109 protein-coding genes and 2 pseudogenes (1 of these 111 running past the window's edge) are annotated in these 115343 nt (G+C 64.2%); 56 read left to right on the forward strand and 55 right to left on the reverse strand.

Annotated features, from left to right (window positions below; translation table 11 throughout):
• Positions 1–133: hypothetical protein (locus FGL95_RS32335; protein WP_240962990.1), on the forward strand; the 133-nt coding region annotated here is incomplete at its 5' end.
• A gap of 51 nt (positions 134–184) precedes the next feature.
• Here the strand turns inward: FGL95_RS32335 and FGL95_RS12270 are convergent.
• Entirely contained in the window at positions 185–1327 is a 1143-nt protein-coding gene (locus tag FGL95_RS12270) for a glycosyltransferase (protein ID WP_169587109.1), read from the reverse strand.
• A 221-nt stretch (positions 1328–1548) separates the two neighbouring features.
• Here FGL95_RS12270 and FGL95_RS12275 point away from each other — a divergent pair, with 221 nt between their 5' ends.
• Positions 1549–2025 (forward strand): hypothetical protein, encoded by a 477-nt coding sequence (locus FGL95_RS12275; protein ID WP_169587112.1) that lies wholly within the window; start codon positions 1549–1551, stop codon positions 2023–2025.
• A gap of 16 nt (positions 2026–2041) precedes the next feature.
• Here the strand turns inward: FGL95_RS12275 and FGL95_RS12280 are convergent, their stop codons facing one another.
• Positions 2042–3229, reverse strand: coding sequence for a sensor histidine kinase (locus tag FGL95_RS12280; protein WP_169587114.1), 1188 nt, complete (start codon positions 3227–3229; stop codon positions 2042–2044).
• A gap of 1 nt (position 3230) precedes the next feature.
• A complete protein-coding gene (locus tag FGL95_RS12285; RefSeq protein ID WP_169587116.1) occupies positions 3231–3869 on the reverse strand; it encodes a response regulator in 639 nt (212 codons plus the stop codon).
• 100 nt (positions 3870–3969) lie between these two features.
• On the opposite strand from FGL95_RS12285, the gene FGL95_RS12290 reads away from it, so the two are divergent.
• Complete coding sequence (locus FGL95_RS12290) at positions 3970–4476, forward strand: CHAP domain-containing protein (RefSeq protein WP_169587118.1); 507 nt, start codon at positions 3970–3972, stop codon at positions 4474–4476.
• Here the strand turns inward: FGL95_RS12290 and FGL95_RS12295 are convergent.
• Complete coding sequence (locus FGL95_RS12295; protein ID WP_169587120.1) at positions 4458–5729, reverse strand: uracil-xanthine permease family protein; 1272 nt, start codon at positions 5727–5729, stop codon at positions 4458–4460. The two genes, FGL95_RS12290 and FGL95_RS12295, sit on opposite strands and share 19 nt — an antisense overlap.
• 62 nt (positions 5730–5791) lie before the next feature.
• The gene (locus FGL95_RS12300) at positions 5792–6307 is read right to left on the reverse strand and encodes a TetR family transcriptional regulator (RefSeq protein WP_169587122.1); all 516 of its coding nucleotides are present in this window, start codon (positions 6305–6307) and stop codon (positions 5792–5794) included.
• A gap of 95 nt (positions 6308–6402) precedes the next feature.
• Between FGL95_RS12300 and FGL95_RS12305 the strand changes: the two genes are divergently transcribed.
• From FGL95_RS12305 to FGL95_RS12345, 9 genes are all read left to right on the forward strand, one after another.
• A complete protein-coding gene (locus tag FGL95_RS12305) occupies positions 6403–7911 on the forward strand; it encodes an MFS transporter (protein ID WP_169587124.1) in 1509 nt (502 codons plus the stop codon).
• Positions 7912–8028: 117 nt separating this feature from the next.
• Complete coding sequence (locus tag FGL95_RS12310; RefSeq protein ID WP_169587126.1) at positions 8029–9282, forward strand: GTP cyclohydrolase II; 1254 nt, start codon at positions 8029–8031, stop codon at positions 9280–9282.
• Complete coding sequence (locus tag FGL95_RS12315) at positions 9279–10481, forward strand: URC4/urg3 family protein (protein ID WP_169587128.1); 1203 nt, start codon at positions 9279–9281, stop codon at positions 10479–10481. The genes FGL95_RS12310 and FGL95_RS12315 overlap by 4 nt, the downstream gene beginning before the upstream one ends.
• A 25-nt stretch (positions 10482–10506) precedes the next feature.
• Complete coding sequence (gene upp / locus FGL95_RS12320) at positions 10507–11136, forward strand: uracil phosphoribosyltransferase (RefSeq protein WP_169587130.1); 630 nt, start codon at positions 10507–10509, stop codon at positions 11134–11136.
• Between the two features lie 86 nt (positions 11137–11222).
• The gene (locus FGL95_RS12325; protein ID WP_169587132.1) at positions 11223–11588 is read left to right on the forward strand and encodes a helix-turn-helix transcriptional regulator; all 366 of its coding nucleotides are present in this window, start codon (positions 11223–11225) and stop codon (positions 11586–11588) included.
• The gene (locus FGL95_RS12330; protein ID WP_169587134.1) at positions 11588–12937 is read left to right on the forward strand and encodes a permease prefix domain 1-containing protein; all 1350 of its coding nucleotides are present in this window, start codon (positions 11588–11590) and stop codon (positions 12935–12937) included. Before FGL95_RS12325 ends, FGL95_RS12330 begins: the two co-directional genes overlap by 1 nt.
• Before the next feature lie 98 nt (positions 12938–13035).
• Entirely contained in the window at positions 13036–15261 is a 2226-nt protein-coding gene (locus FGL95_RS12335; RefSeq protein ID WP_240962971.1) for a heavy metal translocating P-type ATPase, read from the forward strand.
• Entirely contained in the window at positions 15258–17546 is a 2289-nt protein-coding gene (locus tag FGL95_RS12340) for a heavy metal translocating P-type ATPase (protein WP_169587138.1), read from the forward strand. The genes FGL95_RS12335 and FGL95_RS12340 overlap by 4 nt, the downstream gene beginning before the upstream one ends.
• Positions 17547–17573: 27 nt before the next feature.
• Positions 17574–17888, forward strand: a complete 315-nt coding sequence (locus FGL95_RS12345; protein WP_169587140.1) for a metal-sensitive transcriptional regulator — start codon at positions 17574–17576, stop codon at positions 17886–17888.
• Positions 17889–17899: 11 nt separating this feature from the next.
• Here the strand turns inward: FGL95_RS12345 and FGL95_RS12350 are convergent, their stop codons facing one another.
• The gene (locus FGL95_RS12350; RefSeq protein WP_169587142.1) at positions 17900–19120 is read right to left on the reverse strand and encodes a serine hydrolase domain-containing protein; all 1221 of its coding nucleotides are present in this window, start codon (positions 19118–19120) and stop codon (positions 17900–17902) included.
• A gap of 6 nt (positions 19121–19126) precedes the next feature.
• Positions 19127–20710, reverse strand: a complete 1584-nt coding sequence (locus tag FGL95_RS12355) for a serine hydrolase (RefSeq protein WP_420838039.1) — start codon at positions 20708–20710, stop codon at positions 19127–19129.
• 199 nt (positions 20711–20909) lie between these two features.
• Between FGL95_RS12355 and FGL95_RS12360 the strand changes: the two genes are divergently transcribed.
• On the forward strand, positions 20910–21155 hold the full coding sequence (locus tag FGL95_RS12360; RefSeq protein WP_169587143.1) for a hypothetical protein: 246 nt from the start codon (positions 20910–20912) through the stop codon (positions 21153–21155).
• Here FGL95_RS12360 and FGL95_RS12365 read toward each other — a convergent pair whose 3' ends face one another.
• The 4 genes from FGL95_RS12365 to FGL95_RS12380 form a co-directional block, all read right to left on the reverse strand.
• Positions 21156–21482: a hypothetical protein gene (locus tag FGL95_RS12365; RefSeq protein WP_169587145.1), complete on the reverse strand. Its 327-nt coding sequence runs from the start codon at positions 21480–21482 to the stop codon at positions 21156–21158.
• Positions 21483–21558: 76 nt separating this feature from the next.
• Positions 21559–22899 carry a wax ester/triacylglycerol synthase family O-acyltransferase gene (locus FGL95_RS12370; RefSeq protein WP_169587147.1) on the reverse strand — a complete coding sequence of 447 codons (1341 nt, stop codon included), beginning with the start codon at positions 22897–22899 and terminating at the stop codon, positions 21559–21561.
• Between the two features lie 49 nt (positions 22900–22948).
• Positions 22949–23599, reverse strand: a complete 651-nt coding sequence (locus tag FGL95_RS12375; RefSeq protein ID WP_169587149.1) for an MspA family porin — start codon at positions 23597–23599, stop codon at positions 22949–22951.
• 12 nt (positions 23600–23611) lie between these two features.
• Positions 23612–24220, reverse strand: coding sequence for an MspA family porin (locus FGL95_RS12380; RefSeq protein ID WP_169587151.1), 609 nt, complete (start codon positions 24218–24220; stop codon positions 23612–23614).
• A gap of 310 nt (positions 24221–24530) precedes the next feature.
• Here FGL95_RS12380 and FGL95_RS12385 point away from each other — a divergent pair, with 310 nt between their 5' ends.
• Complete coding sequence (locus FGL95_RS12385) at positions 24531–25187, forward strand: M50 family metallopeptidase (RefSeq protein WP_169587153.1); 657 nt, start codon at positions 24531–24533, stop codon at positions 25185–25187.
• An 88-nt stretch (positions 25188–25275) separates the two neighbouring features.
• Here FGL95_RS12385 and FGL95_RS12390 read toward each other — a convergent pair whose 3' ends face one another.
• From FGL95_RS12390 to FGL95_RS12400, 3 genes are all read right to left on the reverse strand, one after another.
• Positions 25276–25557: a thiocyanate hydrolase gene (locus FGL95_RS12390; RefSeq protein ID WP_240962992.1), complete on the reverse strand. Its 282-nt coding sequence runs from the start codon at positions 25555–25557 to the stop codon at positions 25276–25278.
• Between the two features lie 70 nt (positions 25558–25627).
• On the reverse strand, positions 25628–26341 hold the full coding sequence (gene scnC / locus FGL95_RS12395; protein WP_169587158.1) for a thiocyanate hydrolase subunit gamma: 714 nt from the start codon (positions 26339–26341) through the stop codon (positions 25628–25630).
• Positions 26338–27180 (reverse strand): SH3-like domain-containing protein, encoded by an 843-nt coding sequence (locus tag FGL95_RS12400; RefSeq protein ID WP_169587160.1) that lies wholly within the window; start codon positions 27178–27180, stop codon positions 26338–26340. The genes scnC and FGL95_RS12400 overlap by 4 nt, the downstream gene beginning before the upstream one ends.
• A gap of 170 nt (positions 27181–27350) precedes the next feature.
• On the opposite strand from FGL95_RS12400, the gene FGL95_RS12405 reads away from it, so the two are divergent.
• The 3 genes from FGL95_RS12405 to FGL95_RS12415 all read left to right on the forward strand — a co-directional run bounded on the left by FGL95_RS12405 (position 27351) and on the right by FGL95_RS12415 (position 29513).
• On the forward strand, positions 27351–27974 hold the full coding sequence (locus FGL95_RS12405) for a CYTH domain-containing protein (protein ID WP_169587162.1): 624 nt from the start codon (positions 27351–27353) through the stop codon (positions 27972–27974).
• A gap of 76 nt (positions 27975–28050) precedes the next feature.
• Positions 28051–28644: a carboxymuconolactone decarboxylase family protein gene (locus FGL95_RS12410; RefSeq protein ID WP_169587164.1), complete on the forward strand. Its 594-nt coding sequence runs from the start codon at positions 28051–28053 to the stop codon at positions 28642–28644.
• A complete protein-coding gene (locus FGL95_RS12415) occupies positions 28641–29513 on the forward strand; it encodes an RNA polymerase sigma-70 factor (protein ID WP_169587166.1) in 873 nt (290 codons plus the stop codon). Before FGL95_RS12410 ends, FGL95_RS12415 begins: the two co-directional genes overlap by 4 nt.
• On the opposite strand, the gene FGL95_RS12420 is transcribed toward FGL95_RS12415, so the two are convergent.
• On the reverse strand, positions 29503–30087 hold the full coding sequence (locus FGL95_RS12420; protein WP_169587168.1) for a TetR/AcrR family transcriptional regulator: 585 nt from the start codon (positions 30085–30087) through the stop codon (positions 29503–29505). The genes FGL95_RS12415 and FGL95_RS12420 overlap by 11 nt on opposite strands.
• A 75-nt stretch (positions 30088–30162) precedes the next feature.
• Between FGL95_RS12420 and FGL95_RS12425 the strand changes: the two genes are divergently transcribed.
• The 3 genes from FGL95_RS12425 (at position 30163) to FGL95_RS12435 (ending at position 33838) form a co-directional block, all read left to right on the forward strand.
• Positions 30163–31197: a beta-ketoacyl-ACP synthase III gene (locus FGL95_RS12425; protein WP_169587170.1), complete on the forward strand. Its 1035-nt coding sequence runs from the start codon at positions 30163–30165 to the stop codon at positions 31195–31197.
• Positions 31198–31236: 39 nt separating this feature from the next.
• A complete protein-coding gene (locus FGL95_RS12430; protein ID WP_169587172.1) occupies positions 31237–32808 on the forward strand; it encodes an alkaline phosphatase D family protein in 1572 nt (523 codons plus the stop codon).
• 154 nt (positions 32809–32962) lie between these two features.
• Complete coding sequence (locus FGL95_RS12435; RefSeq protein ID WP_169587174.1) at positions 32963–33838, forward strand: MerR family transcriptional regulator; 876 nt, start codon at positions 32963–32965, stop codon at positions 33836–33838.
• A gap of 10 nt (positions 33839–33848) precedes the next feature.
• On the opposite strand, the gene FGL95_RS12440 is transcribed toward FGL95_RS12435, so the two are convergent.
• Positions 33849–33995, reverse strand: a complete 147-nt coding sequence (locus tag FGL95_RS12440) for a hypothetical protein (RefSeq protein ID WP_169587176.1) — start codon at positions 33993–33995, stop codon at positions 33849–33851.
• 115 nt (positions 33996–34110) lie between these two features.
• Positions 34111–35169 carry a helix-turn-helix domain-containing protein gene (locus FGL95_RS12445; protein WP_169587178.1) on the reverse strand — a complete coding sequence of 353 codons (1059 nt, stop codon included), beginning with the start codon at positions 35167–35169 and terminating at the stop codon, positions 34111–34113.
• Positions 35170–35241: 72 nt separating this feature from the next.
• On the opposite strand from FGL95_RS12445, the gene FGL95_RS12450 reads away from it, so the two are divergent.
• Positions 35242–37458 carry a fatty acid desaturase gene (locus FGL95_RS12450; RefSeq protein ID WP_169587181.1) on the forward strand — a complete coding sequence of 739 codons (2217 nt, stop codon included), beginning with the start codon at positions 35242–35244 and terminating at the stop codon, positions 37456–37458.
• A gap of 79 nt (positions 37459–37537) precedes the next feature.
• Here the strand turns inward: FGL95_RS12450 and FGL95_RS12455 are convergent, their stop codons facing one another.
• Both FGL95_RS12455 and FGL95_RS12460 read right to left on the reverse strand, forming a co-directional pair.
• Positions 37538–37831, reverse strand: a complete 294-nt coding sequence (locus tag FGL95_RS12455; protein ID WP_169587183.1) for a hypothetical protein — start codon at positions 37829–37831, stop codon at positions 37538–37540.
• A gap of 103 nt (positions 37832–37934) precedes the next feature.
• Positions 37935–38279 (reverse strand): DUF1801 domain-containing protein, encoded by a 345-nt coding sequence (locus FGL95_RS12460; RefSeq protein WP_169587185.1) that lies wholly within the window; start codon positions 38277–38279, stop codon positions 37935–37937.
• Between the two features lie 1288 nt (positions 38280–39567).
• Between FGL95_RS12460 and FGL95_RS12465 the strand changes: the two genes are divergently transcribed.
• The 5 genes from FGL95_RS12465 to FGL95_RS12485 are packed head-to-tail and all read left to right on the forward strand — an operon-like array spanning position 39568 to position 47576.
• Positions 39568–41541: a hypothetical protein gene (locus tag FGL95_RS12465; protein ID WP_169587187.1), complete on the forward strand. Its 1974-nt coding sequence runs from the start codon at positions 39568–39570 to the stop codon at positions 41539–41541.
• A gap of 9 nt (positions 41542–41550) precedes the next feature.
• Positions 41551–43071 (forward strand): hypothetical protein, encoded by a 1521-nt coding sequence (locus tag FGL95_RS12470; RefSeq protein WP_169587189.1) that lies wholly within the window; start codon positions 41551–41553, stop codon positions 43069–43071.
• Positions 43068–44552 (forward strand): glycosyltransferase, encoded by a 1485-nt coding sequence (locus tag FGL95_RS12475; RefSeq protein WP_169587191.1) that lies wholly within the window; start codon positions 43068–43070, stop codon positions 44550–44552. Before FGL95_RS12470 ends, FGL95_RS12475 begins: the two co-directional genes overlap by 4 nt.
• Positions 44549–46201, forward strand: coding sequence for a glycosyltransferase family 39 protein (locus FGL95_RS12480; protein WP_169587193.1), 1653 nt, complete (start codon positions 44549–44551; stop codon positions 46199–46201). The genes FGL95_RS12475 and FGL95_RS12480 overlap by 4 nt, the downstream gene beginning before the upstream one ends.
• Positions 46202–46226: 25 nt before the next feature.
• The gene (locus FGL95_RS12485; protein WP_169587196.1) at positions 46227–47576 is read left to right on the forward strand and encodes an ABC transporter substrate-binding protein; all 1350 of its coding nucleotides are present in this window, start codon (positions 46227–46229) and stop codon (positions 47574–47576) included.
• A gap of 8 nt (positions 47577–47584) precedes the next feature.
• On the opposite strand, the gene FGL95_RS12490 is transcribed toward FGL95_RS12485, so the two are convergent.
• The 5 genes from FGL95_RS12490 to FGL95_RS12510 form a co-directional block, all read right to left on the reverse strand.
• A complete protein-coding gene (locus FGL95_RS12490) occupies positions 47585–48679 on the reverse strand; it encodes a glycoside hydrolase 5 family protein (protein WP_240962972.1) in 1095 nt (364 codons plus the stop codon).
• A gap of 543 nt (positions 48680–49222) precedes the next feature.
• The gene (locus FGL95_RS12495) at positions 49223–49408 is read right to left on the reverse strand and encodes a hypothetical protein (protein ID WP_169587198.1); all 186 of its coding nucleotides are present in this window, start codon (positions 49406–49408) and stop codon (positions 49223–49225) included.
• Between the two features lie 30 nt (positions 49409–49438).
• A complete protein-coding gene (locus FGL95_RS32940; protein ID WP_169587199.1) occupies positions 49439–49756 on the reverse strand; it encodes an ANTAR domain-containing protein in 318 nt (105 codons plus the stop codon).
• A 296-nt stretch (positions 49757–50052) separates the two neighbouring features.
• Entirely contained in the window at positions 50053–50409 is a 357-nt protein-coding gene (locus FGL95_RS12505) for a hypothetical protein (protein WP_169587201.1), read from the reverse strand.
• A 35-nt stretch (positions 50410–50444) separates the two neighbouring features.
• Positions 50445–50867, reverse strand: a complete 423-nt coding sequence (locus FGL95_RS12510) for an Hsp20/alpha crystallin family protein (RefSeq protein WP_169587203.1) — start codon at positions 50865–50867, stop codon at positions 50445–50447.
• A 156-nt stretch (positions 50868–51023) separates the two neighbouring features.
• Between FGL95_RS12510 and FGL95_RS12515 the strand changes: the two genes are divergently transcribed.
• The 6 genes from FGL95_RS12515 to FGL95_RS12540 all read left to right on the forward strand — a co-directional run bounded on the left by FGL95_RS12515 (position 51024) and on the right by FGL95_RS12540 (position 56272).
• Positions 51024–51374: a MerR family transcriptional regulator gene (locus tag FGL95_RS12515; RefSeq protein ID WP_169588138.1), complete on the forward strand. Its 351-nt coding sequence runs from the start codon at positions 51024–51026 to the stop codon at positions 51372–51374.
• Between the two features lie 35 nt (positions 51375–51409).
• Entirely contained in the window at positions 51410–51658 is a 249-nt protein-coding gene (locus FGL95_RS12520) for a hypothetical protein (RefSeq protein ID WP_169587205.1), read from the forward strand.
• A 4-nt stretch (positions 51659–51662) separates the two neighbouring features.
• Positions 51663–51965: a hypothetical protein gene (locus FGL95_RS12525; protein WP_169587207.1), complete on the forward strand. Its 303-nt coding sequence runs from the start codon at positions 51663–51665 to the stop codon at positions 51963–51965.
• 172 nt (positions 51966–52137) lie between these two features.
• Positions 52138–52323 (forward strand): hypothetical protein, encoded by a 186-nt coding sequence (locus FGL95_RS12530; protein WP_169587209.1) that lies wholly within the window; start codon positions 52138–52140, stop codon positions 52321–52323.
• Between the two features lie 278 nt (positions 52324–52601).
• Positions 52602–53846, forward strand: coding sequence for a tyrosine-type recombinase/integrase (locus FGL95_RS12535; protein WP_169587211.1), 1245 nt, complete (start codon positions 52602–52604; stop codon positions 53844–53846).
• Positions 53843–56272, forward strand: a complete 2430-nt coding sequence (locus tag FGL95_RS12540) for a tyrosine-type recombinase/integrase (protein WP_169587214.1) — start codon at positions 53843–53845, stop codon at positions 56270–56272. The genes FGL95_RS12535 and FGL95_RS12540 overlap by 4 nt, the downstream gene beginning before the upstream one ends.
• A gap of 99 nt (positions 56273–56371) precedes the next feature.
• On the opposite strand, the gene FGL95_RS12545 is transcribed toward FGL95_RS12540, so the two are convergent.
• Positions 56372–57007 (reverse strand): TetR family transcriptional regulator, encoded by a 636-nt coding sequence (locus FGL95_RS12545; RefSeq protein WP_169587216.1) that lies wholly within the window; start codon positions 57005–57007, stop codon positions 56372–56374.
• A gap of 73 nt (positions 57008–57080) precedes the next feature.
• Here FGL95_RS12545 and FGL95_RS12550 point away from each other — a divergent pair, with 73 nt between their 5' ends.
• The 5 genes from FGL95_RS12550 (at position 57081) to FGL95_RS12570 (ending at position 62562) form a co-directional block, all read left to right on the forward strand.
• Positions 57081–57950 carry an oxygenase MpaB family protein gene (locus FGL95_RS12550; RefSeq protein ID WP_169587217.1) on the forward strand — a complete coding sequence of 290 codons (870 nt, stop codon included), beginning with the start codon at positions 57081–57083 and terminating at the stop codon, positions 57948–57950.
• A gap of 104 nt (positions 57951–58054) precedes the next feature.
• Positions 58055–59860: a DUF3556 domain-containing protein gene (locus FGL95_RS12555; protein ID WP_169587219.1), complete on the forward strand. Its 1806-nt coding sequence runs from the start codon at positions 58055–58057 to the stop codon at positions 59858–59860.
• A complete protein-coding gene (locus tag FGL95_RS12560; RefSeq protein WP_169587222.1) occupies positions 59857–61272 on the forward strand; it encodes a phytoene desaturase family protein in 1416 nt (471 codons plus the stop codon). Before FGL95_RS12555 ends, FGL95_RS12560 begins: the two co-directional genes overlap by 4 nt.
• A 44-nt stretch (positions 61273–61316) precedes the next feature.
• Positions 61317–62120, forward strand: coding sequence for an SDR family oxidoreductase (locus tag FGL95_RS12565; RefSeq protein ID WP_169587224.1), 804 nt, complete (start codon positions 61317–61319; stop codon positions 62118–62120).
• An 82-nt stretch (positions 62121–62202) separates the two neighbouring features.
• Entirely contained in the window at positions 62203–62562 is a 360-nt protein-coding gene (locus FGL95_RS12570) for a hypothetical protein (protein WP_338079865.1), read from the forward strand.
• 86 nt (positions 62563–62648) lie between these two features.
• Here the strand turns inward: FGL95_RS12570 and FGL95_RS12575 are convergent, their stop codons facing one another.
• Both FGL95_RS12575 and FGL95_RS12580 read right to left on the reverse strand, forming a co-directional pair.
• Positions 62649–63284 carry a DUF2637 domain-containing protein gene (locus tag FGL95_RS12575; RefSeq protein WP_338079835.1) on the reverse strand — a complete coding sequence of 212 codons (636 nt, stop codon included), beginning with the start codon at positions 63282–63284 and terminating at the stop codon, positions 62649–62651.
• A 150-nt stretch (positions 63285–63434) separates the two neighbouring features.
• Positions 63435–63947, reverse strand: coding sequence for a hypothetical protein (locus FGL95_RS12580; RefSeq protein ID WP_169587227.1), 513 nt, complete (start codon positions 63945–63947; stop codon positions 63435–63437).
• Between the two features lie 102 nt (positions 63948–64049).
• On the opposite strand from FGL95_RS12580, the gene mobF reads away from it, so the two are divergent.
• From mobF to FGL95_RS12595, 3 genes are all read left to right on the forward strand, one after another.
• Positions 64050–69272 (forward strand): MobF family relaxase, encoded by a 5223-nt coding sequence (mobF, locus tag FGL95_RS12585; protein WP_169587229.1) that lies wholly within the window; start codon positions 64050–64052, stop codon positions 69270–69272.
• A 229-nt stretch (positions 69273–69501) separates the two neighbouring features.
• Positions 69502–69729 carry a hypothetical protein gene (locus FGL95_RS12590; protein ID WP_169587232.1) on the forward strand — a complete coding sequence of 76 codons (228 nt, stop codon included), beginning with the start codon at positions 69502–69504 and terminating at the stop codon, positions 69727–69729.
• Positions 69730–69761: 32 nt separating this feature from the next.
• Entirely contained in the window at positions 69762–70184 is a 423-nt protein-coding gene (locus tag FGL95_RS12595; RefSeq protein ID WP_169587234.1) for a hypothetical protein, read from the forward strand.
• Positions 70185–70271: 87 nt separating this feature from the next.
• On the opposite strand, the pseudogene FGL95_RS12600 reads toward FGL95_RS12595, so the two are convergent.
• The 9 genes and pseudogenes from FGL95_RS12600 to FGL95_RS12645 all read right to left on the reverse strand — a co-directional run.
• Positions 70272–70660, reverse strand: a pseudogene (locus tag FGL95_RS12600) (AMP-binding enzyme); the annotation flags it as partial.
• A gap of 13 nt (positions 70661–70673) precedes the next feature.
• Positions 70674–71348, reverse strand: a complete 675-nt coding sequence (locus FGL95_RS12605; RefSeq protein WP_169587236.1) for a TetR/AcrR family transcriptional regulator — start codon at positions 71346–71348, stop codon at positions 70674–70676.
• A gap of 94 nt (positions 71349–71442) precedes the next feature.
• Positions 71443–71568, reverse strand: a pseudogene (locus FGL95_RS12610) (acetyl-CoA C-acyltransferase); the annotation flags it as partial.
• Positions 71534–71686 carry a hypothetical protein gene (locus tag FGL95_RS12615; protein ID WP_169587238.1) on the reverse strand — a complete coding sequence of 51 codons (153 nt, stop codon included), beginning with the start codon at positions 71684–71686 and terminating at the stop codon, positions 71534–71536. The gene FGL95_RS12615 and the pseudogene FGL95_RS12610, both read right to left, overlap by 35 nt.
• 22 nt (positions 71687–71708) lie before the next feature.
• The gene (locus FGL95_RS12620; protein WP_169587240.1) at positions 71709–72857 is read right to left on the reverse strand and encodes an acyl-CoA dehydrogenase family protein; all 1149 of its coding nucleotides are present in this window, start codon (positions 72855–72857) and stop codon (positions 71709–71711) included.
• A gap of 11 nt (positions 72858–72868) precedes the next feature.
• On the reverse strand, positions 72869–75673 hold the full coding sequence (locus FGL95_RS31995; RefSeq protein WP_206071825.1) for a cytochrome P450: 2805 nt from the start codon (positions 75671–75673) through the stop codon (positions 72869–72871).
• Positions 75673–76065 carry a Zn-ribbon domain-containing OB-fold protein gene (locus FGL95_RS12635; RefSeq protein WP_169587242.1) on the reverse strand — a complete coding sequence of 131 codons (393 nt, stop codon included), beginning with the start codon at positions 76063–76065 and terminating at the stop codon, positions 75673–75675. The genes FGL95_RS31995 and FGL95_RS12635 overlap by 1 nt, the downstream gene beginning before the upstream one ends.
• The gene (locus FGL95_RS12640) at positions 76062–77222 is read right to left on the reverse strand and encodes a thiolase family protein (RefSeq protein ID WP_206071826.1); all 1161 of its coding nucleotides are present in this window, start codon (positions 77220–77222) and stop codon (positions 76062–76064) included. Before FGL95_RS12640 ends, FGL95_RS12635 begins: the two co-directional genes overlap by 4 nt.
• Complete coding sequence (locus FGL95_RS12645; protein WP_169587244.1) at positions 77222–78016, reverse strand: crotonase/enoyl-CoA hydratase family protein; 795 nt, start codon at positions 78014–78016, stop codon at positions 77222–77224. Before FGL95_RS12645 ends, FGL95_RS12640 begins: the two co-directional genes overlap by 1 nt.
• Before the next feature lie 148 nt (positions 78017–78164).
• Between FGL95_RS12645 and FGL95_RS12650 the strand changes: the two genes are divergently transcribed.
• Positions 78165–78410, forward strand: coding sequence for a type II toxin-antitoxin system ParD family antitoxin (locus tag FGL95_RS12650; protein WP_169587246.1), 246 nt, complete (start codon positions 78165–78167; stop codon positions 78408–78410).
• Complete coding sequence (locus tag FGL95_RS12655; RefSeq protein WP_169587248.1) at positions 78407–78700, forward strand: type II toxin-antitoxin system RelE/ParE family toxin; 294 nt, start codon at positions 78407–78409, stop codon at positions 78698–78700. The genes FGL95_RS12650 and FGL95_RS12655 overlap by 4 nt, the downstream gene beginning before the upstream one ends.
• A gap of 14 nt (positions 78701–78714) precedes the next feature.
• Here the strand turns inward: FGL95_RS12655 and FGL95_RS12660 are convergent, their stop codons facing one another.
• The 16 genes from FGL95_RS12660 to FGL95_RS12735 form a co-directional block, all read right to left on the reverse strand.
• Positions 78715–78903: a ferredoxin gene (locus tag FGL95_RS12660; protein WP_169587250.1), complete on the reverse strand. Its 189-nt coding sequence runs from the start codon at positions 78901–78903 to the stop codon at positions 78715–78717.
• Positions 78904–79013: 110 nt separating this feature from the next.
• A complete protein-coding gene (locus FGL95_RS12665; protein ID WP_169587252.1) occupies positions 79014–80669 on the reverse strand; it encodes an AMP-dependent synthetase/ligase in 1656 nt (551 codons plus the stop codon).
• 133 nt (positions 80670–80802) lie between these two features.
• Positions 80803–81693, reverse strand: coding sequence for an alpha/beta fold hydrolase (locus FGL95_RS12670; RefSeq protein WP_169587254.1), 891 nt, complete (start codon positions 81691–81693; stop codon positions 80803–80805).
• 85 nt (positions 81694–81778) lie between these two features.
• Complete coding sequence (locus FGL95_RS12675) at positions 81779–83227, reverse strand: aldehyde dehydrogenase (RefSeq protein WP_169587256.1); 1449 nt, start codon at positions 83225–83227, stop codon at positions 81779–81781.
• Positions 83224–84339, reverse strand: coding sequence for an NAD(P)-dependent alcohol dehydrogenase (locus tag FGL95_RS12680; RefSeq protein WP_169587258.1), 1116 nt, complete (start codon positions 84337–84339; stop codon positions 83224–83226). The genes FGL95_RS12675 and FGL95_RS12680 overlap by 4 nt, the downstream gene beginning before the upstream one ends.
• Positions 84340–84581: 242 nt before the next feature.
• A complete protein-coding gene (locus tag FGL95_RS12685; protein ID WP_169587260.1) occupies positions 84582–85232 on the reverse strand; it encodes a hypothetical protein in 651 nt (216 codons plus the stop codon).
• Positions 85233–85571: 339 nt separating this feature from the next.
• Positions 85572–86954, reverse strand: coding sequence for a flavin monoamine oxidase family protein (locus FGL95_RS12690; protein WP_169587262.1), 1383 nt, complete (start codon positions 86952–86954; stop codon positions 85572–85574).
• Entirely contained in the window at positions 86951–87661 is a 711-nt protein-coding gene (locus FGL95_RS12695; protein ID WP_169587264.1) for a transporter, read from the reverse strand. The genes FGL95_RS12690 and FGL95_RS12695 overlap by 4 nt, the downstream gene beginning before the upstream one ends.
• Positions 87662–87679: 18 nt before the next feature.
• Positions 87680–88978, reverse strand: coding sequence for an NAD(P)/FAD-dependent oxidoreductase (locus FGL95_RS12700; protein ID WP_169587266.1), 1299 nt, complete (start codon positions 88976–88978; stop codon positions 87680–87682).
• Between the two features lie 5 nt (positions 88979–88983).
• Positions 88984–89358, reverse strand: coding sequence for a hotdog domain-containing protein (locus FGL95_RS12705; RefSeq protein ID WP_169587268.1), 375 nt, complete (start codon positions 89356–89358; stop codon positions 88984–88986).
• On the reverse strand, positions 89355–91019 hold the full coding sequence (locus tag FGL95_RS12710) for a flavin-containing monooxygenase (protein WP_169587270.1): 1665 nt from the start codon (positions 91017–91019) through the stop codon (positions 89355–89357). The genes FGL95_RS12705 and FGL95_RS12710 overlap by 4 nt, the downstream gene beginning before the upstream one ends.
• A 91-nt stretch (positions 91020–91110) precedes the next feature.
• A complete protein-coding gene (locus tag FGL95_RS12715) occupies positions 91111–92568 on the reverse strand; it encodes an aldehyde dehydrogenase family protein (protein WP_169587273.1) in 1458 nt (485 codons plus the stop codon).
• Between the two features lie 25 nt (positions 92569–92593).
• Positions 92594–93688, reverse strand: a complete 1095-nt coding sequence (locus tag FGL95_RS12720; protein ID WP_169587275.1) for a Zn-dependent alcohol dehydrogenase — start codon at positions 93686–93688, stop codon at positions 92594–92596.
• Positions 93689–93701: 13 nt separating this feature from the next.
• On the reverse strand, positions 93702–94472 hold the full coding sequence (locus tag FGL95_RS12725) for an enoyl-CoA hydratase/isomerase family protein (protein ID WP_169587277.1): 771 nt from the start codon (positions 94470–94472) through the stop codon (positions 93702–93704).
• Positions 94469–96082, reverse strand: coding sequence for a class I adenylate-forming enzyme family protein (locus FGL95_RS12730; protein WP_169587279.1), 1614 nt, complete (start codon positions 96080–96082; stop codon positions 94469–94471). Before FGL95_RS12730 ends, FGL95_RS12725 begins: the two co-directional genes overlap by 4 nt.
• Before the next feature lie 105 nt (positions 96083–96187).
• The gene (locus FGL95_RS12735; protein WP_169587282.1) at positions 96188–97657 is read right to left on the reverse strand and encodes an MFS transporter; all 1470 of its coding nucleotides are present in this window, start codon (positions 97655–97657) and stop codon (positions 96188–96190) included.
• A 225-nt stretch (positions 97658–97882) separates the two neighbouring features.
• Between FGL95_RS12735 and FGL95_RS12740 the strand changes: the two genes are divergently transcribed.
• Complete coding sequence (locus FGL95_RS12740; protein ID WP_169587284.1) at positions 97883–98563, forward strand: TetR/AcrR family transcriptional regulator; 681 nt, start codon at positions 97883–97885, stop codon at positions 98561–98563.
• 64 nt (positions 98564–98627) lie between these two features.
• Here FGL95_RS12740 and FGL95_RS12745 read toward each other — a convergent pair whose 3' ends face one another.
• The 3 genes from FGL95_RS12745 to FGL95_RS12755 are packed head-to-tail and all read right to left on the reverse strand — an operon-like array spanning position 98628 to position 101393.
• Positions 98628–99383, reverse strand: a complete 756-nt coding sequence (locus FGL95_RS12745; protein ID WP_338079836.1) for a gamma-glutamyl-gamma-aminobutyrate hydrolase family protein — start codon at positions 99381–99383, stop codon at positions 98628–98630.
• Positions 99380–100735, reverse strand: coding sequence for a glutamine synthetase family protein (locus FGL95_RS12750; protein ID WP_169587287.1), 1356 nt, complete (start codon positions 100733–100735; stop codon positions 99380–99382). The genes FGL95_RS12745 and FGL95_RS12750 overlap by 4 nt, the downstream gene beginning before the upstream one ends.
• Complete coding sequence (locus FGL95_RS12755; protein ID WP_169587289.1) at positions 100728–101393, reverse strand: hypothetical protein; 666 nt, start codon at positions 101391–101393, stop codon at positions 100728–100730. The genes FGL95_RS12750 and FGL95_RS12755 overlap by 8 nt, the downstream gene beginning before the upstream one ends.
• A 99-nt stretch (positions 101394–101492) precedes the next feature.
• On the opposite strand from FGL95_RS12755, the gene FGL95_RS12760 reads away from it, so the two are divergent.
• From FGL95_RS12760 to FGL95_RS12820, 13 genes are all read left to right on the forward strand, one after another.
• Positions 101493–102455 (forward strand): alpha/beta hydrolase, encoded by a 963-nt coding sequence (locus tag FGL95_RS12760; protein ID WP_169587291.1) that lies wholly within the window; start codon positions 101493–101495, stop codon positions 102453–102455.
• Between the two features lie 384 nt (positions 102456–102839).
• Positions 102840–104051: an acetyl-CoA C-acetyltransferase gene (locus FGL95_RS12765; protein WP_169587293.1), complete on the forward strand. Its 1212-nt coding sequence runs from the start codon at positions 102840–102842 to the stop codon at positions 104049–104051.
• A 4-nt stretch (positions 104052–104055) separates the two neighbouring features.
• Positions 104056–106242 (forward strand): 3-hydroxyacyl-CoA dehydrogenase NAD-binding domain-containing protein, encoded by a 2187-nt coding sequence (locus FGL95_RS12770; protein ID WP_169587295.1) that lies wholly within the window; start codon positions 104056–104058, stop codon positions 106240–106242.
• A complete protein-coding gene (locus tag FGL95_RS12775; protein ID WP_169587297.1) occupies positions 106242–107102 on the forward strand; it encodes an enoyl-CoA hydratase-related protein in 861 nt (286 codons plus the stop codon). Before FGL95_RS12770 ends, FGL95_RS12775 begins: the two co-directional genes overlap by 1 nt.
• A complete protein-coding gene (locus FGL95_RS12780) occupies positions 107089–108225 on the forward strand; it encodes an acyl-CoA dehydrogenase family protein (RefSeq protein ID WP_169587299.1) in 1137 nt (378 codons plus the stop codon). The genes FGL95_RS12775 and FGL95_RS12780 overlap by 14 nt, the downstream gene beginning before the upstream one ends.
• A gap of 8 nt (positions 108226–108233) precedes the next feature.
• Positions 108234–109292, forward strand: coding sequence for an acyl-CoA dehydrogenase family protein (locus tag FGL95_RS12785; RefSeq protein ID WP_169587301.1), 1059 nt, complete (start codon positions 108234–108236; stop codon positions 109290–109292).
• An 88-nt stretch (positions 109293–109380) separates the two neighbouring features.
• A complete protein-coding gene (locus tag FGL95_RS12790; RefSeq protein WP_420838049.1) occupies positions 109381–110532 on the forward strand; it encodes an acyl-CoA dehydrogenase family protein in 1152 nt (383 codons plus the stop codon).
• A 1-nt stretch (position 110533) separates the two neighbouring features.
• On the forward strand, positions 110534–111655 hold the full coding sequence (locus tag FGL95_RS12795; RefSeq protein ID WP_169587306.1) for a beta-ketoacyl-[acyl-carrier-protein] synthase family protein: 1122 nt from the start codon (positions 110534–110536) through the stop codon (positions 111653–111655).
• The gene (locus tag FGL95_RS12800; RefSeq protein ID WP_169587308.1) at positions 111652–112824 is read left to right on the forward strand and encodes a thiolase family protein; all 1173 of its coding nucleotides are present in this window, start codon (positions 111652–111654) and stop codon (positions 112822–112824) included. The genes FGL95_RS12795 and FGL95_RS12800 overlap by 4 nt, the downstream gene beginning before the upstream one ends.
• An 11-nt stretch (positions 112825–112835) precedes the next feature.
• Positions 112836–113297, forward strand: coding sequence for a Zn-ribbon domain-containing OB-fold protein (locus FGL95_RS12805; protein WP_169587311.1), 462 nt, complete (start codon positions 112836–112838; stop codon positions 113295–113297).
• Positions 113294–114076, forward strand: a complete 783-nt coding sequence (locus tag FGL95_RS12810) for an enoyl-CoA hydratase/isomerase family protein (protein ID WP_338079838.1) — start codon at positions 113294–113296, stop codon at positions 114074–114076. The genes FGL95_RS12805 and FGL95_RS12810 overlap by 4 nt, the downstream gene beginning before the upstream one ends.
• Positions 114077–114085: 9 nt before the next feature.
• Complete coding sequence (locus FGL95_RS12815; RefSeq protein WP_169587313.1) at positions 114086–115228, forward strand: NAD(P)H-dependent flavin oxidoreductase; 1143 nt, start codon at positions 114086–114088, stop codon at positions 115226–115228.
• On the forward strand, positions 115225–115343 hold the beginning of the coding sequence (locus FGL95_RS12820) for an SDR family NAD(P)-dependent oxidoreductase (protein ID WP_169587315.1). Its footprint extends 655 nt past the window's final position; the window shows 119 of its 774 coding nt (coding positions 1–119); its start codon is at positions 115225–115227; its stop codon lies beyond the right edge, outside the window. Before FGL95_RS12815 ends, FGL95_RS12820 begins: the two co-directional genes overlap by 4 nt.

The following is a 115343-nucleotide window of genomic DNA, read 5'->3' on the forward strand; positions in this document are numbered from 1 at the left end:
CACCAAGATCCGGTTGATCACGCGACGCGGCTTCGGGTTTCACACCCCCGAAGCCGTCGTCGCGCTGGCGATGCTCAGCCTCGGCGGTTCCCGACCCCAGCTACCCGGCAGAGACCCACGGATAAGTCAGTAGAGCCTCTTTTTGGAGTCCCTGGACTCCAAAAAGACTCACGAGGGTTGGGGGTCACCTGGTGAGCGCCACCAGGTCGGCGACGACCTCGCCGGGGTGGGGCATCTTCTCGATCTCCATCGCCACGTCGTGTGCGGCGCTGCGGTACTTGTCGCGCCGCAGCAGTGACCGCACGTTGTCGCACACCGACTCGCGCGTGACGTCGGCTGGGTCCATCGCGATGGCGACACCCCGCTGCGCTGCTATGCCCGCATTGATCGGCTGATCGGCATCGAGCGGGACGATGATCGACGGAATGCCGCAGCTCAGGGCGCCGAGCATCGTTCCACTGCCGCCGTGATGAATCGCCAGATCGATGTTGGGCAGCAGGTCGGCCTGATGGACGAACGGCATGATCGTCACGCCGTCGGGAACATTCCCGAGCGGCACATCGTCGGTCGCACCGAGCGCGACGACGACGCGGGCACCCTCGTCGACCAAGCCGTTGATGGCATGCGCGACGATGTCCGGCGAAGCGGCAACGGTCCCCAGCGTCACGTAGGCAAGCGGACCGGGGCCGGTGACCGATTGCGGCAGTGGCGATGTGGGTTCCGACCATGGGACGGGACGAAGCGGGATCCACGCCGGGTGGTCGAGGAAAGTCGGGTTCTCCAGGCTCGGTGGGAAGATGCCGAGATACGCGTCGCCGACGAACACGTCGAGCGGTGCTTCGTCGAAGCCGTACTTCGCCCACAGCGCCGACAGCAGACCATCGGCCAACGCCTCGATCTCGGCGGGCAACTTGCGCGACACCGAATGCACCACTGCCGGAATGCCTTCCGACGCAGCGGCGACCGCGGCTCCGAAATCCACCTGGTCGTACACGACGAGGTCCGCGCGCGTGAAGTGCAGGATCGGGAGTAGGTCGGCAGCCGTCGCAGCTCCAGCGACCTCGACGAAGGCGGTGAAGCCGACCTCCCAATCGGGTCCGTGCGCAGTATTGCCGAGCCGACGGTGCGCCTCGGTCATCGCGGCGGCGATCGACAGCCCGACCGAATAGGTCTCGAATCCCAACGCCCGCAACCGCGGAACGAAACCCGCGCCGGTGGCGAAGATGACGCGATGTCCGGCCGCTCGCAGCGCGTACGCCAACGGCATCATCGGGTACACGTGGCCGTACGACGGACGGGCCGAGAGCACAACAGTCAGGCGCTTCATGTCGGTCCTCCTTCGCGATCCGTGAATAGCTACTCGACCAGGGAAAACGACCGAACCAGACGAGTGGTTCAGCCGTGTCCCCCAATCGGTGGATGTCGGATTCATCCCGTCTGCGGCCTGGTCGGCGGACAGACGGTCCTGCCGAAATAGCCCATAGTTGTCTTATCGCCGGAAACGGCAGCCAGAGAATCCAAAGGCCAAGCCAGACAGGAACTTTCGCCATGAACCGCAGTACTCGCCTCGCAGCACTCCCGCTCATCGCATTCGCAACGGTCGGTACCGCGGTCGGCGCGGCCGGCATCGCGAACGCAGGCACCCTGCCCACCGACGGACCGACGATCGCCATGACGATCCGCAACAACACCAACGACACCTTGTACCTGCGGGGTTCGTCGAACCCGTACGGCGAATGGATCGCGGCACCCCGCGGGGTCCTCGCACCGCACAGCACCGAGATCGTCACCGCGCACAGCCGGAACACCAACGGTTTCGGGATCGACGCAACGTATTCGGTCCGCGGTGACGCGACCGCAGTGTTCTCGGCGTACGACTACAGCTACAACGGCGGCACCAACACCGAGGGCACCAGGACGACCGGCAACGATGGCCGCGGCTTCGACATCAGCAGTTGGATCGACTCGAGCTACCCGACGATGAACGTCAGCTACACGCTGAACCCGCTGATGGGCTCCAATTGACCGCCCCGCGCACACCTCACGGCGAGGGTATCCGCACCTCGATGCGGGTGCCCGCGCCGGGCGCGGTGGTGAGATCGAAAGTGCCGCCCAAGCTTTCGACGCGCAAGTATTGCGACGCGAGCCCGATGTGGCCTTCGGCTACGCGGAGTGGGATGAGGGCGCGGTCGAAACCCACGCCGTCGTCGGCGATGACCAGGGTGATTGCATCACCCGACCTGGACAGCACGATGTCGACCGTCGTTGCGCGGGCGTGCTTGTTGATGTTCGTCAACGACTCTCGTGCCACCCGATACAGCAATGACTGAGCATCGGGGCGGCCGACGTCGGCCAGGTCAGCGCGTACGTCGTATCCGCCTCGTTTCGCGAACTGGTCCGCCAGCTCACGCAGCGCGGGCGCCAATCCGAGCTGGGCCAATACCTGCGGATGGAGCGTCGTGACAGTGGACCGCAACCCGGCCGCGACCTCCCGCAATGCGGACTCAGCGGCCGAAACCAATGGGTCCGAACCCGATTCCAGCGCCTCCTCCAGGTCCATGCGTGCGGCGAGAACGTTCTGCAGCGGACCGTCGTGGAGATCCTCGGCCAAGCGTTGCCGCTCGCGCTCCTCGGTAGCCATGGATTCAGTGACCAATCGCTCGCGAATTGCGAGCAGTTCGACGACAGCGGCCGAGCGCCGCACCAACACAAACGAAAGGCCGGTGGTAGCTGCAGCAAGCCACAGCAGGAAACCGAAGTAGAGGTACACCTCGACAGGCAAGTCAACCTCGTCGTCGCGGACAGCATAGAACAGCCAGACCGCTAGGAACCCGACCGCAACGCTGACGCCAAGGACGGCGGTCACGACGGGCCGATACAGGAACGCGACGGCGACAGGAAGGAGGAAAAACGCGGGCAGCAGCAATGATGTCGCGCCGCCCGAGGCCGAACACAACGCAAGCAACGCAACCAGATCGAATGTCGCGGAAACCCAACCGGCCCACGGCCCGACGGGTTTCTGCCACACCAACCACAACCACCCGACCGCTGCCGCCGCATACACAGCTAGGAGGATCTGAAAGAGATACGGCAACCACTCGTGATGGACAGGAATGACCGGTCCGAGCATCGCCATCAGCGCGACAAGCGGCACGCGCAGAACGGCGGTGACTCGGACCGCTTCTTTTATGTACCGCGCAATTGCCTGGTCTTCGTAGCGACTCGCCATGTCACTTCAGCACTCCGCGGCGCATCGCCTCGGCGACTGCCGCCGCGCGATCGCTCACACCGAGCTTCTCGTACAGGCGCTGAACATGCGTTTTGACCGTCGAGGGAGCGAGAAACATTTGCTTACCCATCGCCGGGATGCTCAGTCCCTGTGCGATCAGGCCGAGCACTTCGGTTTCTCGCGCGCTCAGCGACACCGTAGGTTGCTCGGTCCGGCGTCGGACCTCGCCGACAAGTCCGGCAGCAAGCGCCGCGGGCAGCACGTCGACCCCACGAGCACAATCGAGGACGCCGTTCACGATTTCGGACCGGCTCGACTCCTTCGGCAGAAATCCCGACGCGCCTTCCTGCAGTGCGTGATAGACGATCGCGGGCTCGTTGTGCGCTGATAGCAGCAGTACTCGGGTGGCAAGTCCGGCCTTGCGGACTGCCGCCGCGACTTGTGTGCCGTCGAGCAGCGGCATCCGGAAGTCCAGCAACGCGACCTGCGGCACGTGTTCCTGAATCAGCTTCAGCGCAGCTTCGCCATCGTCGGCTTCACCGACGACCTCGATCGAACCGCTTGCGCTCAGAGCGCGCACTACGCCTTCGCGGAAGAGCGGGTGGTCGTCGCCGACAACGACCCGTACCAACTCTGTCATGTGGTCAGCTTCGCACTGCGCGGCGAGTTGTGCGAGAAATTGATTCTGACTCATCGCTCCCAGGTGTAACACACGTCACGTAAGCAACGAATAGCGCGATATGACGTCAGATAGATCTCGCGCGCACACGGCTGTCGCCGTCGGGGCCACGGCCGTTGTCTTGTTCTCACCGATGGCGATGGCGGGGTCCGCGGTTGCCGACGAGACCTCGACCACCGTGTTGTCGGATACCGCGCAGCAAGTCCGCGCGGTCGGCAAGAAGTCTGCCGTCAATTACGAGACCCCCGGACAGTGCACGTGGGGCGCGATGAACTTCTGGCACGACGCCACCGGCTATTACCCCAACATCCCCGGCGACGCGAAAGAGTGGGCAACGACTGCGGCGCAGCAAGGTTGGACAGTCGTCACCGAGCCGCAGCCGCGCAGCGTCGTCGTCTTACAGCCTGGCGTCAACGGCGCTGACCAGCGCTACGGTCACGTGGGTTGGGTCGATTCGGTCGAGCAGCGCGCCGACGGCGTCTACGTCATCGGCAGACACGTGAACGGGTCGGCGCCGACCTTCGCGTTCAAACAACAACCCGGAATGGTCTACGTCCTCGCGCCGTAGCTCGCGAGCTTCCTGGCGATTGGATAGGCGACGAGGATGCCGATCGAACCCCAGGCAATCCCACCGAGTTCGACGCTGCCGACCGTGAGCGTCAGGTTGCCGATACCCGCGACCAACGCAGCTGCGACGACCGTCAGATTGACCGGATCGCTGAAGTCGACGTGCGCGTCCTGCCAGATGCGGACGCCGAGCAAGCCGATCAGTCCGTAGAGGACGAGCGTCGCTCCGCCGATCACGCCGTCGGGGATGGTGAACACCAGGGCGCCGAATTTCGGCGAGAACGACAAGATGATCGCGGTCGCCGCGGCGACCCAGTAAGCAGCGGTCGAGTACACCTTCGTCGCGGCCATGACGCCGATGTTCTCCGCATACGTAGTTGTTCCCGAGCCACCGCCGATGCCTGCCAACGTGGTCGCAATACCGTCGGCCACCAACGCATTACCGGCCACATCGTCGAGCGACTTACCTGTCATCGCCGCGACCGCCTTGACGTGTCCGACGTTCTCGGCGACGAGAACGACGACCACCGGCAAGGTCAGCAGGATGACCGACAGGTCGAACGACGGACCGCGAAACTCCGGTAAACCAATCCACGACGCGTCGTGCAACGCATCTAGGCGGGCGTCGGCCAAGCCGCCGATGAGTGCGGCGAACACCCAGCCGGTGACCGACCCGACCAGGATGCTCAGCCTGCCCAGCAAGCCCGGACCGATCACCGTCACCAACAAGATGACAGCGAGGGTGACGCCGGCGATAAGCGGTTGTTTCTGGAACGAGCCGGTCGCGGCTGGCGCGAGGTTCAGCCCGATCAACGCCACGATCGCGCCGGTGACGACCGGCGGCATCACGACATCGAGGACCTTGGCGCCCACCGCACGGACGACGAAACCCACCGCGATCAACACGACGCCGACCGCCAACACGCCACCGAGTTGGGCTGCCGGACCGTCCGACGCCGACGCGGTCAAGGGTGCGATGAAGGCAAACGATGAGCCGAGGTAGCTGGGAACGCGCCCGTGGGTCAGGAGCAGGAACAATGCCGTCCCGACGCCGGAGAACAACAACGTCGTGGTCACGGGAAAACCGGTGATGGTCGGGACCAGCAGCGTCGCCCCGAACATGGCGATCACGTGCTGCATGCCGATCCCCACCGTGCGCGGCCAACTGAGCCGCTCGTCCGGGGCGACGACAGCACCTGCTGGAATGGATCGACCGTTGCCTGCCAGGGTCCAGCGTGGAATTCGGCTAGTCATCCGAACAGTATGTGCGCGAACCCCTCGTGAGTCTTTTTGGAGTCCAGGGACTCCAAAAAGACTCACGAGGGGTGTAGGAGCCGCTCTATCACCTTCGCGTGCAGTTCGGGTTCCGGTGGCGGCAAGCCAAGGAGCGCAGCCAAGTAGATGCCGTCACCGACCAGCCGCACGATCTCGGCCTGGACCGGATCCTCGATCTCGGACCGCAAGCCCTCGTTCCACGCACTCATGGTCTCGACGACGGCTTTCTTGATTTCGCCCGACTGACCGTCGACGCTGCGCAGCACCGCGATCATCGACTGGAACAGAGCGATTTCCTTGTCGTCGTCGTCTGCACATTGCAGATACCACTCCGCGACCGATGTTCCCGCGTCGGCTAGCTGTTGGTTGGATCGCTCCCCCAGCCGACGGACCATCCCCGCGATCAGCGCTTCTTTGGTGCCGAAGTGATAGAGCAGCCCGCCCTTGGACACGCCCGCCTTCGCCGCGACGGCCTCGAGGGTGATCTGCGACAGCCCACCGTCGAGCAGCAATTGCTCGAGCGCGTCGAGTATTCGGTCCTTCGTGCTGACGGTCACGAAACTCACTGTACCGGCTGGACGGTCAGCTGGTATTCTGGAATTACTGTACCGGCTGGACGGTTAAGTCAGTCGGATCGAAAGTAGAGGAAGAAATGTCCATCGCAACGGCCTCGAGGCCGACGGAACTGGTCGAGCCCAAGGCAGGCCCCAAAGCGTGGCTCGGGCTCGCCGTGCTGTCGTTCGCGGTCCTGCTGATCGCGATCGACGCCACGGTCCTCGACCTCGCCTTGCCCGCCATCAGCGTCGACCTGGCACCCAGCAGCGTTCAGTTGCTGTGGGTGATCGACGTCTACTCGTTCGTGCTCGCAGGCCTGCTCGTCACGATGGGCACACTCGGCGACCGCATCGGTCGCCGGCGCCTCTTGCTCATCGGCGCAGTCGGTTTCGGCCTGGCGTCGTTGCTCGCCGCATTGTCGGTGAGCCCGGAAATGTTGATCGCTGCTCGCGTGCTGCAGGGCATCTCGGGCGCGACCCTCATGCCCGCAACCCTCGGCCTGATTCGCACCATGTTCACCGATGCTCGGCAGCGCACCATGGCGATCGGCGTCTGGGGAGCGATGGCTGCGGGCGGTGCCGCTGTCGGACCACTCATCGGCGGGTGGCTGCTCGAGCACTTCTGGTGGGGCTCAGTGTTTCTCATCAACGCGCCTGTGATGATCGTGCTGGTTGTCGTTGGACCGCTGGTGATTCCGGAGTCGAAGGACCCCAACCCAGGCCGATTCGACCTCGTCAGCGCCGGACTGTCGATGCTCGCCATCGTTCCGCTCGTGTACGCGATCAAGGAGTTCGCCGTACACGGTCCGAGCCTGACACTGGCGCCCATCGCGGCCTTCGGACTTGCCGCAGGCACGATGTTCGTCCGCCGTCAGCGCAACCTCGAGGATCCGATGATCGATCTTCGCCTGTTCGCGAACCCGGCCTTCTCCGGTGGCGTGGTGACGAACTTGCTAGCCGTATTCGCCCTCGCAGGCTTCCTGTTCTTCGGATCGCAGTACCTGCAGCTCGTCCTCGGACTGTCGCCGTTACAAGCCGGATTGCTCTGGCTGCCGGAGACTTTGACGACCATTGTCTTCTCGCTGCTGGCTGCGTGGTTCGTTCGACGTTGGCAACCCGGCACGGTGCTGGGCGTCGGATTGGCGCTCGGTTCGCTCGGCGCAGCAGCCTTGCTGTGGCTCGGAACCGACGGCGGCGCACCGCTGTTCATCGGCGCGTCGATCTTCATCGGTGCGGGCGTCGGCATCGCACTGACGTTGACCTCGGACCTCGTCGTCAGCTCGGTGGAACCGGAACGCGCCGGAGCGGCGTCGGCAGTGTCGGAGACGGCCTACGAACTCGGCATCGCCTTGGGCGTCGCAGTCCTCGGCAGCATCGTGATGGCGATCTACCGCGACGGACTCGACATCTCCGGATTGAGCCCGGAGGCGGGCGCCGCGGCACGCGAGACGCTCGGTAGCGCTCTCGCGGAAGGGAACTCCGCACTTGCCGAATCCGCGCAGGCGGCTTTCGTCAGCGGCATCCACGTCTCGGCACTCATCACCGCCGTGGTGTTGGCCGTCAACGCCGTGCTGATCTGGAAGATGCTGCGCCGCAACAGCTCGTGAGTCTTTTAGGAGTCCAGGGACTCCTAAAAGACTCACGAGGGTGGGGTGGCCATTCGGTTCCACCCCACACCGGTGCAACCGAATGGCTATGCTTGCGTTTTCCGATGGAGGTCGAGCATGTCAGACGACGTTGCCGCTTCTGGCCATATCCGATTGACCTCACACACCGGCGGCGTCGGTTCGCTGCCGATCCGCTGGGGCGCGCCGACTGCGACTGAACGCGGTCCGGTGGTCGGGACCACCACCAAGCGGGCGCACCGCAACGTGATCGGCACCCACAGCGGCTCGTACAGCGTGTACCGCGCCCTCGCCGTCGCTGCTGGAGCCTTGTCGCGCCAGCACAAGGCCGACCTCACCAACACCTCCCCCACCGACACCATCGGGCCGCACCCGCAGTGGAGCGAACCAGGCAAGATCGTCAGCCTGGACCCCTGGGGCGCCATAGTGGCCGAGGTCTTCGCCGACGAGCTCGCCGCAGGCCACGACATCCGCCCCTCGATCGCCGTCACGAAGGCGCACGTGATCGTGCCGGAGATCATGGAGGCCATTCAGAAAGGCCGACTGAAACCGGACGGCCGAATTCTGCTGCCGAGCGGCGCCGCAGTGGTCACGAAGGCCGCCATCGAGCCGGTCTGGCACCTGCCTGGCGTGGCGGAGCGATTCCATTGCAGCGAAACGGATCTGCGCCGCGTCCTGTTCGAGGAAACCGGCGGCATGTACCCCGAACTCGTCACCCGCTCCGACCTCGAGGTCTTTCTGCCGCCCATCGGCGGGCAGACCATCTACATCTTCGGCAACCCCTTGCATCTGGCCGATCCCACCGTCGAGCTGACCGCCCGCGTCCACGACGAATGCAACGGCTCTGACGTGTTCGGCAGCGATATCTGTACGTGTCGCCCGTACCTCACCCACGCCATCGAGGAATCCATCCAGGGCGCCCAGCGCGGCGGGGTGGGACTGGTTGCCTACTCGCGCAAGGAAGGTCGCGCACTGGGTGAGGTGACCAAGTTCCTGGTGTATAACGCTCGCAAGCGCCAGGTCCGCGGCGACACCGCAGACCAGTATTTCGCCCGCACCGAATGCGTAGCGGGCGTGCAGGACATGCGCTTTCAGGAAATGATGCCCGACGCCTTGCACTGGCTGGGTATCCGAAAGATCCATCGCCTCGTCTCGATGAGCAATATGAAGTACGACGCCATCACTGGCTCGGGCATCGAAGTCGGCGAACGGGTCGACCTTCCCGACGACCTTATTCCCGCCGACGCACGAGTGGAGATCGACGCCAAAATGGCGGCCGGCTACTTCACACCGGGCGTGGTCCCGGACGCCGAAGAATTGACCAAGCCCAAGGGCCGCGGGTTGGACGGATGACGGTGGCGGATTCCGCGTCGGCCGCCGTCGTTGCCCTGCGCACAACCGCCGCTGTTCGCGAGCGCGCCAATTTCCTTCTGCGACGAGCGCGGGCGGGCGACTCACGTTGGTTCGTCGTGGACGACACCGCGTTGGGGGCGTGCGCGGACGAGGTCGTTGCGGTGACGCGGTCCCGCTACCCCGACCTCGCAATTCCCTTCCACAGCCGGTGGCGGCATTTCGAGGCTGGCGGCGTGGACCGCAAAGCCGAATTGGACGTCCGGCTCGCCGACCTGGATGCTCCTGCTCGCGCACGCGCCCAGATCGACCTCGTCGTCGTCAGCGTGCTGCTCGACGCCGGTGCCGGTCCGGACTGGCATTACGACGAGGCCGTGAGCGGGCAGCGTTTCGCGCGGTCCGAGGGTCTGGGTGTGGCGAGTTGGCACGCATTTCTGAACGGCGTGTTCTCGAGCGACCCTGAGCACCCCTTGCAAGTCGATGCGGCCGGACTGTGCGCCCTCTCGCACGATCGCCTGGGCGAGGCATTTCAGGCTGGCCCAGCCAATCCGCTTGTGGGCCTTGACGGTCGGGTGCAGTTGTTGCGACGACTGGGCGAGGCGCTCGGTCCGGGCGGTCGGCCCGGCGACCTGTTCGACGTACTGTCTGCGCCGACGGTCGAAGCCCACGACATCCTGACCCAGCTGCTCGCGTCGCTGTCGGGAATTTGGCTGGCCGACAACGACATCGACGGCAAACCACTCGGTGATTGCTGGCGCCACGACGCCATACCCGGCCGCGGACTGACGCAGGGTTGGATGCCGTTTCACAAGCTGTCCCAATGGCTGACGTACTCGTTGCTGGAGCCGTTCCAATGGGCGGGCGTGCATGTCGTCGGACTCGATGCGCTGACCGGCTTGCCCGAATATCGCAACGGTGGACTACTGCTCGACACCGGCGTGCTGCGGCTGCGCGATGCCGAGTGGAGTGCGCAAACTTGGTCCGTGGCAGATGAATTAGTGGTCGAGTGGCGCGCGCTGACCGTTGCGCTGCTGGACGAACTTGCCCCACTCGTGCGCGACCGACTCGGCGTCGATGCCGAGGCGCTGCCGTTGGCCTGCGTCCTCGAAGGCGGCACCTGGGCCGCGGGGCGCGTCCTGGCGCAACGCCTGCGCGGTGGGCTGCCGCCACTGTCTATCGTCAGCGACGGCACCGTCTTCTAAGGCGCGACTTCTAACAGGAGGATTCATGGGCGAAGTCCATCTGATCGACCACCCGCTTGTGCAGCACAAGCTCACATTGATGCGTCGTAAGGAGGCTTCCACCAACAGCTTTCGACGCCTGACGAACGAGATATCGGCTTTGATGACCTACGAGGTCCTGCGCGATATCGCGATGCAGGAGATCGACATCGAGACGCCGCTGGAGGTCACGACCGGCAAGGTGATCGACGGGAAGAAGCTGGTCTTCGTTTCGATCCTGCGGGCAGGCAACGGCATCCTGGACGGCATGCTTGGGCTGGTCCCCGGCGCGCGTGTCGGCCACATCGGTCTGTATCGCGACCCCAAAACGCTTGGCGCAGTGGAGTACTACTTCAAGATGCCCGGCGATCTCCACGAGCGCGACGTTGTGGTCGTCGACCCAATGCTCGCCACCGGCAACTCCGCCGTCGCGGCAGTCGAACGACTGAAGGAATGCAGCCCCAAGTCGATCAAGTTCGTCTGCCTACTGACCTGCCCCGAGGGCATCGCCGCGTTCCACAAAGCGCACCCCGACGTGCCGCTGTACACAGCCGCGATCGACCGTGGACTCAACGACCACGGCTACATCCTCCCTGGCCTCGGCGACGCAGGCGACCGCATCTTCGGCACCAAATAGCCCCACCCCTCGTGAGTCTTTTAGGAGTCTATGGACTCCTAAAAGACTCACAGCAGTTCTATGCATAGATCTGCTAGGTTAGTGACGTGCATATCGACAAAGACCTGGTAGCTGCCTCGGCGACGCCGCTGGTGCTCGGAATTCTCGCCGACGGCGAGTCGTCCTACGGCTACGCGATTCTCAAGCGAGTCAACGAGCTGTCCGGCGGACGGATGCAATGGACCGACGGGATGCTCTACCCCCTGCTGCATCGCCTGGAACGACTCGGCCATGTGTCCTCTTCCTGGCAGTCGGCCGAAACCGGTCGCCGGCGCAAGCACTACGTGATCACCGAGTCCGGGCTCGCCGCGCTCGCCGAACGTCGTAACCAGTGGACCGTTGTCGCCGGTGCGCTCGACCAAGTCTGGCGCAGCATCCAATTGCCGCCCGCGACCGCGAATGGATGGGCTTGATGGATACCGAAGCAGAATTGGAATCGCAGATCGGGCAATGGCGCGGCTACGTCGCGCGACGTGTGGCTATTACGGGCGCAGACGTCGATGAGATGGAAGATCATCTGCGCAACCAGGTCTCGGACCTGACGACCGCCGGACTTGCTGCCGACGAGGCGTTTCTCGTCGCCGTCAAACGAATGGGCAACGTCGATTCGATCTCTCGCGAGTTCGCGCGGGAGCACTCCGACCGGCTGTGGAAGCAGCTCGTCCTGATGCCAGCCGAGCTGGACGGCGACCACGCCCGGCCGAAGTACGAACTGATCGTCGTTCTCGTACTGGCCTTCGCCGCGGGACTCGCGGTGAAGATCGGCACCACGCTCATCGACGACGAAGCCACTGCCGCGCGCAATATCAGCCTCTTCGTCCTCCCGTTCCTTGCCGCGTATTTCGCCTGGAAACGTCAGATGAACTGGCGGGCAGCAGCGACCCTGCTCATCCCCGTTGCGTTGGTCGCCATCGTGCTGAACGCCTTCCCTTTCGCACACGAGGGCGCGACCGAGATCCTCGCCGCCATTCACGCGCCGATCGCGTTGTGGTTCGTCGTCGGCGTCGCTTACGTCGGCGGCGAATGGCGCTCCGATCGACGCCGGATGGACTTCGTCCGATTCACCGGTGAATGGTTCGTCTATCTCGTTCTCCTCGGACTCGGCGGCGGCGTACTGACCGGCCTGACGGTCGCTGGGTTCGACGCGGTCGGCATGAACATCGAAGGGGTCATCGGCGATTGGATTGCGCCGTTCGGCGCTGCGGGCGCGGTCATTGTCGCCGCGTGGCTGGTCGAGGCCAAACAGAACGTGGTGGAGAACATCGCACCGGTCCTCACGCGCGTGTTCACCCCGCTGACTGTCGTCATGCTGCTTGCTTTGCTCGTCGCCCTGGCCACCACTGGCAGCGTCGTCGACGTCGACCGCAATCTGCTGATCCAGATGGACCTCATTCTGGTCTTGGTCCTTGGACTGCTGCTCTACGCAATTTCCGCGCGCGACCCATCTACCCCGCCTGGCATCTTCGACTGGCTGCAAGTGGTCCTTGTGATCAGCGCGCTGGCCGTCGATGCGGTCATGCTCGTTGCGATGCTCACGCGGATCGCGGAGTTCGGGTTCACCCCGAACAAGACGGTGGCGCTCGGGATGAACCTGGTGCTGCTCGTCAACTTGGCTTGGTCCGCCCGACTCGGTCTCGGTTTCGTCCGTGGGCGGCGTGGCTTCGGCGAGGTCGAACGCTGGCAGACCCGATACCTCCCGATCTACGGCCTCTGGGCTGCGGTGGTGGTCGTCGCGATGCCCCCGATCTTCGACTTCGCCTAGCCCCTCGTGAGTCTTTTGGGAGTCCCTGGACTCCTAAAAGACTCACGACCATTGGCGGTGGTTGAATACCCCTGGGGGGTAGGTGTATGGTTGCCGTCATGACCGACGTCGAATTGCTCATCGGCGGCATGACCTGCGCTTCCTGTGCCAACCGAATCGAAAAGAAGCTGAACAAGCTCGAGGGTGTCACGGCCACCGTCAACTACGCGACGGAAAAAGCGCACGTCACCTTCGATGCAGCGACCGCACCCGACGACCTGATCGCCACCGTCGAACAGGCCGGCTACACCGCAACACTCCCCCGCCGCGAACCCGCGGAATCCGGAGCAGAGGTCGATCCGGTCGCGTCGTTGCGGCACCGCCTACTGGTCTCGTTGGCGCTGAGCATCCCCGTTGTTGCCATGGCGATGATCCCGGCGCTGCAGTTCACCAACTGGCAGTGGCTGTCGCTCACCCTCGCGGCGCCAGTTGTCGTGTGGGGTGCATGGCCGTTCCATACGGCGGCCTGGGCAAACCTGCGCCACGGCACGGCGACCATGGACACGTTGGTGTCGATCGGCACGTTGGCCGCGCTCGGCTGGTCGGTCTACGCCTTGTTCTGGGGCATGGCTGGAATGCCGGGGATGAAGCACGCTTTCGAACTGTCGATCGCCCGCAGCGACGGCACCGGAAATATCTACCTGGAAGCGGCTGCCGGCGTCACGACGTTCGTGCTTGCAGGGCGCTATTTCGAGGTCCGAGCCAAGCGGCGCGCAGGCGCAGCGCTCCGCGCGCTGCTGGAGCTCGGTGCAAAAGACGTGTCCCGGCTGCGCGACGGCGTCGAGGAACGAATCAGCATCGACCGACTCGCCGTCGGCGACCACTTCGTCGTGCGACCAGGCGAGAAGATCGCCACCGACGGCGTCGTCGTCACCGGCTCGTCGGCAGTCGATGCATCGATGATCACGGGTGAATCCGTCCCCGTCGAGGTCGCACCCGGCGACGCAGTCGTCGGCGCAACAGGCAACGTCGGCGGACGAATCATCGTGCGCGCCACCCGGATCGGATCCGACACACAGCTCGCTCAGATGGCGAAGCTGGTCGAGGACGCGCAGACCGGCAAAGCGCAGGCGCAACGATTGGCCGACACGATCTCCGGGATCTTCGTGCCGATCGTCGTCGCCATATCGGTTGCCACACTTGGTTTCTGGATCGGCACCGGCGGCTCGATCGCTGCGGCATTCACCGCGGCCGTCGCGGTCCTGATCATCGCCTGCCCCTGCGCGCTCGGGCTGGCGACGCCGACCGCGCTGCTCGTGGGCACCGGGCGGGGCGCCCAACTGGGTATCCTCATCAAGGGACCCGAGGTCCTCGAATCCACCCGCCGCGTCGACACCATCGTGCTCGACAAGACCGGCACGGTCACTACCGGCAAAATGGCGTTGCTCGACGTCGTCACAGCCGACGGGGAGCACGCCGACGACGTACTACGGATTGCCGGGGCACTCGAAGACTCGTCGGAACACCCGATCGCAGTCGCCATCGCGAAGGGTGCACGCGAACGGGTCGGGACGCTGCCCGAGGTCGAAACCTTCACCAACATCGAGGGTCTCGGCGTCCAAGGCGTCGTCGACGGTCATGCGGTGGTCGTCGGCCGCCCCCGCCTGTTGGCCGACTGGTCGCTGCGGCTGCCTGCTGAGCTCGACGCAGCCCTGAGCGCAGCCGAAGCCAAAGGCCGAACAGCGGTCGCGGTGGGGTGGGACGGCGTCGCGCGCGGAGTGCTCGTTGTTGCCGATGCCGTCAAACCGACATCGGCAGCCGCCATCACGCAACTGCGCGCGCTGGGTTTGACGCCGATCATGCTCACCGGCGACAACGCTGCTGCCGCAAGGGCAATCGCCGACCAGGTCGGCATCGAGACCGTCATCGCGGAAGTGCTGCCGCAGGACAAGGTCGACACGATCAAGCGCTTGCAGTCCGAGGGCAAGGTAGTGGCGATGGTCGGCGACGGCATCAACGACGCCGCCGCCCTGGCGCAGGCCGACCTCGGCCTGGCGATGGGCACTGGCACCGACGTCGCGATCGAAGCCAGCGACCTCACCCTCGTCCGCGGGGACCTGCGGGCGGCTGCCGATGCGATCCGCTTGTCCCGCAGAACCTTACGGACGATCAAGGGAAATCTGTTCTGGGCCTTCGGCTACAACGTCGCTGCCATACCTTTGGCCGCGGCCGGACTGCTCAATCCAATGCTGGCGGGCGCTGCAATGGCCTTCTCGTCGGTGTTCGTCGTCAGTAACAGCCTGCGCTTGCGCCGGTTCCGCTCGGCTACGGGAGAACAATCATGAGTGGAGAACGCACCGCGGTTCTCGAGGTCGGCGGCCTCAACTGGGCCACGTCGAAATCCATTGTCGAAAACACACTTTCGGCTCGACCGGGTGTGCTCGACGTCGACGCCAACCCGGTCGCGCAAACTGCGACCGTCACCTACGACCCCGAAGCAACGTCGATCGCCGCACTTACCGAGTGGGTCCAGGATTGCGGCTATCACTGTGCAGGACAATCGGTTCCGGCCCATGTTTGCGTTCCGGCGCACGAGCACGGCGACCACGAGCACGACGCAATGGGCCATGGCGGCAGCCACGCGGGAATGTCGATGGACGGCATGGTCCGCGATATGCGGAACCGGTTCTTCGTCGCCGCGATCCTGTCGATCCCGATTCTGTTGTGGTCACCGATCGGACGCGACGTCTTCGGCTTCACGGCCGCGGCACCGTTCGGGCTTCGCGACGACGTGTTCTCGCTGCTGTTGTCGATCCCGGTGATCTTCTACTCGGCGTGGATCTTCTTCGACGGCGCGTTCCGTGCGCTGCGTGCGCGAACCCTCGACATGATGGTGCTCGTCGCGGTCGGAGTCGGCACGGGCTGGCTGTACAGCCTCTTCACCACCCTCACCGGCGGCGGCGAGGTGTTCTACGAAGCGGCCACCGTGCTGACTGCTTTCGTGCTGCTCGGGCACTGGTTCGAGATGCGGGCCCGCGGCGGAGCGAACGACGCGATCCGCGCCTTGCTGGAACTCGCGCCACCGGTCGCGCTCGTCATTCGCGACGGCGAACCGGTCGAGACGCCGACCTCGGAAGTCCAGGTTGGCGATCTGCTGCTCATCCGTCCCGGAGCCAAGATTCCGGTCGACGGCAGCGTCGAAGACGGCCGGTCCGAGGTCGACGAATCGATGGTCACCGGCGAAAGCCTGCCGGTCGACAAGACGGCTGGGTCGCAGGTGATCGGTGCGTCGATCAATACCACCGGCACCCTTCGGGTGCGAGCAACCAAGGTCGGGTCCGACACCGCGCTCGCTCAGATCGTCGCACTCGTTCAGGAAGCCCAGAACTCACGCGCGCCTGGCCAACGATTGGCCGACCGCGCAGCATTCTGGCTGGTACTCGTCGCGCTGCTGGGTGGTCTCGGCACCTTCCTGGTCTGGCTGCTGGTCGGCGACAGCCCCCAGATGGCTCTGCTGTTCGCGATCACCGTCGTAGTGATCACCTGCCCCGACGCGCTCGGTTTGGCTACTCCGACCGCGATCATGGTCGGCACCGGACTGGGCGCGAAGCGTGGCGTCCTGTTCAAGAACGCGACAGCACTGGAAACCTCAGCCCGCATCGACACAGTCGTGATGGACAAGACCGGGACCCTGACCAAGGGTGAACCCGAGGTCACCGACGTGCTTGTCGACGGGCTCGGCGAGGACGAGATGTTGACTCTCGCCGCCGCGGTCGAGCGCGAATCCGAGCATCCGTTGGCGGGTGCCGTGGTCCGGCACAGCGTCGAGCGCGGACTTGCTCCCCGGCTCGCTGCAGACTTCCGGAACGTGCCGGGCCACGGCGCCTCTGCCGAGGTCGACGGTCACCGCGTCATCGTCGGAACCCGCAAATTGATGACCGATGAGCAGGTCGAGTTGGGCGCCCTGACTGCGAAGCGCGACGAACTCGCCGATGCTGGACGCACGGCGGTTCTCGTTGCGGTCGACGGACGTGTGGTCGGCGTGATCGCGATGGCTGACGCAGCTCGCGACACCGCAGCACGCGCAGTGTCGACATTGCACGACGCCGGAATCAACGTCGTCATGTTGTCCGGCGACAATCGCGCCACCGCCGAGCGGATCGCGTCGCAGCTCGGCATCGACTCGGTCATCGCCGAGGTGCTGCCGCAGGACAAGTCGGCAAAGATCACCGAGCTGCAGGCGGCCGGCAAGCGGGTGGCCATGGTCGGCGACGGCGTCAACGACGCGCCAGCGTTGGCGCAAGCCGATCTCGGCATCGCTATCGGCGCCGGCACCGACGTTGCCATCGAAACCGCGGATGTTGTTCTGATGCGGTCGGATCCGCTCGATGTCGCGTTGGCATTGCGGATCGGCAAGGGCACTGTGCGCAAGATGCGCCAGAACCTCGGGTGGGCAATCGGATACAATTTGATCGCGCTGCCGATTGCGGCAGGCGTCTTCGAACCTTCCCTCGGACTGGTGCTTCGACCGGAAATCGCAGCGCTGTCGATGTCGGGATCCAGCCTGATCGTCGCGGTGAACGCGCTGCTGCTCAAGCGATTGAAACTGCCACAGCAGGTTGAGGTTTGATGACCAGGTTCGAATCGAGGAGTACCCATGGCCGACGACACCGCTGACGGACACGATCACGCGCACGGCTACATCACGGCCAAGGAGGACTACCTCAAGCGACTTCGCCGGATCGAAGGTCAGGCACGCGGGCTGCAACGCATGGTCGAAGAAGAGAAGTACTGCATCGACATCCTGACCCAGGTCTCGGCCATGACCTCAGCTCTGCAGTCGGTGGCCATCGCCTTGCTCGACGACCACATCAGCCACTGCGTCGTCGACGCGGCCGTCGCAGGCGGACCCGAGGCCGAAGCGAAGATCAAAGAGGCCACCGACGCGATCGCCCGCCTCGTACGGTCCTAGCCGAGCTGACGCTACGAGGTCGGTCGCACCGGTGGCGCATCGTCGGGCGCCAGATATGCGCCGATCTTTCGGAACAGCGCGTCGCCACCATTCGAGTACTGACCCTCGCTGCCGAATGCGGCCTCCTCGTAGGTGACCGCCACCGCGATCGCGATCTTCTGCGACGGTAAGTACGCGTTCACGGCCGCGTATCCGAAGAACAGCGGGTTCTGGAACAGCCAGTCGCCGGTGATCCAGAGCCCCAGCCCGTAGGTCTGGAATTCGTCCAGCGGACGGCAGTTGACACAGCCAGGGATCGCGGTCGTCTTCCCCCGCAAGTCGGTCGAGGTCATCGCTTTGTACGACTCCGCCGACAAGAGTTTCCCTGTCCCGATGGCGATCGCGCTCTCGAGGAGATCGTCGATATTGCTGGTCTGAATCGCGCCATGACTGATGGTCCACGACGGATTCCAGTACGTCGACTCCTCGTAGAAGGAGGTGCCTGCCGGGATGTTGAAGTAACCCCGGCGCTCCGAGCTGAAGGCGTGCAGCACAGGCTCGGGAATCTCCGCTGTGAGCGATGGCTTGGTGTTCTTCAACCCCAACGGATCGAGCACCTTCTCCTGCAGCGCGTCAGCCAGCGACTTGCCCGTCACCTTCTCGAGCACCAGCCCCAGAATGACGTAGTTGGTGTGGGCGTAATCCCAGTTCGTGCCTGGTGGGTACCAGAGTGGTTTGTTGATCGCGAGCGCCAGCTGCTCGTCCGTACTCCATGCTTTGAACACATCGCCGATGGCGATCTTCGCGAACTCCTCATTGCCGATTACGTAGTCCTGGTACCCGGACGTCATCTGAGCGAGCTGACGAATCGTCACCTCATCGGCATGCGGGATGTTGGGCAGATACTTCGACAGTTTGTCTTCGAGACCGATCTTCTTCTCGTCGACGAGTTGCAGCAGCAGCGTCGAAACGTACGAAATCGCGACAGCGCCGTTCCGGAAATGCATATCGGTCGTGGCGGGCACGCCCGTCATCGACTCGCCTTCCGCGGCGGTGACAATCTCTTTGCCGTCGACTTTCACGCTGAAAATCACCGATTTCAAATGCGCTTCGGTCATGTAATCGCGCACGATCTTCATGATTGCGTCGGCTTTCGCCGGGTCCGACGACGAATCCGACGCATCGTTCGATGTGCAGGCCACCAGCAGGCTCAGCGAGCACGCCAACACAAGAAGGCGTCGCGGGATTGTCATAGTTTCCTATCGGACGAAGGTTCCCAATTTATCGCTGTCGTAGTACTCGAGGTTCAGTCGATTTCCGTCGAATGTCGCCTTCGAGATCGTTCCCGGAGGTGCATTTTCGGTCACCAGGGTGAAGGTGAAGGTATCGCCGTCCCAGTGCGTCAGCGGGAAGGTTTTGCCGGCAGGCCCGAGGCCGAGCACGAGGTTGCCGTCCTTTTCCGAGATCGTCGCAGGACCGAAATAGTCGTTCGCGTAGGTACCCACGTAGTCCGCCACGGGTTTGGCAGGCGCAGGGTCGGTGGGGCGCGGTTTACCGACCAGCGACCCTGTGGGTTCGAGCAAAGGCGAAATGGCCTTCTCGTACAACGCAACCCAGTCTTCTTTCACCTTCCCGTACTGGACGATGTCGGCAAAACTTTGGGTCACTGCTTCGGGCACGCCCGTCGGGGCGGCGTTGGTCAGGGCGACGATGGCAACGTCGGCGGACGGGATGAGCAGGATGTTCGTCGACGCACCCGAGACAAAGCCGCCCGAGTGACTGAGTTCGACACGGCCTGCAGGCGTCGTGCCGACGTTGTACCCGTAGCCGTAGAAGCCTGACCTTGCGTCGGGCGACTTCCCGCGAGACGAGACGACCTGGGGCGTTATCGCCGGTTGAAACGCTTCCTCGGAGAAGATTTGCTTGCCTTCGAAGGTTCCTTTGCCGAGTACCATCGTCAGCCACTTGGCCAAGTCGTTGACGTTGGAGCTGACACCGCCTGCGGGAGACTGCTGGTCGGCGTCACGGACCAGATCGTGAACCCACTTGTTGTCGATCCGCATGTGCAATGTGGCGCGATTGGGCTCCTTCTCGAAGTCGGCGAAGCGTGAACTTGTCGATTTGAGCCCGAGCGGTTTGTAGATCGCCTCTTCCGCCAGATCTGCCCACTCCTTCTTCGCCTTCGTTGCGACTGCCTCGGCCCCCGTAGTCAGACCGAAATTCGCGTAGGCATACGTGACGCGAAATGGGTTGAGCGGAAGGAGACGTAAGTGGTCCAGGATGTACCGGCGATCGAAGCCCAAGTCCTCCAAGATGTCTCCAGCCGCACCCGGCAATCCGGAACGGTGCGAGAAGAAGTCGCCGATCGTGGCATGCGAGCCGACCCACGGGTCGCCGAGCGTGAACGACGGCATGATTTCCGCGACCGGGGTATCCCATTTCACGTTGCCTGCCGTGACCTCATGTGCGACGACCGTCGCCGAGATCGACTTGGAGACCGACGCGATCTGGAAGACGGTATCGGGGTCGACCTTGTCGTCACCTTTGACGTCCTTCACGCCGAAGCCCTTGGCATATACCGTCTTTCCGCCGTGCACCACGGCGACCGCCATGCCCGGAATACCCGACTTGCCCATCACGTCGGCGACCAGGCCGTCGAGGTCGCCGACGGCTTTGTCCACACTTCCGTCCGGAAGAGGTACGCCCGCAACAACGGCAGGGTTCTCGTCGGAAAGTGAGGATTCGTTCGTCGGCTTGTCGTCGGACTTGCTCGACGAGCAACCGGCGATCAGAGCGAGAGTCGTGAGGAGCGCAGTGGCCGCACTCAGCGGTGCCTTGTTCACAGGAATAGGTGTACACCCGCGGGCGTCGGCCGGGCGGGGAATTGCGACTCGAGGAACGCACGTGTCGAGACGGGCAAATCGGACCGGCCAGTCTCGATGTGACGAAGGCGACATCAGATAGGGGAACACGTCCGCCGTCACTGGTCGTTGGACTGTTGGAGAAGTTGTGCAACGAAGCAGAGCTATCCGAGGAGGCCTGGTGACGATCCCGACACTGACCGAACTTGCCCGTCAACGCGCGCACGTCAGGCGCGAGCGTTCCCGACGTCGCGCTGAAGCGATGCTGCGGCACCCCGCCTCCGGCCTGCACACTTCCCATGCGCCTGCGCTCGAAGCTGACGAATCCCGCTTGCAGCAGCAACTACTGGACGGTGAGATCGCGCCGGCCGTCTACCAAGCCGAAATGCGCCGCTTGGCGATGCTCGCCAAGCAGCCTGTTCTGTGATCAAAGGGTGAAAGGGGCGCTGCGACCGCGCCCTTCCAACCGCCCATCTCCCCAGCTAGCACTTCCGTAGGCATCGACCTCGACGGCGTAATCGCCGGCACCGAGCGTGTCGGACACGCTCAGCGACGTTGCGTGCCGGCCGTCGACGATGTCGATATAGGTCCGAACCTGCGAATCGAGCGCCACCACGAAGATCCGGGCGTATTCGTACGGCTTGTGTGAGCCAGGCGGGGTTGCGGACCAACTGACGCTCAGCGTCCGGCCTTCAACCGACTCGACAACCACTTCCAGCGGCGCGAGTCCTACTCCCCTGGCTTCGTGCCTCACGCGATCCACGCTACCCCTGCACTCGTGAGTCTTTCAGGAGTCCAGGGACTCCACTGAGACCCTCCCCAAGCGGGACTCACGAACTGGTGATGGCCTGCTCGAGCTCGGTCAACGCCTCACCCGCGTAAACGGCAAGCTTCTGCAGGTGCGGAATCGTGTCGCGGCATCCGACGAAACCCAAGACGACCTTGTCGGTGTAGCCGACCAGCGTGATGTTGAGCCCGTAGCCGTCGCACAGGAACGACATGGGCGCTACCCAGTCCAGTCGTGCGCCATGGAGATACAGCGGCTGCTTCGACAGCACCACGTTCGAGACGGTGAAGTTGAACAACGGCGGGATCATGGTCAGGGCACCGGTCCGCTGGCCGACCGCGAGCGGCAGCAAGCCGATCAGCGTGTAGTGCTCCAGCGCGTTCGGCGACATCGCCAGCAACTCGCGTTTGCCACGCGACGTCGCGTTGTTGATGATCGCCAGTCGCTTCAGCACGTCGGATTCCGTTGTTGCCAAAGGACATACGAAACCGGTCGCGGCGTTGAGGGTGTCTTCGTCGCGATCCCAACCCACCGGAACAGACGCCATGAGACTCTTGTCCGGCAACTCACCGAACTCCATCAGATAGCGCCGGACCGCGCCGCCGCACGCAGCGAGGGTCACGTCGTTGACGGTCGTTCCCGTCGCCGTAGCCACTGCTTTCAACCTGGGCAATTCCAGTTCCTGGACTGCGAGGCGGCGGTGCTGAGTGAGTTTGGTGTTGAACGGGGTGCGTGGGGTGTTCAGCGCCGCGCGCACCGAACTGTTTGCCCCGCGGCCCATCCCGACCAGCTTTCGGGCGATCTCACCGGAGGCGGTCAGTCCGTTCGCCACCCGACTGACCGATGTCGTCGCCACCTTCGTCGCCATGCCGGGTGAATCTTCGCTGGGCGGCGCGACGGTGGGCATCGGCTCGTAGCGATCCGGATCGGTGCTGAGCCATTTCTTGATCGTGTTCACCGCTCCCATGCCGTCGACCGCGCAGTGATGAGCCTTGAAGTACATGGCAAATCGGTGACCCGACAAGCCCTCGATGATGTGTGCTTCCCACAACGGCCTGGTGAGATCGAGCGGGTTGCCGTGTAGGCGCGCGACGAGTTCTGCGAGCTGAACGTCGGTCCCGGGTTGCGGCAGCGCAGACAGCCGGACGTGATACTCGGGATCGGGCTCGACTGGCTTCCACTCGGGCAGCACCGTGCCGGATACGACGCTGTTGAACGGGTGCGGCAGGAACTGCAGCTGCGAAAAGGACCGATGCAGGTCGCGCGTGAACTCGTCACCGGCGCCGTCGGGCAAGGTGAAAGTCAGCAGCCCGCCGATGTGCATCGGCGTTCGCTGCGATTCCATCCGAATGAACATCGTGTCGACCGGACTCAGCAGTCTCACCGTTCGAACAGTACGTGAGATGGAGCCGGAACCGAGTCGAAATCACCGGTCAGCCGATGCTGAACGGTGCGCCCCACAACGTGATGGTGTCGTCCATGACGTTCGTGTGAGTGGTGACGTTCGTATACGACCGAGCCTGGGCGTATCCGGCACACCCTTCGATCGCCAACGTGGAGTCGACGTACTGCGTCGTCCCCGACAGACCGTTGAAGTCGTAGGTGTTCACCTTCGCCTTCACGACCTTGCCGGGAGCGAGACTGAGCGACACGTTCGGGTCGATCGACGGCGTCGGCGCCGAACTGGGCATGTTGAAGTAGCTGCCTGCCTCGCCGGTGCCGGTCGAGAGTCCGGAGCTGATATCGACTTGGCAGCCGAGCAGGTAGCCCGTCTCGATGGTGCCGCCGGTCACGCGAACTCCCGGCGCAGGTGCAACCGTCGCTGTCGTGACGCCGGATACCCACACGTTCCGCGAAGTCGGACTCGACGCCATCGAGCCCGAGATCGTGGCATGCTCGCCGGTCCGGTCGACATAGACGGTGACGCCGTCGCGAGAGGTCGTCTGGTCGTGACCATCGGGCAGCGGTACCTGCGTGTCGGCGCTTGCGTTGCCGGCTGACAGCAACGCGAGTGCGATGGCGATTCCGGCACCCGCGGCGGCACTAAAACCGGTGCGCGTTCGACTTCTTCGATAGGTGTTCATGGTCCCTTCCTGCTAACCGATGCTGAACGGCTGGCCGTAGAGCGCGACGGTCGTCGAGCCGCCGCCGCCCGTCACGGACAGATTCGTGTAGGAACGCGCCTGGGCGAATCCGCCGCAGCCGTCGACCTGGATTCCCAGGTTGCGATAGGAGTACCCGACCGCTTTCGCTGCAGGGTCGAGATCCTTCGAGCCCAGCTTCACCGCGACGACCTGACCCGGCTTCAGCGCAAAACTGCTGCTCACCCCGGGCGAGAGCGAGTTCGTCGACACACCGACGTCCACGCCGAGCGACACGCCTGCAGACAGGTCCACCTGGCAGCCGACGAGGTAGCCGGTCTCCAGCGAGCCTTTGTCCGCATTTCCGGTATCGGCGTACGCGGTCCCGCTCACCCATGCCGTGCGCGACAGCCCGTTCGCGGCGATCGCGGGAGAAATCGTGACGCTCTCGCCCGTGTGGCTGAGTTCGACCGTGATTCCGGTCGCCGTGGTGAGCGCCTTGTCCTGGTCCGGGAGCGGCACGACAGTATCGGCATTCGCAGTCCCCGAGACAAGAAACGCAATCGCACACGATGCACACGCGATCGCCAACATTCGCGGAATCAATTGCCGGCTATGACCCATTCAATCCAACCTTCTTCCCGGAATCGAAGAATTCCGCCACATTTGTAGATCCTTCGCAATATAGCGCGCTTCAGCGAAAGACCGGCGCCACCATGAGTTCGCAAACTAGCTCTGCCATAGTCGATTTCGGACCTGACAGACGTTTCGACCCAAACGCGCAATTCGCAAATAGGCGACCAATTGGACGCTTTGCTGTGGATTTCCTTAAAGACTTTCCGCACCCCCGCCAATCACCTTGTTCCGTCTTTAGAATCGCATTATCCGAACGGCGTATCCGCGACCCAATTCGAAGCGTGAGACGATTAGTGCGGTGAACTCATATTGGCAGCAGTGGACGCACTACCTACCGATCGTCGTTGCCATCGCTTTGGTAGTGCTGCGCCCGTTGTGGCCTTTGACGCGCCACGCGGTGACTCTCGCCCATGAGGCCGGTCACGCACTAGCGGCCATCGCGACCGGGCGCCGACTCAGCGGCATCCGCTTGCACACCGACAGCTCGGGCCTGACGCTCTCTCGCGGTCGCGCGCGGGGCCCCGGGATGGTACTGACCGCGGCGGCTGGCTACCTGGCGCCGTCGCTGCTCGGTCTGGCGGGCGGAGTACTCATCGCGACCGATCAACTGCGTGTGCTCATCTGGGGCGCGTTCGCTCTGATCGTCGCGATGGTGCCGTTCATCCGCAACGTCTTCGGTCTTCTGGTGGTTGTCGCCGCCGCTGTCTTGTTCGGCGGGGTCGCGTTCTACGGATCGCCCAGCCTGCAGCTGCATTTCGGCTACGTAGCGATCTGGATTCTGCTGTTCGGCAACCTACGCACGATCGTCGAAGCAAGTCGGACCCGCTCGGGCACGTCCGACTTCGACCAGCTTCGCGCGCTTACCCACCTGCCCCGCGTTCTGTGGGTCGCCTTGCTGACCGTTATTTCGGTAGCAGCGGGGGTATTGGCGTGGCGCGTGCAATACCCGACGTGACCACGCACGCCGAAACTCTCCACGCCTCACCCCTCGTGAGTCTTTTTGGAGTCCCTGGACTCCAAAAAGACTCACGAGGGGTTGGGGGTCAGGCTTCGAGTCGGGCTCGAATGGTGGCGAGCCGCTCCTGGAGTTCGTTCTCGTCGATGACGCCCCGAGCCACCAGCGAATGCGCCAAGGCGACGAGCTGATTCTCGGGGTACGGCAGGCTGGGATAGACAGTCGCCGTAAGCGAATCCTCTTCGTCCCGCCGCTCTTTGAAGGTCGGGATATCGGTCGCGCAATTGGCGTGGTCGAGGGCGTCGCACATGCCGTCGAGGCTCGTCTTCCACGGCGGCAGCGGATTGGCGACGTTGTACTTTTCGGCCATGACCGGCCAGACCTGGTTGCGTTCGACGATGGCCTTCAGTGGCGCGATCTCGGTCAAGTTGGGCGCTCCGTCACTTGATGGGGTGGACGGCTGGACGGGTGTCGGTGATGACGTTGGTGGTCACCCCAGCCTTGGGCAGCGCGACGCCGATCAAACAATCGCGCGTGACGATTTCGGCCAACTGGTCCTCGGTCCAATCGTCGGTTCCCTCGGGCCGCATCGGCATCACCATGAAGCGGTGCTTCTGATTGGAATCCTGCACGTTGACAGTGACGCCGTCGGGCAGCGTGAGCCCGAATTCCTGGAGGACGGGACGCGGCCAACGGACCAGACGCCGACGGTAATTCGGTGTGCGATACCACTCGGGTGAATTGCCGAGGATCGGTCGCGGGTAGCACGAGCACAATGCGCACACGATCACGTTGTGCACGGTCGGGGTGTCTTCGAGGATCTCGAATGCCGTGAAATCGCTTGGCGTTCCGAAGCCCGTCGGTTCCAGCCAGTCCACGCCGACCGCTTTGCTCGCTTCCATCGGCTGAGAAAGCGCAAGCGCCTTGAAATCTGGGTCCAGCCAAGCTCGGGCTACGAGATGAGCCGCAGGTGTCGGACCGATCTGTTCGGCGAACTCGGTGAAGTGGCGGTGCTCCTCGGCCGTGAAAATGCCCTTCTCGATACAGAGTTCGCGCAGTGCGATCTCCAGCACTTCGAAGTCGGTGATTTCGTCGACCATGGGCGCAACGGTCCGCTGATGGTCGTGGTCGTGATCATGGTCGTGCTCGCTCATGCGACACCTGCTTTCAGCCAACGCTCGGGAATCTCGGTTTGCAGGCTGTCGCCCGGCGCGCCGGCGTAGCCGTGCCACAACGTGGCCATGTTGAAACGAACGACGTAGAACCACTCCGGCTTCGCGTCAGGCGTATCCCACGTCTCCTCCTCGGGAGCGGGACTTTCGTACGCGAGCGAGGCGATCTCGCCGACTGCTCCGCGCACGTATTCCGGTGTGCGCGTGTAGAACAGAGCTGGCAATTCGCGTACGACCACGGAATCGCCGACCTTGAATTTCGCCGGATCGGCCTTGCCGGCGAACACCTGCGGGTCGCCCTTGCCGACCGCGTGGATGTGGTGGGTGTTGCGCTTGACCTGTGAGCCGTCGCCCTCGAATTTCGGCTTGGCCTCCAACGTCTTTCCGGCCATGCCTCCGTCGTAGCGCTCTCTCACCTCTTCCATTCGCTCGCTCAGCTCGGTCAAGCCGAGTAAATGCTTCTCCACGAGGACTCGCGCGACGGCGAGCAGCCATCTCCCGTAATAGGGCAGGCCGAGGTACATGGTGCGGCCCAGGTCGACGTTGCCGATCCGACGGCGCTCCTCCGAGATCCAGATCCCACGCCACGCAAGCACTTCGCAGATCACGTAAGTGTTTTCTTCCCAGATCTCGTATTGCTTGTTCTCGTACTTTATCGGGGCGTCGGGTTCACCGCCCACATCGTGGTCGGTCTTCAGATACGCCCAAATGCGCTTGTGGTCAAGCAGATCTGGCGTCGGCGCATTCGGCAGTTCGGGATACGAAGACTTGAGCCGGGCGACCAGACCCAGTGCAGCTGCGCGCTCTTCGGCCGTGCTCATGGCGGCTCCCATCGTCGGGTGCGAAGGTTTGCGAATCAAATTTAAGCCTCAACATGGTCGGCGTAAATGATCTTTTAAAAAGATCCCCCAAATACCGCCCATATTTCCTCTCGTCGACCCTCACGCCAGGCCTACTGCAAATCTCGCCTTCCACGCACTACGGTCTGGGTATGTCAGAGAACGGCTTCGGCGACTTCGAGTTCGAGCGGAAGTTCTTCGTCCACGACGTCCCCGACGTGGTGGCCGCCGATCCCGCTCCTACGCTGATCGTCCAGGCCTATTTGTTCGCCGCAGACGGCTACGCCGTTCGCGTCAGAGTCCAAGGCACGGCACCGACCGAGGTGGACGCCACTCCCGCCGAACTGATCGATGCTCTCGGCGAATCGGCTGTAGGAACGATGGCAGCCAAGGGCCCGGCCGTCGGCGGCACGCGGTACGAAGCCGAACGTGCGCTCGATGGGCTGGTTGCCGGGCAGATCGTGCGACGCGCCGAACACGTGGTCGCGAAGATCCGTTACTCCTTCTGGCTCGACGAGGACGGCTGGATCATCGACCGATTCCTCGGCGCCAATGCTCCCCTGGTGGTCGCCGAAGTTGAGCGCAGCGGACCCGTCGTCGACCTGCAGATTCCGTCCTTTTGCGCCACCGAGATCTCCGAAGACGAGCGATTCAAGAACGAGCACCTCGCCTACCAGCCCTACAGCGATTGGGCAGAGGCGTATCGCCGGGAGCTTGCCCTCGTCGGTCCGCAGTTCGTGCACACCCTCGGCCGCAACCGCATCAGCGAAAGCTGAAGTTTTCGACCCTGCCTGTCACAAATCTGCGCCGGCTGTCGTCTTCATGTCGAATCACCCTCGACAGGAGGACGACATGACAACCAGCACCCGGGTCCCGGCGACCAAGCTCAGTGGACTGTACGGCGCACTCATCAAAATGGCGGCTCGCAAGATGCTCGGTCAGGTGCCTGATTCGCTCGGCGTGATGTGGAATCACCCAGCCGTCATGAAGGACTTGATGAAGATCGGCAACAAGGTCGACCACTGGGACCGCCTCGACCCCAACCTTGCGACCTTCGCGACGATGGCGGCTGCGGGATACGTCGGCTGCAGCTTCTGCCTGGACCTCGGCTACTTCATGGCCCACAACAAGGGCCTGGACGAGGTCAAGGCGCGGGAGGTTCCGCGGTGGCGTGAGTCCAGTGTCTTCACTCCGCTCGAGCGCAAGGTCATGGACTACGCAGAGGCCATGTGCCAGACGCCGGTGGCCGTGACCGACGAGCTGTCGGCAGCACTGCTCGAGGAGCTCGGCGCACCCGGCTTGATCGAGCTGACCGGCCGGATCGGCTTCATGAATCTCAGCGCGCGGAGCAACATCGCGCTGGGAATCCACTCCGCCGAGTTCGCTGACGCCTGTGGCTTGGCGCCTCTTGCCACCGCAGCGACGGACGTAGTGTCGTCGGCATGAGCGACGACCCCTTCGTCACCCACCGCAGCCTGCTCTTCACCGTCGCGTACGAGATGCTCGGCTCCGCCGCCGACGCCGAAGACGTGGTGCAGGAGAGCTGGCTGAAGTGGATGGGTGTCGACCAGGACGAGGTGCGCGAACCGCGCGCCTATCTGGTCAGGATCGTCACGCGGGCCGCGCTCGACCGGTTGCGAGCGCTGGCCCGTCGGCGGGAGGAGTACGTCGGCGAATGGCTGCCCGAGCCGCTGCTGACCAGCCCCGACGTCGCCGACGACGTGGAACTGGCCGACAGCCTGTCGATGGCGATGTTGCTCGTGTTGGAAACGCTGACGCCCACCGAGCGCGCTGTGTTCGTGCTTCGTGAGGTGTTCGCGCTCGAGTACGAGGAGCTGGCGGACGCTGTCGACAAGACTCCCGCAGCCGTCCGCCAGATCGCGCACCGGGCACGCGCCCACGTCTCCGCGCGTCGACCTCGATCGGACGTGACGCAGACCGAGGCCCAAGGTGTGATGGCTGCCTTCAAACGTGCCGTGGAGGTCGGCGACCTACAAGGCCTTGCTGACATCTTGGCCCCCGACGTCGTCCTGTTGGGCGACGGCGGCGGCATCAAGCAAGCAGTACCGCGGCCCGTTCTGGGTGCGGACAAGGTGGCGCGTCTGTTGGTTGCCGGGATGGCGAAAGTCGGGACCGGTCTCGTCTTCGAGCCGGCGCAGCTCAACGGTTGGCCCGCCCTCATCGCGCGCTTCGAAGGCGAACTCGACAGCATCATCGCGTTGCGGCTGGAAGATGGGCTGATCTCGGGGATCTACGCGGTCCGGAACCCCGAGAAGCTGACCCGCGTGGAGCATGAGACGTCCGTCAGGCGCTGACCGAAAGATGCGCGCCCAGCAGCACGGTGAGTTGAGCTCGCGCGTCGTCGAAAGGCTGGGTGGATTTCAGCGCACGGCTCTGCACGATTGCCCCTTCGATCACTGATAGCAGCAACCCTGCCAGCTGTCCGGCAGCGTCGCCGCGCACGCCGGCCGCGGCGAGACCGTGCGCCAACCGCGAGGTCCATGCCCTGAACGCCTGGCTGGCAGCTGCCTGCACGGCGGGGTCCAACTCGTCGAGCGCGGCCGCCATCATGAAAGACCCTTCGCGGTAGTCGCTCGTCTCGAGTGGGCGCCGCCAGAAGTCGAACAGCGCGTCCAGCCAGCCGTCGAGTGACGGCGCCGTCGCGAGTGCGTCTGCGGACTTACTGATGTGGGTGTGGACAACGCGAGAAACGATGCGCGCTGCGACCTCGACCAGCTCGCTCTTTCCCGACGGGAAGTGCTGATACATCGAGTTCCGTGACGCGTTGCTCCGCGCGAGAAGCTCCGACAAACCAGCGGCGTGCACGCCGTGCTCCTGCACGATCGAAATGATGCTCGAAATCAGTCGCGCGCGCGGGCCGGTGGTCATCAGTCTCCTTGTTGAACCGATCGGTTCATGCTATACGTTATACCAATGGACCGATTGGTTCACCGAGAGGGAAAAATGACCGCGACCATCGCCACCGCGACCCGAGTAACCCACGCCGCCCTACTCGGACTCGGTGCATACCGACCCCGCCGAGTCGTGCCGAACGCCGAGATCGTCGACCAGATCAACTCGACCGACGAATGGATCAAAACCAGGTCCGGCATCGAGGCTCGACGCTGGGCCGGCGATGACGAGACGATCGTGTCCATGAGCACGGCAGCGTCCCGCGACGCGCTGAAGGCCGCAGGCATCCGAGCCGACCAGGTCGACGCCGTTGTCCTCGCAACCTCGTCGCAGATGGTGCTCGGACCGTCGGCGGGCGCGGTCGTCGCCACGGAACTGGGCATGACCGACACCGCCGCATTCGACGTCTCTGCGGGTTGCGCGGGGTTCTGCTACGCCCTCGCCGACGCAGCGGCCCTTGTTCGCGCGGGCGAGGCTCAGTACGTGTTGGTGATCGGCGTGGAACGGCTGTCGGACCTTCTCGATCCGCACGACAGGACGTGTGCCTTCATCTTCGCCGACGGTGCAGGCGCCGCAATCGTCGGTCCGTCCGAGACCGAAGGAATCGGCCCGGTCGCGTGGGGCTCCGACGGCAGCCAAACTCAAGCAATCAAGCAGGACAAGGACTTTCAGCAGTACTTTGCCGAGGTCGCAGCCGCTGAGGCCGTCGGCGAGACAACGGTCCGGCCGTACATCCGCATGAACGGCAGCGCCGTGTTCCGCTGGGCGGTCACCTACTTGGAGAAGGCCTGCCGCGAGGCGCTCGACCGCGCGGGCGTGTCGGTCGAGGACCTGGATGCATTTGTTCCTCACCAGGCGAACGGCCGAATCACGGACGCGCTGATCCGCACGCTCGGACTCCCCGACACTGCTGCTGTCGCACGCGACATCGTCGAGACCGGCAACACCAGCGCAGCCTCGATTCCCATGGCAATGGAGCAGCTGCTGCGGTCGGGCGAAGCGAAGCCGGGCGACCTCGCCCTCCTGCTCGGATTCGGCGCAGGCCTCGCTTACGCGGGTCAGGTCGTCAAGCTCCCCGCGATCTGAGCGACACCGACACCGCTGACACCGGCGGTACCGTGACATATGGGTCTGTCTCGTCGGCAGCTGTTGCGGTTCGGCACGGCCGGTTCGGCGGCTCTACTGGTCGGGGCGGCGGCGGGCAGTCAACGGTTCCCGGCTCCGCGCTGGGTCGGTAGCTACCCTTTCGCGCTCGGGGTCGCATCAGGTGATCCGACGCACGACGGCGTGGTCTTGTGGACTCGGCTGGCACCGGACCCACTCGCCCCCGACGGTCTCGGTGGCATGCCGTTGGCGCCGGTGACCGTTGACTACGAAGTCGCGGACGACGAACTGTTTCGGCACGTCGTCGCGCGCGGATCGGTCGTCGCCACCCGCGCATTTGCCCATTCGGTGCATCCGGAAGTCCAAGGGCTGCAGCCCGATCGCTGGTATTTCTACCGCTTTCGGGCAGGCTCGGCGATATCCCCGATCGGGCGGACGCGGACCTCCCCCGCCCCAGGTGCACCGGTATCGACGATGCGGTTCGCGTTCGCCTCGTGCCAGTCGTGGAGCTCGGGCTACTTCACCGCATACGAGCACATGAGCGCCGAGGACCTCGACCTGGTCGTCCATCTGGGCGACTACATCTACGAGCGTGCGTGGCGGTTCGCCCGCGTGGGCGCCGAGGTCGATCCCGTCTTCCGCGAGGAGGCATACAACCTGACGGGCTATCGGTTGCTGTACGCGCAAGCGAAAGCCGAGGAGCCGCTGCGAGCCGCACATGCGGCGTTCCCCTGGTTGGTCACGATGGACGACCACGAAGTCGACAACAATTGGGCCGCCGATTCGCCGGGTCTCGGCTACGACTTCTACAAGATTCCTGCATTGTTTCGTCGTCGTCGCGCTGCGGCATTTCAGGCGATGTACGAACACCAGCCGCTTCGACTCGCTCAGCTGCCGTCGAACGGATCGATGCGCGTGCATCGTCGCTACAGTTTCGGCGATCTCGCCGACATCACCATGCTCGACACCCGGCAATACAGGACTGCGCAACCGTGCGGCGACGTCGTCACCGACTGTGCCGATCGGTTCGACCCAGCGGGCACGATTCTCGGCGCACAACAACGGGATTGGCTGCTCGATGGCTTCGGCAAATCCGCCGCGCGCTGGCAGATACTCGGCAACCAGGTCGCCATGAGTCAGACCGACAACGACCCCGGGCCCGGGGTCGCATTGGGTACGGACGCCTGGGATGGATACGTTGCCGATCGCAACGCCGTGCTCGGCACCGCAGCCGACCGTGGCGTGCGGAATCTCGTGGTAATCACGGGCGACCGCCATCAGAACCAGGCGTCGAATCTGCGCCGCGACTTCTCGACTCCCGAATCACCAGTCGTCGCAGCCGAATTCACCGGAACGTCGGTTACGACGGGCAACGACGGCGCGGACATGAACGACACCGGTCGGCGCCTGTTTGCCGCCAACCCAGACCTGAAGTTCTTCAACTCCCAGCGCGGTTACGTTCGCGTCGAACTAGACCGCTCGCTGTGGCGCAACGACTTTCGCGTCGTGCCGTATATAACGCGCCCCGGCGCGCCGATTTCTACGCGCGCTCAGCTCGTCGTCGAGGACGGGATTCCCGGCGTAGCAAACTGACCAACCGGGCATCGCAGAATCAGGATTCACCGGAATGCATCGTTAGCGCATCGTTTGAGAGTAGGATCGCCTGACGTCAGAAAACCGTATCAGGGAGGGGGCCACCGATGGTCCTCTCACCTGTTTCGCCGCTCCCGGAGCGACGTGGTCTGCAATGAACCCGGCCGATGGCCTGGATGACGCAGGCGAGGTGACGCCCGACAGCACGGACCCGAACGCTGGCTACACGGTCCGAACTGTCGCGCTCATGCTGGGAATCCCGGTTGCGACTCTGCGGAGTTGGACGCGCCGATACGGAGTCGGTCCGTCGGGGCATTGGCCAGGTCGCCATCGTCGCTACACACCCATCGACGTCGCGGTGCTGCGGCACATGCAAACTCTCATCCAGCAAGGATCGAGTTCGGTCGAAGCGGCACGTCATGCGATGGCTGCCAATCCGCGTCCGGCGGCCGATCCCGAGCAACTGCTCGCTGCAGCCATGCGCCTCGACTCACCCGCCGCCGCGCGCATCGTCGACGAATACATAGTCCATCACGGCGTCATCGCGACCTGGGACCTGCTGTGCCGTCCAGCTTTCGTTGCGATCGAGGCTCTGCAATCGGACGGCGACGGCTGCATCGACGTCGAACATCTGTTGTCGTGGACGGTGACTCGCTGCTTCCAGGGCGTGCCACTCTGGCCCAGCGAGTCGGCAGCGTCGGTTGTTCTGGCCTGTGCCGACGAAGAAACCCACTCCCTTCCCCTTGAAGCGCTGCGGGCCGCGTTGAGCGAGCACGCCGTCTCCGTGCTCATGCTCGGCGCAGCCGTCCCACCTTCGGCGCTCGTGGATACCGTCGCGCGACGGACTTCCGAAATATCTGTCGTTCTATGGGCACAGACTCCACGTACGGCGCACGTCAGCTCGGTGCACGTGGTCCAGGCCGCAGGCGCGCGGGTGCTCGTCGCCGGTCCAGGCTGGAACGCATCAGAACTCCCCGACTCCGTGGTTCAGCTCACCGGCCTCGGCGATGCGGTCCAGCACCTGCGCTGACCTAGCGAGTTCAGCCGGGATACACCCCTGCGATCGGTGCGCTGGCGACGGGGATCTGGTCGGTGATGGTGCCGGTCGCGGTGTCGTAGATGTCCAGCGTGGAGCCTTGTGTGTTCAGCGGTGCGAAGTATGCGAGCGTGAATTTGAACGGCTGCAAGAAGTCAGGGACGTTCGAGCCTGGCCCGCGACGACCAACTTCGCCGCAGCGCCAATCTTCACAGCCTTGCCTCCAATTCGTCCGCCATTCAAGCTGACCTCGGCGGTCGTTGGATTCACTTTCGATGAGCGGTCGAGGTCGAATCTGCGCCGGCTCGCCCGCCTGCCCGAAAGTAGCTGGGCGCCGTTCCTTCCCAGCGTTTGAAGGCGTGGGTGAAGTTCGCCGTTTCTGCGTAGCCGAGTTGTTTCGCGATCTCCTCGACAGTCAGTTCGGTGGCCAGCAATTCGATCGCACGCTTGCGCCGGACCTCGTCCAGCAGTTCACGAAACGAGGTGCCCTCGGCTGCGAGACGACGCCGCAGGGTCCGCGGATCGATATGCAGTCCGTCGGCGACGGCAGGCATCGACGGCAACTCCCCGGGATTGTGGAGCAGCCTGCTACGGACCTGACCGGCGATGCCGACGCGCGCCAACCGTCGCTCGAGGAGGTCCTGGCACTGCCGCTCGAAGGCGCGCGCGGTGTTCGCGTCCGCTTGCGGCAGCCGAAGGTCGAGCATCGAGCGCGGCAGCACCAGCCGGTTACTCCGCTGATGTGCGTGCACGCAATCAGGGGGCATTCGTAGCTCTTCCCCGAGTAATGCGGCACGCTCGCTGTCCAGCGTGGTTTCCAGCCGACGAGGTACAAAGTCGACCTGCGCTCCGCGCAAGGCTGCGGCGAGCCCAGCGACGTCACGCTCGACGACGAACGGCCTCACATCGGCCGGCAACTCGCTGTCGTCTGCGAACACGTACGCGTCGTCGGCGTCGCTTTCGATCGAGAAACGCAGGTGAGTCGGCGATAGCGCGAGAAACGGGATCGCCCGCTCGACCGCCTCTCGCAAGGTCGGGCCGGCGAGCAGCATGAATCCGATCACGCCTGATCGACCTATCGTCGAGTGCAGGCCGACCTCGATGCCGACGCCTGGGCGATCTCCGAGTCGGGCAACGAGGTTTCGGATCACATCGAATTCCTGATGCGCCCAGATCTCTGCGTTCTCGTCGTTGAGGTCGCCCTCCGTCAGTCCGGTGCCCACGAGGCACTCCGCCGCAGTCATTCCGTGCGCAATGCCTGCTTCGACCATGATTCGCACGCCCTCGGTGCCGCGCGGGACCGCCCATACCGGAGCAACAACCATTGTCCGAAAATACCAAATGAATGTCCTGAGGGAACATTCAGCCGTTGGACAAAAGTGCCTAATCTGTAAACCATGACGACCGCCACTGCTGTCAATGCCGACACCGGCCTCGCCGACGATCTTCAGGACCTGTACCGAAAGGCGAAGGCCGAAGTCGGCGACGACGACCTGGCCCACATCCGCAACGTCACCGCCTACGGGCAGGCGATCAACGCGCGCCGCATCGAGTTGCTCCATGACGGCAGCCCGCGCGCCATCGTCCGCGCCGCCGTACTCGAAATGCTGTATCGAGTGATGCAGTTTTCCGAACTCGGCCACAACATCATTCACGGCAGCTATGACGACTTGCCCAACGGCGGCGAGTACCACTCCGAGCGGTACCAGTGGGACTTCAACGTCGACGTCGACCACTGGAAAGTGATGCACCACGAAGGGCATCACCCCAACACCAACGTCATCGGCAAAGATCACGACCTCGGCTACAGCATCGCCCGCGGCATGGCAGGCCAAGATTGGTACGGCCACCACGTTGCACAGAGCGCGATCATCGCCGGACTCTTGGCAGCTGCACCGCAGGCCGCCCCTTTCTTTCTGGCCAACGTGGCGCGCCTCGTCGCGGAGCGACCTTTCCTGAGCAGTTACACGCTGCGGGCACCCGCCGAAATCGCGGCACGTGACGCGGTTCAGCGGTACCTGCGCGAGCCGTTGTCGACCGGTTCGAAGTTTTTGCCGGCCGTTGTGTCCAACTATTTCGGTGGCGTCGCTGGTTATTCGGCGGTCCTCTTCCTCGTCCTCATCGAACATCACGCGGGTGAACTCGAGATCTTCGCTGATCCGGGTCCGGACGAGACGCGAGATCAGTACTACGAGCGCCAGTTTCGGGCGACCAGGAACTTCCTACGCAGCCCCGAGTTGGACAACTACCTCGAACGCGTCCTGCACGAAGAGGTGCCGTTCGACAATCGCCCCGATTTCCGGATCTTCTACGGCGGCCTCGACACGCATGTCGAGCATCACCTGTTCCCGGATCTGCCGCCCTCGAAGCAACGCGAGATCGCGCCGGCCGTGCGAGAAATCGCGGCTCGGTATGGCCTTCCGTACCACGAGACGCCCCTGCTCGACACCGTGCCGATGATGGTGAAGGTGTTGGCAGGCTTGTCGATTCCGCTAGGCGAACGAGAGTTCGGTCGCCCATTGCGCCTGTTGGCCCAGCCGCTGTCGCTGGTCCGTCGGCTCGCGTTCGGAGCCACTTACAAAACGTTGCCGGAGGCGCCGTACCTCGATAAGCCGCGGTTCTACAACGTGCCGGTAAAGGTCCTGTCGTCGAGGTCGGTCGCGAAGGGCCAGGCCCGATCGGTCCGGCTGCAGAAGCCACGCGGCTGGGACGACGTGACCTGGGAGGCCGGCGCGTTCGTATCGATCCGCGTCGAAGTCGGCGGCGAAGTGCTCGTACGTCAGTACAGCCTCGTTCGCGACAGCGACTCGTCGAACACCATGGAGATCTGCATCAAGCGCGTCGTCGGCGGTCGTGCCTCGAACCTGCTCAACGACGAACTAAGGGCCGGAAAGTACGTCACTCTCGTCGGCGTACCGACCACGTCCGGCGGTCTTGCCATGCAGGCGACACCCCGCAAGTCGCTCTTCATCGCCGGTGGCGTCGGCATCACGCCGATCATCAGCCAGCTCCGTCGGATCGCGCGTGAGGCGTCAGGTTCGGATGCGGTATTGCTCTATTTCAACCGCGACGATCGGTCGATCATCTTCGAGCGCGAGCTGCGAGATCTGGCCCGTCGGTCCGGCATCACGGTGCACTTCTTCACGGACCGACCGTCGCGCCGCAACCACGTCACCTCGGACCGACTTTCCGAGCTACTGATCAAGCGCCACGTCGGAGACCTTGCCGAACGCGAGACATTCGTCTGCGCGCCACCGGCGATGATCGACATCGCCCAGCGCGCCTTGAGCAACCTCGGCCTACCCGACGAGCGTTTCCACACCGAGTCGTTCACCACGCCCGAACTGGAACGCCCCGTCGACGATGGCAGTCGCTATACCGTCCGTTTTCGCCGCAGCGACAGCTCGGTCGAAATCAACGGCGCCACAACGCTGTTGGAAGCGGCCAGCCGAGCAGGTATCCGAGTCCCGACCGGCTGCGAACGAGGTCTGTGCCGTGCCTGCGTGACCCCGAAGCTCAGCGGCACAACGCAACTGGAAGCCGACGGTGCCCAATTGGCTCGCATCACGGTCTGCAACAGTCTGGCGTGCTCCGACATCGAGCTCGACCTCTAAGTCCCACGAGAGTGCAGTTGTTCAGCCAGTTCGATCCGAATCTGCCTGAACAACTGCACTTTCGGTGCGGATGGTGCGGCTACTTCCTCCGGCGGATCAAAACGACCACCACCACGATCACGATGATCAAGATGATCAGCCCCACGCCGATGCCGATGAACTTCCCGATGCCACGCGATCGCTTGCGTTTTTTCGTTTTCGCGACCGTGCTCGTGTCTTGATCGGTTGTCCTCGCTTCGCGAGGTGCATTCGGTATCTGCCCGCGCTGCTGCGCACCGAAATCGACAATCGCGCTCGATGGCGAGAGTGCGGTCGACTGCGCAGACACCGGCCGCGCCAGCAACGCCGACATGCCGCACGTCATGATCACCACCAGTGCACCGGCGAGAGCGAACGCGACAATCGGGCACGGGAGTCGTTTGTCATACGTTCGAGCATCCCCGATCGCCGCACGATTTGTCGCAAATTCGGAGTGCTCAGCGAGTTGCGCGGTTCAGTTCCACCGCTTCGCGAATCAAGGCGACGAACGCATCCTCGTCGAGTTCGTCATCTTCATACAGGTCGATTACGCGTCGCACGCCTGTGCTCGCCGGATCGAATAGGCCGTCTGCATCCGTGAGCGACGACCCTTTGTGGAACGTCACCTTGACTTTGTCCTTGTAGGTTTCGAGCGTGCAGATCAGCCCGGAGAGCGAAAATGTCGGCACGCCATCGGGATTGGATGCCTTGCGCCACTTCGCCTCTTCGACGATCTCCGGGTCGGCCCGTTCGATCAAGGACCGGATCGCGTCACGTCGGGCAACTCGCCAATCGGTGCTCATAGCCCACACCGTACCCACGGACTTATCAGGAACACAGGAAGAGGCTCTCCCCCGAATCCGGGAAGTGCCTCTCGACTGCCATATCCAGTGGAGCTAAGGGGACTCGAACCCCTGACCCCCACACTGCCAGAGTGTTTTCAGCTGTACTCGACTGTGCCGATGCGTATCGAATTGCCTGGTCAAAGGGGTTTTGTCGTCTCACGGGTGCCGGGTTGTTCGCATCGTTTGGGCGCCTCTTGGGATATTTTCGGGATACGCACGCACTCAGCTCGTCGCCGTAGCACGCCATACAGTCGTCGTGGTCGAAAGACATTCGGCCTATATATTTGCTCACTTCGCGGGCGGAGCCCACTGGAGTGGGCTCGGCCGATCGATCGATCATAGTGCTGCGTAGTTTCGTCCCCAGCGGCTTTGGGGAAGACCTGACACCTCACGAGTGCACTACAATAAATTCCGACCGGTTAGCCAGGTGATTCGGCAACAGCCTCTCTTTGGCCAAGTCCAGCGCGTTTCAGTCGCCGACTCGCTTCGCGCGAACCGTCCGGGTTCCGGTCGCTTCCGGCGTGCCATGCGTACTGGGTGCCTCACATGCAATACGGGCGGGACTTCGCCCGACACGAGTACGACGCCAGGCAGCTCTCGCAACATGTCCACCGTCACCTCGTTGACGTGCTCGAGCCCAGTCTCGAGCGCCACTGTGACTCCTTGGCCCATCACTTCGCCGTATCCGGACCGCTCCTCGGTCAGGAATGACCGCCAGGTGAGCCGAGAGTGCTTGGAACCATTTGCGATTTCTCTGCACACGGGACGAGCTGTGGATTGTGCTTTGAACAGGGTCAACAGTTCGCTTTGCGGATCCTTGCTCTTCGGTGCTCGGACTCGGGTCTGCTTTCAGCCACTCGCGTAGATGACAGGCGTCCTGGAAATAGTGAAACACCGCGTCTCTGCACTCGGCTGCCGATGGAGATTTGACAGACCGCAGCACTCCGCATTTTCGACAAGGACCGCAACATGCGGTCGTAGTGATTGCGCCAGGTTTCTTCGAGCACAGCCGTTCCTCTCACTTACCGCGCGAGCGCGTCCGTTCTGACGCGTAAAATGCTCTCGGAGATGTCTTGCGACCGCTAGACCGAGCTGTGTTGGTAGCGGTGCTGCATGTTCTTTCAGGAGAAGCGGTCGAGTCAATTATCGGATTTGCTCGTTCGTGCTACCCGACCCCAGTAAGCTTCACCTACAAAATCGATCAGGTCCACGCAAAGCGCGACGCCTGCATTTAGGTGGCATCGAAATGAAATCCATGACTGAATTTCGCGGAGTTCGCGTCATTCTGATGGAACTCGTGATCGTAGCGTTGTGCGCCGTGTTCAGTCCGATTGTGTTCGCGCCAACGCCAGCGGCAGCCGACGATTCGCCGTTCGACCTGAATTCGATCGATCTGGGACTAAGCCCGACCACGTCGATCAGCGCTGCAGACGGTCGAACCACACTCACCCTGCCGATTCCCGATGGGACCCGCGCGACGACGTTCACCGCCAATGCAATTGTCCCCGCTGGTGTTTGGCGCGGCTGGCTCGACGTGTCGGTCGGTGATCGACTACTTTCCCGCACAGACGTGCCCGAGGGTGCCACAACGGTGCCGGTCAGGGTCCCCCTGGATTCGGCCGTACCGGAACCGCCAGACAGCGTGATCGTTCTCAGTCTCAAGTCGACGATGCTGCCGTTGGATCGGTATTGCTCTTTCATTCCGCTCGACACGCAGTTGATTCTGCGCGATCAGCTTGTCAGTTATCTCGGCTCACCGACAGCGCCCTCGACGATCGCAGACTTTCTGCCACCGGTTCTCCAGCAGTTCACCGTGTTCATTTCCGACCAGCCGACTGCAGAGCAGTCTGACGCAGCAATTTCGCTCACCGCAGCGATCGTTGCGCACTACGGAGCGCAGCCGGTACGAATCGTGCTCAGGTCCGATCGGGAATTGTCGAGCGCCCCACCGGACCGGCCGTTCGAACGGTCCGCGGCGGTTCGCGCCAATTCCGACGGAAACACCGAACTGATATATCCCGAGGAGCCCGCACCGCCGCGGCTGTACATCACGGGGACCGGTACCGCTCTGCTCGATCAGGTCCGGCTGGTCACGAGCAATCTCGCTGCGCTCGCGGTTTCGACGAGCGCCAGCGCAGGCGCCGGCACACCGCCCCCGATCTTGGCGGCCGATTCGATGACGCTGACCGATCTCGGGATCAGCGGCCCGAGCGCAACCGGAATTACGCACGTCACCGTGTCGGTCCCGCTCGACCAGACCCGGCTCGGCAGGGCCGCCCGCAATATTCGAGTGCATCTCATCGGTACGTACACGCCGTTGACTGCCAATGCCGGCGGATCCCTATCGGTGTCGGTCGGTGGCCGGACAATCGCAACTTGGCCCGCGGAAGCCGACGGTGTTCTCGATCGGTGGATCGACGTGCCAGCAGCTGTTCTGGGCCGCGTGACCAACCTCGACGTCGCGTTTCGTGCTGGATCCGACCTCGGGTGCGGAAACGGTCCGACGGTGTCGCTGAGCATCGACTCGTCGACGGTCGTGACATCGGCGGCGTCGGGTGCGCCGACTCCGCCGGGATTCGAGTCGTTGCCGCAAGCATTGCTCCCGCAGGTGCCGGTTGCGTTGACCGAACAGGACTTCGCGAATACAGCGCGTGCGGTCGCCATCGTCGCCGGACTGCAGCGTATGTCAACGGGTCCACTTGCGCCCGAGCTGGTTTCGGCCACGGACCTCGTCGGCGGCAACTCGTCGGGAATTCTAATCGCCCCGAACGGCAACGTGCCGGACGGGGTCGAACTACCACTGCGGACCACGGAGGGAAGCACTCTGACCTTCACCGACCCGCACGCCGCATTCGAGCAAGCGATCACGCTTGGAAGCGAACTGCGCTACGGCACATTGCAAGTCGCCTACGACCAGCAGGCGAACCGGACGCTGCTGGTCGCTACATCTGTTGATGCCGCCGAAGAACTCGATCGTGCGCTGGGTTGGCTGAGCGCCGACACGCGGCGCTGGTACGCGTCGAAGGGCGAGGTGCTGTTCGTCGCACCCGGCCGTGAGCCGGTGACTCTTACGTCGCCGGCTGCGGACAGTCCAACATCGGCGACCACGCCGGATTCCGGCAAACTGTCGATCGGCAAGGTCCTGCTCGCGAGTGTCGCTCTGTTGGTCGTCCTTGCCGGCGGATACCTCCTGCTGCGCCGGCGCCGAGCGAGCGCCTAGGGCCGGAGAATGAGCGCGACGACAGCGACGGCCGATCGACCGGACGAAGCTTTCTCAGTTCGCCAGGTGCTCGAACATGCCGTGCTCGTGTTGGCAATGCGCTGGCTGTTCCTGGTGGTATGCGTCGTCGTCGCATTTCTGCACACGTGGGAACGCGTCGTCGACGAAGCACTGTCGGGCTCGGTGATCGGCTACGTCTTCGTGCTTCCGATACTCGCGGGCATTGCCGGACAGGGCATTGCGCGTCGCCGCAGCGGCGAACTGCCGATCCACGATCGGCAGATCGACACGATTGTGGGCGGACTCGGGGTAATCGTCACTATTGCGATCGAGGGTTTGTGGTTGCGGCGCTACGACAACCAATACTCGCTGTCCCACCTTGATCTCCTGGCCGCGACTGTTTTCAGTGCCAGCGGGGCGATCCTGCTGTTCGGTCTGCGGCCAGTTGCTCGGTTCTGGTCGGTGTGGCTGTTGTTGCTACTCACGGTGAACCCGCTCCTGTATCGCATGGTGGCAATTGCAATGGGCGGCAGTCGATTCGATTACAGCTTCGTGCTGGTGCTTATCGCCGGTGTGGCGGGCGGCATAGCCGTGGCACGTACTCCGCGACGCGCGCTGTGGGGATTCGTATGCACAGTGATTATCGGCCTCTTGACGCTGTGGTTGGTGCAGAGCGTATGGCCGAACGCTCATGTCATCGTTTTGCAGTTGGTTCCCACGGTGACCGCCGCGATCACCACAGGTACCGCATTCTTTCTTTTTGCCCGCCGTGGGCGAACCAAGCGGCCACTCGGCCGGACAGTTCTTCCGACGACTGCGCGTACGGTCGTGCGGTCCGGACTCGCACTTGCAACTGCGACTGTTGTGCTCTTCTTTCTCCCGTTGCCGCCGGTTTTTCCGGAGATCACGACAACGGGACCGCCGGGTTCGGCGAGTGAGCCGCTCGGTGTGCCCACGGGGTGGGGACAGGTCGGCATCGAGGAATACGACTGGGTCCGTTCGTTCTTCGGAAGGGACGCCCGTCTTGTTCGGCAGACCGTCCTCGCGAACGCAGGAAACCCGGGTTGGGATGCGCGGTCCAGGCCTCGGCGACTGGTGGTCGACACGCTGACGACCACCAACGCCGTGACTCTCGGGCTGTACCCGGAAGCGACGCTCTACCGACTGGCGAACACCCGAACCAGTCGGACTTTGGAACTCAAGCTCGGTCACGGTGTGACAGGTTCGCTGTACACGTCCGTCAACGATGATCTGCTCCTGACGTGGACGAAGTTGGTGTTCACGTGGATTCGCGACAATTCAACGCAGCGGGTCACGGTGATCAGCGTCGACAATCACGAATCCGACGCTGAGTTTCCGGTTGCCGCACCGTCGATGGCGTCGAACTTCGGAACCAGCATCGCAGTCTTCCTGCGGGGCAACCACATCGCGGCCAACGAGAACCCGGACTTCAAGGATCTCGATCTGCTGACCGAGTTCGGCACACGGCTGGTATCGGCGCAGTTCGAGCGAGCGGGGGGCGCGCCATGACGGCCGAGCGCCCGCCGAAGGTGGGAACCGAGACTGCAGAGTTTCGTGAGATGGCGCTCGACGACGCGATCAACGGACTGGCGCGACGGGACCCGATGGCCTCCGCTGCAGTCGCTTTCGTGCCCTGGCAGAAGTACACCGCGATCTTGACGGTGGTCGCGTATCTCGCGTGCTTCGTCGTCTGGCCGAAGCCGACGCTTATCGTCTTCAGCGTGGTGTGCACGGCCCTTTATCTCGCGATGATGGTCGACCGGGTGCTGATCTTTACGCGCGGACTCGATGCGTCGGCGATCATCACGATCAGCGACGAACGGGCGCTTGCTATTCCGGATCACGACTTGCCGCACTACACAATCTTGGTCCCTGCGTACAACGAGCCCGAAGTCGTCGGCGACCTCATCGCAGCGATGACCGCGCTGAACTATCCGCACGATCGATTGCAGGTGCTGCTGCTGCTCGAGGAGGACGACGACGTCACCATCGACGCCGCCCGCCGGTCGGGTGTCAGCGATGTGGTCGACGTCGTGCTGGTCCCCGCAGGCGAACCACGTACCAAACCGAAAGCATGCAACTACGGGCTGCATTTCGCCACGGGAACAATCGTGACGATCTTCGACGCCGAAGACCTGCCCGAACCGCTGCAGCTGCGCCGCGTGGTCGCGGCGTTTGCTCGGGTCTCCGAGTCGGTCGCGTGTGTCCAAGCCAAGCTCGCGTTCCACAACGGCTCGCAGAATCTCCTGACGGGGTGGTTCACCGCGGATTATGCGTTGTGGTTCGGCTACCTGCTACCAGGCTTGATGAAGAGCAATGCGCCGATTCCGCTCGGCGGCACATCGAATCACCTGCGCCGCGATGTCATCGAGCAGATCGGTGCATGGGACGGGTTCAACGTCACCGAGGACGCCGACCTCGGTGTTCGGATCGCGTCAGCCGGTTACTCCACGGCGGTACTGGATTCGACAACGCTCGAAGAGGCGAACAGCGATCCGATCAACTGGATCCGACAGCGGTCTCGTTGGTACAAGGGATACCTCCAGACCTGGCTCGTCCACATGCGACGACCGCTGCGGACCTATCGGGCGCTGGGTGCGGTCGGCACCTACCGGTTTACGCTGTTGCTCGCCGGCACGCCGATATCGGCCTGCCTCAACATGATTTTCTGGTTCACGACAGTCACCTGGTTGCTCGGGCAGCCGGCCCTCGTCGTGGAACTGTTCCCGACCTACATCTACTACTTCGCGCTGATTTCGATGATCGTCGGAAACATCGCCACCATCTACATGTACCTGGTCGCCTGCCGCGAAAGTGACAACGCGCACCTGCTGGTGCCGTGTCTCACGATGCCCTTGTACTGGCTGATGATGAGTGTTGCCGCGCTCAAAGGGTGCTGGCAGCTGATTCGCAATCCGTCGTACTGGGAGAAGACTTTTCACGGACTGACCGCGCCTGCCGATTCGGATCCGATCGAGGCGTCGAAATGAGGCGCGGGCCTGTCGCTGTTTTCGGATCGGCCTTTGCGGCATACCTTGCGTTCGGGCTGACACTCAGCGTTCGTTTCGGCTTCATGATGGGTGATGCGTTGAGCCGCACCTCGGCGGCGCAGTCTGTACTGTTCAGTCGCGATCCGCATGTCGGCGCAATAGGTTTCATCTTCACGCCGTTGACAGCGCTGCTGCAATTGCCGATTGTTGCGTTCTCCCAATGGTGGCCGGCACTGACCCGCTACAACATCACCGCAATCACGATATCGGCGCTCTTCATGGCCGGAGCGGTCGTGATGATTCACGGTATCTGTCGTGACCGCGGCTGCGGTGCCATCCAATCCGGTTGCCTTACAGCCCTGTTCGCATTGAATCCGCTGATTGCGAGTTACGGCGCCAACGGGATGAGTGAAGCAGTCTTCCTGTTCTTCATGTGCTGGGCCGTGCGCAGGCTGATCCGGTGGTGTCACTCCGACGACGTCCACGATCTGTTGCTCGCCGGTCTCGCGCTCGCCTTCGGCTACCTGACGCGCTACGACGCCGTCGCGGCTATTGCCGCCGCAGCCTTCGTGGTTGTCGTCGTGACACTTTCGCGAAACGGTTGGGGCAACGCGTCCACGCTGGTCCGACGTGCGGTCCTCGATGCGGTCCTGGTGGCAGTCCCCGGCACTGCGGCGTTCATCGTGTGGTCGGCGACGAGCTGGTTGATCACCGGCCAGGCGCTCGCCCAGTTCTCCTCGGCCTACGGCAATTCGGCGATCCTCGAGCAATCAGGCGGTGGACCGACGGGTGGGCGCCTGGACAACCTCTCGTATGCGCTCGGCGAGATATTTGTGCTCGCACCGGCGCTGGTGGTCATGCTCGCCGTCGTCGGCGTAGTGGCGTGGCGGCGGCGGGATCTGGAATTCGTCGTCGCCCCGCTGCTGTTCGGTGCGGTCTTGGCATTCCAGGTGGCGAGCTACGTACTGGGAACGACATTTGGGTTCATTCGCTTCTACATCTGCGCCGTGCCCCTGCTGATTGTCCTTGCCGCACAGTTGACGTCCGCGCGGGAAGGCGCGTTCCACGCGAAGCGTCCGGGTGCGTACAACCGCAGCCCGCGACCGGCCCCTCGACACACCAGAGTGCTTGCGTTCGCCGGCGTAGCAGCGGTTGCCGTCGGAATGCCGATCACCGCATATGGTGTGCTGCAACCACGTTTGGCCCCGCAGCAATACGCGCTCGGATACCTGTTCGACGAGTCTCCGTCGGCGTCGCCGAGCGCCACCACCGCGAAGCGAATCATTGCGTCGTTCGGAACCGAGCGCAGGCTCGCCGAGTATCTGGACGCCAAGGGACTGCCGCCGGGATCGGTCCTCACCGACACGGTGTACGGCTTCGCGGTCCTCGCCGCGTCCAGCCGTCCCGAGCAGTTCGTTGTGCCGTCGGACGAAGACTTCACCGAGGTTCTGAACGACCCAGGCGGTTACGGCGTTCATTTCATCTTGACCGTGCCCAACAAGGGACGCGGCGAATCCGACGCAGTCAATCGGCGGTACCCGACGATCTGGGAGAACGGGGCAGGCGTGGGAACGCTGTCCATCGAAGTTCCGAACGACGGTGCGGATCAACCGGTTTGGCGAGTATTCGAAGTACTCGGCAGGCGTTGAACGACGGACTCGAGAGGACTGGCGAATGCATAACCGGGCACGGATCGGCGGCGCGCTCGCGGTCGTGCTGGCGTGTGTAGCCTCCGGCTGTTCGAGCGACGGCCTGCTGTGGTCGGCCGACCAGACCGTCACCGTGTCGATCGCGATCGTCGACAACGCGCAGATGCAAAACGCAGTCGCTCTCTCGGCGGAGTTCGAACGCGAAAACCCCAACATCGAATTGAAGTTCGTTCAGCTGTCCGAGAACGAAGCGCGTGCGACGATCGCGGCCGCGGTGAGTACGGCAGCCGACGACTTCGATGTCGTGATGATCAGCAACTACGAAACCGAGCAGTGGGCCGAGAACGGCTGGCTGCGCGACCTGTCCGGCTACATCGCGCGGACTCCGGGCTACGACGAGGCCGACTTCATCCCTTCGCTGCGCCAGTCGCTGTCCCACGACGGGAAGATGTACTCGGTGCCGTTCTACGGGGAGTCGTCGTTCCTGATGTATCGCAAGGACCTGTTCGAGGCAGCCGGGATGACGATGCCGGAGCGGCCGACTTGGGTCGAGGTCGAAGAGTTCGCAGCGCGATTGGACTCCAAGACGAACGGGCAGTCGGGCATCTGCCTGCGTGGCAAGCCCGGTTGGGGTGAGGTGCTGGCCCCGTTGAACACGGTGATCAACACCTTCGGCGGCAGGTGGTACGACGAACAGTGGAATGCACAGCTGACCAGTCCGGAAGTGACACGGGCAGTTGACTTCTACGTCGACCTCGTGCGTCGTTACGGTCAGCCAGGCGCTGCGGCAAGCGGGTACCTCGAATGCGCGACGGAGTTCTCGCAGGGGCACGCCGCGATGTGGTACGACTCCACAGCGGCGGTGTCGACTCTCGAGGACCCGGCGACCAGTCAGGTTGTCGGCAAGGTCGGCTATGCGCCGGCCCCGATCATGTACGAGGCCAACTCGGGCTGGCTGTACACCTGGTCGCTCGGGATTCCGGCGAGCAGCGAAAACCCCGACGCCGCATGGAAATTCGCGTCGTGGATGACCAGCAAGGAATACATCCGGTTGGTAGGCGCTCGGCTGGGGTGGGCACAAGTTCCGCCCGGGAGCAGGGTTTCGACGTACGAGATCCCGGAATACCAGACGGCATCCGCGGCATACGGGCCATTGACAATCGCCGCTATGGAGGCGGCAAATCCGGAGTATCCGACCTTGCTTCCTGTGCCGTACAACGGCATTCAGTTTCTGACGATCCCCGAGTTCAGCAGTCTCGGCAACCGTGTAAGCCAACAGATCAGCGATGCGATCGCGGGCAGAAACGACGTAAGGGACGCTCTCGCGCAGTCGCAGGGGTACGCAGCGGCAGTCGGGGATGCCCACCGGCGCTAGCGACCGAGCTAAGACTGGTCGGCGTGCCGGGCAATCACCGACCACAACGGATCGTCGTATCCGACGTCGTAGGTGCAAGCCTGGGGTCGCGGGTCCGGGACGAAGGCCCAGATCAACGCACCTGCAGCTCCGGCCGTGCGCTGACCTTGGAGCTTTACGTCGATGTTGGCAGCGCGGGCGGCGATCGATTCACAAGATCCGGCCAATTCGCCGACCTCGGCGACGAGTAGCGGTTTACCCAACTCGGCTGCCTGATGCAGGCGCCGAGCCAGACCGTTCGACACGTCGCCAGGCAGCGCGACTCCGCTGGCGCCGTAGTCGTGATACTGCAGCACGTCGACGAACGGGGACTCACCGACAGTTCGGTACTCGTCACCTTGTGCACCGCATTGGCCACCGCCCGCCAGTCCGGCAGTGATGAGAGTTCGAGGGTCGTGTCGACGCAGTTCCGCGCCGGCCGTGTCGAAGAAGGCGCGGAGTACGGTTGCCGCGTCTGCCGTGCACTCACGCAAGGACCACGAGCATGCCGCGTCCAGGCAGCTGCTGGTTTCCGGCTCGCCGACCAGTTCCCACGCCGCAAGGGCTTTCGAGTTCTTCCAGCGGTCGACGGCAGTCGCCATCCAGTCGCGAAAGCTGAGTGCGGGCCGCAGTGCGGCCTGTTGCCAACCATGGACGTACCACGCCCGCTCTTTGAACTCGTTGCCATCACACGAGCCGTCTTGTGGTGCGAGTACCGGGATCAGCAGTTGGTCATGCGTTTCGGCTGCGGCGAATACAGCGTCGATCGACGCGAAATCCCGTGCACCGGTGACGCGATTCGTTGCCAAGGCTTGAAACGCGTTGAACCGGACGACGGAACGAGGCGGCAGGGCGCCGAAGAACCGGTCCAAATCGACTGTCGCGCCGCAACCGGCGTTGATGTCCCAGTCTGTCGCCAGCTGATATGCGTTGAATCCGTATGGCTGCCAGCGTTGCCCGTCGAGCAGCAGGTTCCCACTGCTGACCGTGACGCGACCAACCGTCACTTGCGCGTTGCTTTCGCCACTCCAACCGACGGATACTGCGACGACGATTCCGAGCACCATCGCCAGTCGACCGATCATTCCTTCACCCTAGCTATTGGCGGGCGCCAGTCGACCTAGGCTGAGCGCGCACCGTCGCTTTACGAACATCCTTCTGCGGAGGCCCGCCGCTGGGTCCGCAATCCGCAGGACGAGTGGCCACATCCGCTGACACCTTCGTCGATCGTGAATCGGACCGCGCAACTCAATCCGATACCCCAGTCATCTCCCCGACAACACGGGTAGGAACACCGCAGTTCCCGGTTCTCGTTGCACTCAGCGATTCGCTGCGTGTCCTCGGTCGTGGTGCCGGGCCGGATACCGCCGTCGATCTCGGCGCGCTTGACCCACGTTCGCAACGCCTCCGGAGCACCCCCCCAGTTGCGCAGCGGTCCGCGGCAACGCACCCAATCGCGTCACTGGATCCCGTCGCGCTTCGACCGCCATCCTCGCTGCCCGCTCCCGCAACTCCTGGGCCTGTCAGAACAACGGTGGATCTGAACGTGGTCTGACACGCCGAGCGCGAGCTTGGCGGGAAGGATCGACGATGACCGAAGCACTAGATCCCATGGCAACCGACGTGGATCAACACCAGTTGGTCGCGGTCGGTGACGCGAGGTCGATGCCATGTGGAGCCTCGGTGTCGGACATTCGGGTGTGACGTGTCTGGTGGGGGTAGTCGATGTCGGGGTCGTCGCTACCGATGACCTGCGCTGCTTGCTCGGCGAGGTCGGCCTCGGCTGCGGTGGGAATCGGATCGAGAATGGTCATGCGTGCTCCTTCTCGGGGTTGAGTCCGGCTCTAACGGTTGTGGGCCGGTTCGTGTCGGAGCGGGCCCGGGAACAGGTGGCCCCACTCGTGGCGTGCGATGTCGGCGGGGCCCGTGCCGTCGGTTTCGGAGTCGGTATCAGGACTCGAGTCGATACCGTTTTCTGCATGTTCGACGAGCGCGCGAGCCACGGCGAGGGTGGGGACATGGTGACGTTTGGCAACGTGGACGAGTTCGATGAAGGCCTCGTCGATACTGCAGCGCCGCAGCGCGACGAGCACGCCCTCTGCGGTGTCGAGCATCCGAGCGTCGGCATGGCGGCGGTCCGCTACAGGGTGATGTGTGTCCACGTCACCTCCCCGGTGCTTGTGCGCGGCGCCGTGTGGCCTGATCTGCAACCGTTGGACCCCTCGAAGGAGCGGTGCGCTGGCGCCGCCGGTTGAACGCACTGCTCTGCCGAGGGATGAAGGCTCGAGGGGTGAAGGGAAATGGGGCCGTGGCGCGACCCCGACCAGGTGGTATTGCCGTGTGGCGGTGCGCTCCCGGAGCCCGACCAGAACGGTCGGCATCAGGGTTGGGCGCCGAGATGTGTGGGATGCGGGGTGGTGCCACGGACTCCATGTCTGCTGTATCGAATGTGCGGTCCTCACCTGCCTTTCGAGCTTGTCCGTTCGTGCTTGTCGCAGTGCCACGTTCGCCAAGCGCTGAAGGCGACCGTGCACCCCCGCGTCGGGGGTGCACGCTGCGTAGCGCGGCTGGTGCGCCCCCGATTGCGGCTGCGCGGCTGCGACGGATCAGCCGCCGGGACCGGACTGGTCGGCGCGAGCGCGAAACCGGTGCTGATGACCCGCGGCGGGGGTGGGCACGGTTGCCGGGCGAGCGCCTCACACAAGATCTCGTCGATATCGTCGAAAAACGCCGCGACGTCGGGATCCAGGCGCCAACACGGCTCGATGCCGCTCACCACGCCGACCGTGCCGGGTCGGGTGTCGGTACGAGTCATCGTGCTCACTCCCACCGTGGTCGAGTTGGCCCAGGTCAGGCGTCGATCGCCTGGCGTTGTCCGTTGCCGTGCGCGATCTCGATCTTGCGGGGCTTGGCCTGCTCTGCCACCGGAATCCGCAACCGGAGCACGCCGTCGGTGTAATCCGCCTGGATCCGGTCGGTGTCGAGTTGCTCGCCGAGAAACAGTTGGCGGCTGAACACCCCACGCGGTCGCTCGGCCGCGATCATGTCCCGGCCGGTATCCACATCCGGACGTTCGGCCCGCACGGTGATCACGTTGCGCTCGATATCGAGATCCAGCGAGTCCGGTTTCATGCCGGGCAGGTCGAACTCGACCACGAATTCGTCGCCCTCGCGCCAAGCGTCGATCGGCATCACCGTCGGTCGGGCCGAGGTGCCGAACACCTGCTGAGTCAGGCGGTCGAGATCTCGGAACGGGTCGGTACGCATCAACATCGTCGCCACCTCCAACAACTCCAATCTAGTATCGATGTCACCACTTATCTGTGGTAACCGACATAGATTTATTGTGCCACTCGCGCTACACTGCATCAAGAGTCGACAACGACAATTTTCCAATGACGCACCACGACAACGAAAGACGAAGCCATGATGATCGCCCCGGACCAACCCGCGGGTGTGCCGCTGCCCGACCAGGGCGTGTTCGGCATCTCCACCGCGGCGGAACTGTCCGGCGCCCCCGCGCAGTCGCTGCGACTCTACGAACGCCACGGCCTGCTCACTCCCGCTCGCAGCGACGGAGGAACCCGGCGCTACAGCAGCGACGACATCACCAGGATCCGTCGGATCACCGCCCTGCTTGCCGCCGGGGTCAACCTGACCGGTATCGGACACATCCTGAACCTGGAAGACGCCAACACCGCACTGCGTGAGGCCAACGCGAGCTTCGAGAACGCTGCCACCGGCAAGGAAAACAAACGCCGCCACCCGCCCCGGCGCTAACCAACGACCCGACCACAACGACACCCGCGACCCTCATGGACCACACCGACAACACCCACCCACTGCATTGCTCCTACTGCGATCGGCGCTTTGCCACCGATCGTCGCGACCTACGCGCCGACGCCCACGTCAACGGCTGGGTCGTCACCGCCGAACTGACCATCTGCCCTGCCTGCGCAAACGCCCACGCGAACACTCGGTCAGAAGCCGGCCGCCATCCGAACGAGCAACCGACACCACGCTCCGACAACACAGATCTCGGCACCACGACCCGGACGGAATGACGCGATGGCCAACGAATTCGACGACATCCAAGACCTGATCGGTCACGCCACCGAGATCGCGTCCAAGCTGCGCCGGCTGAGCGTGGAACTCGGCGCGATCGCCACAGCGTTCGCTCACGTCGACCTCGCGCCCGCGACGACCGTCGGAACGGATCAAGCCGCCGACGTCCTCGCCCGAGTCGTCGAACACCTGACTGCGGCGCGCGATGTCGTCGACATCGGACACGACACCATCACCGTTGCCATCGGTCACGCCGACCGGATCGACGGCCTCACACGGACGAAACCCGATGGAAGAACATCGTGAGCGAAATGATCAACCCTGCCCGAAAACCTCGGAGGACAACGCCGTCGGAGCCGATCAACCTCGGGTCTGGTGTCGGTATCGGCGATGTCGCCGACCGCGTCACCAACCCTCGACGAACGGCCCCCGGTGCAGACCGAGTCAGAGTGACGTGCCGACATGAAGGAGGCCGAAGATGACGATGGTCGTGGGTAACCGGAAACTGAATGTGCGCTGCACCCACGCCGGGTGTCGCAATACCGTCGCACGGAAACTGTCCAAAGCGACGGCGAGCAGCGAGCGAACCAAGGCCGCCGCACGCGGTTGGACCATCGGCACCGAAGGCGACAACTGCCCCTACCACGGCCCACCTGCCCAGTAATGGACCGGTCGCGCTGCGCCACGGAATCTAGATCAACGGGACAGGTCAGCTGGAGGCGTTGGCAGCGCGACCTGGCGGAAGCCGAGGTCATCCAGAGAAGCTACGGAGAATCTCGTCGAGAAGATCCTCTGCAACATCCGGGTCGACGGGCTCACACTCGATCCCACTCCTGCGTCCTGTTGACCGGACTTAACGAGCGACACGCCGACTGATGCGTGATCGTATGTCCGGGCCGACCGTTAGACACAGCACGTGTCCAACCAGGAAGGCGTGTCAGCTTGTTCGACGACGTAGAACGCGAGATCGAATCGATCGTGTTGCCTCATTGGGGCGCTGTCCGTCGCGCGGCGGGCGCTGCTCCATGGCTGGTATTAGATGACGCGAGCGCGCCGGTGGTGCCGGTCCGTATATTCCTGACCGACTTCGTTGCGCGAGACAACAGCCCGAAGTCGGTGCGCAGCTATGCGTTTGGCCTACTGCGTTGGTGGCGCTGGCTGCACGCACTAGGTGTGGATTGGAACAAAGCCACGCCCGCTGAAGGGCGGGATCTGGTGCTGTGGCTGAGGCAAACAAGCAAGCCGAGGAACCTACCTCGGACGAAATCGCTCAGCACCGCGGGCACGATCAACCCCATCACCCGCAAGCGGTATCTAGACGACCAGTACGCGATACGCACCATCAGACACTCGCCCACAGTAGTGCGCTCGTTTTACGAGTTCTGGATCGAACGCGGGGAAGGTCCACTGATCAACCCGATCCCACTCGACCCGACGCACGGCCGCCCCCACGCGCATCACAATCCGATGCTGCCATTTCGCCCCGAAGGGCGGATCCGCTACAACCCGACACCGCCAAAACAGCATCCACGCGAGATCCCCGACGACCGGTGGCGGGAACTGTTCAAGGCGCTTCGGTCAAACCGCGACCGCGCCCTACTGTCCCTGGTTGTCAGCAACGGCGCCCGTGCACAGGAGATCCTCGACATCCGGATGGCCGACGTCGACTGGGGCGATCAGCTGGTTCGAGTCACTCGCAAGGGCACCCGAGCCGAACAGTGGCTGCCCGCTAGTCCTGATGCATTCGTCTGGCTACGCCTGTATGTCGCCGACCTCGGCGAGCGCATCGAACCCGGCGAGCCGCTGTGGCAGACGCGGCGGCGCCGCGATCGCGGTGTTGGGCTGCGGCGTCAGCCGATGAGCTACGAAGCCCTCCGGAAGGTTCTCACCAGGGCTAATGACACGCTCTCCACGAACTGGACCATGCACGACCTGCGGCATACTGCGGCCCTTCGCATGGCCCGAGACGAAAACCTGTCCGCCCGTGATGTGCAGACGATCCTCGGTCACGCTCACCTGTCCACCACCGCAGACATCTATCTCATCGAAGACCACGACGAAGTGATCCGCCGCGTTCGGTGTCACCTGGCCGAGCGCGAGCAGATCGCTGCGCAACCGGCACCCGACGTGGCTACGGGTTATGACGAAGCGGTTCTCGATATCTTGTTCGGCGGTCCTCGACGATGACGCAGACCGAGGTACCAATCGATCAACCGCGCCGACGGACCGCGCGCCCGGCCCTGCCCTACAAACAACACGATCATTTGGCACCGATCACTCCCGCCGCGGGCGGTGCCCGAGACCGACTCGCGATCGACACGGTGCTCGAGTTGCTCCCCACCTCGACATGGGCTCGGCGGCACAAAGGCACCGCCGACGTCGGTCCGCGACGGATCTTGTCGTGGCTCGACACCTACCCGGGCTCCGGATGGCAGGACCGCTGGGTCACGTCGGGAGCCGACAATGACCTGGCATGGATCGACACGCTGATCAGTGCAGACGATCCCCGCATCCCATCTAGCCAACACTCCCAATTAATGGACGGGGTCGCGCGTCTGTTGCGCGGTCGAATCGTCTTTCCCAGCTACGGATTTTTGACCAGCTACAACCCCGCGACGCTCTATCCCAGAGCGCGTGCAGCTTTCCGGCCGGACCTGTTCGAACGGTTCGATTCGCGTGCCGGCCAACTCGCCGGCACCCGTCGTCAACACAACTGTGCACTGGTAGTGGCAAGCAAGCTTGTTCTGCACACCGGCCGAGATCTCGACGAGCTCACCCCCGAGCACCTACTCGCATACCGCGCATGGCACTTCAGCGTGTTCAGAAAATCCCCCAGCGGCCTGGATCTCGCCTGGAGTGTGCTCGCCGAAGTCGCGGACTTCGAGGAATATGCCACGCTTGCCGATGCGGTGCGGCTTGGGCAGCGGACCACGACCGAACTCGTCGATGCCTACGACGTGAAGCACCGCACGGTCCGCGAGGTCTTGATTCGTTACCTCGACGAGCGACGGGCGGGCCTGGATTACAACACCTTTCTGCACATCATCTGGGCTCTGGTGGGAGTGTTCTGGGCAGACATAGAACATCATCACCCCGGCCTCGACACGCTGAATCTGCCCGCAGAGGTTGTCGACGCGTGGAAGCAGCGTCTTCGAACGGTCACAACGAACGACGGCGGTAGCCGGCCGCGACGTGAACGCACAAGAATCCTGATCACCGTCCGCTCCTTCTATCGAGATCTTCAGCAGTGGGCGGCCGACGATCCCGCCTGGGCTGCATGGAGTTTCCCGAATCCCATCCGCAAGAACGACACCGCTGGATTCATAAAGGCCAAAGCGAAGACGACCGCAGCGATGCACCAGCGCGTCCGTGAACGCTTGCCGCATCTGCCGATACTTGTCGACACCGCCGAACGCCTCAAGACGGAGCAGGCCGCCCTTCTCGCCGCGACCAATGCCGCCGCCGTCGGTCAGACCTTCGAGCACGCCGGACGCCAGTATCGGCGCCGGGCACTGAAATCCCTCGATCGTCGCGGCGCTTACCAGCTGTTGGAACCACCGACTCGGATCGAGGATCTCACGACCGGCGAGCAGATCGACGTGGGCAAGAAGGAACACGAGTCGTTTTGGGGTTGGGCTGTCATCGAAACCCTTCGCCATACCGGCATCCGAGTCGAAGAGCTCCTCGAAATCACCCACCTGGCTCTCGTCTCCTACCGGGTGCCCGCCACCGGCGAACTAGTCCCGATGCTGCAGATCGTGCCCTCCAAGACCAACGAAGAACGCCTTCTCCTCGTCAGCCCGGAACTCGCCAACGTCCTGGCGATCATCATCACCCGACTCCGCACCGAGAATGGCGGGACGATCCCGCTGACCGCTCGCTACGACAAACATGAACGCGTCATCGGATCGCCTCTACCTCACCTGTTCCAGCATCGTCACGGCTGGAGTTGGGCGATCCCGGTCGACCGCACCATTCAGAAGTGGCTCAACCAGATACTGCAGCGGACGGGACTGCGCGACGCCGCTGGAGCGCCGCTGCGCTGCACACCTCATGACTTCCGGCGCATGTTCGCCACCGAAGCTGTCAGCGGTGGGCTCCCCATCCATATCGTGGCAAAGCTGCTCGGGCACAAGACCATCGACACCACGCAGGCTTACACGGCAATCTTCGACGACGAGCTCGTTCGCTCCTACCGTTCGTATCTCGACGCTCGACGCACGCTGCGACCCGAAGAGGAATACCGCGAGCCCAGCGACGAGGAGTGGCGCGACTTCGAGCAGCACTTCGAGCAGCGAAAACTCGAACTCGGAACCTGTGGTCGCCCTTACGGCACTCCGTGCAAACACGAACACGCCTGCATCCGATGCCCCAGTTTGCGCGTCGACCCCCGCGCCCGTGATCGAATCGTCGACATCATCGCCAACCTTCGGGCCCGCATCGATGAAGCCCGCGCGAACGGCTGGACCGGTGAAGTCGAAGGCCTCAAAGTGAGCCTCAACGCCGCGGCAGCCAAACTCGTGAGTCTTGACAAGATGCGAGGCCGCGACCGCGACACTTCCGGCGGGATCACCGAACTCGGTATCCCGGTCATCATCAGCGCCACTCCGTGACACCCGACCTTCGATCCAGCTCGACTCGCGACACGAGCCCCGCAATCAAGTGCACATGTGGTTAGTGCGGATAAAGCTGGTGGCAGCGGATACTCGCCCTCAGTCATCGGTTCGGTGGAAGGCAAGGCGCGCAAACGTCGCCTTCGCGATGTCGGATACGGCGCGGTCGTCGTCGAGGGGGAGAGCGGTGTCGGTGGTGAGGATGAACGATTGCGCGATGCGCATGAAGATTTCAGCCAGTATTTCCGGCTCTGCGGTGAGCTTCGCTCCGCGGTCGCGTGCTTCGACCAGTCGTGCGGCGAGGAACCCTTTACCCAGGGCCAGGTAGGGGGCGCCGCTGGTGGTGAGCATGGGCAGCACCCGGTCCGGGTCGGATTCGATGAACGCTTGGAGCAGGTCGTGCTCGCGGAGCGAGCGGGTGAAGACCAAGAACGCCGCGACAAGGGCTTCTTCGGGATCGTCGAGGTCGGCGACGGCGGCATCGACGTGCGCGAGCACCTCCTGTGCTTCGCGGACCAGCAGTGATTCCAGCAGGGCCTCGCGGGTGGGGAAGCGTCGATACAGCGTTGCCGGTGCGACTTTCGCGGATTTGGCGATGTCGGCGAGCGAGGTGCGGCGCAGGCCGTGCCGCACGAGTAGCCCGCGAGCTGCGGTGAGGATGACCTCGGCGTATGAGTCCAGCACGGGGGCGTCGTCGACCGAGACTTCGTCTACCGACCGTTGTGCGGGCTTCACATCGGGATCGTACTGCGCTAGCGTAAGAGAGTAAATTCTATTGTTACTCTCTCGCGCAACGAAGGGCGATACCTTGACGAGCACCGCGTCCGACCCGCTTCCGTCCCGATCCGAGGCCGCACTCCCGGCGCTGGATTCGTCGTCGTTGACCTGGAAGCTTTTCGGGGACATCCGATCGACCCCGATCGGACTTCGCACGGCGACATTGCAGGCGATGCATCCTGGGGTCGGGGCGGTGCTCTGGGACAGTTCGCGGTTCCGGTGGGAACTGTTCGATCGGCTGCTGCGGTCGCTGCCACCGATCCTCGGGGTCGTCTACGACGATCCCGCCGAACGCACCGGGCGCACGGTCCGCGACTTCCACAAAGGCCGGGTCGGCACCGACGCCTACGGTCGCCGCTGGCACGCGCTCGGCCCCGAGGTCTTCTTCTGGGTGCACGCCACCTTCGTCGAGTCCATGGTCGCCACACAGGATCACTTCGGCACTCCGCTGACCACCGCCGAGAAGGACCAGCTCGTCGCGGAATCGCACGCCTATTGGAACGCCTACGGCGTGCGGGCACCCCGCGAATTATGGTCGGACTGGGTAGATTTCGAGGCGTACTGGAACGACGTGCTGGAAAATCGGCTCGACCGCAATCAAACCACCGACTCGGTGTTCGTAGATCGCGCCGCTTTTGTGGTGGTTCCGACGGGGGTCCCGCCGATCGTGTGGCGTCTGGTGCGCCGCCCGGTCAGGGGCGTAAGCCTGTGGCTCACCACCGGACTGTTACCCGAACCCGCACGGCAACGCCTCGATCGTGACTGGACCCGTGCCGATGCGTTGATGCTCACCGTGATCACCGCCCTGGTGCGCCATTCCTGGCCCGTCATGCCGACGCAATACAGGTACTTCCCGCGTGCCCGAGCCGGTCTCGGGCGCGCCCGCAGTTGTTGCCGCTAGCACGTCGACACGACGGCCTCGGCGTGGGTCCAGTCGTGGGCTTGTCGCCGAAAACACTGACTTTCAACGAAGTACGACTCCCTGCCATGCAAAGGAAGCCGATCATGGGTTTCATCCAACCATTCCTCCCGCCCGTCGATCCCGACGAATTCTTGACCAAGCCTCTGATGGAGCGGATGCAGATACTGGCTCGCAGTTGGGCGGAGAACGGTTTCGGTGTTCCGACCGTGGTGCACGTGATCTACATCGTGAAGCTGCTGGTGTTCTACGTGCTCGGCGGTGTCGTGGTGGCGACGGTGACGTCGGATCTTGCGGCGTTCTGGCATGTCTCGCAGTGGTGGAACCAGCCGATCGTGTACCAGAAGGCCATCTTGTGGACGCTGCTGCTGGAGACGATCGGCGTCGCCGGGTCGTGGGGGCCGCTGGCCGGGAAAACGAAGCCTATGACGGGCGGCATCCTGTTCTGGGCCCGGCGGGGCACCATCCGGCTCCGGCCATGGCGACGGGTTCCCTTCACCGCCGGGGACAGGCGCACCAGAGTCGACGTGCTCCTCTACCTGACGCTGCTGGCCACCGAGATCGTCGCGCTCGTCCTGCCGGGTCGGCACAGCGGCTCGTTGTCGGAACTGTTGCCCGACAATACATCCGGTCTGGTTGCGCCGGTGCTGGTCATTCCCGTGGTGGCGTTGCTGATCGTCATCGGGCTGCGCGACAAGACGGTGTTTCTGGCCGCCCGCGGGGAGCAGTACCTGCCGGCGCTGGTCTTCTTCGCGGTGCTCCCGTTCGGCGACATGATGATCGCTTTGAAGCTGCTGATCGTCATCGTCTGGCTCGGGGCGGGTTGCTCCAAGTTCGGCCGCCATTTCGTCAACGTCATCCCACCGATGGTGAGCAACAGTCCGGCGCTACCATTTCCGTCGATCAAACGCGCCCACTACCGCGACTTCCCGAACGATCTGCGCCCGTCCCGACTGGCTGCGGTGACCGCCCACGGCGGGGGCACATTCATCGAGATCATCACCCCGCTGGTGTTGCTGTTCTCCCCGTTCCCTGCGCTGACCACCGCGGCGGTGGTCGTGATGGTGGTTTTCCACATCTTCATCGTCTCCACGTTCCCCATCGCGGTGCCGCTGGAGTGGAACGTGCTGTTCGCCTACGCCACCATCTTCTTGTTCGTGGGATTCCCCGTCTGGGACGGGTACGGGATCACCGATATGTCCTCGTCGTGGCTGACGGCCGCGATCGTGGCGGGTCTGCTGCTCTTCCCGATCTTGGGGAACGTGCGCCCGGACTTGGTGTCCTTCCTCCCGTCGATGCGCCAGTACGCCGGCAACTGGTGCTCCGCATTGTGGGCGTTCACACCGGGTGCCGAGGACAAACTCGACCGGGTTACCGGCCCCAGCACCAACCAGGTCAAGCAACTGATCGGATTTGGCTACGAGCCGGCGTGGGCCGAAATCCTGGTGCAGATGTCGCCGGCGTGGCGCAGCATGCACAGCCAAGGCCGCGGCCTGTTCTCGGTGCTGCTGCGGCACCTGCGCGATATCGACACCCGTGCGGTTCGCGAGGCCGAGATGGTCTGTAACTCGTTGATCGGGTTCAACTTCGGCGACGGGCACCTGCACAACGAAGACATGATCGCGGCCGTGCAAGACCAAGCCTGCTTCGAGCCCGGTGAGCTGGTCGTCGCGTGGGCGGAATCGCAAGCCGTCGGGAGTGCGGTGCAGCATTACAAGGTGATCGACGCCGCGCTCGGGGTGATCGAACGCGGCACCTGGAACGTGGCCGACGCGGTGGCCGAGCAACCGTGGCTGCCCAACGGTCCCATCCCCACCCAGGTGACCTGGACCCGCCCAGCGCGTCGACGCGAGGACCGCGGTGTGGCATCGGGGTTCGGGGCGGTGACATGAGTACCGCGATCGTCATCGGTGCCGGACCGAACGGGCTGGCCGCCGCCGTCGCTCTGGCTGCAGCGGGAGTGCAGGTCACCGTGCTGGAGGCGGCCGAGGAGGTCGGAGGGGGTGCTCGATCCAGCGAGGCCATTGTGCCCGGGCTGCTGCACGACCACTGTTCGGCGTTTCATCCGATGGCCGTCGGATCGCCGTTTCTCCACAGCTTGGACCTGGACCGGTACGGATTGTCGTGGCGCTGGCCCGAGATCGACTGCGTGCACCCGCTCGACGACGGCAGCGCCGGAGTGCTGTACCGGTCGATCGAGGACACCGCCGCCGGGCTCGGTCGCGACGGCACGCGGTGGCGACGGATATTTGCCGGTCCGTCGGCACGATTCGATGCCCTGTCCACCGACATCATGGGACCGGTGCTGCGGGTGCCGAGACATCCGCTGACGCTGGCCCGTTTCGGGGCGCCGACCGTGCTGCCGGCGTCGGTTACGGCACAAGCATTTCGGACCGAACAGGGCCGCGCGTTGTTCGGCGGTGTTGCGGCGCACGCGTTCCGTCCGCTGCATTACCCGATGACCTCGGCGATCGGGCTCGGAATCATCACCGCCGGACACCGGCACGGCTGGCCGGTCGCCGCCGGCGGCTCACAAGCCATCAGCACCGCGCTGGCCGCGGTGCTGGACGATCTCGGCGGCAAGATCGAAACCGGGACCCGCATCGAGAGCGCGGCACAGCTGCCACCCGCCGATATCACCATGTTCGACCTGGCACCCGGCGCAATCGCCCACATTCTCGGGGACCGGCTCCGGCCGCGCATGGCACGTGCGTTTCGCCGATTCCGCCATGGGCCGGCTGCGTTCAAGGTCGACTTCGCCATCGAGGGTGGGGTGCCCTGGACGAATCCGCACGCGCGGCGCGCCGGAACCGTGCACCTCGGAGGCACCTACATCGAACTGGCCGCCGGGGAGCGCGACATTCACGCGGGGCGGATGCCGGCGCGGCCGTTCGTGCTCGTCGGACAGCAATATCTCGCGGACCCGCAACGCTCGGTCGGTGACATTCACCCGGTGTGGACCTATGCCCATGTCCCGCACGGGTATTCCGGTGATGCCACTGCGGCGATCGCCACGCAGATCGAGCGGTTCGCGCCGGGGTTCCGGGAACGCATTGTCGGACAACAGGTTCGCTCCACCAGGCAGCTGTCCGAATACAACGCCAATTATGTCGGCGGCGACATCGTCAGCGGGGCCAAGGACATCCGGCAACTGCTGTTCGGGCCGCGTATCACGTTGTCCCCGTACAAGCTCCGCGTCCCGGGCATGTACATCTGCTCGGCTGCTACCCCGCCCGGACCTGGAGCGCACGGTATGTGCGGATACAACGCCGCGGTAACCGCTCTCGCCGAACTCGCCCGCTGAATGAACTCCGAAACGGCCGAACAGACAACGAGCAAGGACACGAATTGAACCGCACAGCACTGGTGACCGGCGCCTCCTCGGGGATCGGCCACGCGACCGCACGCGCCCTGCACGCGAGGGGTTACCGCGTGATCGGCACAAGCCGAAATCCCGACGCCATCCCCGAGGCCGCGAGAATCGTCGGGGTCGAATACCTCGCGCTCGACCTCACCGACTCCGCGTCGATCGAGAAGTGCGCATCCGACGTCGGCCAGGTCGACGTGCTCGTCAACAACGCCGGCGAAAGCCAATCCGGACCCCTCGAAGACCTTCCGACGGACGCGATCGAGCGTCTGTTCGCATCGAACGTCCTCGGCCCCGTACGGCTGACCCAGCTCCTACTACCGGGAATGCGCGACCGCGGGTACGGCCGCGTGGTGATGGTCGGATCGATGCTGGCGTCGTTTCCACTTGCCTACCGCTCATCCTACGTTGCGACAAAGGCAGCAATCAAAGGCTTCGCCACAGCAATGCGATTCGAAACCGCACCGTTCGGGGTGTGGGTCACCACCGTCGAGCCCGGCGTCATCAACACCGGAATCCGCGAGCGGCGGAGCAAATATCTGGCCCCAGAATCGCCGTACACCAACGATTTCCACACCGTCCTCGAGGCACTGGAGAACAACGAACGCGCCGGTATCGCCGCCGACCGGGTTGCAAGGACGATCATCGAGTCCGTCGAATCCGACAAACCTAGGTCGCTGTATGCAGTCGGCAGCAACGCCCCACACGTCTACGTCTTCAAGCGCCTGGCACCACGATCGGTCATCGAAACAACGGTCGCCCGGCGGCACGGACTGAATCCGTGACTCACATTGACAGAGCAGGCTCGATGCCCGTCAGGCCGCGAACCACGACAGCACTCGGAACGTCCGGATTCCACTAGTCCGGATAAGCCAGAAGACTCGTCTCGCGGCCTTGCGGGTTCAACACGGTGTCCTCGTCCTGCAAACGCTGCTGTGGCCCGACGAAGTCCGTCCATCGGCCACGTTCAGCGACATCGGCCAAGCAAACGCCCCAACCTCGCTGGAGATCGAAATGGCCCAGGCACTGGTCGCCAGTATGTCCGGCGAATTCAATCCGGCTGATTTCTCCGACGAATACCAGATCGAACTCAAGAAGCTGCTCGTATCAGTAGCAGAAGGTGGCAGAGCAATCGCTGCGCCGAAGTCCGCTGAGCCGGACCGCGAGGTCGAAGACTTAGTGGCCGCACTGCAACGCAGCTTCGAGAAGGTAATCCAACCGGACTAAGCGCTCCATCGCGACCCGCGACATCGTTCGCCGAATCTGTTGCACCCCGAGTTCGTGCCGACAGCGCGAAATTGGTTGCCCAAGCCTCACTCTTGCCGCTCCGCGACGAGGCGCGCAGCTTCCAGCACGCGACCCACGGTGGCGTGGTTGCTGCCAATTCGTTTGGCGATGGTGCGGTTCGACATGTCGAGTTCGAAGCTGCACCGCACGATCTCGACGACGTCGTCGAAACCGAGCCGCGTGGTGAGTTCGCTATCGACGAGGGTCCGGGCGATTTCGTGCCAACTCAAGTCGACTGATTTCTCACTCGGCGTCACACCCGACGGCCCATCATCCACAGCTTGCGGCTGCCGATTGCGAAGTAGTTCCACGATGCCGTGCGTGGACGCGAGTAGCGCCACTGGTGCGACGGTTGCGATGACTGCCGCGATCGCTGGATGGATTCGCAGACCGCCGACCTCAACAGCATGAAGCGCGTTCGCAGACACGCTGACAACTGCTGACACGAACAAGACGAACCAGAAGTAGACGCGCCCGCCACTGCGCGAGTCGGTTCGCGTCAATGCGATCACTGAAATTGTCGCTTGCAGAATGGTGCCGTCGACGACGACCGGCCACAGCCAGCTCAATTCATTGGATATGCCAGCCATGACAGCCAGATCCCGCAATGTGGCAAACGACAAGACGAAACTCGACAATACGATTATTGCGGTTATCGACACGGCGCCCCGAGTGTCCAGTCTGCTCTGGTTGCGAATGCGCGATCGCCGCTGTGCTGGACCGTGATTGTTTCGCGCCGCTCGGCCTTTGTTTTAATCATTCGACCTCGCTCATTGTTTCTCAATCGAATCGAACATGGGTTGGGTCATCAGTCAGCAGTCGGCGATCGATCCTTCGGACGATGAACGGTCGTCGGGCGACTGCTCGTCGTCGGGCGCGAGGGACGGAAGAGACCGGGTCAAGCGGCCGATCTCGATGCCGGAGAGACCGGTCAGCGCAGCGATGTCGGCGACTCGTTCTCCCCGGTCGCGCATGTGTCGAACACACTGTGCTTGAGCAGCTTTCGCGTCGGAGATTGCCTTCTTGTGCTCGTCCGCGGCGCGGGCGACGGCATCGACGTACACCTGCTTCGCCGCAGCAATCGCCGACTCATGACGGCCATCGAAAGACTCGAGTTCGGATTGCAGCCGGAGGAACTCGGCCAAGTCCTCTTCGTTGGCCTTGTCGGCGGCACGTCGGGCGGCGACCCGTTCGGCAAGCATCGCCCGCGCTTGACCGCGCGCTTTCACCGCGGCCGATCGTTGTGTCGACAATTCGTATTCCCCCGTCCACTTTCGATTCAGCACCGTGCGAATTTCCTGCACGAACTCCCATTTCTCGCTCAACGTAACCCGCCCCCAATCCCCCGTCCACCAACCAAACCAAATTCCTCACACCTCTTGCATTCTGGTGGACCGCGGGCAATTCGGCTGCGACCGTTGATTCCGATGACAATGTCGATGCACAAACTGACCGCCGGTGACGGATATACCTACCTCACCAAGCAGGTCGCCGCTGCCGACTCCACCGAACTCGGCACTTCGTCGTTGGCGGACTACTACTCGATCCAAGGCGAGTCACCAGGGCAGTGGATGGGCGCCGGCCTGGCCGCGTTCGAATCGATCGCCACCGGTGACCCGGTCACCGAGTCACAGATGAAAGCGCTCTTCGGCGAAGGCCGACACCCCAACGCCGAACGCCTCGAAACACAACGCATCGGCGAACTCGTCGAACGCAATATGGCGGACGGGATGACCGAACGAAGCGCGGCGAAGAAGGCAGCGAAAGAAGCACTCGCCTCGACTCGCCTCGGCACCCCGTTCCGCGTCTACACCAACGCGAACGCGTTTCGGCAGGAGGTTGCGGCCCGGTTCACCGCGCACAACTTGCGCCACGGCAACCGGTGGGACGCCCCCGTTCCTGACGACGAACGTGCCCGGATCCGCACCGACGTCGGACTCGAACTGTTCGTGCAACACCACGGGCGGGACCCCCTCCACGACTCCGAACTCTCCGGGTTCGTGGCCCGACACAGCCGACACTCCACGACCGCGGTCGCGGGGTACGACCTCACCTGCTCACCGGTGAAGAGCGTGTCAGCGCTGTGGGCGATCGCCCCGACACCGGTCGCCGACACCATCCGCCAAGCCCATGACGACGCCGTCGCCGACATGCTCACCTTCCTCGAAACCCACGCCGCCTACACCCGCCTCGGGCGCAACGGCATCCAACAAGTCGACGTCCAAGGATTGATCGGCACCGCCTACACCCACCGCGACTCCCGCGCCGGCGACCCCGATCTACACACCCACCTCGTCATCTCCAACAAGGTCCGCACCCTCGACGGCAAATGGCTTGCCCTCGACGGCACCCCGATTCACAAGTGGGCCGTCGCCGCGTCCGAGGTCTACAACACCCGACTGGAAAGCCACCTCCGCACCAGGTTGGGGTTGCGTTTCACCGAACGCCCGAACACCGACCCGCGTAAACGTGCCGTGCGGGAAGTCGTCGGCGTCGACGAGAAACTGTGCAAATTCTGGTCGTCCCGCCGCGAGGCGATCGAGGTTCGCCGCGGCGAACTCGCCACCGCGTTTCAACGCGATCATGGTCGCGAACCGACCCCGGTCGAGGCGATCGCGCTCGCCCAGCAAGCCACGCTCGACACCCGAGACCGCAAACACGAACCGCGTTCGGAGGCCGAGCAACGCATCGCGTGGCGCGCGGAAGCCGTGCGTGTTCTCGGTGGCGACACCGCGTTGGCGGCCATGATCCGCACTACGCTGCACCCGCGACAGGCGGCGCGTCGCACTCACGTCGGACGGGACTGGATCGATCAGACTGCCGACCGGATCGTCGCGACCGTTGCCCGTGGGCGTGCCACGTGGCAGGAGGCCCACGTCCGTGCCGAGGCTGAACGTGTCACGCGTGCGGCCGATGTCGATCCACACACACTCGTGGCCACCGTCGAACGCCTGACCGCCGCGACACTGCACGCGACCCGGTCCGTGCCGCTAGGAACACCCGACCGGGTGAACGAGCCGGAGGTGTTGCGGCGCACCGACGGAACCAGCGTCTACACCTCCGCCCGCACCCAGCTCTACACCTGCGAACCGATCGTCGCCGCCGAACAACGACTGGTCGCCACGGCCGGTGCGCGGGACGGTCGCCGCGTGTCGACGATGACGGTGGAACTGGAACTGCTCGCCCACGCCGCGAACAATCCAGGCCGCGCACTCAACCCCGGACAATCCGCGTTGGTGCGCGAATTCGCCACCTCCGGCGCGCGTCTGCAACTCGCACTGGCCCCCGCCGGCACCGGCAAAACCACCGCAATGAAGGTGTTGGCCCGCTGCTGGGAAGCCGACGGCGGCACCGTGATCGGGTTGGCCCCCACCGGCAACGCAGCCGCCGTCCTGCGCGAGGACATGGGCACCGTGTGCGACACGATCGACAAACTCGTCGACACCCTCGACCGAGTCGAGCGGGCACGAATGACCGGCCAGACAGTCCAGGTGCCCTCCTGGATCCGCGACATCGACGACCGCACACTGGTCGTCATCGACGAAGCCGCGCTCGCCGGAACCCTCACCCTCGACCGCGCCGTCGGGTTCCTCATCTCACGCGGCGCGAGTGTGCGACTGGTCGGCGACGACCGGCAACTCTCCGCGGTCGCCGCCGGCGGAGTCGTCCGCGACATCGCCGACACCCACGGCGCGGTCACCCTCAGCCACGTCCTACGGTTCACCGACACCGCCGAAGGATCCGCCTCCCTCGCCTTGCGCGACGGCGACCCCGCCGCGATCGGCTACTACCTCGACCACGGGAGAATCCACGTCGGCGACCACGCGACCGCCGAAGATCTCGCCTACACAGCATGGTCCCGTGACCGGCAAGCCGGGCTCGACGCGGTGATGATGGCACCCACCCGCGACACCGTGCACGCGCTCAACGAACGAGCCCGGGCAGATCGACTCGCAAACGTCTCCCCTGCTGATATCGGACCCGACGTTGCGCTGGCCGACGGACTGTCCGCCTCGGCGGGTGACACGATCCGCACCACCCGCAACGACCGGCGCCTACCCCTGTCGGCCACGGACTGGGTCCGAAACGGCTACCGATTCACCGTCCAGCGCGTCCTCCCGGACGGCAGTCTCGACGCCACGCACCTGCGAACCGGGCGCACGATCCACCTGCCCGCGGATTACGTCGCCAGCGACGTCGCGCTGGGCTACGCCGCCACCATCCACACCTGCCAAGGCATCACCGCCGACACCAGCCACACCGTGCTGACCGGGCACGAAACCCGCAACGACGTCTACGTTCCCGTCACCCGCGGCCGCCACAGCAATCATCTCTACTTCGCCACCGCCCTGCCCGGCGACGAACACTCGGTACTCACCGACGAAGCACTGCACCCCGTGACCGCCGTCGACCTGTTCACCCGAGTTCTCAACCGTGACGGTCGGCAACGCTCCGCCACCACGACGACACGGGAACTTGCCGATCCGCGCCAGCGTCTCGCCCACGCTGTCGACACGTACTCCGACGCGCTCGGCACCGCGGCCAAAACAGTCCTCGGCGCCGACGCACTGGCCCGGATCGACGCCGCCGCCGACACGCTGCACCCCGGGTTGACCGACCAACCGGCCTGGCCCACGCTGCGGCACCACCTCGCCACCCTCGCGATCGGAGGGCAGGACCCGGTCGCCGCACTGACCTCCGCTGCCCGCAGCCGCGACCTCGGCAACGCCGGTGACGTTGCAGCGGTGTTGGATTGGCGGATCGACGCCACGGGTCGCCACTCCGCTGGGACCGGACCGCTCCCCTGGCTGCGCGGCATCCCCACCGCACTGTCCGAGCACCCGACGTGGGGCCGATACCTGCGCACGCGGTCCGGTCTGGTCGCCGGACTCGCCGCCGACGTCGCGGCCGACACCCGAGCCTGGGAACCTGCGACCGCGCCGCTCTGGGCGCGACCACTTGCAGGCGGTGCCGACGACGGCTTGTTGGCCGATCTCGCGGTGTGGCGCGCCGCACTCGGTGTCGATGACAGCGACCGCCGTCCCACCGGTCCCGACCAGCGCACCGCCGCCGAACACCGCCACCAAACCGGGCTCGCTGCCCGCGCGCACGTGGTGCTCGGCGACCCGACCCGTTCGGCTACCGTGTGGACAGCGTTGGCGAATCGGATCGATCCGCGCATCGTGGAGGATCCCTACTGGCCCGTGCTTGCCGACCGCCTCACCGCTGCGGCCCGCGCCGGCATCGACGTCGAAGCACTCGTCCTGCGGGAGGGCCACACCAGCCCGCTACCCACCGAACTCCCGGCCGCCGCGTTGTGGTGGCGGCTGTCGCACCACCTCACCCCGGCTGTTCTCGACGCCGGCATCGCAACGTCGAGGTTGCACCCGCACTGGGAACCCGTCCTGCACGCCGTCCTCGGCGAGGAGGCCGACCGCGTCACCCGCGACGCCGCCTGGCCGGCGCTGGTCGCCGCGATCGATTCCGCCGACCCCAACCGCTGGCTTCCCGAGCAGCTGCTCGCCGCGTCCTACGATCTGCTGCGCGGAGCACACGACGATCAGCACCCGCTGCGACCCGACGAACTCGCGACCGCCCTCACCTGGCGCATCGAAGCACTCCTGCACGCGCCCAACCCGCCCGCCGATCAGCCACTGCCCGACGAACCCGTCGACGAGCAGTCGGTTCCACCGGAATTCAGTGAGCAACGCCCTCGCAGCACAACGATGGTCGATGGCGTTTCCGACGCCGACTACCTGGCGTCCCTGCTGGACCTCGCCCCGCCCGACGATCCCGACATCGTCGAGCCCGACCCTGACCCCGACCGCGTCCTACCCGCACCCGACCCGGTCGACACCGACGACTGGATCCGCCCCGACGATGCCTGGACAGCGTTGCCCTACGCCGACCTGCCTGTCGCCGAACAGATTTCGCGGCTTGAAGCCGAGCGCGATGCCGCGCAGCGCCATGTCGCCGAACTGTGGTCCACCCAGATCCATCCCACCGCGGAGGGCACTCACGTCAGTGCTGCACTCCCCCTGATCCGCGACCTCCGCGAACGTGCCGACCAACAGCGTCCACACCAACTGGCTGCCAATCTCGCTCACGAACGATGGCTTGAAGCCGACCTAAAAGCGACGGCTGCCGAAAACGAGTTGGCCACGCTGCAACGCCAAACGCGCACCGCCCGTGACAGAGACGTCGCGTTGTCGGCCGAACTCGACGCCGGACTCAAAGCCATTGAAGCCCAGCACTATCGCGCCCACGCCGACACCGCGCGCGGCGAGGCCGATAGCGCCCAACAAGAACTCGTCGACATCGCAGGGCCCGGCGGGATCGTCACCGAAGAACAGATACACGCCGTGCAGGCACTGGCGGAAAGCCTGGACACCGACGAACTCAACGCCGCCCGCCGCAACCGCGACATCCTCGACGGACACCTCCTCCGGGCGCAGAGTCGCGGCGCCCGCGACCTCGCCGACAGCCTCAACCACACCGGCACCGCGGCCCAGCATGCCGCGAAGGCCACACCACAGCCGCCAGCTGCGGTCGTGTCCGACGACAGCCTCAGCGCACCGCTGCCTACGCGACGACCGACCCGCAGGCCACGACCCGATCCCGATCACCACCGACGAGGACCGACGTTGTGACAACAACACCGGCAACGGACACCGCCGATCGCTCGCTCGACAGCGCGACCGGCGGCTTCACATTGTGAAGCTTCGGGTATCGATCAATAGTCGGCGTTGGAGCCCCAGAAATGTTGACGGACAACCCTTTCGGTCCGCAGGCTGGTTGCCGAATACCAATTTCCTGCAGATTCCCGTAGGTCGACCGCGTCAGCGTGTTTCTGACGGTGCCAACTGCTACGGTCGCAGTATGTCGAGCCAGGACACGAATCCACTCAGGTCGATTCTGCGCGCGGCGGCTGACGGACTCGGCCATGCAGCACACGCGACCCGTGATCGGTTAGCGGCATTGATCCCTGGTGACGACCCGGCCAAGACCCGCGGACAGGTTGCGTGGGAATCGCGTCTCGCCACTGCGCGCAGCGATCCTGATGCATTCGCTCGCGGCGACCGAATCGCCGCGGAGCTCGCCGAGTAGTATCTAGATAAACGGTCTGACGGCACCCACCGTTGACCGGGTACGTCCTCGATGACACCGTTATCGAAGCTTTCGCTTTCTCCGACAGCATCGTCGTATCGGCGTTGTTCGGAATGACAGAGCGCGATATCCGGTTCAGCGTCCCCGCTGCGACGCTCGCGCGCGCCCAAGTCTCGCTCTCCGATGACATGATCAGCGACATCAACAGCATGATCCTTCACTTGCCTGCGCTGCAGCTCGAACCTCTCGCGTCCACTTCCGAGGTAACCGAGTTGGCGCGCGTCCTCGGCGCGACCAATGAACAGACGCAGTCGGAAGATTTCGCAGCCGCCCACGCTGTCGTCGTGGCCAGGAAGTTCGACTGGCCGATCGTCACAACATCGTTGACACGATGGGAACCGATCACCCGCGTTCTTGACATCGATGTTCGCGAAATGCGAGACAGTCCCGAATAGCGCACTCGCAGACGTGGCCACCGTGGTTCGCTAGCGCGTCGCCCGCGCTGGGTGTGACCTGTGCCGAGGGGCATCTGCGGCCCTCAATCAGTGTGTTTGGACGAGTCGGCCTTTGAGGTCCTTGCGGAGGATCTTGCCCGAGACCGATTTTTGGGGATGGCGTCGATGAAGTCGACGAGACGAATGCGCTTGTGCGGTGCGATTCGGTCGGCGATCCAGGTGATGAGTTCCTCCGCGCTTGCTTCCGCTCCGTTTTGGAGTACGAGGAAGGCCCGGTGGATTTCGCCGGCCTCCTCGTCGGGGTGTGCCACCACTGCGGCGTCAGCGATGGCGGGGTGTGTGAGCAGTAGTGCCTCGAGTTCGGCTGGTGGTACCTGGTAGCCCTTGTATTTGATGAGCTAGTTGAGGCGGTCGACGACGTAGACCTCGTGGCGAGGACCGACTTCGACTGTGTCGCCGGTGTGCAGCCATCCGTCTGGGTGATAGCGGTTAGGCAGCGTCCGACTGACGGGCCTGTTGGACACTCTTACGGACGAGCTTGACTAAACGTCCCTTGGGATCAGCCAACGTCGCCAAACTCAGCCGGTCGACGAGCAGGCCACCGAGGAATATGTCGACGAACGATGCGCCAACCTGCTCAGGTGTGTAGCGCCCGGCTGGATCGAACCAGGTCCACATCCATTGCAGTGAACCGAATATCTGCAGCGTGGTGATCGATTCGTCGACCTTTCGAAACACTCCCCCGGCAACGCCGGCGCGGATTTCGTCGCTCATGAAGCGCTGCACGTCGCTGCGCTGGAGTCGAATCTTTGCCATCGCGGGATCGTCGGCAAGCTGGACGATCTCGCGTTGGCTGGCGATCGTGGCGTCTCGGTCCTCGACTTGATAGAAGACCGCCGCGTAGATGAGTGCAGCGATGCGCTCCGCCGGAGTCTCGACCTGCGCCCAGATCGCCTCGACTTCGCGCTTTCGCTGACTCATGTAATTGTCTTCGAGTTCGCGCAACATCTGCGCCTTGGTGCCGAAGTGGTGCACGATCGTTCCCTTGGACATGCCGAGCTCTTTGGCGATGTCACCGAGATTTGTTTGTTCGTAACCCCGTTGGGCGACATGGCGGATGAACGTCGCCAAAATTTCGTCCTTGCGACCCGGCCTCGCGACCATTTGCATACCACCCTCGGTCAAAACGACTGTACGTACGGTTATGCTAGCGCCGAAGGTCGGTCAACTCCAACCTTTCCCGGCCGGGTGTGTCCAATCAGAGACGTTCGATGACTGTCGCGATCCCCATACCACCTGCGACACACCGGGTTACGAGTGCTCGCCGCTCGCCGCGACGCTCGAGCTCGTCAACGACCGTCCCGACGATCATGGCGCCGGTCGCTATCGATCAGACCGGACTCGTCCCACCGTTCGCGGTGCGGCGTGATGTCCTGCTCGATGAACTTGACCACGCTGTTACGGAATACGTCGTGGTCGGCTTCGTAAAGATTGCGCAGCATAATGTTTCGGGCTCCGCCCTGTTCAGTCCAACCCGAGTGTCTTGGCGATGATTTCGTTCATGATTTCGTTCGACCCGCCGCCGATGCCCAGGATGCGGGCATCGCGATAGAGCCGTTCCACTTCGTTCTCGCGGATGTAGCCCATTCCGCCGAAGATCTGGACCGCTTCGTTCACGACGTAGTCGGACGCGTAGACGGCGGTGTTCTTGGCCATGGCGACCTCGCGGCTGACCTTTTGGCCATCGACGTAGCGTGCGACGACATCGCGAACGAAGGTGCGTGCCGCGGTCGTCTGCCGTGCCATCTCGGCAAGCTTGTGCCTGATGACCTGGCGATGGGCCAGCGGCTCACCGAAGGTCGTCCGTTCGCGCGCCCATGGGATCGTCAGGTCGTATGCACGTTGGGCAGTCGCATACGCCTGGACCGCCAACTGCAGCCGCTCACCGTCGAGACGAGTCATCAACTGGCCGAACGCCGTTCCCTCGGCGCCGACGAGATTGGCGACCGGGACACGAACGTCGTCGTAAGCGAGTTCGGCTGTGTCCGAACACAGGCAGCCCATTTTGTGCAGCTTGCTCGTGACCGAAAACCCCGGGGTGTCGGTGTCGACAACCAGCAGCGACAGCCCTTTGTGTCCTGGTCCGCCCGTGCGCACGACCGTGGTGACGTAGTCCGCGCGGGTGCCCGAGGTGATGTAGGTTTTCGCACCGTTGACCACATAGTGGTCGCCGTCGAGCACGGCCTTCGTCGTGATGTTCGCGACGTCGGAGCCGGTGCCGGGCTCGGTGATGGCGAGCGAACCGATCTTGCGGCCCGCCAGCGTGGGCCGCACGTACTTGTCGATTTGGTCGGCGTCGCCCGCGGCGGCGATGTGCGGTGTCGCGATGCTGTGCGTCAGCAACGCCCCGCAAAGTCCAGCACTGCCATCGTTGCCGATGAGTTCCTCGACGAGGATCATCATGTCGATGTAATCGCCTGCGCCACCAACGGATTCCGGAAAAGCCAGCTCGAGCAGGCCGATCTCGCCTGCCTTTTCGTGCAGCGATCGAGGTACCGCGCCGTCGAGCTCCCACTGATCCATGAACGGCGCGATCTCGCGAGTGGTGAAATCGGCGACCAGCTTTCGCAAGTCGTTGCGCTCAGGCGTCGACCATACGTCGTTGTAGGTCATGCTGACCTCACTTAAATAGAAAGCCGGACAGGCAGTTCGGTGATTCCGTTGACGAAGTTGGACCGCAGCCGGACCGGCTCGCCGGTGACTTCGATCTTCGAGAACCGCTCGAACAGCTTGGTCAGCAACGTCCGGCCTTCGAGTCGGGCGACGCCGCTGCCGAGGCAGAAGTGCGTGCCGAAACCGAAAGATACGTGCGGATTGTCTTTGCGGGTGATGTCGAAGGTGTCCGGGTTCTCGAACACGGTGTCGTCCCGGTTGGCGGCTGCGTAGGAGAGCACCACCTTGTCGCCAGCCTTGATCTGCTGACCGCTGACCTCGGTGTCCTGTACGCATGTGCGCCGGAACTGCATGATCGGCGGAAACATCCGAAGTATCTCTTCGACCGCGGACGGCATCAGGCTCGGATCGTCGCGCAGCAAGTCCCACTGATCGGGGTTCTCGGACAACAGCACGAGCGCGCCGTTGAGCATGTTGCGCGTGGTCTCGTTGCCGGCGATCACAAGGAGCTGGAAAAACCTGTCGAGCTGGTCGTCGGTCAGCTGCTCGCCGTCGACCTCGGCGTTCACGACCAGACTCCACACATCATCGGTCGGGTTCGCGCGCTTTTCGGCGGTCATCTTGCGTGCATAAGCGAACAGCTCCAGGAACGCCGACACATACGACCGTTTGTCGACGGCGTCCGGATCGTCGAAGCCGACCATGCGATTCGTCCAGTCGAACAACAGATGTCGCTCATCGGACGGGATGCCCAAGATGTCGGCAAGCACCAATAGCGGCAGCTCCGACGACACCTTCTCTACCCAATCGATATCGCCGCCGTCACCGAGCGAGGCAACCAACGCGTCGGCGTGCGTGTCGATGGATTCAGCCATCCCAGCCACGACGCGTGGAGTGAACGCCTTGCTGATGATCTTTCGCATCTGGGAGTGCATCGGCGGGTCGATGTTCAGCATCGCTTGGCGCTGGATCGCCAGTTCTTGCGGGGAGACGTTGCGCACCCAGGTGCCACCCTCCTCCGAGCTGAACAGGTCCGGGCGCTTACCCGCTGCCATCACATCGGCGTGGCGAGTCAAGTACCAGAAGCCGGGACCGCCATCGAAACCTTCGGACGCCGGCTCAGGAATCCACGCCACCGGCGCTTCGCGGCGCAGCGCTGCGACCTCGTCGTACGGGAATCCCGGCACATAGGTGCTGGGGTTGCCGAGATCAGGGATGGTCATTGCTGTCTCCTTGGTTGCAGTCGCAGCCTTTTTGGCCCACGCGTAGTCGGTCTTCCCGTTCGCGTGCCTGCCGACCTTCTCGACTCGGATGAATTCTTTTGGAATCTTGTAGCCTGCCAAACTGTTTCGGCAGCCGACGACCAGTTGTTCGACCGTCACGGTGTCGTCGGCGGACTGATAGAGCGCGACGACTTCCTGGCCCCAACGCTCGCTCGCACGGCCGACGACGACAACGTCGACGACACCCGGCAGCGCACGCACCACGTCCTCCACCTCTTCGGCGAAGACCTTCTCTCCCCCGGTGTTGATCGTCGTTGCTTCGCGGCCGAGGAATTCGAAAGTGCCGTCGTCGAGCAACCGCGCACGATCGCCGGGGACGGAGTAGCGCTTGTCGCCGACGGTGACGAATGTCGCGGTGGTCTTGTCGGGATCGCCGAGATACCCCATCGGGATGTGGCCGCCCTGCGCCATCCAGCCGATCTCGCCCTGCTCCGCGAGACGGGTGCGGGATTCGTCGACGACCGCGGTATCCCCGCGTGCGGCAAAGGCTTTCCCATTCCGCTTGGCGTGCAATCCGGTCTCCGACGATCCGAGCACGTCCGCGATTCGGACGGTCGGTAGGAGTTCGCGTAGCCGCGCCTTTGATGAGTCACGAAGGGCCGCACCGCTGTTCACGATAAGTCGCAGGTCCGGCAGATCGCGTGGGTTCGCTTCGAGTTCGGTGACGAGTGGTGTGCCGAAGGCGTCGCCGACGATCGCTATCGACGTGACATGCTCGCGCTCGCAGGTGTCGAGAAAAGCCGGTGCAGCGAACTTTTCGGGGTTCGGTTGGAAGACGATGGTCGCGCCGCTGAGCCAGCCGCCGAGTGCGATTCCGGTGCCCGCGCCGTGCATCAACGGCGGCCCCGGTAATACCCGACCGCGAATCTTGCGAGCCCGTTCGACCACGTCCTCGACGGTTGCGGCGTTCCGCACGCCCATCGGACCGCCGACCAAATCGCCGACGCGCCAGATCACACCTTTCGGCATACCGGTGGTGCCACCGGTGTACAGCAGGTGCCGGTCGTCCGGAGTCGCGTTCGGTACGCCGTCGGCGGGGTCTGCCGCGGCAAGTGCCGGCTCGTAACCGAGTGCACCGTCTAGCAACTGAGCCCCGCTGCCGTCGTCGACCTGTAAGAGGAGCGGACGAGAATCCAGCTGTGACAACGCTTCATCCAGCACCGCGGCGAAGTGGCCGCCGAATACGACAGCCTTGGCGTCCGCGTCGCGTAGCAGGTAGGCAAGTTCGGTCGCGGTGTAGCGGTAGTTGACGTTGAACGGGGCGACCGAAGCCTTGTGTGCGCCGAGCACAGCTTCCAGATACTCCGGTCCGTTGTACAAATAGACACCGAGGTGGTCTTGCCCTGTCTCCCAAGCATTGTCGGACTGACGACGCCCGCCGAGCCCGTGAGAACGCAGAACGGCGGCGAGCCGTCGGGTACGGTCGGTCGTTTCGCGCCAGGTGAACGTGCGGTCGGCCGTGACGACGCACGGCTCGTCCGCCAATTCTGCGGCGATCGCTTCATGCAGGGTGGCCAGATCGAACTCTGTCATCAGACTTCCTGTCCTACGAATATCGGATAGCTTTCGCTGCCCTGGGCGTGGATGAATTCGGCACGCAGAGCCATTCCGGCCGACGGGGCACCGACGACGCGGCCGTAAAGCCAAGGACCTTCGGTCAATTCGACGACGCCGACGGTATACGGGACGAGGTCGGCAAAGGCGCGATTGGGCGCGCGGTGCACAACGGTCCACGTCACGAGCGTTGCGGTCCCTGCGGCCGGAGACCAAGACAGTTCCGTGCGACCGCACGTTGTGCAGACGACCGCCTCGGGTGGCAAAGCCTGCCCGCAATGCGCGCACTTCTTGATGACGAGTTCCTCGCGCGCGGCGGCGTCGAAGAACTCGGCGCTTTTCGAGTTTCGTTGCATCGGTGGCCAGTTCATCGCACAGCCCCGCTGAGAACCAAGGTGGCGTGATGTTCGAGAACGCCACCACTACCGCTGACCATGATCACGTCCTTCTTGTCGACCTGGCGCGCTCCGGCGTGGCCGCGGCCCTGTATCACTGCTTCGACTATCGGGGTGAATCCGGTGAGGTAGTAGCTGGAGAGCTGTCCCCCGCCGGTATTGCACGGCAGGCTGCCGCCGGGTGCGAGTTTGCCGTCGGCGACGAACTTGCCGCCCTCGCCCTTCGGGCAGAATCCGTAGTCCTCCAGCGTGATCAAGACCGTGTAGGTGTAGCTGTCGTAGAGTTCGAGCAAATCGACGTCGGAGACCGTCACCCCGGCCATGCGCAACGCCGCAGGTCCAGCATCGGCGGCGCCGGACCGAAGGCCGAACTCCGACTCGCGGTGCATCACTCGGCCCGGATGCGCTTGGCCCCAGCCGAGCACGTCCACGGGCGGCTGGGCAAGATCTCGGGCCCGCTCGGCCGAGGTGACGATCACTGCCGCAGCACCATTGGAGACCAGGCAGCAATCGAGCAGGTGGAGCGGATCCGCGACGAGCGGTGAGGCCTGGTGCTCGTCGAGCGTGAGCGGCGTCTTGAATTGCGCGACAGGGTTGTTCGCCGCCCACGCCCGCTGACCGACCGCGATGGCGCCCAGTTGCTCGCTCGTGGTCCCGTAGGTCTCGAAGTGGCGGCGGGCAGCCATGGCGTAGAACAAGTTCGGCGTAATCGCGCCGATGCCGGCGTGATAGGACGCGAAACCACATGGTAGCGAACGCTGCTTCCCGAACGCGTCGCGCGCGGAACCCTTCGGTTTCAACGGCGTATCGGCAAAGACACAGGCAACGGCGGATGCGCCACCCAGCGCGATCGTTGCCGCGGCGTGCGAGATCATCGCGGCCGGGCTGGCCCCGAGTGCACCGATTTCGGCGAGCAAGCGCAGGTTCTGCAGCCCGAGGACCTTCTGCAACGAAAGCTTCGGCGCGCCTTGTGTGCCGGGGCTGACGAGCAGACCGTCCAAGTCAGTCACCGCGAGGCCCGCGTCTGCCGCGGCGAGCCGCACGGCTTCGGCGGCAAGGTCGGTGGCGCTGCGATCGTACACTTTGCCGACGTCGGTGAGTCCGAGCCCGGCGATCGCTGTGCTGGTCACCATCAGCGGCCTTCCCAGCGGGGCTTGCGCTTCTCGGCGAACGAGCGCGGGCCTTCTTTGGCGTCGGCGGTCTTCATGATGGTCCGGACCTCCGCATTGCTGAACGCCCATGCTTCCGGTTCCCAATCGGACTGCGTCGCGCCGTGATAGACGACCCGTTTGCTTGCCTGGACCGCGAGAGGCGCGTTCCGCGCGATCTTCTCGGCCAGTTGCATTGCTGCATCGAGGACCTGGTCGTGCGGGACCACTCGATTGACCAGACCCCATTGCAATGCCGCTTCGGGCGAGATCGGCGATCCAGTGAGCGTCGCCTCGAGTGCGATGGCGAGCGGAATCCGGTGCGAAAGTCGTAGGAGCCCACCGCCCGCGGCGATGATCCCGTGCCGCACCTCCGGCAGGCCAAGGGTCGCGGTGTCACTCATCACGGCAAGGTCGCACGCGAGCACGAACTCTGTTCCGCCACCTAACGCATAGCCGTTGATCGCAGCGATGAGGGGCTTGTCCAGCAGCTTCTGCATGATGCCGCCGAATCCGCGTTCTTTCTGGTCGGGACCGATCAACGATCGGCCTGCCGCAAGCTCTTTCAGGTCGGCTCCCGCGCAGAACGCCTTGCCAGCTCCGGTAAGGATGCCGACGCGGAGTTCGGGGTCGGCGATGAACTCGTCGACCGCGTCCTGCAGAGCGATCGACATCGCAGCGTTGACCGCATTCATCGCATGCGGACGGTTCAGCGTGATGATCGCGATGGTGCCATGCTTGCGCAGGAATGCGGGCTGCTCTTCGTTGGGCTGGGCCATGCGATCGAGTGTAATGACCGTACGAGCGGTCAGTCAAGACGAAGAACCTATTCCGCGAGTCCACCAGCTCTTTGTGACGAGCCCGTTTGTCTGCCTGGTCTGAGCAGCTAACCGAGCCGGATATACCAATAATTGGTATCGTTGCTCCATGGGTAAGAACACGTCTTTCAGCCTCGACGAGCATTACAGCGCCTTCATCGAGTCCGAGGTGTCGTCGGGCCGGTACCGCTCGGCCAGTGACGTTGTGCGGACCGCCCTGCGACTGCTCGAAGACCGCGAAACCCAGATCAGCGCGTTGCGGAACGCGTTGGTCGACGGGGAACGCAGCGGGCCCTCTGTACCTTTCGATTTCGACGCCTTCGTCGCGCAGAAACGCGAGCCGCACCGCCGGTGAGTAAATTTGTCCTCGCACCCGCGGCGAAGGCCGATCTCGAGAACATTTGGGATTACACCGAGAAGCGCTGGAACGCAGCTCAAGCCGAGGAATACATCCGCGAACTTCAGCGCGGTATCGAACGAGCGGCTGCGAACCCGCGAATCGGGAAGGCCTGCGACGAGATTCGCAAAGGCTACTTCAAACTATCCGTCGGATCGCACGTTCTGTTCTACCGGGCGACCGTCGAGGAGACAATCGATGTCGTGCGCATCCTCCACCAAAGAATGGATGTCGACCGCCATCTCTGAACGGAGCGCGTTCACTACGCAGTTCTCAATGCGGCCTTGGGGCACTGCGCGACCGCATCGCGTACATCGTCTTGACGATCGGGAGACACCAGACCGCCGGCGACAATGAGCTCGTCGTCGGCGTCCAGATCGAAGATGTCCGGTGCAATCCCGACGCAAATGCCGTTGCTCTCACATAGATTGCGATCCACCTCGACGTTCATCGGTCCTCTTCTTTCGGTTGGTTGGAGGTGTTCGAGCCCAGCATCGTCACAGTTCGGCCAACGTGTCCCCGGCGCCTCGCTCCGCGGTGGTGAGCCCGGGCCACTCCGGTCTACGCGTCTTGCCGGGCGTAGAGCTCATCGATCTCTGCCGCGTACTTGGCGTTGATCGGCTTGCGCTTGAGTTTCCCGGTCGGCGTCAGCTCGTCGCCACCGGACTCCCACAACGTCGGCAGCAGGGTGAATCGCTTGATCTGCTCGATCCGCGAAAGTTTGTCGTTACCTGCGTCGACGCCCGCTTGCACAGCTGCGATGACGCGTTCGTCTTTGACGAGTACTTCCGGGTCCGCTTCGAGGCCGAACTTTGCCGCGTACACAGGCGCTGCCTCGGGGTCGAGGGTGATCAGCGCGACGTTGTACGGTCTGCCATCACCGATCGCCATGACAGCTCCGATCAGCATCGATTCGGCGGAGATCGCATTCTCGATGTTCACCGGCGACATGTTCTTGCCACCGGCATTGATGATCAGCTCCTTCTTGCGGTCGACGATCTTGAGGAAGCCCTCGTCGTCGACCTCGACGACATCGCCGGTATGCATCCACCCATCCGCGTCGATAGCTTCAGCGGTCTTCTCCGGATCGTTGCGGTAGCCCTTCATGATGAACGGCGCCCGAATCAGCAGCTCGCCATCCTCGAGGACGCGAGTCTCGTAGCCGGGCAACGGGATACCGACCGTCCCTGCCTTGGCGAGTGCGGGGGTCGCCGCCGTGGCCAGACCTATCTCCGACATGCCCCAGATATCTGTCACCGGGATGTCGAGTTTCTGCAGAAACGCGAAGACACCCGGCGGGATCGCCGCAGCGCCGGACACCGCCCACTTCACCCGATCGAGTCCGAGCTTCGACCGAATCGCGGCAATCACCTGTGGAGCGCCCGCCTCGAAACCGGCAGCGAGCAGCTCATTGGCCTGCACCTGTAACTCGACTCCGATCTTGAGCTTCTCCCACACTCGCGGAACCGCAGCAAAGACAGTCGGATGCACATCGGCAAGTGCCGCAGGCAGCTGCTTCATGTCGGCGACGGTCGTGATCTCCGTGCCGTAGATGGTGCCGAAGTAGTAGCAAACGAACCGGTCGGCGGCGTGCGCAGAGGGCAGATACGAGATCACCTTGTCGTCCGCGTTCAGCGGCAACGCGCTGGTCAAGGCACCTGCCATCCCGAAGGCGCCACGGTGAGTGTGCTCGACACCCTTCGGCGGGCCGGTCGTTCCCGAGGTGTAGATCATGCAGAGCACGTCGTCGGGCTGCACCCCCTTCCACGCGGCTTCGAAATCGAAATCCGCCGCCGGCTCCAGCCGCGCCACATCACCGTCTTCGACGACCAGTAGGTGATCGACTGCGGCGCCGGATGCCTTGATCCGCTCGACGTACTGCTGTTCCGTTACGACGATTTTTGCGCCCGAGTGGGACAGTAAGTATTCGATCTGCTCTGCGCTGCAGGTGTTGTAGATCGAGAACGTAGTCGCGCCAAGATGATTGGCTGCCATTTCGGTAAGTTTGAACTCGGGCCGGTTCGTCAGAAGCGCCGCGAAGACGTCGCCACGCTTAAGACCCAAAGCGGCGAGCCCCCCAGCGATTCGGCGAACTTCGTCGCCGTACTGGCGCCAGGTCAAGCTGACCGCACCACCAAGAGTACGAAGCGCTACGACGTCGGGTCGTTCGGCGACGTGGCGCTGGAATGCCTGCGGCAAGGTCTGTGGTTCTGACATGGGCGTCTCCTAATCTCTACCTACCACTATGCTTGGTGACCGCACGTACAGTCAATAGACATTTGCGTCGAGTTGACCTTCACGCAGGCATCGGCCGAGAGAAGCTCTGCATAAGAGCGAATTCGACAATCCGCTAGGCCAGCCGTGACTGCTGCCGCGAAATGCGATCCGTGAGTTCGGCGACCGCGTCGATCATCAACTCGGCGAACCACTCTGGATTCGTGATCGGCAGATCATGATTGGCTTCGACTTCCGTGATACGGGCACCGAGCACCTCGGCGAGCTCCCGCTGCAAGTGCGGGCGGCACAGCCGGTCCCCCGCCAGCAACAGGTATTCGCAGGGTCGGGGCTGTGCGTTCGGTGGTAGGACGCGCAAGTCCACGGACGGAATATGACGCCCCACGGCAAGCATGTCCGCGAGCGAGGTGCGACCGAGTTCCACACGCGCCCAATCCCATCGCGATGCCAGCGACGTACTACGGCGTCGCAGAGCTGCCGTCGCGAATACGCCCAACCGCGGGTCGAACCCCGCGATCGCCAGCGGTTGCAGCGCCCGAAGCCCGGCGAAGATCATCCGATCTCGCGGCGTACCTACGTAACAGGCGGCGGTACCGCTGATCACTGTGCCGACGACGCGGTCGGGATACCGGGCGACGACGTCTGCCGCTATACCGCCGCCCATGGAGTAGCCGCACAGAATCGCGTGCTCGATCCCCAACACGTCCAGTAGAGCGATCACATCGTCGCCGGCGTCGGTCAATGTGAAACCTCCGTCGCGAACCCCCCGGCCGTGCATCCGAAGATCGGGTGCAATCACGCGATGCGCACGTGAGAGCGGCACGAAAACGTCGGCGAAGTTGAGGTCGGCTGTCCAGGTCCACCCATGAAGCAGCACCACCGGAATTGAACTGGAGGGACCGGCAATATCGCGGACGAACGTCTCACCGCGCTCGCCGAGCCGGACCATGCTGCCGCTCGGAAGAGTGGGTACTACTTGGTGAATTCGCTTGCGCTGCCGAGTCATGCACACCTCATTGTGGCGATCCGGCGTTCCGACAGTCGGGCGCCGCAATCCAGTATCGCCGCTGACCGTCCGAGCAGTCAACTCACTAGGTGGGTAAGTAGATCGATTTGTATTGCTGGTAGGCGGCGAGACCTTCCGGACCGAGCTCACGTCCCATTCCGCTGTCCTTCACGCCACCGAACGGCGCGCCGTGGTCCATCGTGTAGCCGTTGATACCGATGCTGCCGCTCTGCACGCGGCGTGCAATAGCCGCACCGCGGTCAACATCGCTGGTCCACACAGTGCCACCCAGCCCGTACGCGGAGTCGTTGGCGATGTTGATCGCGTCGTCGTCGTCGGTGAACGGGATAACTGCCAACACGGGGCCGAAGATCTCTTCACGCGCAATCGTGGCGTTGTTGTCGACGTCGGCAAAGATCGTCGGCTCGACGTACCAGCCGCGATCGAAGCCTTCGGGCCGTCCCCCACCTGCGGTGATTCGACCGCCCTCGGCAATACCTTTCGCGATGTAGCCCTCGATGATGTCGCGTTGCTTCGAGCTGGCGACCGGTCCGATGACGGTCGAGCGGTCGAGCGGATCGCCGATCTTCAGCGATCGGACGAGATCGCTCAGGCCGTCGACGACCTCCTTGTACCGATTCCGTGGCGCAAGAATTCGGGTGCAGATGTAGCAGCTCTGCCCTTGGTTCATCAGACTGGCGGCGAAGAGCCCTTTCAGCGTGGTGGCGAGGTCGGCGTCGTCGAGGATGATTCCGGCGGACTTGCCGCCCAACTCCAGCGTGACGGGCCGAAACAGTCGCCCGCAGGCTTCCGCGATGGACCGTCCGGCTTCGGTCGATCCGGTGAAGGCGATCTTGTCGACGTCGGGATGGCTGACCAGCCGGGCACCCGCCGTGCGACCGGATCCGGGCACGATGTTGAGCACACCCGGCGGCAACTCCGCGGCTGCAGCCGCCTCCGCGACGACCATGGCATCGAGCACCGTTTCCGACGACGGCTTGACCACGACCGTGCAACCCGCCGCGAGCGCTGGCGCGAGTTTGAAGAACGTCAGGGTCTGCGGGAAGTTCCACGGCACGATGGCGCCGACGACGCCGATCGGCTCGCGACGGACCTCGGTACTGCCGTACACGAGCGACTTGCGCACCTCGGTCGTCGGCAGTTCCTGAATCAAGCCCGCGTAGTAGCGCAGGATCTTCGCGGGCACAGCACCTTCGGTCAGCCGCCCGAATCGGACGGGCATGCCGTTCTGCCCGCTGACGTGCTGAACAATTTGTTCACTGCGCGCTTCCAACTCCTGCGCGAATCGTTCGATAGCGGCGGCGCGGCGCGAGGGCTCCCACTGCGACCAGCCGGTTGGGTCGTCGAATGCCGTGCGGGCCGCGGCAACCGCAGTATCGATGTCGGATTCGCTTGCGGCGGGCACACTTCCGAGCAGTTCTTCCGTGCTCGCCGAATGCACCTCGATCCGCTGCGACGACGACGGTCGCACCCAGGAGCCGTCGATGAACAGAGAGTCGAATACGTGCGTCATTGCGCGTCCTTCTGGCTTGGGATGAGCACGGGTTTCACGACCGCGCCGGACTTCATTGCCTGCTCAGCGTCGTTCACCTGATCCAGCGGGAACGTCTGGATGAGTTCGTCGAACGGGAATCGGCCCTGTTGCCACAGGGCAATCAACTTGGGGATCAACAGCTTCGGTACCGAGTCGCCTTCGAGGATGCCCTTGATGGTCCGACCGAACGCCAGTTGATCGGGCCGAAGCTCGAGTGGTTTCAATTGCACGCCGACACAACCGCATACGCCCCGCAATCGCAGGATGTCGATCGCTGTCGAGATCACCGACGGCACACCGGTGGTGTCGAGTGAGTAGTCGAGCCCGCCGTGCACGAGCGCTTTCATCGCGACCGCAAGGTTGTCGGTGGACGCCTCGAAACTGTGAGTGGCGCCGAGCTTTTCGGCGAGTTGCAGACGATCGGGATTGCGATCGACGGCAACGATGGTCGTCGCGCCGGCAACCTGCGCAGCCATGATCGCCGACAGCCCAACCGTTCCTGCCCCGAAAACCGCAATGCTCGAACCAGATTCGACACCGAGCGAATTGAAGACGGAACCTGCACCGGTCAGTACACCGCACGACAGCGGCCCAAGAAGTTCCAGCGGCAGGGTCGGGTCGACTTTGATGGCGTTCCGCGCGGCCACGACGCTGAGATTTGCGAACGAGGATTGGCCGAACCAGTTGCCTTTGATCGGCTCCCCGGCACCGTCGCGCACGTTCGTGGGCCGACCCGGGCGGTAGCCGGACATGTTTCGCGGCCAGAACGTCTCGCAGTACGCCGGTTGCGCATCCAGGCAGTTGCGGCACGTGCCGCAGGAATCGAAAGACAGCACGACATGGTCGCCGACTTGCAGACCCTCAGACCCGTCGCCGACGACCTCGACGACACCCGCGCCTTCGTGGCCTGTGATGATCGGCGGTTTCGCCATCGGCGTCCTGGGTAGGAAGTCGCTGTGGCACACGCCGACACCCGCGATGCGGACAACGATTTGGCCGTGGCCGGGTGCGTCCAACAGGACGTCCTCCAACTCGAACGGGCCGTCGGCAGTGCGGAGTACCGCTGCTCGCGCTTCGACTGAGTGCTCCATGCAGCCACTATACCGTGCTGACCGCACGTACAGTCAAGAATACGTGCGGTCCGCCACCACGAGCCGATCCACCCAGAGCGGGTTCGGCCGCGAATTCATAGGTAGCCGGTGCACAAGTGTTCGGCGATGGTGTACGAGTTGGCGACCAAAACCAAGCGATCGCCGCAACCTCTCTCAGGAGAGTGCTGCGGCGATCGCATGGTTTCCGCTGGCGTGGTGCCACGGGTGCCGACGGACGAGCGCTACTGGCTCAAGGTTTGCGCCATTTGAACGCCGGACACGATCGCAACTGGAATACCTAGCGCCGCACCGCCGATAACGGCCCCCAAGCCACCAACGGTTGCCGCGCCGATGATGCATGCCGGAATTGCGCCCACGAGCGCTACAGCGGCTCCGGCGAGACCGGGGATAACGCATCCGAGCGCCGCGCCACCTACGCCGCCGACCATGGCGCCGACCGTCACTGCGGTGCCGACGTTCAGTGAGAATGTCGCGAGCGCGGTCTCGAACTTCGTGACCGGATCGATCGTCGGCACAGCGTCGGCGTCCACTGGGTGGACACCAGGGACGTCTGCGGTGGCCACTACGGACTGAGCGGCGTCGAGGTTCACGCCGGCGTTACGTGGTTCACCCAGCACTGGGTTGCCCCGTTCATCCTGAACTGAGACATGCAGGCCCGGGGACAAGCTCACGGTCCCCCACGGTGTCTGCAGCGCAGCGTCGCCGCCCTGGGCGTAATAGTTGACACCCGGTGCTACCGGAATAGCAAGCCGGACAACGGAATTCGGCGTCGGAGGTACGGGTTCGGCCGGTGCCGCATGGGCAGTTCCGCAGGCCAGAGCCGTAGCTGTCGCCGCTACGACAACCGTGCCGGCGAGTCTCGAGCGGTTCATAGTGCACTCATTTCTGTTGACGTTATCGAAAAGCGGCGATCTACCAGCAGGCCGCCGACTGGCTAACACAGCACCGACTCCGTCGGCGCGTTCGGACATCGGTCAGGCGTCGTGCGCTGCTCCGATGGGATCAACAATTGGGCACCACAAACGCGGCCAATCGTGATCTGTAAAGCTCGTCTGCCCGTGTAGGGATGTCGAGCTATCGAGCCCGGAATTCGAGCGGGCTTCATGGGCCCGTTCTCTGACTTCACGAGTTTGGCCGGTTGGTAGACGGTTCGCCCCGGAGAACCTGGACATCCAGGGCGAACCGAGATCAGGGGTGACGCTCGCAGGCGTTCACCTTCGACTCGACGCCGTCGGCGCCTGCCTTCTCAGGCTCGTCAGCACGGCTTTCGCTGCCCGCTCGCCCGACGCTGCGGCGTCGGCGAGCGACGGCAGATCGAGCTGGTAGTCGCCCGCGAAGTAGATGGTTCCGAGCGGATCACGCAGCGCCGGAAGCGAGTTCCTTCGCCCCGGTGCCCAGAAGGGCACGACCCGCCGGTGCTTGCGCACGATGCCGCGACCCAATTTCCCTTCCAGCTCCGGAAACACAGCGAGCAGGTCCGTCGAGAATCGCGACACGATTTCCTCGTCGGACAGGCCGAACAACGCGTCCGCGGCAGCTCCGCCGGCGAAACACGCGAGTGCTCCGCCCGGCTTGCGATCGTCGCCGGTTCGCATTGCCGCGGCGTGGTTGAACATCGCTTGGAACGACAGCTGCGGAGTGGAGACAGCGAAGTACTTGTCCCACCGTTGCGGACCGACTTCCTCGGTGAAGAATCCGACAATCACGTAACGGCCATAGGTGATGTCGCTGAACGCATTTCGATGCTGCTGAGGGAGGTCTGGGATGATCTGCTGGGCGATGTCGGCGGGTGCGGTGACGATCGCACGCTTCGCCCGCAGCCGCACCGGACGATCAGCACCGTCGTGGTAGTCGACGACCACGCCGTCATCGTCCTGACGCACCGAGTGCACGACCGAGTTCAGCCGGACACGGTCACCGAGGTCTTCGGTCAGCACGTCGGTCAGGGTCTGGTTGCCACCCACTGGCAGCGAGAAGTTCGGGATCTTCTCCGGATCGGCGAGCGCGAGGCCCACCGACGTGACGAACTGGGTAGCGGCCGTCTCCTCCACTTCGCATCCCATCCACTGCGCCGACCATGACCGGACGACCGCATGGGCAAGTTCCGACCGGACGCCCTTCAGCAGGTAGGAGCCCAGTCTGGTGTCGAGCTTGGCGCGAACTCGTTGTGCGATCCGGCTTTCCGACTCCAAGAACGGCATAACGGCGAGGATGCGTGCACCGACGAGGGCCATGCCGAGCCGGTCGGTCGAGGTCATCCGGGTGCGAAACATGAGCTCGACGGGATTCGAGGTGTCGACCACCCCGCCGTTGAGATATAGCGCGATGCTCTTGCCTGCAAGTGAGCCCATTTCGATGCCGTGCCGATCGAGCGCGTCGATCAGCGTGCCAGTACCTTCGGTGAACTGAGTGCCGACATTGATCCAGTAGTCGCCCTGCCTGACGGTCTCGACTCGTCCGCCCGTGCGATCGGTGGACTCGAGTACAACGACGTCGGCCTCCGATGTCAGCGTTGTCGCGGCCATCAGTCCGGACATTCCGGCGCCGACGACGACTACATCCGCGCTCTCTTCATCCACTGCGCGCGTCGTCATTTCGACTCCACCTGAGCGGCGACACGAGCGTCATCGTTGCTTGCCTGGGCGTCTACGCGTTTGTTGTGGGCATCGAATGCTCGGTAAGCGCGGAAGTAGGTGAACATCTGCAGGCCCCACGTCGACAGCGCGAAGATGTAGAAGATCGTGTGCTCGGCGTCGTCGCCAGGGATGTGAACGTAGTCGTAGATCGCGGCGATGACGGATCCGCAGGCGGTGGCGACGGCGACCCACACGGCGTGTCCGTGCTCGTTAATGTCCCAGAGCCGCTTGACGAAGTAGCCGACGAAGATCGTGGTGATCACGTTGACCACTATGAAGAAGAGCTTGGCGGGGTTGCCGATCGTCTCCTGGTAGCCGAGGAGAAACAGGCCGGCGGCGGCGGCGAGGGCGAACGCGCCGACGTCCACTGCGACGGACGGCTTGTATCGGTGTGTGACCGTCAGGAGCCCGAGGACCAGGATCAGGGTGATGCCCACGGACCGGGAGAATGCGTCCAAGAAGGCGGCGGCGGTGTACATCGGACTGTCATGACCAGCCTGTAGGAGGCCATAGACCAGGAAGTTCGTTCCCGATGTTGCGACGATGATCCATTCGATGCCGAGCAGGTAATTCTTGTAGTTCCGGATGAACTTGATCCCGTAGGTGAATCCGACGGCGATCATCCAGATGTCCGCGACCGCGAAGAGCAGTTCTTTGATGGACATGGCTTTCTCCTTGGATGATTATTTCGTGAGGGCTGAGAGGCGGTCGGCGGCTCGGTCGGCGAGCCAGGTCGCATAGAGCGCGGGTCCGCTGACGAACCCGGGCCAGAAGCGCTTGCGGCCGTGCCAAATTGCCGCCAAGTCGTTGTGTAGTGGCGCGCCGTCGATCCGGTCCGCCAATAGATGGCCCACATACTGGGCTTGGGCGAACCCGTGGCCGTTGCAGGCCAGTGAGTAGAGCACATTGTCGGAGGCCTCACCGGCGACGGGGAGCCACGTGGAGCTCATGCCGATCCAGCCGCCCCACGCCTGCGTCAACTCGACGTCGCGCAAGCCTGGGAAGCGGTCGTGGAATCCGCGAACGAGGTCGTCGGCGACGTGCTGGTCGGGGGTACGTTCCGGCAGCGGGTTGCGACCGGTCTGGACGCGACGGGTGCCGAAAACGATTGTGCCCCGAGGGGTCACGCGATAGCTCTCGATGATCATGTGCAGGGTGACCATCGGGGCACGGCTGGTCCAGCCGATGTCGTCGAGCCGCTCTGGTGCGACAGGCTCGGTCTCGACCAGCGACGTCCACACCGGTGTTGCGAGGCGCTTCGGCGCTATGGCCAGGCCCGAGCTGTCGGCATTAGTAGTCAGTAATGCCTTGCGAGCCTTGACCGTTCCGTTCGGGGTCGCGACGGTGACCCGGTCTCCGGTGTCTGTGACGTCGAGGGCGGGAGTGCGCTCGTAGACGCGTACGCCGGAGGCGATCGTGGTGGCGCGCAGCCCCAGAACGAACTCCCCCGGGTTGAGGGTGCCGCCGACGCCTTCGCGCACGCCGCCGAGGAAGCCTTCCGGAAGTCCAGCTTCCGGGCCTTCGACGAATTCGGCCGACGATCCGGCCTCGGCCATGACTTTTGCGTTCCGGCGCGCGTGCCGCAGCTGCCCTTTGGAAACGGCGGCCATCACGATTCCCTCGGGTTGGTAGCCGCAATCGATCCCGTATTGCTTGATCGCGTCCTCGGTGAAGTGCACCGCGTTCTCGGCGTATCGATAGAGTTCGCGTAGCCGTTCGCGCTTGAGAAGAAATCCCAGCAGTTCCGGGTCGGCGGCGATCGAGTTCGTGATGTATCCGGCGTTTCGGGAGGTCGCGCCCCAGCCAAGGGTTTTGGCCTCGAGCAGCACGACATCGACACCTTTGTCGGCGAGGCGGAGTGCGGCCGACATGCCGCCGCCACCGCCTCCGATCACGACGACGTCACAGTCGATGTCACCGACCAGATGCGGTTCGACTGTGGCAGGTTGTGCGGCCCAGCCGGTGTCGTGGATCAGTTTCATGACAATCACTTACTTTCTGCGGGGATGACTGCAGTGCCGCGAGCGCGGACCGCGACCAACGGGGACTCCAGTACTGCGGAGCGACCGGTGTCGTCGGAGCCGCGGCAAATCACCCGTAGTTCGAAATCGACTGTGCGGCTGCGATTTCCCTTTTTCACCAGCTGCGCCTCGGCCTCGACGACATCGCCCCCGCGGATCGGGGCGAGGAACTCGACGGACGAGTAGCCGGCGAAAAGCCCTTCGTGGCCGTCCATTTCGATCGCGAGGTTGGTGCCGACGTCGCCGAACAATTTCAGGGCGTAGGCGCCGTCGACCAGGTTGCCCGCGTAGTGTGCGTCGGAAAACGCGACGTAGCGGCGGTGAATTGCTTTGGTCGTCATGAGATCTCCTGGTGGATCGGTCCGAGATTGCGCGACAGTGCTTCGCCGTCGATCGCGACGCCGGGGTAGCCACGCTTGGCGATCTCGGTGCACATGCGTCGGTACTTGCCGACACCGCCGACGTAGCCCATGAAGGTGTTGGGCTTGCCCTCGACGTTCGAGCCGCGGTACCAGGAGTCGGTGGTGGCGTAGAGGGTTGGCGCAACGGTCTCTTCGGTGATGTCGACCCAGTCGTTCTGCCCCTCCGCGGTGGCCTCGATCAGGGTCGCTCCGGAATCCCGCGCGTGCTCGATGAGGTCGGCGATCCAGTCGACGGCCTGCTCGATCGACATGACGACATTGCTTGCGAGCGCGGGGCTCTGCGGGCCGGCGACCATGAAGAAATTGGGGAAGTCCGCCGTCATCATGCCGAGGTAGGTGCGGACACCGTCGCGCCAGGCATCCTGCAACTTCTGACCGGATGCGCCCGTGAGACCGAGTCCGTACAGCGGGCCGGTGAAGGCGTCGAATCCGATCGCGAGTACGACGGCGTCCACCTCGTACGTGTCGCTCGATGTGACGATCGCGTTCGCGGTCATCGTCTCGATCGGCTCGTCGCGCAGCGACACCAGCGACACGTTGGGCCGGTTGAAGGTCTCGTAGTAGTCGGTGCCGAAGCAGCTGCGCTTTGCCCCCAACGGGTGGTACTTGGGCACCAGCAACTCAGCCGTTGCCGGATCCTCGACGATTTCGCGGATCTTGTCGTGGATGAACTCCGATGCCGTGCGATTCGCGTCGATATCCGTGATCAGGTCGGCGAATTCGGCACCGACACCGTTGAAGCCGCTGAGTTCGTAGGCCGCCTCGTAGCGCCGCAGGCGCTCCTCGTCCGAGACGTCGAAGGCCTTGTCCGTTACGGGGCGCTCGGGGATGCCGCCGAGGGAATGCCGGCATTCCTCGCGGATCGCCGGGTAGTCGACCTTGATGGACTCGACTTGTTCGGGCGACAACTCGGAATTGCGCGCCGGCATTACGTAATTCGGGGTGCGCTGGAACACTGTGACGTGTTCGGCGACCTGCGCGATGAGTGGGATTGCCTGCACGCCTGAGGATCCGGTGCCGATCACCGCGACGCGCTTGCCCGCGAGATCGTCGAGCGAGATGTTCCACCGACTGGTCGATACCTGGAGACCGGTGAAGTTCGCCAGGCCCGGCACGTCGAAGTCCTTGGGAGTCGACAGGCCACCAGCACCCGATATCAAGTAACGGCTGCGACGGGTCTCGCCGCTGTCCAAATGCACGTCCCACAGTCGGTCGGCCTCGTTCCATGTCGCGCCGACCACGCGGGTGTCGAACGTGAAGTGCTTGCGCAGGTCGAAGCGGTCGGCGACGTGCTCGATGTAGCGCAGGATCTCGGCCTGCGGCGCGAACCGTTGGCTCCACGTCCACTCCTGCTGCAGCGTCTCGTCGAACGAGTACGAGTAGTAGATGCTCTCGACATCGCAACGCGCGCCCGGATAGGTGTTCCAGAACCACGTGCCGCCGACGCTCGGTCCGGCTTCGAAACCTGCGAAGGTCCACCCGGCGGTGGTGAGCCGGTGTGCGAGGTAGAGGCCGGTGAAGCCGGCGCCGACGCCGATGACATCGACGACCCCGGGAGCTGAGGTGGTGGTGGAGTTCATCTTTTCGCTTTCCGTGTTAGTCATACGACTGGATCAAATGACTCACTTTAATTAAAACAGTGGTCCCGGTCACAGTCAAGGGGGTGGGTGGCTACAGAGGAAGATCGGGTGAATCGACGCCGACCACGCGGTCACCGCAGAACACTCGCACGGACTCGCCGGGGGCGTGACCGCCGATTCCCGATGTGCCCCAGAAGCTTTGCGCCGAGCCGTCGGCCAAATCTGCGACCTTGGCCCCGTTGACGCGGACTTCGCCCGAGAGCACCCGGGAGCCGACCTCGATGGCGCGGTCGAGGTCGCCGCCGAACACGTATGCGTCCAGACCCGATGGGTTGGCATTGGCCACGCGCAGAGCGTCTTCATCGGACTCCACCGCGTGCAGACTGATCAGCGGTCCGAACAGCTCGGCGGTCGCCAGTGACGCGTCGACTCCGGTTGCGATCGTGGGAGACAGGAAGAACCCGTCGAGGTCGGGGAGTCGTGCAGGCTGATGAATGGTCGCACCGTGTGCCCGCAGGCCTTCGATGCGACTTCGCAATGTGGCGAAGTGCGGGGCGTTGGAGATCGGTCCCAATTGGGTACTCTCCTCGAGCGAATGCCCGACCCGTATGCGGGCGATGCGATCGAGCAGCGCGTCCAGGAGGGGTTCGACAAGACTCTTGTGCGCCAACACCTTTCCAGGGCCTTCACACCACTGACCGTTGAGCTTGGTCATGCCCTCGAGGATCCCGTCGGCGGTGACGTCGATGTCGGCGTCGTCCAGTACGAGGGCTGGGTTGTTGCCGCCGAGCTCGAGCTGGAGCACCTTGAAGTCTTCCGCTGCAGCGCGAGCGATCGCCCGCCCGGCGTTCGGACCACCGGTGAACGAGACGATCTTTACGCGGGGATCGGCGGTGATGGCCGCACCCACATCGCCCGCGCCGTGGACGAGCTGCAGCGCACCGTCCGGCAGCCCGGCCTTGACGAAACACTCGACGATGATCTGGGCGCTACTTGGCGCGTGCTCCGACGGCTTGAGGATGACGGGGCAACCCGCTGCGAGCGCGCTGACCAGCTTCGCGGCCGGAATGAAGCTCGGCCCGTTCCACGGGGTCAGGATCGCCGCGGGTCCCCACGGGACCTTGTACAGCCGCACGTCACGCCCGCCCGCTTGCAGGGCAGTGCGACGCGGGATGGACCGAAGTTCCGCCGCCGATGAGCGGATGCGGTGCGGGAGGAACTGAGCGACCATTCGTGCCTTCGCGATCGGAACGCCGCTGGTGAGCGCATCGGTCCGGGCGATATCTTCGATCCGATCTTCGACGATCTCGGCGGCACGCTCGATGACTGCCGCGCGTTCTTCGCTTGCGGCGTCATCCCAGCGTTCGAAGCCGTACGACCGCTCGGCATGCCGCAGGGCGCGCTCCACGTCGTCTGCGCTGGTGGTGACCGCACGGTGGACCGGTTCGCCTGTGTTGGGATCGAGGTTCCACGAGCGTGGGATCGTTGCGCAATCGGACCACTGATCGGCGATGTAGTTGATCGGCTGGGGCAGTTGCGGATTCGACATCCGAGTCTCCTTTTCGTAGGTGTGCTTACTCGGTGAGGTCGGCGACGATGCGAGTGACCTCGCCGGATTTCATGGCCTCGAAGCCCTTGTTGATCTCGTGAAATCCGATGACGTCGCTGACCATCTCGTCGAGCAGCAGCCGGCCCTGCAGGTACAACCGCGCGAACTGGCTGATGTCCTCGTGCGCTTGGCCGGAGCCCATGTAGGAGCCGATGAGGCGCTTCTCACCGAAGAAGAAGTCCGACGCAGGAAGCGTGAGGTTGGTGCCGTCTGGTGCGATGCCGACCAGGCACGCGGTTCCCGTCGCTCGCAGGATCGACAGGGCGGTAGCCGCGGTCCGCGCAGAACCGACGGCTTCGAATGCGTAGTCCACGCCGTCACCGAGCGCCTTCTGGATCTCGGCCTGGACGTCGGCCGCGCCGTTCACGACATGCGTGGCACCGTAGGTGCGCGCGGCCGCGAGCCGGGCGTCGTCAAGATCCACGGCAACGATTGCCGAGGCTCCGGCAAGCCGTGCGCCCTGAATGATGGCCGATCCGACACCGCCGCAACCGATTACAGCGACCGTAGCGCCGGCACGAACCTGTGCGCCCCGGAACACTGCCCCGACGCCGGTGACGATGCAGCATGAAAGCAGGCACCCGACATGCAGCCCCACCTCGTCGGGCACCCGTACCAAGGAGTTCTCCCGCATCAGTGTGTGGCGAGAGAACGCACCGATGTCGCCGAGTCGCTCGACAGCCTGACCGCCGGGCAACTTGAAGGCCGGGCGGGGTCGCTGCCGGATCTGCGAAACACGTTGGCACTGGGTCGAATGCCCGACCTGACAGTTGCGACACAACCCGCACGAGGGCGTGAGAGCACCCACTACCCGGTCCCCCGGGCGCAGCGAGGTCACCGCGGAGCCGACCGACTCGACGACGCCCGCCACCTCGTGCCCGACCACTACGGGCAGGACGGCCCCGACTGTGCCCGTCATGTAGTGCAGGTCGCTGTGGCACAGGCCCACGTTGGAAACCGCGACACGGACCTCGTTGGGCTCCGGGTCGTCCACCAGGATCTCGGTGAATTCCAACGGTTCGTTCAGCGTTGTCAAAAGTGCTGCTTCGGTGGTGATCATTGTGTCTCCAGTTTCAATTTCTCGTCGCAGGCGCAACGTTTTTGGCTGCCCAGAATCCCTCGATACCGTCGGTGAAGGCGCCGGTCTCCCAGGACTGCCGGGCGGCATCGTCTTCGCGGACGAAAGCTGCCTCGATGTCTTCCGGACGTGGCCGCAGCAGGCTGAGGTGAAGCGCGGTGGTTCGCGGATCGGAGTTCCACTGCCTGATCACCTCGGCCGAGCGATGCAGTAGTTCCTCCGCAGGCACGACCTCGTCGAGCAACCCGATCCGCAAAGCATCATCTGCATCGATTCGGTTGGAGCCCAGAATGATTCGCATCGCGTGGTTGCGTACCAGGCGGCGCATGAGGACGCTCGACGCGTTGGATATGACGATCCCGCGGTGGTTCTCCGGCTGGTAGTACTCGGCAGCGGGACTGCCGATACGAGAGTCGCAGCACAATGTGATTTCCGAGGCCCCGCCGACCGCGATCCCGTTCACGGCAGCGATCACCGGGACCGTCGTTTCGAGAATCGCGCGGGTGATGTCGTGGAAGGTCGCGAATGCCGTGCGGATCTCGTCGTACGTCGTCGGCACCGCATGTAGGTCTTCACCGGCGGAGAAGGCCCGGCCCGTGCCCGTGAGCACGATCCCGCGGACGCGATCGCCCTTCCCAAATCGGCGGATGGCCTGCGCGAGCCGAATCCGGGTCGCCACGTCCAGCACGTTCAGCTTGGCCGGGCGATTCATCGTGAGCACCGCGACGTCGTCGTCGATGTGCACATTCAAGTAGGTGTCGGTCATGTCCGGCTCCTCGACAGGTCGTAGGTGGTGCCGGGACGTTCGGCGGCTCGGGCCTTCAATACCGGCTTCGAAATGCGCTCGGATGGCGTGCGAGGGAAATCGGCCACGAACTCCACATAACGCGGTATTTTGAAGCGCGCCAGTTGATTTCGCGCCTCGGTGATGATCCGTTCTGCCGTCGCGCGGCTCTCGTCGACACCGGGGGCCAACTGGACGAACGCCTTGACCTCCTCGCCGAACAGCTCGTCCGCGATGCCGACCACCGCTGCGGCGACGACGGCGCCGTCGCGTTCCAGAACCCGCTCGACCTCAGCGCTGGCGATGTTCTCGCCGCCGCGCCGGACCATGTCCTTGATGCGGCCGACCAGTCGGTAGCTGCCCGTCTCGCGGACTGCGACATCGCCGGTGTGCAGCCAGCCGTCGCGCAGGACCTGCGCGGTGGCGTCGGGACGGTTCCAGTAGCCGAGCATCATGGGTTCGCCAGAAGTGATCAGCTCACCGGACTCGCCTTCTGCGACATCCCTGCCCTGCGGATCGACCACTCTGACCTGCTTGGTCGGCACCGGTCGGCCCAACCGCCCGGTGCCGACGTCGGCCGTGCTCTCGGGCAGGCTGACCAGGTCCGCACCGCTTTCGGTCATCCCGAAGATCTCCCGCCACGGCGCGCCCCACCGCTGTTCGAGCTGCGCATGTAGTGCGACCGGGATCGCCGAACACAGCACCAGGCGCAGGTCGTTGTCCTGGTCCTGCGTGCTCGGTGCCTGCTTGAACAGCAGGGTCGGCATCGAGCCGAGCACGTAGCAGAACGTGGCCCGGTGCCTTCTGACGTCGGCCATGAATCCGGAGGCGGAGAATCGGGGTAGCACCACCAGCGGCGCGCCGATAGTGAGACACAACGACGTGTTCCACTGGGGGTCCATGTACGAGAAGGGCTGCGAGGTGAGGACGACGTCGTTGGCGTCCAGGTCCGCCGCGCCCGCGCAGATCCACCCCAGCTGGGTCCAGTAATCGTGGGTCAGCATGCAGGCTTTCGGGAATCCGGTTGTCCCCGAGGTGTACTGAAGGTTGGCTAGCGTGCCTCCGGAGATCGCGACCGCCGGACGGTTCGCGGGATACTGCGCGAGCGTGTCCCGCGAACCGGTTTTGACGATCCTGACATCAGCCAGGTCGTCGTTCGCGGTCCGCACCTCGTCGACGAGCGGGGTGCGCGCCGTGTCGGTGACCAGCAACCGAGCGCCGGAGTCCCGGAGCACGAATTCGAGGTCCGCGCGCTGGTATGACGAGTTCACCGGTACCGCGACGCCGCCGGCTTTCAGAGTGGCGAGCCATGCGACCGGCCACGCCACCACGTTGGGCAGCATGATCGCGACCCGGTCGCCTGCGCGGACCCCGAACTCGTCGACCAGGCGGTGGGCCAGGCGCGAGGTCCAGTCGTCGACCTCGCCGAAGGTCCACGAACCCTCGGCAAACCGAAGGAACTCGGCATTGGAGTTCCTGCGAGCTTGGTCGGTCAGCAGGCCGACGACAGTGTCGATCAGCGGGTCTTGCGCCAACCGGCCCAGAGCTGGATCACGTTGCAGGCGAACTGATTCGACACCAGTCATGGTCATCTTCTCCAGGGTTGTTCGGTCGCGATTCGGACCGGGACTGTGGCTCTGGTCATACTTTAACCGAAGTGGGTCATTTGATCAAGACATATGACACACTTGATCGAATCAAGATGCGTGCGTGCCAACGCGCCGCCTGGATCGAGCGCGTGAGATCAGCACGGTCACCACGACGAGCATCGCGAGAACTGCCGCCAACCAGTAGCCGAAGCCGTAGAGGCCCTTCGCGGCGACGTCGAGGCCGGATTCGAGGGTCGGAACCAGAGAAGCACTGAGGTCGCCGCTGATCAGTGCGGTGCCGAAGGCGAAACCCACGGCCATGGAGGTGCCGGCGACGCCCGCCGCCATTCCGGCTTTCTCTTCGGGAACTGCCATCTGCACGACCGTGAAACCGGCTGCGTAGCCGATTCGCGTCCCGAGGCCGATGACGGCAGCGCCGATGAGGTACTGCCACTGGCGATCATGGGCAACGGCGAGCCAGACCAAACCCGATGCACAGATGAGTGCACCGATGACGAATACCTGCACACCACGGCCATTGGCCAAGGCGCGGTCGAGCACTGTTCCACGGATCAGGAACGCGACGGCGAAGGGCGCCATGAGCAAGCCGGTCTGCAGGGCGCTGAGCCCGAGTCCGTAGGCGTCGGATGGACGAAGATCGCTCGGAACGATCTGGGCGTAGGTGCTGAGGAGCAGCAGGAAGGCTGAATTCACCGCGGCGAACAATGCGATGCACAAGCACGACGCGGTGACCAAAGGCGCCTTCATCAGTGCGACATCGAACACGGCCGAAGTCGATCGGCGTTCGACGCGCACCCACGCAATGCCGCCGACCACGCCGATCAGCAACGGAACGAGTGCCGCAGTCCCCCACACGAGGCCTTGTGTCAGCGTCAGCAGAATCGCCGCAACCCAAGCGATCATCCACACCGTGCCGAGCGCTCCGATGCGGCCGGCACGTTCGGCAGGTGGTGCGTGCGGGATTGTCACGTAGCACGCAATGGTCGTCGCGGCGCATACAACGGTGAGAAGGATGAAGAAGCTTCGCAGCGACAACGTTTCGACGATGAAGCCACCACCGATCATGCCGACGACGATGCCGACGCCGGTGGCGATGACCAGCACCGCAACACCCACTGTGATGCCGTCGTCGCCGAGGTTGCGACGCAGGAAGCCGAGCGGAAGCAGCTGCGCCGCCCCGCCGAAGCCCATCAGGATGCAGCCGACCAGAAGCGTCGGATACGAGTCACCCACCGCCGGAACGAGGGCTCCGACCGTAAGGAATGCGGCTGCCGCCACGGAGGCGTTTCGGTCGCCGTGCAGATCGGCGAGCCGGGGCAGCAAGATGAAGCCTGCTCCGCCGCCGAGCGTCAGTGCCGTATAGAGCCACGTCGTCTCGGCCACAGTGGCGAGGCCGTACTGCGCCTGGATGATCGGCAGCAGCGGCGGAAGGATGAAGATGACCGCGTTGGTCAAGACGATCAGCAAAGCGCCGACGCCGACGAGCACTCCCTTGTGCGGCACAGGGTTGGCAGCCACCCCGTCGCCGTATCGGATTTGTTGGCCGATTTCTGTCATGAGTTTCTCCGATTCGTGAGGTTTTGTGAATGAGGCCTTGACCGGGCAGATCGCGCCGCTGTGATGCCGGTCATACGCTAAACGCACATGTTCAAACGATCAAGTCGAATGACTCAAATCAATGTCAACGTAAAGGTCGGGTCATCTCGCAGCTAGCCGATTCGGCTGGTAACGTTGGCATTGACTTGATCACCTGTCCATTACCAAGCTCGACAAGGAGGACGCATGGCGCGCATTCCGGCCGTCGAACGTCGCGCCGACCTGGTGGCGGCGGCAGTACGCACGATCGCCGCCCATGGCGTGGACGGCGCCACCACCCGCAAGATCGCGGAGGAAGCGAACGCCCCCCTCGCCACGCTGCATTACTGCTTCGCGACGAAGGAGGTTCTGTTCGCAGCAGTCTTCGAGCACGTAGCGCAGCAATATCGAGAAGTGTTGATGCGCAATGACGTTCACGGAAACTTGGTGGCAACGGCGCGCGCCATGCTGCGCGGGCAATTGGAGTGGTACCTGACGAATCGAGACTTCACCACAGCCACCGTCGAACTGATCAGCTGGGCCCAACGCCAGGAAGGTGAACAGGCCGAGATGGTGTACAACGAGGCATTCGCAACCGTGCGGACAATCCTCGAGCGCGCAGAAACCGCTCCCGGCCAGTCGGTCGACCCCGACACCCTCGATGCCCTGAGCTACATCATGACCACGCTGTCGGACGGATTCGCGCTCAACTGGTTGGTGTTCACAGACCGCACAGCGGCGCAGAAACAGATCGACCTCACCATCGGCGTGCTCGACGCGTGGATGTCTGCCAACCTCGGCGGCTCCATCGCACCTGCTGTCCCCGCCCCGAAGGTCTCGCCCGAGGAAACGCTGCGCTCCCTCGTCTCCTGGGTCAGTGTCGATTGAACTAGCCTGACTCGAAAGAAACTGTCGGCCATCATCTTTCGGTGATGGCCGACAGTCGTTCCTGTCAGCTCCGTGCGCTGGCCTCCGCCACGATCCAACTCAACGTCGGGTCGTCGCGCTCCATCCACTCTGGATGCCACTGGACGCCGAGCACCGGCGATCCTGGCAGCTCGATCGCTTCGACGACGCCGTCACCGGTTCGCCCAGTGACCAGCAAGCCGGTGCCACAGCGGTCGACCGCCTGATGGTGCCACGAGTTGGTCACCGCACTTGCGCCGAAAAGCCGTTCCGCGATCGAATCGGGCTCGAATGCCACCTTGTGATCGTCGGCGCCGTCGGTGACCGGCGGTGCAGCCGACAAATGTGTGACCGCGCCCGGTGGCAGATGCGGGATCAACGTGCCGCCCAGCGCGATGTTGAGCACCTGCAGTCCGCGGCACACCCCCAGTACAGGGATGTTCCTTTGGAGCGCAGCCCGAACCAGTGCGATCTCGAACTCGTCCCGTTCGACGTCGTGAACCATCGGATTGCTCCGTGGGTCCACGTCCCGAACCACCGACACGTCGCCACCCCAATACGCAGGATGGACATCCTGGCCACCCGTGATCACCACGCCGGACAGCCAGTGGCACAGCGCTTCTGGGTCCGCGTCGTACGGCAGGTTGACCGGAACCCCGCCGGCACGGGCTATCCGCGCCGAGAAGTCGGACATGAACGTGTCGGCGTACAGGTGACCGTAGCGAGTGTCCATGCCGTCGATCAGCCCCAGCCGTACCCGTCGGCCCGTAGTGCCGATCAGCGGTGCGATTCCTGCGGTCACGGGAATTCGAAGTAGCGGGCCGACTCCCATTCCGAGAGCTCGGCGAACGGATCGCCGCCGGTGGTGTGGAACGCCATCCACTCCCAGCGCCGAGTACCGACCCAGTAGTCGACGAACTCGTCGCCGAGCTGCTCGCGCAGGATCAGGTCCGTCTCGAGCGCGGCCGCCGCCTTGGTAATGGTGTCTGGAAGGCGCTCGAGATCGGGAACACACCACGCCATGTCGGACACCGGTTCGGGCGGCTCGATTGCGCCGTCGAGGCCGGCGACCACACCGGCGAGAATGGCCGCGACCGCGAGGTACAGGTTCGCGTCGGCGCCCGGGACGCGGTACTCGAGACGGGAGTACGCCGGGTGCCCACACACCGCGCGCACCGCAGTCGTTTTGTTGCTGATCCCCCACGTGACCGTCGTGGGAGGGCCGCTCAGGTCGACCAAGCGGCGGTAGGACGTGATCTGCGGGAGCATGATCGACGTTGCGCCGGGCATCGTGGCGAGGAGTCCGCCGACCGCATGCCGCATCGTCGGCGACGGTCCGTCGGGGGCGTAGAACGCGTTGACCCCGTCGCGCTGTAGGGAGAGGTTGACATGCGAGGCCTGGCCGTACCCAGCGGTCGGCTTGGCCATGAAGGTGACCGTGTGACCGAGCTCGAATGCCACCTCGCGCATCACCTGCCGGGCACGAGCCCACGCATCGCACACCGAGATCGGGTCACCTGGAACGAGATTCAGCTCGACCTGGCCAGCCGCGTCCTCGTCGCTCCATGCCTCCCACTCGATGCCGATCTCGTCGAGTCGCCGCGCGACCGCCGACATGTAATCGATCCAGTCCTTCGACTTCGCCAGGTGGTACGCGGTGCCTGCAGAACCGCCGAGCGGGGTGAGGTCGCGATATCCCTTCGCCCGCGCTTGGTCGATGGACTCCTGGAACAGCGTTGCTTCGATCTCGACCGCGACCGTGGCCGTGAAACCCCTGGTTGCGAGTCGGTCGACCAGCTTCCGGGCAAGGTTGCGCGGACAAAGACCCACCGGAGTGCCGTTGGGCTGCCAGTAGTCACCGATCACAGACTGCAGTCCGGGTTCCCACTCGACCAGCGTCGACAAGTCTGGCCGGAACTGCAGGTCGGCGAGGTGGCCACGCCAATCGGGGTAGGCGAATCCGAAGGTCGGCGCGTTGCCGAGGTCCAGACCGAACAGCAGGTCGGCGAACGCGAAACCCGAGCCCGCGCTCGCAGCGAACTTCTTGGGCGCCACATTCTTTCCGAGGAAGCAACCCTCGTGGTTGGTGGCTTCCAGCCGGACCGTGTGAACAGACGGATCGAAAGCAATTGCGGTAGAGCTGATTTCAGACATCGTAACGAACCTTCCAGGACGCGGCGACAAGCACCGACAACTGCGAGAGCGTGCCGCGCACGCCGACCAGACCAGTGGAGAGGGCGGCGATCAGATCGTCGGCGCCCGAGAAGATGCCGGCCAGCAGGTCCGGCGGGCCGGCGATGACGTAGTGGGTTTCCCCTTCGCCGACCACGTGTTGATCGAGTCCGTCGGGGCCCTCGGTCACCGCGACGAGAACGTCGGGGATACCCGGCACCGATCGAGCCGCGGCCCAGAACGACTCTGCGGCGACCCGCCAATCCGGCAGCGGCGGCGACAGCAAAGCCACCGCGGTAGCGGCAAGGTCGCCTGCGCCGATCGGCTCGCCGACCAGGGCCAATCGACCGTTCAGGTCGACGGTCAGGGTGAGGTCGGGCTCGACGAAGACGCCGCTCGATACTGCGACGGCACCGTCCGTGATGGTGATCGTCGCGGCTTGCGGGGTGTCGTGCGAGCGCACCGCCACAGTGCCTTCCACTCCAGCAGCGACGGAGTCGGCTCCGTTGCTGCGGACGGAATCGGCGATGGTCCGGCCGATCAGCCGGACGATCGGACTCGCATCGTCTTCGATCCGTAAGTCGACCTCGCCGAGCGCGTCATTCGCGCGAGTCGCGAGACCGAGTGTCGTTTCGGTCATCGTAGCGTCCTTTCGTTCTTCATTGTCATTTGTCTCAGTCATCTGACTATGATGGTGAGGCACAGATCACTTCTTGTCAACGACTGCGAAGGTTCTCAGATGAACGATGACGACATTCCGGCCTGGTGGAAGCTGCTCGACGACGACGCGAAAGCCGTGGCCCAGTCGATAACCCAGGTCCTGAGCAAACCCATCCGTGAGCTGGGACCCGAGCAGGCCCGAGTCCTCCTGAACACGGCCCCGCTCGCCGAGCCGATCACCGTATGGGACCACGTGGAGCCGCTGACCGTGCCGACCCGCGGGGGGTCGATCCAGGCTCGTCTATACCGCGCAACGGGTGTCCATGGCAACAGCCCCGCTCTCGTCTACGCACACGGTGGCGGTTTCGTCCTGGGGACCCTGGACGGAGCCGATGAGCTATGCCGCGCGATCGCGGCCGGGTCCGGCTGGGCAGTCGTTTCGCTGGACTACCGCCTGGCCCCCGAAAACCCCTATCCGGCAGCGCTGCACGACTGTGTCGACGCTTATGCATGGCTGGTGCACTCAGCGAAGGACCTCGGCATCGATCCAGACCGGATCGCTATCGGGGGCGATTCGGCGGGCGGCAATCTCGCCGCCGCATTGTGCTTGCACCGTCGGGACGCAGGCAGCCCCCTTCCAGTGACGCAGGTGCTCGCCTACCCCGCAGTCGACGAGACGTTCACCGCGCCCTCGTGGTCGGAGTTCGCCGACGCACCGCTGCTGAGCGCCGCTGATGCGCAATGGTTCTGGGAGCAATATGTCGGTCCGGGGCACACGAAGAACGACTGTTTCGCGGCACCGATGCGCGCCGAATCGCTGCGCGGGCTACCACCTGCATTGATTCTCACCGCCGAGGTCGACCCGATCCGCGACGACGCCGAGGCCTACGCAGCCCGGCTTCGGCAGGACGGTGTACCAGTCACACAGACCAGATATACGGGCGTCCTCCATGGCTTCTTCACCGAGATCGGTGTGTACGCACAGGCGAAGCAAGCGGTCGACGAAGTGTGCGTGCACCTGCGTGCACTCGCGCAGGGATGAACTGCTATCCCGCACATCGCCGAATCCTTTGGCCCACCGCGTGTTCACCCGGATTCTTGCGGTGAGCCGCTTCCTTGCGGCTGGCGAGTAGAAGTAGCCCTGCCGATGGAGGCGATACCCGTGACTGCGACGGTCGCCTCCGATTCAGCGGGACTCGCCGCAGAGCCCTCTCGCATGAGGTTGTCGGGGCCGTTGGTTCGCGGCGGAATACGAATATGCCCCGACTACTCCGCGCTGAAAGCGTTGGCAGCCAGCGGCATTCGCCGAACTTCCCCTACGCCCAAACGCGAATTGAATGCGAATAAAACCTCGTGTTAGACCTTCTTTCATCAAATCGCGCCGACAAGCACCTGCTTTGCGGCCGCACCGAAAGAAGGCGCAAGAGTGACCGAAGCATTCGTTTACGACGCAATCCGCACGCCTCGCGGTCGAGGCAAACCGGACGGCGCGTTGCACGGCGTCAAACCGGTATCGCTGGTCGTCGGACTGCTCGATGAATTGCGTTCACGCAACCCAGGACTGGATTCGGGTCGAATCGACGATGTAGTGCTCGGCGTGGTCTCACCGGTCGGCGAGCAAGGGATGGATATCGCGAAAACTGCTGCGATTGCCGCTGGCCTTCCCGATACCGTTGCGGGTGTCCAGCTGAACCGCTTCTGCGCATCCGGGCTGGAGGCGGTCAACACCGCGGCGCAGAAGGTTCGCGCTGGCTGGGATCACCTGGTAATCGCAGGTGGCGTCGAATCGATGTCGCGAGTGCGCATGGGTTCCGACGGCGGCGCAATGATGAACGACCCCGAAACCAACTACGACACCTACTTCGTCCCCCAAGGCATCGGCGCAGACCTGATCGCCACGATCGAAGGTTTCAGCCGCGAGGCCGTCGACACTTACGCAATCCGGTCCCAGCAGCGCGCAGCCGCTGCATGGGCGGGCGGGCATTTCTCGAAATCCGTTGTGCCGGTGCGTGACCGAAACGGAGTCGCACTGCTCGACCGCGACGAGCACATCCGCCCCGATACGACGATCGACGGATTGGCAAGTTTGTCGCCATCGTTCGCCCAGCTCGGGGCGCTCGGCGGGTTCGATGCGGTGGCGCTGCAGAAGTACCACTCGGTCGAGCGGATCGACCACGTGCACCATGCAGGCAACTCGTCGGGAGTAGTCGACGGAGCAGCACTGGTCCTGGTCGGCAACGAACACATCGGAGCGACACTCGGGATCACACCGCGAGCACGCATCGTCGCCACCGCGGTAAGCGGTGCCGATCCGACGATCATGTTGACCGGACCGCGCCCTGCAACCGAAAAGGCACTGGCAGCAGCCGGTCTGACGGTGGACGACATCGACTTGTTCGAGCTCAACGAGGCATTCGCATCGGTGGTGCTGAAGTTCCAGAAAGACCTGAACATCCCCGACGACAAATTGAACGTCAACGGCGGCGCGATCGCGTTGGGCCACCCACTCGGCGCGACAGGGGCGATGCTGGTCGGCACGGTGATCGACGAACTCGAGCGCAGGCAACAGCGTCGCGCATTGGTGACGCTGTGCGTCGGCGGCGGCATGGGAATCGCGACAATCATCGAAAGGGTGTAACGACATGGCTGACACGACTTCTGCCATCGAATGGGACCGTGATGCCGACGGCATCGTCACGTTGACGATGAACGATCCCACGCAGAACGCGAACACGATGAACCAGCTGTTCATCGATTCGTTCCGAACCACTGTGCAGCGGCTGGTCGACGAACGATCGACGATCACCGGCGTCGTAGTCACATCGGCGAAGGATGTGTTCTTTGCGGGCGGCGACCTTCACGACATCGTCGAAGCTCGGCCCGAGGACGCCGAGGCGATCACGACACGATCGAATGGTCTCAAATCCGTTCTGCGGCAACTCGAAACGCTCGGCGTGCCCGTGGTGGCAGCGATCAACGGTGCAGCTTTGGGCGGCGGCTACGAGATCGCGCTGTGCTGCCACCATCGAATCGCCCTGGACCGCAAGGGAACCGTCGTCGGCCTTCCGGAAGTAGGGCTCGGCCTGCTCCCGGGTGGCGGTGGCGTGGTGCGGACCGTGCGGATGTTCGGCGTGCAGGAAGCGCTGACGAATCTGCTCCTGAAGGGCCAGAAGTACAGGCCTGCGGACGCGCTCGCCAAGGGCTTGGTGGACGAGGTTGTCGCAACGCCGGAGCAGTTGAACGAGCGCGCGAAAGCGTGGATCACGGCTAATCCCGGTGCTCGCCAGCGGTTCGACGCCCCTGACTACCGGATCCCCGGTGGAACGCCGAACGTGGCGGACTTCGCAGCGAAACTCCCGGCGCTGCCTGCGGTGCTCCGCAAACAACTCAAGGGGTCACCGCTGCCGGCACCACGAAATATCCTCGCCGCAGCCGTGGAAAGCACGCAGGTCGATCTGGACACCGCATTGAAGATCGAGACACAATACCTGGTCGATCTGATGACCGGGCAGATTTCGAAAAATATGATCAACGCGTTCTTCTTCGACCAGCAGTCGATCAAGAAGGGCGCCAGTCGTCCGGCCGGCATTCCGGTGACCGAGTTCCACAAAGTCGCCGTCCTCGGCGCCGGAATGATGGGTGCGGGCATCGCCTATGTGCAAGCCGTCGCGGGCATGCAGGTGGTCCTCAAGGACACCACTTTCGAGGCCGCCGACAGAGGCAAGGACTATTCGCGAAAGCTGTTGGACAAGCAGGTAGCTCGAGGCAAGCTCAGCCCGGGAGCACGCGATCAGATCCTCGCGCGGATCACGCCTACCGCCGACTATGCCGATTGCGCAGGGTCGGATGCGGTCGTCGAGGCTGTCTTCGAGGACCCGGATCTGAAGCAGCGGGTATTCGGTGACATCGAACCGCTGTTGTCCCCTGATGCGTTACTCGCGTCGAACACTTCGACGCTGCCGATCACCGAACTCGCCCACGGTGTTTCACGTCCCGAGGGCTTCATCGGCACGCACTTCTTCTCACCGGTCGACAAGATGCCGATCGTCGAGATCGTGGTCGGCGAGAAGACCTCCGATGCCACACTTGCCAAGGCGATCGACTACACGCTGGCGATCGGCAAGATGCCGATCGTCGTCAACGACAGCCGGGGCTTCTTCACAAGCCGCGTCATCGGCAAGTTCGTCGACGAAGCATTGGCGATGGTCGGTGAAGGTGTGTCGCCGAGTTCGATCGAGCAGGCCGGTGTGCAGGCGGGCTACCCGTCCGCGCCCCTCCAACTCAACGACGAAGTCACTTTGCACCTGCCGCTCGCGGTGCGTGAGTTGACTCGCGCGGCGGTCGAGGCGGACGGGCGAACGTTCGACGAGAACGGTGCGGGTCCGGTCCTGGCAAAGATGGTGCGCGAATTCGGTCGCAAGAGCCGCGCTTCGGGCGCCGGATTCTACGACTACGGCCCGGACGGTAAGCGGATCGGACTCTGGCCCGGGCTCGCGGACGCCTTCGATTCCGGATCGCTCGAACTCCCCTTTATCGACATCCAGGAACGCATGCTGTTCGCCGAAGCGATCGACACCGTTAGATGCTTCGACGAGGGCGTCCTGCGCACGGTCGCCGACGCGAACGTCGGATCGATTCTGGCGATCGGCTTTCCGGCGTGGACTGGCGGCGTCGTGCAGTACGTCAACCAGTACGACGGCGGAGTCGCCGGGTTCGTCGCACGGGCGCGTGAACTCGCGCAGCGATATGGCGACCGGTTCACCCCACCGGAATCGTTGGTCGAGCAGGCTCGAACCGCTCAGCCCTACCAGCCGTCGGCGACGGCGTGATGGAGTATCGGACCATCACGTGCGATGTCGCCGAAGGCATCGCAACGATCGCGCTGAATCGTCCGGATCACCGCAACGGGTTCACCGTGACAATGGCCGACGAACTCGCCGCGGCGCTGACCGCGGTCGACACCGACGACGATGTCCGCGTGGTGGTGCTCACCGGCAACGGCGACCACTTCTGTGTCGGGATGGACATGACCGGCGGCAGCATCCCCGAAGACGACCCGTCGGTGCCAGGCTGGGTCGAGCCCGCGACCCGAGTCGCCCGGCCGATGTACCAACTAACCAAGCCGGTCATTGCCGCAGTGCACGGTGCCGCAGTCGGGGTCGGGGCCACGATGCTGCTGCCCGCGGACTTCCGCCTCGCCGCCGAGGACGCACGGTTCGGATTCGTCTTCAGCCGTCGCGGCCTGTTCCCCGAAGGCGGCTCGTTGTGGTTCCTGCCGCGCATCGTCGGCCTCGCCAAAGCCAAGGAATGGATGGTAAGCGGGCGTGTCTTCGACGCTCACGAAGCGCTCGCAGCAGGTTTGGTCAGCGCCGTCTACTCTCCCGACGACCTGTTCGACCGCACCTACGAGCTCGCTCGCGACATCGTCCGTTCGACTGCACCGGTGTCGGTCGCGGTCATTCGACGCGCGCTCGTCGAAGTGGCAGCGGCGCCATCACCCGAGACGGCGTTCGCACTCGACGGACAGCTGGTCGCACACGCGTCCACCAGTTCGGATCTCGCAGAAGGCGTCGCGTCGTTCATCGACAAACGACCGCCACGGTTCCCCGGCCGCGTCTCCACCGACCTGCCGGGCTTCCTCCCCTGGCTGCAGGCTTCGCCGCGAGGAGACTGCTATGGACTTTCGTGACAGTCCCGCCGAGGCCGAGTTCCGGGCGCAGCTACGAGAGTGGTTGCAGCGCAACGCGCCGGGCGCCGGTCGAGGGTGGAGCCGGGCACTCTACGATGCGGGTTACGCCGGGCTGACCTGGCCGCGTGAATACGGTGGCGGAGGCCTCACACCGAACTTCGAAGCGATCTATCACGAGGAAGCCGCCGCGGCCAACGTGCCGACACCGATCAACTTCATCGGTCTGAACATCGCCGGACCCACGATCATCGCCTGGGGCACCGACGAGCAAAAGCGACGTTTCCTGCCGCCGCTGCTGTCGGGCGAACAGGTGTGGTGCCAAGGTTTCTCCGAGCCCGAAGCCGGCTCCGACCTCGCTGGGGCCCGCACCCGGGCGGTCCGCGACGGCGATCACTGGGTGGTCAACGGACAGAAGGTCTGGTCGTCGCTCGCGCACGTCGCGGACTGGTGTGTGCTGCTCGCCCGGACCGATCCCGACGTTGCCAAACACGCCGGATTGTCGTACCTGCTCGTCGACATGCGTTCCCCCGGTGTGGAAGTGCGGCCGTTGCGCCAACTCACCGGAGAGAGCGAGTTCAACGAGATCTTCTTCACCGACGTGCGCGTGCCCGCCGACCTGATGCTCGGGCAACCCGGTGACGGCTGGAAGGTAGCGATGACCACATTGCAGCACGAGCGCGGCACGGCAGCATTGCCGCTTGCCGCCGACCTGCAAGCGAAATTGCACCACCTTCTGGTGCTGTCGAGCCAGGCTCGCCCGGACGGATCGGTGCCGAGCGCGGATCCGCTGGTTCGGCAGGCGATCGCGCGTGAATGGGTCACCACCCAAGCCCTGCGGTTCACCAACTACCGGTCGCTGACCGCGCTGCTGCACGACGGCGCACCCGGCCCCGAGGCGATGATCACCAGACTCGCCTGGTCGCAGGCGAATCAACGACTGACTCGGCTGGCCCTCGACGTTCAAGGCGCCTACGCCGCCATCGACGGCGACGACGCCGACTGGCACGGCTACTGGCAGCACGAGCAACTACGCAGCCGCGGCAACACGATCGAAGGGGGCACCGCGGAAATTCAACGCAACGTCATCGCCGAACGCGTACTCAACCTGCCTCGGGGACGTTAGGAGTCACCATGGATTTCGCACTCACCAAGGAGCAGGATTTTCTGCGCACCTCGGCCCGCAACTACCTCGGCAAGCGACGGCCGATCGCGACAAACATCGTTGCGGCCGAACAGAATTCACCCAATTGGCTGGGCGAGCAGTGGCATGAACTTTGCGAACTCGGCTGGCTCGACCCAGACCTCGAACTGCTCGATCAGGTGATCCTCGCCGAAGAGACGGCGGCCGAACTTCTACCAGGACTTCTGTTTTCAACAGTCGCACTGTCGTGGTCCACCCTCACCGCCGCCGGCAAGCTGGCCGAGCTCACCACAGGGCTCACGCGGCCCGCGTTCGCCTGGGCCGAATCCGAGCGCGGTACAGGGCTGCGCTCCGGCAAGCCCATCGCCACTGCCCTTGCCGCGGACGGCACTGTCACCGGCCGAAAAGTGCTGGTGCCGGATGCGATGTGGGCCGATTCGTTCCTCGTGCTCGCCGACGGACGAGGTGGGCCATCGATCGTGCGCGTTGCGGCGTCGAATGCTCTCGTCCGCGCCCTGTCGACCAGCGATCACACGCGACCACTGGGCACCGTCGAATTCGAGCGGGCACCATCGACGCCCCTGTTGACTGGCGCCGAAGTCGGGAACGTGCTGAGCGACACCGAGCTTCGCGCATTCGTCATCGCTGCGGCGGAGTCGCTCGGCATCGCCAGCAGGGCGCTGCGCATCGGTGTCGAGCATGCCCGCGATCGCACCCAGTTCGGGCGGCCCATCGGTAGTTACCAAGGCGTCTCGCACGCCCTCGTCGACAGCCACGCACACCTCGAACTCGCCCGTTCGCTGACCTACTGGGCGGCAACCGCTGTGCGAGTCGGCGATCCACTGGCCCGCGCAGCCTGTGCAGCAGCGAAATCCTCGGCGTCAACAGCCGCTCTCTCGGCCTGCGAAAACGCAATTCAGGTGTGCGGCGGACTAGGCATGACCTGGGAACACCCGCTGCACCGACTCTACAAACGCGCGCGCTGGCTTGGATCGTTCCTCGTCGGCGAGAGCGACCTGCTCGCCCTGATCGCTGCGGAGATCGTGTGACCGGCCCAAGTCGAACGCGAACCGAATCGAATCGAACAGAAAGTCGAGAAATCCACTGATGACGACGAAAGAACAAGCGCTGCCATCCATTCCGTTGATGTCGACCCCCGAGATCGCGGCCATTCGCGAATCGGTCCGAGCGATTGCTGGACGCCACGGCTGGAGTTACTACCAGGAGACCGGCCGAAAATACGAAGCGCCGACCAAGGTGTTGTCTGCGCTTGCGTCGGGCGGCTTTCTCGGCGTGCACCTTCCGGCGGAGTACGGCGGGGGCGGGCTCGGCTTGTCCGAGTTGGCCGTCGTCGCCGAAGAGGCCGCCGCAGCAGGCTGCCCATTGAACACGATGATCGTGCAAGCGATTGCCGGATCAGTCCTCGCTCGGCACGGCACGGCGGAGCAGCGTGCTCAATGGCTTCCCGGGCTGGCGAGCGGCGAGGTGACATTCGCCTTCGCGATCACCGAACCCGACGCGGGGTCGAACGCACACAACATCACTACAGTGGCACGCCGAGAAGGCGATCGCTATGTGATGCGCGGCCAAAAGACGTTCTGCTCGGGCGCCGACCGCGCCGACGCGATTCTGCTCGTCGCCCGGACCGGAACCCACGACCGCAGCGGGAACGGCTTGCTTTCCCTGTTCATTGTGGATCCGAAGGCGCCCGGGTTGACGATGCAGCACATCCCGACCGCGCCGATGTTGAGCACCAAGTCGTTTCAGCTGTTCCTGGACGACGTCGAGGTCGCGACAGATCAACTCGTCGGCACCCGTGACGAGGGTTGGCGGCCGCTATTCGACGGCCTGAACCCAGAACGAATCATGGCGTCAGCCACCTCCAACGGAATCGCGCGCTTCGCGCTCGACGCGGCGGCGCGGTATGCGCGGGAGCGCAGTGTGTGGTCGACGCCGATCGGTGCGCACCAGGGCATCGCTCATCCGCTCGCCGAAGCGAAGGTCGAACTGGAGCTTGCCCGGTTGATGACGGCGAAGGCAGCCGCCTGCTTCGATGCCGGCGTCGACGCGGGTGAGGCGGCGAACATGGCGAAGATGGCGAGCGCGGATGCTGCAGTCCGGTGTGTCGACCAGTCCATCCAGACCCACGGTGGCACGGGCTTCGCCCTCGCGACCGGGTTGACCGACGCGTACTGGGTCGCGCGAGTTGCCCAGACCGTTCCGGTGTCGCGGGAGATGGTGCTCAACTTCGTCGCTCAGCATTCGCTCGGCCTGCCGAGGTCGTACTGATATGAGGGACGATGCAGTGATCATCGGCGCGTGTGAGGTCGGGCTCTCGGCCGACTACTCGGGCTCCTGCGACGAAATGGTGTTCGAGGCTGTCGCCGGGGCGCTGCGCGACGCGGGCCTGAACAAGTCCGACATCGGCTTGTCGGTGGTGGCTTCCTACGACCTTTTCGACGGATCTGCGTTCTCGAACAGTCTGACCACACCGGCTGCGGCAGGCTGGCTGACCAACGAGTACCGGCTCGAGGACGACTCCGGCGTCGCCTTGATCAGCGCGTCCGCTGCGATCCGATCAGGTGCCGTCGACGCAGCCGTCGTGGTAGGGATGCACCAGCCCCCCACACGGAGCAACGACGCGTGGAATGCGCTGCGCTTCGCAGATGCGGCGTCGGCGCTGTCGTTCGGCGCCCTGTACGAACGTCCGATCGGGTTGACGGCATCGATTGCGACAGCACAGCACGCGGCCCGCAGGGTCGCGACAAGCGCCGCTACCGTCGAACATTTCGCCGAGGTCGCCGCAGCCGAAATCTCCACGGGGGCATGCGGTCCGCGCACGGCGCGGGCGGCATCGGTGACGGCCGAGCAAGTGCTCGCCGCCCGCGTTGTCGCAACGCCGTTGACCGAGCTGATGCTGCCGGCTCCGGCAGCGGGTGCGGTCGCGATCGTGCTCACGTCTGCGACGCGCGCCCGAATGTGCAGACACCCCCGCGCGATCCTCCGCGGTTCCGGCGTCTCCAACGGTGGTGCACCTGGGGGGCGCGAATGGCTCGTCGAGCCAGAAGCCGCAACCCGCCGTGCCGCAAAGGCTGCATACCGTCAGGCCGGCATTACCGATCCGGCGAGCGCGTTCGACGTGGCCGAGTTCACCGCGATCTCGCCGGCAATGGTCGAACCACTCTGCGACTCGCTCGGACTTCGCACCAACGGCGTCGTAAGGAATCCATCCGGCGGCGCCAGAAGCTGTTATCCGGGCGCCGCGAATGGGGCGTTGCGGGTGGTGGAGTGCCTCGACTGGCTCGAACGTCACGGCCGGCGGGGTAGTCGCGCGTTGTCGCACAGCGTCGACAACCTGACAGGGCCGATCAGCGCCACGTCGACGGTTCACGTTTTGGAGCGGTTCTCATGAACGACGTCATGATCGCAGGTGTCGGGTTCACCGAAGCAATGGCTGCCCATCGACGAGTTGAATCCAGAGCTGAATTATGCCGCGAGGCCGCCCATGCGGCACTCGACCATGCAGGCAGCAGTCGAGGTGCGGTGGATGCACTTGTGGTCGGGCAGATCGACGGTCTCGAACCCACCAACGTCGGCGGCAGGCACATTGCCGCGCAATTGGGGTTCGGTCCGCTTCCCGTCTTCTTCGTTTCGTGCGGTGGAGCAACCGGCGCAACGCTTCCACAAGTGGCGCGCGACCTGGTCGGCGCCGGTGACTACGAATCAGTCCTGTGCATCGGGCCGCCGACCTTCGACGGAGTGATCGACTTCCAGAAGACACTCAACCGAGTCTTCGCGGCGACCGACCCCCCGCTAGGGATCGGTTCGGTCCATGTCGGCGCCGCTATCGCCTCCGCGTACCAACGGCGGTACGGCGTCACGACCGAGGACATCGCGCTCGTCGCTGTCAAAGCCCACGACAATGCTGCTGCCAATCCGTATGCGCACCTGCGGAATCGGACAACTGTTGCGGATGTGCTCACGACCCCGCTGGTTGCGTCGCCCCTTCATGTGGGAATGGTCTGCCCAGTGTCGTCGTCGAGTGCCGCGTTACTCGTCACCTCGGCCGAACGCGCGCGCAAGTTGCGAAACCCGTTGGTGCGGTTGCGCGCCATCGAGTCGAACGCCGATACCGGCAGGCTGTCGGGGCGCCCAGGACTGGCGGACATGCAGAGTCTCGCGGTACTGGCACGCCGGGTGTTTCGTGCTGCCGGCGTCACCGATCCCCGGCACGACATCGACGTCCTGGAGCTGTTCGCTCCCTACGCCGCCTTCGAGTTGATGCAGTACGAGGCGCTCGGCCTGTGCCCGCCGGGCGCGGCGGGACAGTTGCTCCGCAGCGGCGCGACCGGCGCAGGTGGCGACATCCCAGTCAACCTGTCAGGTGGACCACTGTGCACCAACGCCGGCGTTGCCGCTGAACTCGCGCCGTTCGGCTACGTCGCCCTGCAATTGATGGAGCAAGCGGTCGGCGAACAGGCAACAGACGCCCGGCGCGGCGCAGCGCATTCGATGGGCTCGTCCTGGTTCATGTGCAACACCCTCGGCGTGCTGGAGCGCGTCGAAGACCGAATCGCGTGAAGGAGATAGCGATGACGACCGAATTGCCGACGGCCATCGAGGTCCGCTGGGACATCGACTTCCGGGTAAAGATCGGCGCAACTGCCGGGAAGTTCCTTGCCGGCCTTCGTGACCGGCGGATCCGCGGCACGCGGTGCAGCCGATGCAACTGGGTGTACGTCCCGGCGCAGAGTTACTGCGAGCGGTGTCTCGAACCCGCCGACGAGTGGGTCGACGTCGCGACCTCGGGAGTGCTCGACAGCTTCACCGTCGTCCACCTCGCGCCTGGTGGGCCGCCTCCCCCGTTCGTCCTCGGCTCGATTCACCTCGATGGTGCAGACGGACTGTTGCAGCACTACGTCGGCGGTGTGGAATTCGACGACACCGGCCGTCCGATGCACCTTCAACCAGGTCAGCGCGTCGAGGCCGTGTGGAAACCCGAACGATCCGGCAGCATCCTCGACATCGAGCACTTTGTTGCGGTGACGCGGTGAACGACGAAACCGGTTTGGCTCCAGTGCTCTACGAGACTCGGGGTCGGGTCGCGATCATCACGCTCAACAGGCCTGCCAAACACAACTCGCTCACGCCCGAAGTGCTCGAACTCCTTGCGCGCCATGCCGAGGCCGCGCAGCACGACCACCATGTTCGAGCCATCGTCGTGACCGGCACCGGCGACCGGGCGTTCTGCGCCGGCGGTGACCTGGCAGAGCTCATCCCGCAGGTCGCATCAGGCGCAGTCGCCGTCGTCCCCGACCCCGCCAAACGGTTCTTCAGTGACATCTTCAAACCCGTCATCGCTGCGGTCAACGGACTGTGTATCGCCGGTGGCCTCGAGATCATGCTCGGCACCGACCTGCGGATCGCCGCTTCGCACGCCACATTTGGGCTCGGCGAGGTGCGGTGGGGCGTCATCCCTGCAGCTGGATCCCACGTTCGGCTTCCTCGGCAGATCCCCTGGGCGATCGCGATGCAGATGCTGCTCACGGCGACCCCCATCAATGCGGCACGCGCATACGAAGTCGGCTTGGTCAACGAGATCGTCGAAGGCCCAGCAGTACTCGAACGCGCGATCCAGCTTGCGAACGAAATCGCCGACAACGCACCCCTGGCAGTCGAGACCGCGAAGGAGATCGCCGTACGGGCACTCGCGCTCGAACCGGCATTCGCGCTGGAACACGCACTCGCTGAACGTGTTCTGCGCAGCGACGACGCGCGTGAAGGACCACGCGCGTTCACCGAGCGACGCCAACCCAACTGGTCCGGACACTAGGAGAACACCATGCACACGCCCCTCTGTGAATTGTTCGGGATCGACCACCCGATCTTCGGCTTCAGCCCATCACCCCCCGTCGTCGCCGCAATCAGCAACGCCGGCGGCATGGGCGTCCTCGGCGTCGCGGCGATGACACCGGAAGGCGTCGACGAAGCACTGAGCTGGATCGAGGATCAGGTCGGTGAGCGGCCCTACGGAGTCGACGTCATCATGCCTGCCCTCACCGCCGAAACCGCGGCCGTCGACACCGAGCAACTTGCCGCCGAACTGCGCGCGCGAATTCCCAACGAGAATCGCGAGTTCGTCGACGATCTCATGGATCGGTTCGCACTCGAACCGATCCCAGACGACAACATGACACCTGGCGGCATGCTGACCCACCTCGCCGCGCGCAGTCAACTCGACACCGTGCTGCAGCACTCGCCGGCCTTCCTCGTGAATGCGCTCGGCACCCTCCCGGCCGACATTATCGAGACGTGCCGACAGCGTGGCATCCGGACCGGTTCGCTCGCCGGAAAGGCCAAACACGCAGTCGCACACCGGGATGCCGGTATCGACGTTGTGATCTCCACGAGTTACGAGGCGGCCGGGCATACCGGCGACATCGCCGGTATGGTCCTTCACGCCGAGATCGCGAATGCCGTCGCCCCGCTCCCTGTGCTGGCATCTGGAGCTATGGCAACCGGGCGGCAGGCCGCAGCAGCCATCGCGCTCGGCGCGCAGGGGGTCTGGGCCGGTTCCGCGTGGCTGACCTCCGACGAATGGATCGGTAGGCCACCGCCGACCGCGATGTTCCCCGGTTGGACCGACGCGAAACAGGCCTACCTCGACGCGACCTCCAGCGACACCGTCCGCACCAGGTGGGCCACCGGCAAACCGGCGCGGCTGCTGCGGACGCCGTGGTCGGACGCATGGGAAGCCTCGGACTCGCCGGGTTACCTACCCATGCCACTGCAGGGCGCCCTCGTGACCGAAGCCCAACGCAGAATGGGCCACTGGAATCGGTCCGACATCGGCTTCATGCCCGCCGGGCAGGTCATCGGCATGTTGAACGAGATCAAGCCCGCCGGCCGGATAATCGCAGAGATGGTTCGCGAATACGACGAAGTCGTTGCGAGCCTTGCGAACACGACGACGGGACCGCGATGAAACCTTGGCACGATTTGACCGGTCACGTCGCGATCGTCACCGGGGGCAATGCCGGAATCGGTCTCGGCATGGCACGTGGTCTCTGCCGATCCGGCGCCGCTATCGCGATCTGGGG

Origin of the sequence: Antrihabitans stalactiti (assembly GCF_012932915.1) — a bacterium.
Lineage (GTDB): Bacteria > Actinomycetota > Actinomycetes > Mycobacteriales > Mycobacteriaceae > Antrihabitans > Antrihabitans stalactiti.

What these genes read in the sequence shown, in the direction of transcription:
- FGL95_RS12670 (WP_169587254.1), bottom strand. Translation starts at nt 81,693, where the DNA reads ATGACTCGGCAGCGCAAGCGAATTCACCAAGTAGTACCCACTCTTCCG.
- FGL95_RS12425 (WP_169587170.1), top strand. Translation starts at nt 30,163, where the DNA reads ATGACCGCGACCATCGCCACCGCGACCCGAGTAACCCACGCCGCCCTA.
- FGL95_RS12435 (WP_169587174.1), top strand. Translation starts at nt 32,963, where the DNA reads ATGAACCCGGCCGATGGCCTGGATGACGCAGGCGAGGTGACGCCCGAC.
- FGL95_RS12445 (WP_169587178.1), bottom strand. Translation starts at nt 35,169, where the DNA reads ATGGTTGTTGCTCCGGTATGGGCGGTCCCGCGCGGCACCGAGGGCGTG.
- FGL95_RS12505 (WP_169587201.1), bottom strand. Translation starts at nt 50,409, where the DNA reads ATGACTCGTACCGACACCCGACCCGGCACGGTCGGCGTGGTGAGCGGC.
- FGL95_RS12640 (WP_206071826.1), bottom strand. Translation starts at nt 77,222, where the DNA reads ATGGTGACCAGCACAGCGATCGCCGGGCTCGGACTCACCGACGTCGGC.
- FGL95_RS12645 (WP_169587244.1), bottom strand. Translation starts at nt 78,016, where the DNA reads ATGGCCCAGCCCAACGAAGAGCAGCCCGCATTCCTGCGCAAGCATGGC.
- FGL95_RS12400 (WP_169587160.1), bottom strand. Translation starts at nt 27,180, where the DNA reads ATGAGCACGGCCGAAGAGCGCGCAGCTGCACTGGGTCTGGTCGCCCGG.
- FGL95_RS12785 (WP_169587301.1), top strand. Translation starts at nt 108,234, where the DNA reads ATGGATTTCGCACTCACCAAGGAGCAGGATTTTCTGCGCACCTCGGCC.
- FGL95_RS12335 (WP_240962971.1), top strand. Translation starts at nt 13,036, where the DNA reads ATGACCGACGTCGAATTGCTCATCGGCGGCATGACCTGCGCTTCCTGT.
- FGL95_RS12770 (WP_169587295.1), top strand. Translation starts at nt 104,056, where the DNA reads ATGGCTGACACGACTTCTGCCATCGAATGGGACCGTGATGCCGACGGC.
- FGL95_RS12555 (WP_169587219.1), top strand. Translation starts at nt 58,055, where the DNA reads ATGGGTTTCATCCAACCATTCCTCCCGCCCGTCGATCCCGACGAATTC.
- FGL95_RS12805 (WP_169587311.1), top strand. Translation starts at nt 112,836, where the DNA reads ATGACGACCGAATTGCCGACGGCCATCGAGGTCCGCTGGGACATCGAC.
- FGL95_RS12480 (WP_169587193.1), top strand. Translation starts at nt 44,549, where the DNA reads ATGAGGCGCGGGCCTGTCGCTGTTTTCGGATCGGCCTTTGCGGCATAC.
- FGL95_RS12475 (WP_169587191.1), top strand. Translation starts at nt 43,068, where the DNA reads ATGACGGCCGAGCGCCCGCCGAAGGTGGGAACCGAGACTGCAGAGTTT.
- FGL95_RS12285 (WP_169587116.1), bottom strand. Translation starts at nt 3,869, where the DNA reads ATGACAGAGTTGGTACGGGTCGTTGTCGGCGACGACCACCCGCTCTTC.
- FGL95_RS12695 (WP_169587264.1), bottom strand. Translation starts at nt 87,661, where the DNA reads ATGTCCATCAAAGAACTGCTCTTCGCGGTCGCGGACATCTGGATGATC.
- FGL95_RS12460 (WP_169587185.1), bottom strand. Translation starts at nt 38,279, where the DNA reads ATGAGCACCGATTGGCGAGTTGCCCGACGTGACGCGATCCGGTCCTTG.
- FGL95_RS12410 (WP_169587164.1), top strand. Translation starts at nt 28,051, where the DNA reads ATGACAACCAGCACCCGGGTCCCGGCGACCAAGCTCAGTGGACTGTAC.
- FGL95_RS12530 (WP_169587209.1), top strand. Translation starts at nt 52,138, where the DNA reads ATGACGATGGTCGTGGGTAACCGGAAACTGAATGTGCGCTGCACCCAC.
- FGL95_RS12495 (WP_169587198.1), bottom strand. Translation starts at nt 49,408, where the DNA reads ATGACCATTCTCGATCCGATTCCCACCGCAGCCGAGGCCGACCTCGCC.
- FGL95_RS12450 (WP_169587181.1), top strand. Translation starts at nt 35,242, where the DNA reads ATGACGACCGCCACTGCTGTCAATGCCGACACCGGCCTCGCCGACGAT.
- FGL95_RS12720 (WP_169587275.1), bottom strand. Translation starts at nt 93,688, where the DNA reads ATGATCACCACCGAAGCAGCACTTTTGACAACGCTGAACGAACCGTTG.
- scnC (WP_169587158.1), bottom strand. Translation starts at nt 26,341, where the DNA reads ATGAGCGAGCACGACCATGATCACGACCACGACCATCAGCGGACCGTT.
- FGL95_RS12780 (WP_169587299.1), top strand. Translation starts at nt 107,089, where the DNA reads ATGGACTTTCGTGACAGTCCCGCCGAGGCCGAGTTCCGGGCGCAGCTA.
- FGL95_RS12290 (WP_169587118.1), top strand. Translation starts at nt 3,970, where the DNA reads ATGACGTCAGATAGATCTCGCGCGCACACGGCTGTCGCCGTCGGGGCC.
- upp (WP_169587130.1), top strand. Translation starts at nt 10,507, where the DNA reads ATGGGCGAAGTCCATCTGATCGACCACCCGCTTGTGCAGCACAAGCTC.
- FGL95_RS12350 (WP_169587142.1), bottom strand. Translation starts at nt 19,120, where the DNA reads ATGACAATCCCGCGACGCCTTCTTGTGTTGGCGTGCTCGCTGAGCCTG.
- FGL95_RS12310 (WP_169587126.1), top strand. Translation starts at nt 8,029, where the DNA reads ATGTCAGACGACGTTGCCGCTTCTGGCCATATCCGATTGACCTCACAC.
- FGL95_RS12490 (WP_240962972.1), bottom strand. Translation starts at nt 48,679, where the DNA reads ATGATCGGTCGACTGGCGATGGTGCTCGGAATCGTCGTCGCAGTATCC.
- FGL95_RS12715 (WP_169587273.1), bottom strand. Translation starts at nt 92,568, where the DNA reads ATGTCGAATCCGCAACTGCCCCAGCCGATCAACTACATCGCCGATCAG.
- FGL95_RS12270 (WP_169587109.1), bottom strand. Translation starts at nt 1,327, where the DNA reads ATGAAGCGCCTGACTGTTGTGCTCTCGGCCCGTCCGTCGTACGGCCAC.
- FGL95_RS31995 (WP_206071825.1), bottom strand. Translation starts at nt 75,673, where the DNA reads ATGACAGAGTTCGATCTGGCCACCCTGCATGAAGCGATCGCCGCAGAA.
- FGL95_RS12485 (WP_169587196.1), top strand. Translation starts at nt 46,227, where the DNA reads ATGCATAACCGGGCACGGATCGGCGGCGCGCTCGCGGTCGTGCTGGCG.
- FGL95_RS12470 (WP_169587189.1), top strand. Translation starts at nt 41,551, where the DNA reads ATGAGCGCGACGACAGCGACGGCCGATCGACCGGACGAAGCTTTCTCA.
- FGL95_RS12815 (WP_169587313.1), top strand. Translation starts at nt 114,086, where the DNA reads ATGCACACGCCCCTCTGTGAATTGTTCGGGATCGACCACCCGATCTTC.
- FGL95_RS12725 (WP_169587277.1), bottom strand. Translation starts at nt 94,472, where the DNA reads ATGACCGACACCTACTTGAATGTGCACATCGACGACGACGTCGCGGTG.
- FGL95_RS12525 (WP_169587207.1), top strand. Translation starts at nt 51,663, where the DNA reads ATGGCCAACGAATTCGACGACATCCAAGACCTGATCGGTCACGCCACC.
- FGL95_RS12660 (WP_169587250.1), bottom strand. Translation starts at nt 78,903, where the DNA reads ATGAACGTCGAGGTGGATCGCAATCTATGTGAGAGCAACGGCATTTGC.
- FGL95_RS12665 (WP_169587252.1), bottom strand. Translation starts at nt 80,669, where the DNA reads ATGTCAGAACCACAGACCTTGCCGCAGGCATTCCAGCGCCACGTCGCC.
- FGL95_RS12615 (WP_169587238.1), bottom strand. Translation starts at nt 71,686, where the DNA reads ATGCTGCGCAATCTTTACGAAGCCGACCACGACGTATTCCGTAACAGC.
- FGL95_RS12420 (WP_169587168.1), bottom strand. Translation starts at nt 30,087, where the DNA reads ATGACCACCGGCCCGCGCGCGCGACTGATTTCGAGCATCATTTCGATC.
- FGL95_RS12275 (WP_169587112.1), top strand. Translation starts at nt 1,549, where the DNA reads ATGAACCGCAGTACTCGCCTCGCAGCACTCCCGCTCATCGCATTCGCA.
- mobF (WP_169587229.1), top strand. Translation starts at nt 64,050, where the DNA reads ATGACAATGTCGATGCACAAACTGACCGCCGGTGACGGATATACCTAC.
- FGL95_RS12705 (WP_169587268.1), bottom strand. Translation starts at nt 89,358, where the DNA reads ATGACGACCAAAGCAATTCACCGCCGCTACGTCGCGTTTTCCGACGCA.
- FGL95_RS12700 (WP_169587266.1), bottom strand. Translation starts at nt 88,978, where the DNA reads ATGAAACTGATCCACGACACCGGCTGGGCCGCACAACCTGCCACAGTC.
- FGL95_RS12675 (WP_169587256.1), bottom strand. Translation starts at nt 83,227, where the DNA reads ATGACGCACGTATTCGACTCTCTGTTCATCGACGGCTCCTGGGTGCGA.
- FGL95_RS12345 (WP_169587140.1), top strand. Translation starts at nt 17,574, where the DNA reads ATGGCCGACGACACCGCTGACGGACACGATCACGCGCACGGCTACATC.
- FGL95_RS12590 (WP_169587232.1), top strand. Translation starts at nt 69,502, where the DNA reads ATGTCGAGCCAGGACACGAATCCACTCAGGTCGATTCTGCGCGCGGCG.
- FGL95_RS12730 (WP_169587279.1), bottom strand. Translation starts at nt 96,082, where the DNA reads ATGACCATGACTGGTGTCGAATCAGTTCGCCTGCAACGTGATCCAGCT.
- FGL95_RS12430 (WP_169587172.1), top strand. Translation starts at nt 31,237, where the DNA reads ATGGGTCTGTCTCGTCGGCAGCTGTTGCGGTTCGGCACGGCCGGTTCG.
- FGL95_RS12390 (WP_240962992.1), bottom strand. Translation starts at nt 25,557, where the DNA reads ATGGCCGAAAAGTACAACGTCGCCAATCCGCTGCCGCCGTGGAAGACG.
- FGL95_RS12755 (WP_169587289.1), bottom strand. Translation starts at nt 101,393, where the DNA reads ATGACCGAAACGACACTCGGTCTCGCGACTCGCGCGAATGACGCGCTC.
- FGL95_RS12510 (WP_169587203.1), bottom strand. Translation starts at nt 50,867, where the DNA reads ATGTTGATGCGTACCGACCCGTTCCGAGATCTCGACCGCCTGACTCAG.
- FGL95_RS12680 (WP_169587258.1), bottom strand. Translation starts at nt 84,339, where the DNA reads ATGGAGCACTCAGTCGAAGCGCGAGCAGCGGTACTCCGCACTGCCGAC.
- FGL95_RS12315 (WP_169587128.1), top strand. Translation starts at nt 9,279, where the DNA reads ATGACGGTGGCGGATTCCGCGTCGGCCGCCGTCGTTGCCCTGCGCACA.
- FGL95_RS12800 (WP_169587308.1), top strand. Translation starts at nt 111,652, where the DNA reads ATGAACGACGTCATGATCGCAGGTGTCGGGTTCACCGAAGCAATGGCT.
- FGL95_RS12540 (WP_169587214.1), top strand. Translation starts at nt 53,843, where the DNA reads ATGACGCAGACCGAGGTACCAATCGATCAACCGCGCCGACGGACCGCG.
- FGL95_RS12515 (WP_169588138.1), top strand. Translation starts at nt 51,024, where the DNA reads ATGATCGCCCCGGACCAACCCGCGGGTGTGCCGCTGCCCGACCAGGGC.
- FGL95_RS12295 (WP_169587120.1), bottom strand. Translation starts at nt 5,729, where the DNA reads ATGACTAGCCGAATTCCACGCTGGACCCTGGCAGGCAACGGTCGATCC.
- FGL95_RS12735 (WP_169587282.1), bottom strand. Translation starts at nt 97,657, where the DNA reads ATGACAGAAATCGGCCAACAAATCCGATACGGCGACGGGGTGGCTGCC.
- FGL95_RS12620 (WP_169587240.1), bottom strand. Translation starts at nt 72,857, where the DNA reads ATGACCTACAACGACGTATGGTCGACGCCTGAGCGCAACGACTTGCGA.
- FGL95_RS12795 (WP_169587306.1), top strand. Translation starts at nt 110,534, where the DNA reads ATGAGGGACGATGCAGTGATCATCGGCGCGTGTGAGGTCGGGCTCTCG.
- FGL95_RS12560 (WP_169587222.1), top strand. Translation starts at nt 59,857, where the DNA reads ATGAGTACCGCGATCGTCATCGGTGCCGGACCGAACGGGCTGGCCGCC.
- FGL95_RS12685 (WP_169587260.1), bottom strand. Translation starts at nt 85,232, where the DNA reads ATGAACCGCTCGAGACTCGCCGGCACGGTTGTCGTAGCGGCGACAGCT.
- FGL95_RS12635 (WP_169587242.1), bottom strand. Translation starts at nt 76,065, where the DNA reads ATGAACTGGCCACCGATGCAACGAAACTCGAAAAGCGCCGAGTTCTTC.
- FGL95_RS12340 (WP_169587138.1), top strand. Translation starts at nt 15,258, where the DNA reads ATGAGTGGAGAACGCACCGCGGTTCTCGAGGTCGGCGGCCTCAACTGG.
- FGL95_RS12415 (WP_169587166.1), top strand. Translation starts at nt 28,641, where the DNA reads ATGAGCGACGACCCCTTCGTCACCCACCGCAGCCTGCTCTTCACCGTC.
- FGL95_RS12380 (WP_169587151.1), bottom strand. Translation starts at nt 24,220, where the DNA reads ATGGGTCATAGCCGGCAATTGATTCCGCGAATGTTGGCGATCGCGTGT.
- FGL95_RS12465 (WP_169587187.1), top strand. Translation starts at nt 39,568, where the DNA reads ATGAAATCCATGACTGAATTTCGCGGAGTTCGCGTCATTCTGATGGAA.
- FGL95_RS12375 (WP_169587149.1), bottom strand. Translation starts at nt 23,599, where the DNA reads ATGAACACCTATCGAAGAAGTCGAACGCGCACCGGTTTTAGTGCCGCC.
- FGL95_RS12405 (WP_169587162.1), top strand. Translation starts at nt 27,351, where the DNA reads ATGTCAGAGAACGGCTTCGGCGACTTCGAGTTCGAGCGGAAGTTCTTC.
- FGL95_RS12710 (WP_169587270.1), bottom strand. Translation starts at nt 91,019, where the DNA reads ATGAACTCCACCACCACCTCAGCTCCCGGGGTCGTCGATGTCATCGGC.
- FGL95_RS12650 (WP_169587246.1), top strand. Translation starts at nt 78,165, where the DNA reads ATGGGTAAGAACACGTCTTTCAGCCTCGACGAGCATTACAGCGCCTTC.
- FGL95_RS12760 (WP_169587291.1), top strand. Translation starts at nt 101,493, where the DNA reads ATGAACGATGACGACATTCCGGCCTGGTGGAAGCTGCTCGACGACGAC.
- FGL95_RS12280 (WP_169587114.1), bottom strand. Translation starts at nt 3,229, where the DNA reads ATGGCGAGTCGCTACGAAGACCAGGCAATTGCGCGGTACATAAAAGAA.
- FGL95_RS12690 (WP_169587262.1), bottom strand. Translation starts at nt 86,954, where the DNA reads ATGACGACGCGCGCAGTGGATGAAGAGAGCGCGGATGTAGTCGTCGTC.
- FGL95_RS12330 (WP_169587134.1), top strand. Translation starts at nt 11,588, where the DNA reads ATGGATACCGAAGCAGAATTGGAATCGCAGATCGGGCAATGGCGCGGC.
- FGL95_RS12520 (WP_169587205.1), top strand. Translation starts at nt 51,410, where the DNA reads ATGGACCACACCGACAACACCCACCCACTGCATTGCTCCTACTGCGAT.
- FGL95_RS12305 (WP_169587124.1), top strand. Translation starts at nt 6,403, where the DNA reads ATGTCCATCGCAACGGCCTCGAGGCCGACGGAACTGGTCGAGCCCAAG.
- FGL95_RS12605 (WP_169587236.1), bottom strand. Translation starts at nt 71,348, where the DNA reads ATGGTCGCGAGGCCGGGTCGCAAGGACGAAATTTTGGCGACGTTCATC.
- FGL95_RS12740 (WP_169587284.1), top strand. Translation starts at nt 97,883, where the DNA reads ATGGCGCGCATTCCGGCCGTCGAACGTCGCGCCGACCTGGTGGCGGCG.
- FGL95_RS12775 (WP_169587297.1), top strand. Translation starts at nt 106,242, where the DNA reads ATGGAGTATCGGACCATCACGTGCGATGTCGCCGAAGGCATCGCAACG.
- FGL95_RS12750 (WP_169587287.1), bottom strand. Translation starts at nt 100,735, where the DNA reads ATGTCTGAAATCAGCTCTACCGCAATTGCTTTCGATCCGTCTGTTCAC.